This is a genomic window from Algoriphagus sp. (assembly GCF_030694375.1).
In the GTDB taxonomy this organism is placed as follows: Bacteria; Bacteroidota; Bacteroidia; order Cytophagales; family Cyclobacteriaceae; genus Algoriphagus.
In genome coordinates, this window is the sequence record NZ_JAUXYL010000020.1 from 1 (window position 1) to 115,343 (window position 115,343).

Sequence of the window (115,343 nt, forward strand, 5' to 3'; positions counted from 1 at the left end):
TTTGACTGGCTCAAAGATGTCTTTGAAAGAATTCAAAGCCACAAACAAAAAGACCTTTACCAGCTCCTCCCTTCCAACTGGAAAGAATACCGCCTTACCTAAAACCTCTTAAATTCAAATATGGGATCGTCGGATGGATACCATTCTCTTCTGCTTTCATCTGTTTGTAATTTGATTTTTATTGGTCAGATAGCCCGTCCCGATTTTTCATCGGGAGAATGCCCTAAATCATTATCCCCTGGTGGAAGAATTTTTCTTGCGGAATTTCTTGTGGATTTTCGAGAATCAGTTTCAACAGTTTCTTGCTGGTATACTTCTTGAAATCCCGTACCCAATCCGACAATTTCCTATCCTTTTGCTGAACGACCAGGTGAATGTGATTGCTCATGATCAAAAAGCCGTACAAATACAGTCCTTTCTCTTTTCGGGAATAGGTTAAATTTTCAAGAATGAAATCCCGGTAGATTTTCCGAGTGAAGACATCAGCCCAGCCAACGACCTGAAAAGTCAAAAAATAAGGCATTTAATGTGTTTATTATTTGGTTTTCAATGGCCACATGGAATCTCGCATGACAACAATTTTCCCAATTCGTGAACTTTTCTTTAGGCTCGATTTCTTGGTCCCTGATCTGATACGCTTCACCCATAAGTTTAAGTTAAAAATTCAATATGCGAATTTCAAATTCGTTTGGATATGAAGGCGTAGTTTCAAACTACGCCTAGGCCAGCGTCAAACTACACCCAGGTTGGGACTTTGCTCAGGAGTAAGTAGACTACGCTCAGGTGGGGGAGTTGACTACGCCCAGGTGGGGAAGATTCCCGAAGAAAACAAAATCAATTAAGACAGCAACAACTGGCTCAAGACCGAATAAAGAAAATAAAGGCTGTGTATCCTGAAGTTGAGGCACAAAAAATTATTGATAGAAAAATCTGGATTGGCATGACTACTTCAATGGCTGCTCTCAGTATTGGATCTCCAGAAAGAATAAATAGGACTGTGACAGGATATGGAACAAAGGAACAGTGGGTTTATGGTTCAAGATATCTCTACTTTGACAATGGAGTATTGACTGCTTATCAAGATTAATATGTTCTATAATTTTGGTTCCCACTGTCGAAAGAATCTTTCTGCCTCAGTGATTAATGTTGTTGTAGATTTTGGGTGTAGTTTGTCCACCCTGCAAACCGGCCCAAGGCAAACAACCCGACGCGTAGGGTTGTTTATCAACGCCTTGTCCTACCCAAATATCCTGATCGATTTTTAATTGGCTAAATGTCAGATTATTAGTTGTTTTGAGCGAATTACAAATTCGTTTGAATAGTCGAGCGTAGTTGCAAACTACGCTCAGTCCAACGCTCATGCGGTCACTAATCGAGAAAAAAGTAGACTACGCTCAGGTGGGATGGGTCATCCCTACGGGACTGTGAAGGAAAATTACTCGAAGGACAAATCCAGCGAGCATCGACGTTGGAGGACGGGATATTGTTTGGAAACAATGCCATAGGCCTGCCTGTTCGGCAGACAGGCATGACTGATCCTATAGCCAGCCATGGTTGGTGAGCGAAGTCGAACCATCAATGGCTGGAATAATGGTTAAGCATCGGTTTTCCAAAATGCCGTTGGCATGGCCGATATTTGCAGCTGAGATTCAATTTTGATTAATTGTTTGTCTGTAAAAAATATCGGCCGTCCCGATGGGACTTTGCCAGAATTTATTGTCGAACCTAAATCCAGAGGTTAAAACCTCTGGCTAGGAAATGGGTCGTCCCTACGGGACTGTAAAGAAAAATTTTCCGGTGGACAAATCCAGCGAGCAGCCAGTCCCGCCAGCTTTAAGGAAGCATGTCGGGGAATTAATTGTAAACCAATGCCGTAGGCATGACCGATTATTTAGCCAGTCATTTTAATGGCTGGGATAATGGTTTAGTATTGGTTTTCCAAAATGCCGTAGGCATGGCCGATATTAAGAATATCCCATTTTACAATAGCTAATCACGCAACGCCGACATTTTTTGTCAGGAAAAAGTAACCAATCCACCGATTCGCTTGCTGATCTCAGTGCTAAGGAATAATTTAGTCCAACGACTAATCGAAGAATTTCTTAATTTCCCTTTCTAATCATCCAGACTATGAACGAAAAGATCCACCACGGCAGAAACATCAAGCGATTCCGGGAGATGATGGGCATCAAGCAGGAGGCCTTGGCCCACGAACTCGGAGAGGACTGGTCCCAGAAAAAGATCAGCCTGCTGGAGCAGAAGGAAGAAGTGGAGGAGGAGCTTTTGAGACAGGTTGGTGAAATTTTGAGAATTCCAGTGGAAGCATTTAAGAATTTCGATGAAGATCAAGCAATTAATATTATATCCAACACCTTTGAGCATTGTAATCAGCCTGCATCTGTTTTTTATAATTCCTCTATCAATCCTCTCGATCAGATAATCAAATTACACGAAGAAAAAATAGCTCTCTACGAGCGAATGCTCAAGGAAAAGGATGAGATGGTAGCTAGATTGGAAAGCCTATTTAAGAAATGAATCTTATTAATTGGTCAATCAAGATTTTTAGAAATCATACATAAAGATTCGAGCCATAAATCAATTTGATATAATGAAGAAGAAAAACTCCTCTATCTTACTCTTAAGATTCATGTTTTTACTATCAGTATTATTTTATTCATCTTGTGATCGGAGCACTGAAGAATACGACAAGAATATAAAAAGGGCTAAAGGTGCAATTTCAACAGCTGATTTTGAAAGAGCTATTAAAATTCTTGATGAATATAAAGCAAAAAATGGAAGTTCTAATGAAATAGATAGCTTAATATTATATTCTTCAAAACTTATACTATATAGAGATAGTGCGCAGCGTGCCTTAAACGTAAATCTTTCTTCTATAGATTCAATAGAAAACGCAAATTTTTATCAGCAAAATGTAAATATTGTTATTTCATCATCATTGTGTAATGGAAAAAGTAATTGGCTTTCTCAGGATGAGATCTTAGTAGATTTGGAAAAATTGAAATTAATAAGCGAAATTAATGAACAGGATAAAAAAGTAATGGGATTTGATGTAAAAAGTATCTCAAGTTGTCAAAATTCAATACAAAAAATTAGGAAAAATATGAGACGAAGTTTTTTCAATATTTTCAATAAAGAGGCTTGGATAGAGAATATTGATGTAAAACTACAGAATGAAAACAATGATCATTTGGTATTAATTGGACTTCAATTTTATGACAACAAAGGAAAGTTAGAAGGATATGAAAACATAAAAGAGATTTTACAAAAACTTGAATTTAAAAAAGTAACCTTTAAAGGTGGGTTAAGTGATACTGGACATGTTTTTAGTATAATTGATTAATTTGTAAAATTAAAAAAATCAAGTTTTATGAATATTATTTCAGTTTCCAATAAATGCATAGGTGGTTTAGATGATGATTATACTCTATATGATAATGGGGAAGTTCTACTACATGAGTTCGATAGGAATATTTATAGTTCAGGCTTAAATCATTCTGAAATATTAAGGGCAGAAGATTTAAGCAAAGAAATAAAATCAAGAATATTTAATGATACTATAGGGGTAACAAATAAGGAAATTGCAAAGGTACTACTTGGTTTGAGCTGAAGTTAGTGAATCAACCAATTTTAATTTTACAGTGATTTTTTAATTTGATTTTCTATTCATTTTTTAGGCTCCAAATAAGAGCGATGATCCAACCTATTATGGTCCAGCCTAAGAATAAGTTTAAAACAAAGATCTGATTGAAGAAGGTTTTTTTTGTTGAGATAAAACTTGGAATGAAGTTGAATATGATTAAAAGGGAAATAATCAATACTTCAAAAAAGTAAATTAGAGGAAGAAAATAGTTCCTTGGAAAATTTATTTCAATTTCGTTGATATTTGGCTTTTCATCCAATTTTGTGGCATTAAATGTTTTGTCAAAGTTTTTCATGAACATGTTAACTGTTGTTACTGACATTTGAAGATGAGGGTCTTTATTTGAAATTTTTAATTTCAATTCTTTTGAATATTTCTCTATTGAATTTGGATTTAGGTTCAAATAAATTATAGATTCATTTTTTAGTATGTTAATTTCTTTAATATCCTGATTTTTCAAAATCTTTTCAAAAACATTTTGACTTATTTCGGGTATATCCTTTTGAATTGGATAGTATTTGTAAATGAAAAATGCTGAATTGATGACAATTACTAAGGTGATAAGTATCGTGAAAATCATTGATTTCCTTCTCTTTTGAATTTTTTCCAATTCCGTCATAGTGCTTTTCAAAGTTTAATTTAAATATCCTTAATTGTAATGCAGGGAGTAGTCAATTTGCGTTAGGACTGGGTGTAGTTTGTAACTACACCCAAATATTCAAACCAATTTCTAATTGGCTTATGTCCTTCACTTCCCCAAACCCTCCAAATAACTCACTAAATCCACCAATTCTTCTTCGCTGAGTGGAAATTTAGGCATTAGGGATTCGTTGGATTGGGTGATGGATTCGATGTCGGCTAGCTTGTAGATGGTTTGTTCGCCCATGCCGACCAGCTTCACGATCAGGTCGTTTTCGGTCTTGGAGTTGACGATGCAGCGGATTTCTTTGCCGTCTTTGAATTTGACCACTTGGGTTTCGTAGCCGAAGCCCATGCCTTCGGATGGATTGATGATGGAGTTAATCAAAGCTTCCTTGCTGAGTTTGCTGCCGATCTGTGTCAGGGCCGGTCCGAAGTCGATGCCTTCGGTTCCGATTTTATGGCAAGCCGTGCAGTATCCGGTAGCGATGACCTTACCTTTCTCGATATTTCCAGTAGCTGCTAGCATCTTTGAAATGTCATAATTGCTGTCCATGCTGCTGCCATATTTCTCGGTGGCAAGCTGACGGATATTGGAGTTCCAGGTGGACATCAGGATTTTCTGAGCGATAGGCAGGAGCTCAGAAGGAATCTTATCCACTTTGGCAAATTCCCAAAGTGCTCCCTCAGACTGATAGCCTTTCATTTCTTCCATAGCAGCGGTGCGGATGGCTAGGGGTGCATTTGCATCATTCCAGAATTTACTCAACAGCATCGCCATTTCGGTATTATCCACCACGCCAAACTTGCGGATGGCGGCGATGGCCTTGGTTTGATCCGCATCCTTCATCGCTTTTTCCACTTCTCCCAGTCCATAGAGGCTGGTGAAGATTCCAGCTGCGGCACTGGCTTGTCTGTTATTGTTCTCCTGATAAACGATGCTTAGCAGTCGATCCTTTTGGTCTTTGAGTTGGTATTTGCGGACGATATCGAGGAAATCCTGATCGTCGGTGATTTCACCGGACTTGGCTTTTGCAAGGTTGAGCAGGGTGGCATCCGGCTTTTTGGTATCGAAAGCAGCTTGGCGAAGAATGATCACCTGATCTTCATTTTGGCCTTTGGCAAGCAAGTTTTTGAGCGTCTGGTTTTTCAGATCGGCATTTTGGAAGTCAAGCGCCCGGTAGTAGCGAAGATCGGTCGGGCTGTTTTCTGCCAAGATCATTTGCTCGAGTAGTTCGGGAGTTTTCGCAGATCTGGATCTCCAGACGAGGTCTTTGGCTTCGGGGGATGTAGCCCAGTTTGCTCCCGCTTTCTCCAAATAGGCAGGCAGATAGCTGTCCCATCGGTATTCTGCCGCGATCCCCAGTGCCTCCAAGTACCAGCGGTCGCCAGATTTGTAAGATTCTGTGAGCTTTTGCCAGACGGCAGGCTGATCCTCGTAGCGGATCGCCACAGCCACTTCCCGTCTGATCTGAGCGGAAGGATCTGCAGCCATTGTCAGCAGGAAGTTGGAATCTTTCATTCCGTTGATTCGGGAAGCACGAACAGCGGCCACACGGATATTTTCATCCGAATCGGCTGCGGCTTTTTGGATGTATTCGTTGCCATTTGGCAGCTTGGTCAGCAACCAAAACGCACGGGCTTTCATGCGGGAGTCTTCGGATTCGTAGAGTTTTTCTAAAGCTTCTGTTGCTTCGGCTCCTTTTTCCTTCAAAGCCATAAAGGCCTTGAAATGAATGGCCCGGTTGGGATTCTGAACCAACTCGATCAGTGATTCGATGGAGGAATAGTCAGGAGCGGAAACCTTGTATTTTGACTTTTTGGGAGCCAATCGGAAAACCCGGCCCTTATCCAGATCGCCTACGGCATGCCCGCCCACGCCCGGATCGTACCAGTCGGAGACGAAGACCGAACCGTCAGGTGCCACAGTCACATCGGAAGGGCGAAACCAATTGTCTCGTTTGTTACCGTCGAGGATCGGGGTGACGCTTCCAGTAAACCCGGCACCGGAGGTTTCCACCGGATACATACGAATCACATTCGGTCCGGCATCGGCGTGAATGACTTGATTTTGGTATTCGGCAGGGAGGAGTTTTCCTTCGTAGACGAGGATTCCCGTCGGCGAACCTGCATAGTTTTGAACCAAGTTGGGTACGACACCGGGATCATTCAAGTGCCAGTGCTGCTGCCAGACGGAGTCCTCCATATTGATGCGGCGGGTTCTCCAGTCGGACTTGGTCATTTCGTCTTTGAAGCCGTAGTTGCCATAGTCCATCACAAAGTTGATCCGCGTGGAGCGGTTGCCATCGTCGTCGTTGTCACTTTGCCACATGCGTCCGTAGCTGTCCACGGCCACTTCGTAGTTGTTTCGAAAGTTCCAGCCCAGGATCTCGACATTGCTTCCGTCCGGATCGCAGCGGAAAACCATTCCTTCCTGATAGGGTGCTGTATCGGAATTGATCGGTCGGCCCATCGGGTCAAGTAGGGGAGTGCCATCACCTTTGTGCAGGCCTTTGCCTTCATTTCCATAGTTAAAATAGAGCTTGCCATCAGCAGCGAAGGTGAAGGCATGCATGCCGTGATCGTGCTGCACGCCACCGACTCCGGTGAAGAGGACTTCCTTGCTGTCCGGCACGTCGTCCCCGTTTTCGTCCGTGAAGACAAAGACATTGGGGCTGACCGAAACGAAGATTTTATTGCCAAAAACGGCGATACCCAAAGCGGCATTGATATCAGTTCCCTGATAGAAAACGGTGGATTTATCAGCTTTGCCGTCTCCGTCGGTATCTTCCAAGATTAAGATTCGATCACCTTCGGCTTTGGTTGGATTTTTCGGGTTGAGTTGTGTGCGGTAGTTGTAGGCCTCCGTGATCCAAATCCTTCCCCGGTCGTCGATGTCCATATTGGTAGGATTGGTCATCATGGGTTCGGATGCGAAAAGTGTCAGCTGCAGTCGGTCGTCCATCAGGTCGATGCCATCGAGGGCATGTTCCACGGAGCGTTTTTGTTCGTCGGTGAGGGCGGCATATTCTTCTGCCGTGAGTTGGGGAATGGGTTTTTCGCAGGAAAAAATCAGGAGGCTGAGTGTAGCCAGGGCTAGAATAGGGTGCTTCATAGGTTTGGTTTTTTTGGGTTGGCAGGCAAAAAATCACACTGCAAAGCAAAATAGTTGATAAGGTGCTGTTTACCAAAAAGATTTTCACCACAGAGATCGCAGAGAAAAGGAGATTTTTCACCACAAAGTTCGCGGAGAAAAAGGTTATTGTGATTCAGGCTTCTAACTGGAACGCTATTGTGAGAGACATTTCAGGCCTTTTTCAAGGTCACGGAGATAAGCTAGTGCTTTTGTATTTACTTGGAAGGCTCAGTGGCTGCAAATGGATCCCCCTGTCAGAAATTAGGTGGATTTAGGCGAAATGGATTGGCCTTTTAGCTCTCCCTGTTCGTTCTAAAATTAAATTCTTTACCCAAGATATTCATCATCGGAATTGATGGCCCATATTTCCATTTTAGACATCTCTCCCCTTTCAAAAAGCTCAACCGCTTTGAATGCAGTCAGCATCGAGTGATCTTGATTATTGTATTTATGGAGTCCGTTTCTCCCCATGGGAAACAGGTTTTTTTTCGTGTCCAGATAATCAATGACCTGATTCAAATGATGATAGCTTCCCGAATAGGTGGGATAGGCTTTGGGACAGCGAACTACCTTGCCCGACAAAAATTGTTTTTTGTCCAAAACGCCTATTGTGGAAAGTTCCGTCAGGGCAAAGTCTATTATTTTTTCATCGGACATATTCCATAGTTCATCAGTGTGCTGGCAAAAATATTCGGCTCCGATCCAAATATTATTTGCAGGTGCCATGAAAGGGCTCCAATTATTAAAAATCTGAAGCCTGCCAACTTTAACTCCCCCATCTTGGATGTACAACCAATTATCCTTGATCAGCTTACCCTTCTCCTGCTCAATCTTAAGAGTTTTGAGTTCCAACCCAACAATCAGGAAATCTCGGTATTCTAATTCTTGGGCAATCTTGGCTACTTCTATAGGGACCTCATCCTGAATCGTATGAATCAGGTTTTTGATCGGCATGGTACTAAATACCGCATCACAATCCAATACATTTTCCGGATTTTGGGATGTCTGGTAACTTACTTTGGTTACAAGTCCATCCTCAATATGAAGCTTGGAAAGCTTGGCTTGAAACAGGAACACAACTCCTGAATCCATGCAGGCAGCCGCTACTTTTTCCCAAAGCATACCAGGACCTTTTGCAGGATATAAAAACTTCTCTATCAGGGTACGGGCTGACGCATTTTGGTATTTCCGCGGAATTAAAATTTTCTGGGCACTGTGCTTGACCAAATCCCTAATCTTCAAGCTTTTAATTCGTTGCCTGCCCCATTCAGAGCTTAGGTCTGTGCAGGGTTTTCCCCACACTTTTTCGGTGTAATCCTTAAAAAAAGTGTGATAGAGCTCTTTCCCAAAATTATTGATGAAAAAGTCCTCCAGATTGCGCTCATTTTTTATGGGAAAAATTCTTGCATAAATAATTCCTTTTACAATCCTGTAAGACTTCAAAATACCCAAATTGAGCAACAATTGAGGGTTTAATTTTAAAGGATATTCAAATAATTTTTTATTAAAATAAATTCTGGACTTCCTTTTTCGGACGAGCATTGCACCCTCCGAATTTTTACGGAGAATTTCATCCAAATTTTGGGTTTTGGAATGATACCCAATCTCAAGATGATGGGTTGTATCCAGAATTGGGAGGAATTTGGCCCACCAATTCAAGACTTTTTGCGACTTTGAAAAAAATCTATGCCCCCCAATATCAATCAAATTACCTTGATGATTGACCGTCTTACTTATTCCCCCCACCTGATTATCAGCTTCAAGTACGGTGATGTCATATTTTCCAGTTTTTGACAATTCGTATGCAGCGGTTAAACCTGCCGGACCAGCACCGATAATGATAACCTTTTTCTTGTTCATTAATTATTTTAATCAATAAGTCAACTTTAAAACTAATACTGGATTCTAAAATAACATCAATTAGTTGTCATAAGGGGGATGCATTTTTGTCTAGTATAATCTATGCAGCCTAAAAAAAAGCCTATCATGGCAAAAATGTAATAGACTTGATGAAGTAAAACTACCAAAGGTAAAAAACTGAAATTTTGTTTCGAAAATCGATAGAAACTGAATTGGGAAAGGATAAATGAAAAAGCTATTAATGGAACAAAAAACCATAGCCAATTCAAAAAGAACCCTCCAAAAATAAGTCCCCAAGTAGCCAAAGAAAGGATAGCGCTGATTTTTTCCTCATTGTTTGTGTTCAGATGATTTCCTGCCCTTTTTCCAGTTTTGAAAATAAGAACAGTCCAAGGTTTTGCTCTCAAAAAAATATCTGTTTTCATCCAATTGTAAAACGTCCATTCTTTCAGGTGTTTTACCTGAATATCAGCTTGAATCCGAACGATAAATCCCTGCTTGGCTATCCTAATCCCTAATTCAACATCTTCTATACTCGGCATTTCAAAATTTTCATCAAATCCTCCCACCTCATCAAATACCCTTTTTCTTATTAAAGAAAATGCACCCCAAAAAACGCTCTTTTGAAGATGGTTTTTTTGATGATGATGGTGGTGAAGCAGATTTCTGAACTTTGAGACAAAGCCCGGAGCAGGAGGAAATCTGTCATATGAACCAATTAGCCCATCCTCCGAGGATGCTTTGGCGCGTTGCAAGGCTATGGAAAGTGTATTTTCGTAAATCAAAACATCGGAGTCTACGAAAGATATCCATTCTCCTCTGGCCATTTTCACCCCGTAATTTCTACAGGCTGCCGGACCACATTTTGGTACTGAAATAATCTTTAAGCGGGTATTTCCTTTCCATGGCGAAAAAAAATCTTCCGATTCCCAACCATCCAATATGACCAAAACTTCAAAATCACATGGATAGCTTGCAAATACAGCCTTCAGGCACTTGCCAATCGTTTCATCATTTTCTTTGACTGGGATGATTACACTCAATTCCATGTTGAAAGGTAGTTTGAATAAGTGGGAAGCTCCTTTTCCCAGCCATTTTCTTAGCACTTTTGTCAAATTTCAAAGGTGATTTGGAGATTGAAATCATTCCAAGAAGAAATGATTTTTAAATTAGTTTAATCAGATTCCTAATTTCAGCAGTATGCCTGCCATAGCAGTAATTATACCCACTTACAACCGCCCCGATTCACTTAAGTTTTGCCTTAAGTCCCTACAACTCCAAACGCTGAGTCCCTCACTTTGGGAAGTAGTAGTGGTCAATGATGGGGGCTGTGATATTGAGGCAATTGTATCAAACTTTCCTGAGAATTTCAGCTGTGTGAGACAAGAGAATGCTGGGCCGGCCAGAGCAAGAAACCTGGGAGTTTCGATAGCAAACTCTGAAATTATCACTTTCTTGGATGACGATTGTCGGGCCAATTCCTCTTGGCTGGAAAATATTTTGAAGGTCGGCAAGGAAGGAATCATTACCGGAGGAAAGGTAATAAATAGCTATACCGATAACCTTTTCTCGGAGAGTAATCAGCTGCTGATTGATTTTTTGTATCAATTTCAAAAAGACACTGTGGATCAATTTTTTACTTCAAACAATTTCTCTTTGTATAAATCAGATTTTGATCGATTTGGGGGATTCAATAACTCTTTCTCAACTTCTGCTGGGGAGGATAGAGAGTTTTGTGTTCGGTTGAAGAAAAATGGAATGAAATTAATTTTTGATCCTCAGATCATCGTAGAACATGACCACTTTATGGATCTTAAGAAATTCATAAAACTTCATAAAAAATACGGGAGGGCAGCGGTATTATTCCGAGAATCTGCGAATAGCCAGGAGATCAGAATTAGTAGAAAACCTAAATTGAGTTTTTACAAAAAACTATTCCTTTATCCATTCACCCTGAAAGGAAAACTTTTTCCGAGTAAGCTAGCTCTCAGTTTCTGTTTAATTCTTTCTCAAATTTGTGTGGCTTGGGGTTTCCTTGAAGCCAAAACATAATTTGCTAATTCATCATCTTTGAAAGAAATTCTTCCGGGTCCAGCCCTGTATTTTCCAAATTTCTATTTCCCAATAGACATTCAAGCAATTCCTCGACCTCGTCAGGATTCCTTTTTTCTAAAACTCTTCGTTTACATAGTTGCCCCAGGGTTTCCCAATTTTGAAAATCATTCAATGCTTGCATAAAAGCCAATTGAATATTTTCAACACTTTGGCTTGCAGTTACATAGCCATAGTTTGCCAGCCAGTAGGATGAATCACCTACCGGAGAAACAAGGGCAGATCTACCAGAGGCCATCGCTTCAATCAAACTCAAGGGAGTACCTTCTGCAAGACTACAGAGCACCAATAAGTGATGGCTTTGCCAAATTTGACTGACATCGGCTACATGTCCTCCAAAAAAAACCTTTTTCCCTAAGCCATAATATTCGATCAAATCCTTCAAGTGCTTTTCATCAGGACCCGAACCAAAAAAAGTAAGCTCAAATCCAAGAGCTCTAAAACTCGGAGCAGAAAGTGCCTGCAAAACCAAATCCTGTCCCTTGATAGATGCCTGAAGACGTGCAACGTAGGCCATTTTTGGGATGATGGATTGGGGATAAGGCTGATGAATATTTAAATTGACTTTTAGCGGATTTTGGATGATCCTTGCGTTGGGAATAGCCATCGCCAACTGCATACAAGCCATTTTATAATTCTGGTAAGACACAAAAAAAATGCCTTGACTGTCCTCAATCAAGCGCTTTCTTGATTCTCTGAAACCGTTCTCCATATCGATACCCCATTCCCAATTGCGTTGAGAAATGAGATAATAAGGAATTCGATTTTTTTTGCAGTAATTAATAAGATAAGATTGATGGTGCAAATAGTGGTCAAAAGTCTCCCCGCTGGAGATTACCACTGCCTCAGGCTTCCAGGACTGAACAGCTTTCCAGTCCAAGGAGGTTTTATCCATCCCGAGTTGAAATTTGAGTTCCGAAATTGCTCTGCGGAAAAAAGGTTGCTCCTTAAAATAGGAAGGCAAAGGCCTTTGATGAAGAATTCCACCTTTTTCGATTAACTCTGTAATATTTTGATTCAAGGACGTATGCTCAAAAACAGAAACCATTACCTCATTTCCTGTTTGAAGGCCTTTCAGAGCAAGTGTCTTCCAAAGCTCTTCACTTCCACCCCAAGCGGCAACATTGATACTTACAACCAAAATCCGCATAGACCTTATTTCCTTAATTTGTAAATAAAATAATCTCCATACTGCACAAGAATGTCCTCTTTTTGGAGGCTATCCAACTTTTCTTTTCCCCTACTCAATACAAAATCTCCCCGCAGATCAGGGTATGATTTCATTCTTGTCAATTCCTCCTGGTCGGGAATATTTCCATAATCCTCCACATCAAAAGCTCCCAATGCGACTGGTTCCTGATAGTGGACATTTTGATGATGAAGTCCCAATTCCTTAAACCGATAACTGATGGCATAATGATTTTTATCTGCAAGACTATACCATTCCGGCAAACTTTTATTGGGCAACTTGAAAAAATCCACAATGTAAAAACTGTGTTTGGTATAAATAATTGTCATCGCAGCTACGCTTAATAACCCAATAGCAATCTTTTGGAAGAGTATAAGAACTTTGGTTTTGGAGCGAAGTAACTCTTCTATGACTTTCAGTAAAATCACCAATCCCAAAAGCAAAGGTGCCCAAATATATCGAAGGGGTTGATTTGAAACGCCCAAGATAATAAACCATGGCAAAACCATTAATAGGACTAGAATAGAACTCTGAACTAATTCTGTTGAGATTTCGACTTTTCTCCTCCGAGCATTCCAGAGTATTATCAAGACGAACAGGAAGAACCCTAGGGGATATATCCCCCGTGGTAATTGATATAGAAAAGACAGGATGGCTCCCCCTTTTGATTCCAGATTTTCATCCATTGCCTGCATTGGGATTTCTCCATGATTTTCAATATATCTGGATTCAGTTCCGGTGTAAATAATCGGTGCCAAAGGATTATTAACATGGATCTGATTTTTGACCATCACTGAGCCGGCAAAAAACAGTGGAACCAATGATAAGAATGCAACTTTCCGGAATTTTTCTCTCTGATATATAAGATATAAAAGATAACCTAGTGGCAAAAGCAGGAGAAGCCAATTGGTGTACTTTATTCCCAAAGCAATAGAAAAAATCAGAAATACTCCTGTGATCTTTCTGCTGTGGACGCTCTTTATAAAAAGAACTATACCTGTCATAATGATGTAGGTATTCCAAGTGTCAATTTTCCCACTTGCAAAAACAAAAAACAAGGTTCCCTTGATTAAAAGAGCTGAGAGAACAAGTACTCTTGCCATTTGGACAGAGAAAAAATACTTTCCAATGGAATACAGCAGGTGAATTAAGGCGAAAGCACCTAATGCATCAAGTGAATGAATGCCTGAAATGCCAGTAAAACCAAATGGAATGGTGAACAAGTATTCAATCCCAAGAGGCATGGTGGTGAAATTAGTCAAATAGGGATTAAACTCGAGTCCTTTAGAGAAAATCCAAGCCACATTGGGTAGATAAAAACTCAAGCCATCATCATTGACAGGAGGTCCGAAATATCGAAAAAGGTATGGTAAAAAAAGAAGGATGAGTATGCCTATAAAGGGGTCTTTCCATTGAACCCTTGATAAATTGGCCAAAATAAATTTTCGCTGTGATACGATGGCAATAAGGAACGTCAAAAGGCAAGCATACCAAACGAGAGAAGGCGGAAATAGAAGCGAATAAACCAAGAACAAAGAGTAAAATAAGCCAAAACCGACGGCTACTTTACCATGTCCGTCAGGTAAGTTTAGCCTAGTTTGGGAGATCAGTAGATTTCCCAATCCCAACAAACCAAAAAAGACAAATAAAGCCCCTCCGATCGAAAATATAATATCCAAAACCTTCATAATTCTTTGGGCTCAACTGGACTAAATAGACTTCTAAGAAAGGCTACATTCCGTAGGATTTCATTTGGGAAGAGTAAAATAAAAATTGAAACCAAAAGATAAACCCATGGGTGATTCATGGCCAAAAGACAGATAAGACCCACAGGAAGAAATACCTGATAATAACTGGCCATCAAAATATTCCAAGTGGGCTGATCGGGATGAAGAACCAGGACTAATTGAATTCCTACTCGCAATTTTAAAATCAGGATGTACAAAAAGTAAATTCCCAGCAGGAACAGCAGGGGAGAAAGTTGGAAGTAAAGCAGAATTCCAAAAAGTAAAAATAACTCAACCAAAAACAGGGGGAGTTCAATTCTTTTCATCTTTTGGAAGGAAAATTGAGTGGCAAATGTCTGAAGCCCTACCATTTCATCATGTTTGCGATCCAAATATTGATGTCCCAGGATACCTCTAAATCCATAAAATAAACTCCACAGCCCTATCAATGTCAGGGCATACCAATCCACTGACTGTACAAGAAAATCAGAAACTATGGCAAATATTCCCATAGATGGAAATACATGAGCCCCTAATGAATCCGCCAAAACTCCCCAACCTCTTCTCGCTTTTAGGCGAACGGGAGGAAAAGAATAAAGGGTGTATACTATCCAAGATGCAATCAGAAAACTAAGACCTACCGGATAGGACGAGAACAAATAAATAAATAGAACTATCCCAATGACTGAGACAGAAATAAGTGCGATTCGCATACTGGAAGAAAAATTCTGAAGCCGATTCTTTTTTCCTGCCTTCAAGTCTTCCTCCAAATCTGTGAAATCATTGATCAAACTAACGTAGACTGCTCCAAAAACAGTGGAACAAATAAGTAGCAGCAAAAAGAGAAGTCCATCTGTGGGAGAACTAGTACTATACAGGTAGATGGGCAAAAGCCCCATGGAAATAATCAAGGTCATTTTTGGTTCCCACCAATCATGTGATCTGGTAAAATTGGGTGCATTCATTGGCTTTCAGAACCTTTTTCTTTAGTGAAAAAATCTTTCTTCAATCGAAAAAGGGCCTCAAGCGCATATCCTGTAGTTATTTCTTCCCCTCCAAAACTCGCTGTTCGATCAGGCTTACCGTAATAGATTGTCCATTTGGCCCAAGAACCTGCTGTTTGCTGTGAATCAAGTAGAAAACGAACAGAGAGCGTTGGGATATCATCGTAATAGCCCAAATTTTCTAATGCAATTATTGCTAACGAGGTGTCTAAAACGCTGTCAAAAAAAGATCCGTCTCCCTTCAAATTTGCTAAAATTTTGTTTCTCAGTATTGGCTTCAAAGCCCTGAGCTTACTATTTTCTGAGGACATGTTTTTACTAAAGAAATAATAAACCAAGATGGGTCTCCCGTACCATTTGTCGCAGGTCTCTTCTTTTCCTTGCTCGATTACTTTCTTTATAAAATCAACAACAGGCTCAGTCTCCTTGCTTTCACCTAGATAATTCAAAACATTAGAATTTACTACTGCATCAATATCATTTTTGGCACAAGGCATTATTTTCCAGAAAAAATATTGACCGATAGGATGTCTGAATTCTCTCCACAAGGACTTCCAGTAGTTTGGGTTGGAATTCCACTGTAACCGTAATGTAATCCAAGTATAAAAGTGGCCGTCTGGGGAACGATTGGAAAGGAAAAGGCTGCGATTATCTGGGCTTGTCACCCCAAGATTTTTCAACAGTAAAGAAGCCATGGACGAATTATCCAAGTCATTGGGGATAAAATGTTCATATTGATGTGCTGGAGTATAATGCCTCCATATTCCATAGGGATTCCTGTTTGATACAAGAAAATCTGCTATCCGATCTAAAATATTCTTTGCCTCTTGATTTTCTTTCAAAAAAAAGAGCGAGTGGCCAATTAGGGTTGCAGGGAAAATTGAGTGGGTTTCTACTACGACACTGGACTTTTTATCACCCTCATTAAATTCTTCGAGAGCGTCATTCACACAATTTTCAGATTGTGAAAAAAGGCATTCAAAGCCCCCGTCTGACAATTGTTTAGCTCGAAGAAATTTCAGTCCTTTTCCTACCGCAAGATCCACTTCTTCTCTGCTCATTTTAGTAAATAGATTTTGCTAATTTGATGGAAATCAATTTGAAACAAGGTTAGGATTTATTTTTCTTTTTCCGTTGGGTAAAGTGCTAACATTTCCTCTGTTCTCAACTTATAAGTGCCTCAACTCGATTTGGTTCGCCCAGTCAAATCAGGAGTCTAAGGATCAACTTATTTGCTTTTTACTATCGATTAGATTGCATATCAACCAAAAATAAGATGAATCTAAATACTTGGAAAGAAATTACTAGGGGATCCCGAGTAAGTTTTCATCTGGCGACCCTAAGCAGGAGCTTGAGACCAATTCCTTGAAGGTGAATTTCACCCAAAATCAAAAACCATGTAACTGCAATTGAACTTGAGAATAAAACCTCGACACTCCCCAAGCTGAAGTCGGTGTTTTTTCTTTTGAGCCATTTTACTCTGATTTTTCCAAAAAATGGATTAGTGCTTCGATTGTATCAAATTGGGCTTCACCTAGGCGAATGGAAAATGGAGATCTTTGAATAGTAAGCGTTCCTTTAAATGTACTGAGCCCCGCCTTCCTCAACGCTTTTTTTACCCAAAAAACCAATTCCTGAGGTCCCTCAATTTCAAATCCCGAATCCCGAATCTCGAATTCCAATTTCCCTCTTTCGACGCTGAACTTAAACTTTTCCCCCGGCAGCAACTGATTGATTTCTCCGGAAATGATCAAGTCTTCCGGCTTGCCTGAGATTAGGGGTGTCCCACAATTCAGCAACCAAAACCGGTCCGCAGTCTCTACAGCGATGTCAAGATCGTGGGTGACCACGAGCACTGCTTTTCCTTTTTGGGAAGCGATCTCCCGGAGGACTTGCATGATTTCAAAACGGTTGACTAAGTCCAAATGAGCTGTCGGCTCATCCAAAATCATAAGCTGTCCGTCTTGTGCCAAAGCTCGGGCGATCATTGCTTTTTGACGTTGCCCATCGCTGATTTCGCTGAGTCGCTCATCGCGGAGATATTGGATTTTGGTGTCTGAAAGAGCCTTTTCGACAATCTCACGATCAGTTTCACTGAGCTTTCCAGACCAAGCCGTATGTGGGGTTCTTCCCAAAGCTACGAGTTGCCCGACAGTCATATTTCCTGGGAAAACAGGGTCTGTCAAAACGACAGAAATCTGTTTGGCGAGGTCTTCTGTTTTCAGGTTTTGAATGGCCTGACTGCCTAGAAAAATCTCTCCTTGCCAAGGTTTGATTTGACCTAGAATAGCTTTGATCAGGGTGGATTTCCCAACACCGTTTGGGCCGAGAAGGCAGGTTAGTTCCCCTTTGAAGAGCTGGAAATTAAGACCATGAAGGATTTCTTTTCTGGCTTTTTGGTGAAAATAACCAAGGGAAAGTCCTTTTCCTTCCAATGCGATATGTTTCAGGAATTTAGTCATTTCAAAAGATAGAGTTCCTCGTTTTTACTTTTGGTGCTTGTTTGACGAACTCCCCCTTTCCCAAAGGGGACAAGGGGGATTTTTAAACTGGTAAATAATGAATTCATTCTAAAAATCCCGACTAAAGTTCCGTTTTAAAATCAATCCAATCACAATCGGTGCACCGACTAGCGAAGTCACCGCATTGATCGGCAAAGTACTTGCAAACCCCGGAAGTTGACCCGCTGCATCGCAGAGTAAGAGCAGAATTGCACCGATCAAGGCTGAAGCCGGAAACAGGATTCGGTGATCCGAACTTTTCCACACAATTCTCGCCAGGTGCGGAACTGCAATCCCCACGAAGGCGATTGGCCCACAGAATGCTGTAATTCCACCGGCTAATATTCCTGTGCTGATGATCATCAGCCAGCGCATTTTTTCAGTACGGATTCCCATGCTCTTGGCGTAGGCTTCCCCAAGCAAAAGCGCATTGTAAGACTTGACAGAAACCAGTACCGGAATACTGCCCAAAGCGATTAAAACACTTAAAATCCCCACTTGAGACCAGCCCAAAGCTCCCAAACTCCCCATCGACCAAACGGTGAAAAGCTTTAAAGCCTCTGCGCCTGAAAAGAATGAAAGCACCGAAATCACCGCAGAAACTGCCGATCCAAACATCAAACCGACGATCAAAAGCGTCATACTGTCCTTTACCTTCCAAGCCACCAAACTGACAGCAGAAAGAACCAATGCTGCTCCCAAGACTCCCGCAAAAGCGATTGCCCAAGAGTTCACTCCACTCAGTGCAATGCCAAAAGCGGATCCAGCCAGCATCAGAATAGCCACACCGAGTCCTGCCCCCGAACTGATCCCGAGGACAAAAGGACCTGCCAATGGATTTCGGAAGAACGTCTGCATTTGAAGTCCACTCAGGCTCAATCCGATTCCGGCAAAGATTGCTACCAATGCTTTGGGAAGCCGATAATTCAGGATGATCTGCTCCCAGGAGGCTTTACTCCAGTCTCCGGAAAATAGTCCTGACACGATTTCCCCAAAAGGAATCATCACTGAACCCAAACTCAGGTTGAGCAGAAAGCTCAAGCCGAGTAGGAGGAGGAATATAGGGAAGAGGTAAGTCTTTGTTTTCATTTCAAAATCTTAACCTTACTATTCCAAATTTCTTGGTATCGAATCTTCAAATCCTCAGGCAAGAATGAAGACTGAATCACTTTTTCTACCTTCTCGCTACCGCTTGTAAACTTCGCATAGCTATTTGAAATAGCCTTTTCTGCTAGATTTAGCCTAGAAGCAAATGTATCAAAGTCTAATTTAGTGATCCTTCTTTTTCTTCCGTTCAAAGTCAGTGCGAGTTCGTCAGGATCATCGGGAAATACCAAATTCACATTGAGCAGGTCATAAGCAGGGGAAAGTGAAACTGTCTGATCCCTATTATGGATCAGGGAAAAATTCTTCAAGTGCATGTCATTATTACCTGTCAGGTAGCAAAAAAGGACCAATTCGAAGAAATTAAGGGTGTCTAACCCCTTGTTAGTACAATAGTGTGAAACCAGTTCGCCTACTTTTTCATAAGAACCTTTGTACTTCTGTTCGGTCAAGAATCCTGAAATTTGGCATAAGTCTTCGACATGAATTTTCTTACCTTTTTCTCGATCATACCGCTTGGTGATGTAAGCCAGATTACCATCACGGGTAGGGATCAAAGCATGTTCACAGGTCTTGATTTTGAATAAATCTGCGAGGTGCATGGTCAAGTCTTCCGTTTCAGGCATAAAGGGGAATTCTTCATGTTGAGGTTTCAGAATGAATTGCCCCCAAAGCCCTACAAGAGTCAACCTTAGAGATCCAATTTCTTTCTGTAAGTCCATGGATAATTTTGGTTGCACCCCCGTGACAGCAATTCGCTTGTTGACCGTTTTGATTGCCAGTTCATTGAGAATGGTTTTATCCAAATGAAGTTCAGGCAGATTTTTTGTCCCAAAGAATTTTTTGCAACAACGATCGTGATATCCGCTGGTATCCTCTAATTTCTGGTAACAGAATAAACAATTAGACATCGGCGACCCCTTCCTCTGGCAAAATGCTCACAGCACCAATCGTGTCCCGGCATAAAGTCACCAACAACTCAAAGCGATCATTTCCTTTAAGCTTCCAGTACTTTTGGCCTACATTAAGAAGCCATCCTTCAGGAATCAGTCCGTCGAAAAATGAAAAAAGTGCTTTGCTCTCATATGCATCATGCTGAAGTGGCAGTGTCAAACTTACCGGCATCGCTTCTTTGGATTTCAAATATTCTTTGTCATAGACAAAAGTGTACCCTTCATCTGTCTCAATCAGGTAGCCTGCGAGATGATCTTGATAATACACCAATGCATTTTTAGCCATCACGTTAAGAGTCAAGTTCAACTACCCCAACCTGCTTTCCAAATAACACCAAGACTTGGTTGACCTTATCGAGCCGAAGTGTTTTTTTTCCTTGTTCGAGATCACGGACAAATCGCAATCCGACTCCGGCCTTAGCAGCAAGTTCCTCTTGTGTTAAGCCGACTGACTTGCGCTTTTCTTTTAAGAAGACTGAGAGATTTGTCATTTTTTTATACCCTTTATGGTATAAATATACAATTTATCTAATATTTATACTTGATCGGGTATAAAATTGCTAATTATATTGATTTTATACCTGATCGGGATTTTTTTGTCGTCTTTGGAGACATAGACCACGGCAACGTTTAGATTTTAGTCAAGTTTCTGATAAAAATACAACTCATATTCCGGCAGCAAATCAGGGTGGAGGATTTTGATCAGATCCTTGAGAATCAGATCAGGGCGGACATAGCCGAGCTCGAAGTATTCCAGTCCACCGGTGGCTCCTTTTTTGGCCGTGTAGGTATAAACCTGACCGTTTTTCCAGGGCTTGAATGCTTGATAGCGAGGTTCGGAATTGCCCATGGTTTTCAGGTCTGCAAAGTCTGCCGAACCGATCCAAAAGTTAGTTTCCAAACCTCTGTCCAAGACAAATTCATAATTCAACTGTAAGCTTCCCGTGCCTGTTTGGTCGGCGAAAATGTACGATCCTCCCGCATTTTCAAGGATTCTCGCCCCCCAGCTTTCGGATCCCGGCGCATACCAAATGTCCTGATACATTACCCCGCTCAGGACGGTTGGTTTTTCGCTTTGAGGCAATTTTTCAGTTAGTTTTTCGGTAGCTAGGTAGGCTTTTTCGATCTCCTCAAAAACCGCCACCGACTCTTCATATTTCCCAAGCAAAATTCCAGTGAATTTGATCCATTCGGCCCGTCCAAGTGGGTTTTGCTCCACGTATTCCCCATTGATGATCGCCGGGATTTTCGCCTGCGCAAAGAGATCCAAATACCTCAGATCCTCGCCCAAAGTGGAAATCATCATCCAATCTGGTTGCAGATCGATGACCATCTCAGGATTGGCAGAAGGCCCGCTTCCCAAGTCAGTGACCTTCCCCGAGTCGATCAGCTTCCTGGTTTTTTCCGATGAAATCAAATCTGTTTGGGGAAAGCCGATCAATTTTCCGGTGGAATTCAGCAAGTCCAGATGCGGAATATGAGTCGTCGAAGTCAGCACAACTCTGGAAATCGGTAGTTGTACCACGGCGTCGAATCCGGTTTTTTCAGCTTCGGAATTTTCTTCCAACACCAGGTATCGAAACGTTTTATCAGCTCCGGTGTAGCCCTGAGTCACCTGAATTTCCCAGAAATCTTTTCCCTGAAAAATTTTAAAACCCGTGGCATAATCCAGACTTAGCGAAGTTTTTCCCTGCTCAGTTTCATTTTTTTTTCCGCAGGAGAAAAACAGTAGCCAAGCGCAGATCAGAAGGAGGTAAGCTGTTGATTTTGAGGAAAAAATGTTGTTTCCGAATTTTTTTAACATAGGACTAACCTGACGAAATTTTCTGCCAAGGTAAATGAGATAATCCATGCTTTCCAAAATTAGTATTGGTCTGACGCTTTTTTACCAAATCAAAATCGCTTTACTTTGCCCCCGATGAAGGTTCCCCATCCTCCCGAAAGCTATCGGGATCGGCTCTGGGGATTAAAAGGGAATCCGGTGTAAAACCGGAGCTGTCCCCGCAACTGTCAGTCTGTCTTTCCAATTCTTACCGGAAGGAAAAGTTTTTGCTCCACTATGCCATTTCTCGCTGAGGCGGGAGAGAAGGCCGGCAAAAATCAGATGAGCCAGGAGACCTGCCTTGATCTATTGATTCTGTGCTTTCGGAGGAAAAGCGAAGAAGACGTGTCGATTTCCCCACAGAAAGCTTTCTGTCGGAGATAGTTTTCATTTCTTCCCATTTCTCTTCAAGCCCGAATCGAATTGAGTTTTAACTTATTCGATCAGGCATGACTGTGTTGTTTTGGGTTGTTTCTGTGTTCGGCTATATGCCGATGCAAGACACCGTTTCCTTGGAACAGGTGGAGGTTTACGCACCTCCTCTGGATCGTTTTGCCCAAGGGCAGAAGTTGGTAAACTTTGATTCCAAAGTTTTGGAGGCGTATGCTGCCCGATCGTTGGGAGACTTGTTACAGGAGCAAAGCCCTGTTTTCGTCCGTCAATACGGAGCAGGGATGTTGGCTTCTCCGTCTTTTCGGGGCACTTCTGCGGGCCATACGGCGATTTTTTGGAATGGACTTCCCGTCAACAGCCCCTCACTTGGGCAAAGCGATTTGTCGATTCTGCCTGTGGAGGCGATCGATCAAGCCCAATTGCATTTTGGAAGTTCGGGAGCACTTTTTGGAAATGAAGCCATAGGCGGAAGCGTACATTTGGGATCAAAGACTGAGTTTGCCAAAGGATGGCAAGGGAAACTTTCACAGACTTTCGGGAGTTTCGGATTGTTTAATTCAGCTCTTTCAGGAGGCTTTTCTTCGAAAAAAATCAGTACCAAAAGTCGATTTTATCGGCAATTTGCTCAAAATGACTTTAGCTACAGGGACATTTCCAAGCCAGGAACTCCTGAAACAAAAGCTCAGAATGCCGCTGTGGAGCAGCTTGGCTTTGTCCAGGATTTTGCATGGAATGTGAGTTCCAAAAGTCAGTTTAAAGCGGCGTTCTGGTGGAATAAGGCCGATCGTCAGATACAGCCGGTGATGGGTTCCAGCACAACGGATCAGCAGTCTGATGAGAATGTCCGTGCGGTATTGGATTATTTCAGATTTGGCACAACCTCCGTTTGGAATCTGAAGACGGGATTTGTACGTGACAATCAATTTTTCAATGAAAGTCAAAATCAAACCCGACAGTTCTTTTTAGCCTCGGATTGGGATTTTGCAAAAGGGAAATCCTGGCAGTTTAAAGCTGGAGTGAGATCCACTTTTATCAAAGGCGATCTGAGCACCTATGCTGCCACGGATCAGCGGTTTGAGTTTTATCAATCCGCCCGCTGGCAAACAGCTGAAAATCTCACTGTCTCACTTAATCTTCGCCAATTCGCCTACCTCGATAATTTTATTCCTTTTCTGCCCGGAATAGGGGGGGACTGGAAGTTTTGGGAAGGGGAGAAGCAGGAGCTTTTGCTCAAAGCTTCTCTTGGAAAGGGATTTAAAGCACCGACACTCAACGACCGATTTTGGAACCCCGGAGGGAATCCTGATCTATTGCCTGAGGAAAGTGTAAACGGGGAAATTGGACTGAATTGGCTCAAAAAAGGGGCGTTCTCCTGGGATCAAAGTCTGACGTACTATCGCATGAAGGTCGATAACTGGATCATCTGGCTACCTCGGGGATCGATCTGGAGTCCTGAAAATATCCGTAAAGTGCAAAATCAAGGCATTGAATATCAGGGAAATACCAAGTGGGAGTCGGGTAAATTGAATTGGGAAATGGGCTTGAGTTACACTTTTTCACAGGCTCTAGACCTGACTTCCGAACCCGCGAATCCACGTCAATTACCCTATACTCCCCAACATCAGGCAAACGGAAATCTTTCGGCAGGAATCGGAGGGGTTGCAGTGAACTTGAGCTCCTTCTATGTGGGTCAGCGGGCCATCGGAACCGGAAATGCCCGAATCCTCGATTCCTATCAAATCTGGAATGCGGGTCTGAGATTTTCGGATCTGAAATGGGTAAAAACCCGCTTTCCAATCAGTTTTCATGTGCTTAATCTCCTTGACAGAGACTACCAAGTCCTATATCTCCGTGCAATGCCCGGCCGCTCGTATCAACTTAATTTAACCATACACTTATGAAGTTTACCTTGAAAAACCAATTTGGAGCTTTGGCTCTGATTTTCCTGCTCTTTTCCTGCAATGAGTCGGGAAGTGAACGACCCCTTGGGGCCTATGATACCGGTATTTTGATCATGAATGAAGGTGCCTTCGGGGCCAATGACGGAGAGGTGTTTCATTTTGACCCAGTCACCGGTACGACGAAAGTGAATGTGTTTGAAGCCGAAAACAACCGTCCTTTTGCCGGGCTTTTGGAAGATATGGTTTTGGAGGAGGATCGTCTTTATCTGGTCGCAAACACCGGAAAAGTGGAAATCGTCAACCCGGGAGACTTCAAATCAAGGGGTGCAGTGATCGGAGATCTGAATCAGCCGAGGTCATTGGCAACTTCCCGAGGAAAATTGTTTATCTCCGACTATGGCCCATACGATGCGAGTTTTAAAACACCGGATTCCTATGTCGCGGTAGTTTCAGGATTGGATGGGGGTACTGTCAAGAAGAAAATCAAAGTATCCAATAAGCCCGAGGACTTATTTACTTCGGGTAAATATGTATTTGTGGCCGGATCAGAAGGAGGGAAAATTGAAATTATCGATGCTGATACCGAAGTGGTTTCCAAAACCCTTGAGGTTCCAGGAAAGCCAGTTCAGTTTTTTGAGCAGCGAGGAGATTTGTGGGTGTATTCTTATGATTCCGAAAAAATTTACTTCCAATCGTTTCACAGGGATAATCTGACCAAAAAGGAATTTCGGGAATTGCCACTTTCCAAAGCAACCGGGCGAATTACTTTGGGAGAGGATGACAGGATTTATATTTTGACCAGTACAGGTTGGCCGGATTACAATGATGGAATTGCAGTGGTATCGATTTTTGACACGACTCTGATTCCAAGCTTGAAAACAGGTTCAGGGTTCTACGGTATCGGCTTTGATAAGGAGCGGCAGGAAATCTATGTTTCCAACTCTAAGGGTTTTCAGGGAAATGGGGAGGTTACTATTTACAATAAGTCAGGTGTAGAAGTGAAAAAAATGGAAGTAGGAAGAGGACCTTCTGGGTTTGTTTTTAGGTAATCTTTGGATTGGAAATTATAAAATTGAAATATTTAAGATTGGAAAATTTTTGGCCAATTAATTAAAATTAAAGCCCGGTCCTTGGATCGGGCTTTTTTTAGAATTTTTCCCGCAGACCTGACTTCTGACAGGCAAGTTTTTCACAAAAAAAATAGAACTGGCTGCAGCAGGCAGGTTTCTTCGGATTCCTTTTCCTAGTACTCAGGAAAAAACTTTCTGTTCTGGTGTTAAAACTTTTCTTCCTACTGCCACTGCCTACTGATTACTCCCTTCATTCCTCCAGCTTTTTTGTCATTGTTCGTTCGAACCGCTCCAATAAGCGGATGTATTTTTTTCGGATGTTTGACAGAAAAGTGGCCTGAGAGTCAATGTTGTACACCGGGTTGTATTGAATCCGGTCGATGATCATATCCAGCCAGCCTTTGCCATCGTCGATGAGTTCGGCGTGGAAAGCCTCAACCGTGGCGTCTCTCGATCCTGAGAAAGGGCCCTTTTTATGCTTTTCAAAAAACTTGGCGATCACTTTCAGGGCCAATTCATGGGTTACTTCAAAGTTTCTGATCAAATCCCTGGACTGAGTTTCAGTGTATCCGGATTTGTCACCTCGACTGGCAAAAATCACAAGCTCTTCCAATGCGTTGCTAAATTCTTCCAGGCATTGTTCACAAGTTTGGGGTAGGGTTTTCATTTCGGGTTTTTTGTCTTCTTAATTTAAGTAAAAGTAGGGTCTAAAACGAAAAAAAAGGCTGGATTTTCTCAATCCAAGCCTTGTTTTTTACTTCACATTGTAGCTCTGCATAAAAGGCTGACCATTTGGTGCCACGCCTTCCAGTCTCAGCTTTCCACTGAATTCCTCTAGGTATTTTCCTGCAGCTTTTGGGTCTTTGGCAGGAATCTGATTGATATGTGTAATCACAAAGCCATCCCGGAATCCCAAGTCACGTAAATATCCGCGGGTCATGGAGGTGATCTTGATTCCGTAAGGCACTTTGAGACGGTCTTTTTCGATTGTATTTACAGACTCCAATTTTGCGCCCAGAAGCACCGAAGTGAAAAATTCCCGCTTGATGACTCCTTCTCCACCTTCCAGATTCTGAAGGGTGAGTTGGGCGGTTTTCAAATTGCCATTTCTCATGTATTCAACCGCAACTTTGCTTCCGGGATAGAAATAGGAAAGTGCCTCTTCAAAGCTTCCTTTTCCGGTGATCTTCCAATCATCGATTTTGATGATGACATCATCCTTTTGCAGTCCGACTTTTTCCGCAGAACCTCCCCTTAGAATATGAGTAACGATTACTCCGTCCAGTGATTTCAATTTCATTTCCTCAGCCAGTTCGGGTGTCAATTCGACAACATCGATTCCCGGAATGGCCTTTTGAACTTCTCCGAACTTAATTAGATCATTGGCGATTTTCAGGGCGATATCTACAGGTACTGCAAACCCGTAGCCGGTGTATGAACCGGTTCGGGAAAGTATCGCCGTGTTGATTCCGACTAATTCGCCTTTTATGTTGACCAAAGCCCCGCCTGAGTTTCCGGGGTTGATCGGTGCGTCGGTTTGGATGAAACTTTCCAAAGGAAAATCCCCACCGAGAATATTGATTTGACGCTCCTTAGCTGACACAATCCCCGCAGTGACAGTGGATGTCAGGTTAAATGGGTTACCTACAGCCAAAACCCACTCACCGATTTGAAGGCTTCGACTGTTGCCACGCTTGATTTCGGGTAGATTTGTTGCTTCGATTTTGAGGACTGCGATGTCTGTGTTTTTGTCAGTTCCTACCAGTTTGGCGGAATAGGTTCGTTTTTGATGGACCACCTCGATGGTCTCTGCACGATCGATCACGTGGTTGTTGGTGATGATGTAGCCATCCTTGGAGATAATCACTCCTGATCCGGTGCTGACCTGCTGGGTGGGTCCGGTGCCGAAGAAATAATCAAACATGCTGTACCGTCTCGGATCGGTGCCGGAAAAGTTTTTGATAAAAACGACCGACTCGGTACTGTTTTGAGAAGCTTCTACGAAGGAAACGGGTAGCGTTAATCCATCGGCTTGAGTCGCCGGGCGAAACGCAGCAGTAAATTGCATTTCTGTATTTGGGGAATCTGCCGATCCAATCTCACTAGTCTGAGCAGAATTAATTTCAAGGTAAGACCAACAAGCCGCTCCGGCAATCCCTGCCAGAAAAGGCAATCCGATAGATTTGATGAATGAGTTCATAGTATAGTAAATTACTCAATAAGCGCACTGATAGTTTCTGGGCCTGTATTACTTCACATTTTTTAAGATGATCCAAGATTAAAAAAAAACCAAAAATCATCCCATTCCCCAAAAAGTGACGAATTGTACAAGGAAAAGTCTGGTCAATTGGTAATTTTGTCAGCCCGAAACCGAACTTTAGCCAAATGACAGAGTTTTGAATCGGAATATAAACCCCTTCGAATGACAGATAAAAAGCGCGTAGCCATCTTGGGCAGTACCGGAAGCATTGGCACTCAAACCCTCGAGGTGATTCGGCAACATCCCGAAGATTTTTTAGTTGAAGTGCTCACGGCTCAAAATAATTGTGACTTGCTGATTGCCCAAGCGCTGGAATTCAATCCAAACGCAGTGGTGATCGGGAATGAGGACAATTATCAAAAAGTCAAAGCGGCCTTGCTTCCCCACGATATCAAAGTTTTTGCCGGGCAAAAAGCGATAGCTCAAATCGTGGAAATGGAAACGATCGATGTGGTCCTTACCGCTTTGGTCGGCTACTCCGGCTTGATTCCAACGGTAAATGCAATCAAAGCGGGAAAGCAGATTGCACTGGCAAACAAAGAGACGATGGTCGTAGCGGGAGAGATAATTACCGCTTTGGCCAAAGAAAACCGGGTTAATATTTTCCCTGTAGATTCAGAGCACTCGGCGATTTTCCAGTGTCTTGTCGGTGAATATCAAAATCCGATTGAAAAAATAATCCTGACTGCTTCGGGTGGACCATTTCGTGGGAAAGATCGAACTTTTCTCGAAACTGTCACCCGTGAGCAAGCTTTGAAACATCCCAACTGGGATATGGGGGCCAAAATCACTATTGACTCCGCCTCGCTGATGAATAAAGGCTTGGAGGTAATCGAAGCAAAGTGGCTTTTTGGTTTGAAAACCGAACAGATCGAAGTCATCGTTCATCCCCAAAGTATCATCCATTCTTTGGTACAATTTGAAGACGGATCGATCAAGGCACAACTTGGCTTACCGGATATGCGTATCCCGATTCAGTTTGCCTTGAGTTTTCCGCATCGGTTGAAAAGCGATTTTGAGCGATTTGACTTCATGAACTATCCGCAACTGACGTTTGAGCAGCCGGATTTAAAAACTTTCAGGAACCTTCAGCTGGCATTTGATGCTTTAGCAAAGGGAGGAAACGCTCCATGTATCCTAAACGCTTCCAACGAAATTGCCGTGGCGGCTTTCTTAAACAAGGAAGTGGGATTTTTGGAGATGTCTGACCTGATCGCCGATACTTTGGCAAAAGCAACCTTTATAGCACGACCTAGTTTGGAAGATTACATAGCTACCGATCAGGAGTCAAGAGAAATTACAACACAACTAATTAAGCGTAGAAAATAATGGAAACATTGATTATGGTGGGCCAATTGCTCCTGGGATTATCGATCCTGGTAGGGCTTCATGAATTGGGTCACTTGCTTACAGCCAAGATGTTTGGCATGAGAGTAGAGAAATTTTCAATCGGTTTTCCTCCCAAAATCGCTGGATTCCAGTGGGGAGAAACTGAATATTCGATAGGGGCGATTCCTTTGGGAGGTTTTGTGAAGATCTCCGGAATGGTAGATGAGTCCATGGATACCGAGCAGATGTCTTCCGAGCCGCAGCCTTGGGAATTTCGGTCCAAACCGGCCTGGCAGCGATTGATCGTCATGTTGGGAGGTATCATTGTCAATGTGGTCACCGGGATTATCATTTTTGTGGTTTTGGTGTACCAAAACGGAGAAACCTTCTATTCTAGAGATCAGGTCATCCAAAACGGGATCGTAGCCTATGAATACGGGGAAGCTATTGGCTTTAAAACCGGCGATAAAGTCCTGGACATCAACGGCGAACCTTATCAGGGAATCAACGACTTGACGAGCGGTTCGGCTTTGCTCAGCGAAAACGGCTACTACACAGTAGACCGTAATGGTGAGCAAATTAAAATTGACATCCCGCGTGGATTTATTAACACCTTCAACAGCGAGGAGTCATTCAGCAAATTTGTTCAGATCCGATTTCCGTTTGAAGTGGGTGCTGTGGACAAAGGAAGCGGCGCAGAATCTGCGGGAATAAAGCCGGGAGATAAAATTCTGGCAGTCAACAATCAGCCAATCGAGTATTTCGATGAGATGCAATCGGCACTTCAGCCTTTAGTCGGAAAGACTGCTCAAGTGGTCAGAAAAAATGAAACCGGAATAGACACCTTGGCAATTGCGGTTACGGATGAAGCCCGAATCGGGATCGCTGTGCAGACACTCATCGAGCCAACTCGCAGGCAGTATGGTTTTGGTGAAGCGATCAGCAAAGGAACTTCAAGAGCATTCGGTGTGGTGATTGTAAATGCCCGAGCCTTAGGTAAAATGTTTACCGGTGAAGTTTCTGCAAAAAACGTAAGTGGTCCGGTAGGCATGGCGAAAATCTACGGTTCCACTTGGGACTGGGTGAAATTTTGGAGTATTACTGGTTTGATTTCGATGATCCTAGCCTTTATGAACTTACTTCCGATTCCTGCTCTTGACGGTGGGCATGTGGTATTCTTGCTTTATGAAATGGTCTCCGGCCGAACTCCATCTGATAAGTTTCTGGAAAATGCGCAGAAAGTCGGCATGGTGATTCTGTTGGCCTTGATGGTTTTTGCGATCGGGAATGATATTTTGAAGTTGTTTAGTTGATCATTATCCAATCCAAGCCTACCAAGCCGATATAAGAGCAATTTATTCGGCGTCTTAACTGCCAATTTGACCCAATCCTCTTTTGGCATTGACCTTGACTTATTAGGGAGAACCTTCGTATATAGGGGGTTCTTCTTTTATTTTAGCTATTCACTGACAGCCCGGCTGTCAATCTGTCTATATGAACCAATTCGCAAATTCTTTATTTCAAAATCTCATGTCCGGTGATTACACTGGGGAGGGGGATCTCATCCAATTGATCACTGACGAGGAAGAAGGTGATCCAAGCAATGAGTCTTTTGAAGAAGAAGTCCCCATTCTGTCAGTTCGAAATACCGTCCTTTTTCCCGGTGTAGTTATTCCTATTACTGTGGGTAGGCAACGATCTATCCGCTTGGTGAAGAAAGCCCACAAGGGCAGTAAGCTCATTGGAGTATGTGCACAGATCAACCCCAACAATGACGATCCCGGATGGGAAGACATTTATCAGGTGGGAACATTGGCCAAAATCATCAAAATGATCGTGCTCCCTGATGGGAACACTACGATTATTATTCAAGGCAAAAAGCGCTTTAAAATCCGGGAGCAGGTCACAGACGATCCCTATTTTATGGCTAAGGTTGATTACCTGGAGGAAAGTTTTCCGAAGAACTCCAGAAAAATCAAAGCCTTGGAGGAATCCTTAAAAGAGGCTGCAAGCAAAATCCTTCATCTTAACCCGGAGATTCCCCGTGAAGCTCAGGTGGCTCTGGATAATATTGACAACACGCCTTTTCTGACGCATTTCCTTTCCTCCAATATCAACGCTCCTGTAGAATCCAAGCAGCGCCTGATCGAGATCAATGACGGAATTGAGCGTGCGACGCTTCTTTTGGAATACATGATGAAAGACATCCAAATGCTGGAGTTGAAGTCTGAAATCCACAAGAAAGTCCACACCGATATCGATCAGCAGCAGCGGGACTATTTCCTGCGTCAGCAGATGAAAGTCCTGCAGGATGAGCTTGGAGAAGATGGTCCTGAAAAAGAAGTGGAGGATCTGAGAGAAAAAGGAGAATTGAAACATTGGCCAATTGAAGTCAAGAAGCACTTTGAAAAAGAGCTGGACAAAATTCTCCGGATCAATCCTGCTGCCGCTGAATACCCCATCGCACTCAACTATGCTGAAACCTTGGTAGATCTGCCATGGAATGAGTTTACGCTTGATAATTTTGATCTAAAGCATGCCAAGGCCGTACTTGATGCGGATCATTTTGGTTTGGAAAAAGTAAAAGAGCGGATCATCGAATACCTGGCGGTACTGAAATTAAAGAATGACCTGAAAGGCCCGATTCTTTGCCTGTACGGACCTCCCGGCGTAGGTAAAACCTCTCTTGGTAAATCTGTTGCTGCGGCTTTGGGGCGAAAATATATCCGAATGTCACTCGGAGGCCTTCATGATGAAGCGGAGATCCGTGGACATCGAAAGACCTATGTCGGGGCGATGCCCGGTAAGATCATTCAGAATATGAAAAAGGTGAAAATCTCCAATCCGGTATTTGTACTGGATGAGATTGATAAGCTTTCCTCTGATTTCAGGGGTGATCCTTCTTCCGCATTTCTGGAGGTCTTGGATCCGGAGCAAAATTTCGCTTTTCTGGATAATTACCTGGAAGTAGAATATGACCTGAGCAAGGTTCTGTTTATAGCTACAGCAAATTCACTGGATACGATTCAGCCTGCCTTGCGGGATCGAATGGAGATCATCGAAGTGACGGGATATACTCAGGAAGAAAAGCTGGAAATCGCCAAGCGTCATCTTGTGCCCAAGCAGCGAAAAGAACATGGCTTGAAAGCCAAAGATATCAGCTTTGATAAGGCGGCATTGGCCAAAATCATCGAAGACTACACACGCGAATCAGGTGTAAGAAGCTTGGAGCGGGCAATTGGTAAAGTGATACGAAATATCGCCAAGTCGATTGCAATGGAGGAGGAATACGATCATAAAATAACACCTGCGGCAGTTCGTAAAATTCTCGGTTCCGAGATTTTTGATAAAGAAACCTACCAAGATAACAGTATTGCAGGTGTAGTGACTGGGCTTGCCTGGACGAGTGTAGGAGGAGAAATTCTCTTCATTGAGTCCAGTCTTAGCCGGGGTAAAGGCAAATTGACCCTGTCAGGTCAACTGGGAGAGGTGATGAAAGAGTCTGCCATGACGGCACTTTCTTACCTGAAATCAAAAGCCGAAACCTTAGGTATTGACCACCGTGTTTTTGATCAGTATGATCTTCACATCCACGTTCCAGCAGGGGCTGTACCAAAAGACGGACCATCTGCCGGTATCACCATGCTGACGGCTATGGCCTCAGTGTACACCCAGCGTAAAGTAAAATCAAAAGTCGCAATGACCGGAGAGATCAGCTTGATTGGTAAAGTGATGCCTGTAGGGGGAATCAAGGAAAAAATCCTTGCTGCCAAACGTGCCGGAATAAAGGAAATCATTCTTTGCAGAAAAAACCTTCGGGATATAGAAGAGATTGACCAGCAATATGTTAAAGGAATTGAATTTCATTTTGTTGATAAAGTGGGAGAGGTACTCAACATCGCTCTGACTCAAAACAAGGTTGACAATCCACTTAAATTCACATTTTCAGAGCCTAAATCTGCTCAGGAATAATCAAAAAAAGGCTTCCTCGATTGAAGGGGAAGCCTTTTAAATCTTTTTGATACGAAAATCAGTTTCACTTTCAGCACCACACACTACCCATGAGCCAACTTGATTCACTTACTCCAAGGCAAATCGTTGAAGAGCTTGACAAATACATCATCGGACAAAAGGACGCAAAACGAAACGTGGCGATTGCCTTGCGCAATCGAATACGTCGCATGATGGTGAAGTCAGATATTCAAAAAGATATCGTTCCAAATAATATTCTCCTGATCGGAAGCACGGGGGTGGGAAAAACAGAAATCGCACGTCGATTGGCTAACATTGCCCAGGCTCCTTTTACCAAGGTGGAAGCTTCAAAATTTACCGAAGTTGGATACGTGGGGCGCGATGTGGAAAGTATGGTGCGTGACCTCATGGAGCAATCTGTTCATTTGGTAAAAGAGGTAAAAAACGAAGCAGTAAAAGTAAAAGCAACTGAAGCCGTAGAGGAAGTGATCTTGGATATTTTGATTCCGCCGGTAAAAAGTGCGGGATTTACACGTCCAATGTCGATCAATATCGACACTCAATCTGAGCCGGCTGATGACTCCGAACTGAATGAGCGGACTCGTGAGCGTTTCCGCGAAAAGCTGAGAAACGGCGAATTGGACGAACGAAAGATTGAAATTAATGTCAAAGCCTCTTCACCTGTGGGGATTGGGATGATCGGGAATGGGATGATGGATGATGCCAGCATGGCGGGACTTCAGGACATGATCTCCGGTATGATGCCCAAGAAGACCAAGAAGCGCAAATTGACGATAGCTGAAGCAAGAAAGGTGCTTTTGGAAGAAGAGATCTCCAAATTGGTGGATTTTGACGAAGTCAAAGAGGAAGCCATCAAACTTGCCGAAAATAACGGAATCATCTTCATCGATGAGATCGATAAGATTGCTTCCAAAGCCGGAAAAGGTGGTAGTGGCCCTGATGTCAGTAGAGAAGGAGTGCAGCGTGATTTGCTCCCAATCGTAGAGGGTACCGCTGTGAATACCAAGTATGGTGTAGTAAATACCGATCACGTATTGTTTATTGCTGCTGGAGCATTCCACGTGAGCAAACCATCGGATTTGATTCCTGAATTGCAGGGGCGATTCCCGATCCGAGTTGAACTCCAAAGTCTGACACAGGAGGACTTTTCTCGCATTTTGCGGGAGCCAAAGAATGCATTGACCAAGCAATATCAAGCGCTGTTTGAGTCCGAACAGGTGTCCCTTGAATTCAATGATGAGTCCATTGAAGAGATCGCGAGACTGGCGTTTTTGATCAATCAGGAGGTGGAAAATATTGGTGCGAGGAGACTTCATACTGTGATGAGTCACTTGCTGAATGATTTCCTGTTTGATGTCCCGGATGTCATTCAGGCCAATTCCAAGATCATGGTTACCAAGGAAATGGTAGAGGAAAGATTAAATGCACTGGTGAAAAACAGAGACCTGTCGCAATACATTTTGTAAGGCGATAGAAAAAAAAGAGGCTGTCTCATAATTGCTGTTTGTCACATTGAGCACCTGAGCAACGAGAGTTACGAAGTTCGAAATGTGGCTTCATTAGCTGTAAATGGCCTTCGACTCCTGTCAGCCTCTTTTACTTCATTATGAAAGCACTTGAATTCAATAATTACAAATCAAGATAAGTGATGAAATCCCTTCTCATCCTCACCGGTCACACCAAAGGTCTGGGAAAAGCCATTTTGGAAAGATTCTTGGCGCTTGATAATATCAGGATAGTTGCTGTTTCCCGTTCAATATTGAATTTGCAAGATCCGAAACTGACAGAAGTACAGTTGGATTTGAGTGATTTGGACGCACTGGAGTCCAGACTACCAGCGTTATTTCCCACAGGGGAATTTGATAAAGTAATCCTGATCAATAATGCCGGCAAGATTGGCGAAATCAAACCAGTAGGAAAGCTTCAACCGAAAGCAATTCAAGGCGTGATGAATCTGAATCTGCTTGCGCCAATAATTCTCACCAATGGTTTTGTGGAGGCCTACTCCGGAAGCAAAAGCGAAAAGCTGATCTGCACGATCAGTTCCGGTGCTGCGCACAAGCCACTGGCGGGATGGAGTGAATATTGTACCGGAAAAGCAGGCTTGGCGATGTTTTCCAAGGTGGCAGCAGAAGATCTTAAGGAAAAAGGATTTCGGGTATTTTCATTGGCGCCGGGAATCATCGATACCGAGATGCAGGCTGACATCAGAAAGGCAGATCCATCGGATTTCCCTGCTTTGGAGCGTTTTGCTCAATACAAGTCAGAGGGCCATTTGAGTTCGGCAACAGAAGTAGCCGAAAAAGTCTATTACCTTTTGGATAATCCCATACTTTTTCAAGAAGTCGTTCAGGATGTCCGAAATTTTGATTTGCCTTAGCTTTTCTTTTTTGGGAAATCAAAAAACCATACCTCGGCAGTTTCCGGTTTGAGTTCTGCCCAATGTTCAGTTTTTAAATTGAATCCAAACTGTCCGCTAGTTGGTAAATTATCCAATTCTCCACCGAGGTATGTGATCAGATCATTAAATCCGGGATTATGACCAAAGACCAGTAAGGTATTGACTGAGTCTTTCTGCATTCGGATGATCTTGAGGATTTGATGGGGGGAGGCATGAAAAAGCCCTTTTTCCCAAGAAATGTCATCCTCTGAAACCCCCAATATTTTAGCTGTGATTTTAGCTGTTTCAGCAGCCCGTAATGCGGTAGAACTCAGCATCAGATCCGGATAAACCCCTTTTTTCTTAAGCCGATTGGCCATTTTTGGAGCATCATCAAGTCCGCGCTTGGCCAAAGGCCGATCGTGGTCATTTAGCCAAGGGATATCCCAAGATGATTTTGCATGCCTCACCAAAATTAATTTCTTCTTTTGAGTCATTTGTATACTATTAATTTGTTTTTTTCGATCTAATCTTTACTTTTAATCCTCTTTTACATACAATTTATAACAATTCATTATGTTTACCGGAACAGTAAAATTTTACAATGAAGCCAAGGGTTTCGGATTTATCGTTGATGATCAGACTCAGGGAGATGTATTCGTACACGCTACCGGGTTAGTAGACAAAGTCGAACAAAACGACAAAGTAATCTATGACATCAAGGAAGGTAAAAAAGGACCAAACGCCATCAACGTCAAAAAAGCCTAAGAAATTCAAGAGAATGTATTAGTGTAAATTATCCCCTGAATCATTTTTCAGGGGATTTTTTTGTTTTCTCTATTCGATTTGAATCGATTTCCTCGTCAATTTTTAATTCGAGCATATTTTTAAAATTTATATCCCGTTGTGGGAATGGGATTTCAATTCCATTTTTCTTAAAAGAAGCATAGAGGGAGCTCATGACTTCATGCCTCATATCCAGCCAAATATCCATGTCGTCCACCCAGAAGAGTACTCTAAAATCCACTGAATTATCCCCGAATGTCTGCATCAGTACTTTTGGGGCCGGAACTTTCGAGATTTTGTCAAATTCCAGTGCGTCTTTAATCAATGATTGGACAAGTGTCATATCCGAGTTGTACGCAACACCGATAAGAAGCTCCACTCTTCTGCGTTTATCAGAGAGCGTCCAGTTGATCAATTGTTGGGAAAGCAAATCACCATTGGGTACGATGATCTCCGACCCGTCGTACCCCTGGATTTTACTGGCTCGTATTCCGACCTCTTTCACCTTTCCGGTCATGGCACCCACCTCAATATCATCTCCGATTTGAATGGGCCGCTCGAATGCCAAAATGACGCCCGAGACTAGATTGTTGATGATGGTTTGAAGACCGAAACCTATACCGACTGATAAGGCTCCGAGTACAATGGTGATGTTATTTAAGGGGATGTTTGCCGCCGTAGCGGCTATTATAAATCCGGCAATCAGGATCGCCAATCGGATCAATAAGACAGAACTTCCAAGCCGTTTTTTTCTTGTAGAAGGTTTTTGCTGGTCTTTTATTGTGACAAAATACGCGATGTTGTTTGACAAGAGGTACGCGACGTAAATCAAAGCACCAAAAAGGAATATGCTCCGGAACGTAAAACTGGTTTCACCGAGAAATCGCTCCGTTACCAGAAATTTTTCAAGTGTTTCATAGACATAATCGCTTAAAGCCAGATTTTGTAATAAGATGAAGATCCAAAATACAAAACCCAAAAACAGTAGAACTCCCCTTATCCGCTTCTGAATACTGGTGAAATCAATAAATGAGGTGAAGGAATCTGACTCTTTTTTATTTTCAAGCAGCACATAAATTATTTCCATGATCACTTTTACGAAAAAATAGAGAGTGATCGCATGTACAAATCCCACTGATCCGGCGACGCTGAGGATTTTAGCCAAACTGTATCTCCCCAATAGGTTTGCAAGAATCCCAAATGTCAATAAGATCATGATCAGGACTCGTAAGTTTTTCAAAAAATTCAACTCTTTAGGGTCATCTGAGGAGAAATTTTCGGGGATTTTCCAAAGGATGTACATGATGACGATATTCCCGATTTGAAAATATACGCGCTCCTGATAGGCGATCTCCCAGTAAAGATTGCTGATCGTGAAAAAGACAAAAATGACTACCAATACCATCCATCGCAGGAAGGTGGGTTTTGGAAAGGAACTGTGAATCAACACCGAAGAAAAAATCACTTGCAGGTAGATAAAAAAAGTAAGCAAGGCTATGGAACCGGTATCAAACATAAAAAACACCAGTGGAAGCAAGCCGACTAGGACCGAAGAAACAGGGTTTATATCCAGGTATTTTAATCGGTTAAGAATTATTTTCCCGTATTCTTTATCTCTTTCTATGCTCTTGACCACCCTTCTGATCCCTATACTGGCAGCGATCAAAATGAGAAGGGCGAGATAGGAAATAATCGGATTTGCCATCAGTTCCCTTTTGAGGATCAAAAAATTTAACTGAATAGAGTCGGAAGTGATGTCTAGAATTGATTTTGGGGAAGGAATAGAATAACTCTCCCAGATGTAATTGATTTCTTTTTTGAACAGATTTCTTTCCAGGATTGACTTGTTGATAGTGACATAGCGCTTAAGCTCCGTAATTCCCATTGAAATACGACTGAGATCGGACTGGTACCTAGCGGCTTGAAGTTCTTGACGGTAAATGGTGCTGTCAATCCGATAGATGTTTTCTTTGAGGTTTTGAATCTCTCCTGAATACATCGGGAGCAATAGGGTGTCCCGGATCTTGTATTTAAAAAAATCATCATTTTTCACCATTGTCAAAAGGCTGTCCAAAATCTGAAGGCGATCTAACCTCGCCTCAATGATTTTGTCTAAGTCCAAGTTTGCCTCTTCGGTAGTTTCCAAAAGACGAAAGAGCGCATTGACATACCTAAAATTAAATTTTGTGTTGGCTGTCCTAATCCGATCCCGAATAGAAGCCAGGGTCTCGTTCATGATGGGGATTTCATTGACGAATCTCGTAGTATCCAGAGACTCTTGGAGCTCCAGCATGATTTCATTTGCCAGAAGCGTATATTTTCTTCCCTTCCTGATGAGCACCTCCAGCGAGGGGGTAATGTAAAGTGTATCGGAATTGGTGCCACTTAGGTCAGGATCTAAAATGATCAAACTGTCTTTTATGGAAGTCAGTAGACTGTCTATTTTTTGATCATCAGTTGTGTTTTGGCCAAAAGTGGGAATTTGAAAGAAAATGAAAAAAAAGATTAATAACAGCAGTAGGTTTTTCATCAGGTGGATTTCTTGAGATAAAAATAGGTATTAAATCCAGATTTGCGGGTTGAGTGATCGCGATGATTTCTGTCAACCTTAAGTCATATATCCCCCTCTTATTTCGGTCATAATGACTGAATTAATAGAAATTTTTCTAATAAATAAGACAAAAAGGCTGGAATAAAGGTGTGGAACATAATTTATGGGATAAGCTCTTTGTAACAATTTAACCAATTACGTTATGAAACTCGTCAGATACAACCAACTCGAACCCCAAATGCCTGCCTCATTCAGTGGAATGTTGGATCGATTCTTTAGCGATTCCGTGGGCGCTACCTTGAAGCAGTTTAATCCTGCAGTGGATATCGCAGAGGATGAAAAATCCTATGAAATCCATGTTGCAGTACCTGGGATGAAAAAGGCAGACTTCAAAATTGATTTGGTGGATGGCAAACTGACCATCTCCGGAGAGCGAAAATTGGAAGAGAAAAAAGAAGGTAAAAACTTCCACAGTATCGAGACTCAGTATGGTTCATTTAAAAGGTCCTTTTTCCTCCCTGAGGATGTAATCGTGGACAATGTAGAAGCAAGCTATGAAGAGGGGCTGCTTAGACTTTTGCTGCCGAAACAAGAAAAGAAAGTCAATAAAGCTGTCATTGAAGTGAAATAATTGAAGAGTGGGAAAACCCACTCTTCTTATTTGGGTTATAAGTAATTCAAGTCCTCAAAAGCGGTTAATTCTTGTTAATTTGGTCCACTGGACTAATCCAAGAAGTTTCAAATTGAGTCTATACCTTGATACTTTGTTGTAGAAAAAGAAAACCATTAAAATTATGAACAAGAAACAGTTTTTCTTGGGGATGCTTCTGGCGGCCCTGATCGGTGGAGTAGTCGCGCTGGCCGGTGTGAGTTTTCTGATCAAACCACAGAATGCCGGAACATTTGACGAAAAGCAACAAGCTTCATTTGTGAACTTATTGTCAGGTGAATCATTCAAAATTCCTGATGGAATCAATTTCGTGGCTTCAGCGCAGCTAGTCACTCCGGCAGTGGTGCACGTGAACAGTCAGGTTGCCATCACACCAAGAACAGAAAGAGACCCTATTCAAGAGTTCTTTGGGTTTCCTGATCCACGTAGAGACGGGGGACAAGGACGAGGCGGTCAGATGCCGGTAAGTTCTGGTTCGGGAGTGATTATATCAGCGGACGGTTACATCGTGACCAATAATCACGTCGTAGAAGGAGCTACCAAGATTGATATTTCGCTCGATAATAATAAGCGATACGAAGCAACTGTAATCGGAACAGACCCAACTACTGATCTTGCCCTTTTGAAAATCGAAGCCACCGGTCTTCCTTTTGTCAGGTTTGGTGATTCGGATGATACCATGATCGGTGAATGGGTTTTGGCTGTTGGAAATCCCTTCAATCTAAACTCGACTGTCACTGCGGGGATTATTTCTGCCAAAGCCAGAAATATAGGTATACTAAGAGGAGTAGAGAATAATCTGCAAATCGAATCCTTTCTCCAGACTGACGCCGTAGTGAATCCGGGCAACTCAGGCGGAGCCTTGGTCAATCTCGCTGGTGAATTGATCGGTATCAACACTGCGATTGCTACTAATACCGGCACATTTACCGGATATTCGTTTGCTGTACCAAGTACCCTTGTCAAAAAGGTAATGGACGATCTAATGAAGCATGGTGCAGTTCAGAGGGGTCTTCTTGGGGTGAGCATAAACAACGTGAGTCCGGAATTAGCTGATGCCTTGAATTTGACATTTCCAGTCGAAAGGGGAGTGTATGTTGGAGGGGTTAATGAAAACTCAGCAGGTAAGGAAGCTGGTTTGAAAATAGGGGATATCATCATTGCAATTGATGGTAAAACAGTAAACAACGTAGCCAACCTGCAAGAACTTGTTGCCCGAAAACGTCCCGGTGACAAGATTGATGTAGAATACATCCGCGACGGAAAAACCTCAAAAACCTCTGCAACCCTGAAGAATTTCTCCGGAGATACAAATATCGTAAAGCGGGAAATACCCAAAACCTATACCTTCGAAGGCTTGCAGTTTGAAGATGTCAAGGAGGATGCAAAACAGAAACTGGATATCAAGGGTGGTGCTGTAATCAAAATGAACAGCAATGAAAATTGGAAAAAATCCGGTGCCAGAAATGGGTTTATTATAACCTCAGTAATTTCAGACAAAGGCAGAGCCAAAATCAACAATGCACAGGAAATGATCGATTTTCTGGAAAGATCCAAAGGAGAAGAAATTGTCGTTCTGGGAATGTTCCCGGATGGTACAGAATACTACTTCGAGGTAGAGAGGAATTGAGTTTTCTGTAAAGTCTTAAAAAGCCGGTGTGAGCCGGCTTTTTTTATGCCTGTTTTTTCCTACTTTCATCGATCTTAAACCCACCTAAGCTCATGAAGAAAAGGCTAATACTCCCTTTGGTTTTCCTCTTTGGAATATCTTCCCAATTGTTTTCCCAGACCCTGACGTCTGCCGGGAATCAACCTGTCCCCGGAATTTCAAAAGACCGACTTACCAAAATCAACGCCATGCTAGACGAGGCTATTGGCAACGGGCAAGTTCCCGGATTGGTGGCTATGATTGTGAAAGACGGTAAAATTATTTATCATGAAGCCAAAGGACTGGCTGATGTGGAGAGTGGAAAAAAAATGGAGAAAAACTCCATTTTTCGTATAGCTTCCCAGTCTAAAGCCATTACTTCAACCGCAATCATGATGTTGTGGGAGGAGGGAAAATTCCGATTGGATGATCCGATATCCAAATACATTCCAGAATTCAAAAATCCACAGGTGCTGAATACTTTTCGCTATGGTGACACAACCTACAGCACCAGGACTTCCTCAAGGGAAATAACTATTCGCCATCTTTTGACCCACACCTCCGGCTTGGGCTATGGTGTGATCGATGGGGATGAACGAATGAAAATGATCTATCACAAGGCTGGGGTAATGGACCTCTTCACCACAGAAAATATCACCATCGGGGAAAGCGTCAAGCGATTGGCCAAACTACCTTTACATCACGACCCCGGCACCAAATACACCTACAGTGAAGGCCTGGATGTCTTGGGTTATTTGGTGGAAATTATCTCGGGAAAACCATTTGACGTGTTTTTGAAGGAGCGCATTTTTGACCCACTGGGAATGAATGATACCCGCTTTTACCTCAATGAGGCTCAAGCACCTCGACTGGTCACCGTGCACACCCCCAAGGACGGCAAATGGGTGCCTTTCCCGATTACTTTTTACGATCCGGCTTATCCAAAGACTGGGGCCAAGGTATTTTTCTCAGGAGGGGCAGGACTATCCTCTACCACCGAGGATTATGCCAAGTTTCTACAGCTGTACCTCAATGGAGGAATCTACAATGGAAAACGCATCTTGAGCCCACATACCATCACCACGATCATGACCAATCAAGTGGGCGATTTACTGGGTGAAGGAGGCAAAGACTATGGGTTAGCTTTTGGACTGGTGGATGAAAAAGGCGTGCAATTGGGAGGAATCGGCAGTTTTGGCACCTTTGACTGGGGAGGATATTTCAATACGCAGTATTTCGCAGATCCTAAGGAGAAAATCATCGGTTTGCTATTCAAGCAGACATCCGGTGCTGGAAATGGAGATGAGACTGGATGGAAGTTTAGACAGCTAGTGTTTGCTTTAATTGAATAACAATGTGGTTGGTGAGAACTCCAGCCAGTTAGAGTTAGGATTTCAACCGGGCTGGTCACAAATTCTAAAATAAATATCTGAAATTCAGTAACTCTTGCAGTGTACTAATCCAAGAAAGTATGAAAAAGCGGGAATTTTTGAAGAAAACCTTAGCAGGTTTTGGTACGATCGTAGCAATACCAGTGATGGCCTGTGACACCAAAGGTGACCTTAAGGGAGATGATATTGCCTGTGAAGTTTCACCCAAAGAAACCCGGGGCCCTTTTCCCAATAAATCACCTGTGGAACTGATGCGAGCGAATATCGTAGCCGATCGACAGGGTATTGCGCTTCTGATCAATCTGAAAATCCAGGATCAAAGCCTGGGTTGCTCGCCGATTTCAGGTGCTCAGGTAGATATCTGGCACTGTGATGCAGAGGGATATTACTCTGAATATGGCAATCACCCGCTCCAAAAAGCAGATTTTACAAAAGTTTCATTTCTCAGAGGTCGTCAGACTACTGATGCCAATGGCGAGGTTTCTTTCATCAGTATTTTTCCGGGATGGTATCCCGGTCGCGCTCCCCATCTTCACGTAGATGTGCTGAGAGAAAACAAAATTGTCCTGAGTACCCAGATTGCATTTCCGGAGAAAAGTACATCGGAAGTCTATGCCAGTCGGGGATACAAGGGCAAGGAAGATACTCCAAACGAAACAGACGGGGTTTTCCGTAACAGCTTGGCAGGCAATATGGCCGACTCGGTGTCCGGAAATCTAAATGACGGCTTTACCTTGACAAAAGTGATTACGGTGGGATAAATCATCCTTGGGCTCTTAGACTCTCCCCGTCTCGCCCGTGCAATCGTCGGAAAACCAAGGACGAAAGCATAGTTAAGCTTCCAATTACCAAGAATGTATATCGAAATGCCTGATGAATTACTCCCTGGACTGGATGTACATCACCTTCAAAAAGTTTGAGAAGAATTAAACCAAATGCTACTCCAAACCCAATGGCCAATTGTTGATTGACTGAAATCAGAGAATTTCCGCTGCTGGTATGTGCGGGTCGGAGATCAGCGATTGAAATGGAATTCATTTAGCTACCATCAGATTCCAAAATTCAAATCAGGCTTTGCCAATCAGTAGATGGTTGATTAATCTGCCCCATAAATTTCAAAGAATTGATTTTCTGCTTCGACGGTTCCGATCAGTATGATTTCAGCGCCTTCTTCCAATATCATTTCTGGTTCAGGGTTGATGGTCATTTCTTCACCGGTTCGAATGGCAATGATGGTACACCCCGTCTCTTTTCGTATCGAAGATTCTTTGATGGTTTTGCCGATGAGTTGTTTGGGGATTTTTACTTTGATCAAATCGAGGCCCTCAGCCACCATCATGATATCACTTCGTTGCAACAAATTCAATATGGTGTTTGCACCAAGGGAAGCATATGACATGACAAAGTCGGCGCCGGCCCGGTGCATATTTCCCAAATTCCTTTCCAGAGTCGAGCGAGTGATAATTTGGATATCAGGCCGAATCAATCTACAGTAGATGGTTAAGTACACATTGACATCGTCGTCATGGGTCGTGATGATCACAGAGGGAGACTCCATAATTCCGGCTTGGAGCAGTATTTCCCGATCTGAAGCATCACCAACAATCGAATTTCTTACGCCTTTGACCCGAGAGGGATCTTTTTCAACAATCTTATAGTCAAGATTTCTTACAGAGAGGGCTTTTCCTGTAGCCCGACCGACCCTTCCTCCTCCCAAAATCAAAACAGGTGCATTTAATTCCCCTTTCACACCAAATGTCTTGTTGTAAAGCTCCATCTGATCTCCCGAACCTGCCAAAACCAATACGGTACTTTGGGAAATGAGTGTCTCAGGCCTGGCGGTTTGGAAGTTTCCCCGCTCCCAGATTCCAACCACACTGACTCCAACTTTTTGCCTCAGTTCGGTCTCCTTTAAGGTCATTCCAACCAAAGATGACCCGGTGACGAGGGCTTCGGCAATCTGTAACTCCCCAAAACGTCCAACCACATGCGCACAAGCATCTCCGGCATTCGCTCTTCGGGATAGTATTAAGCCCATTATTTCTCCTAATTGAAGAACATTATTGCTGCCTGCGAGCTTTAGAATATCTACAGCTGCATCGGTATTAGCCGTGGAGATAATGGTGACCTCCTTATTGATTCCTCTTACTGTAAAAGCAACATTGGTATTGAGCACATCCGATTCTGTTGTAGCCACCATGGCGGCTTTTTCAACTCTGGCGTTTCTGTAGGTTTGGGGATCTACCAAATCTCCCAGCATGACATTTATCCCCATTTCTTTCAGACGTAGCCCTTCTGCAAGATCCGCTACCAGCACAACGTATTCGTAATTAAACCGATGAAGCTTTTTGATCAGCGGTTCGGTGATCGGGCCGTATCGGGTTAGAATAACATGACCTTGAATGGTTTTTGGAAGTTCTCTGGGAACACGGGATTGCTCCTGTGCCTTTATCCATGGGGAATAAAAGAAGTTGATGAAGGTAAATGGAAACAATACCAACAAAAACAACATTCCTGACAGTAAGACCACTATTGAAAATAACCTTCCGAAATCACTATGGAATGTGATGTCCCCAAATCCAAGCGTAGACATCACGGTAAGTGTCCAATAGAATCCTGTCAACCAGGAAAAGGTCTGTCCTTCCCTGAGCATCAAAAGATGAAAAATCACGGAGAATACCGTAATCATTCCAAGGAGTACCAAGAGAAAATTAAACAGTAACCGTAAGTTTTTCCGGTCAGGCTTATTCTGTAACAAAAATGAAATCTGTGCTCCAAGAAACTTCATACTATGATGAGTTTTTATGCTGAAATATGGCTAATTAAAATGAAATCTTGCCCACCATTTTTAGGCGGAAAGGCATGGCACAAGCGTCATAAACTGGCACATTATTCACACTGCAGGAAGACAGGTCTGACTACTTTAATCAAATTATACTTAGATAAAAATAATGGAATTATTTAGTCTTCATGAAATTTATATCGAATCCGGTGATGACGGAAGGATGAATACCTGATGATTTCCTCCAAGAAAACTGATACATTTTCAGAATAATTTTCGGGTGTTCGCTTTTGTAAGCTGAAAAAATCGCTCAAGTTTGGCAAACATGCATTTGAAAACGATTTATTAATAAGTTTTTCAGCGCTGTTTCTGCCCAAAGTATCGGATCAAATCACTTTCCCCTGCAAGATACCCAAAGGAGGAAAATGCTTTATCGTCGACTAATTCCTGCATCATTTTTCTTGCTTGAGCGGTATCTCCATTGTATAGAAACCAATTGGCTACCCCATAGCGAATCGCGTCATTGGAGGGGCTCGCAGGTCCATCCGGCAATAGGGAGTCCACGGGGATCCAGCCTTTGTAAAGGCGACAGAGATCGGCATAGCTTTGATTTTCGATTACGGTGGAGTCCTGATGGATGGGGGACAACATGGACTCAGCTTTTTGGGAATTTCCCAGCCGTTGCTGTATCATGTAAAGCCAATGTGTGCTTGAAACAATATTATCATAGTGATTGCCACTTTCCCGACAGCGCAGATAAGCGGTATTGGCTTTTTCATATTGATGGCTGAGGTAATAGGCCAATCCCAGATGATACCAAATGTTGCCGTGTAAGCTGCTTACCGGAATATTCAGCGCATTGGGCATGCCGTCGGGCTCAACCTCATCTGCGGTTCCCTCGATCAATTGCGCAGCCTTTTCAAAATCTGAAATCGCGCGATCGTATTCCCTGATACTGAGGTAGCGGTGTCCCCGATGTCGGTAGAGTCTTGGGTCATTGGGGAATTTCTCCAGACCTCTCGTGTAGATGGCTATGGCTTCCTGATACTGCCCAAGGTAGGCTGTCCGCCGCCCAAACCAGATGAGGGCATCCACATCCCCAGGATTGGCTTCAAAACTTGTTTTTGCTTCCTGATATTGAGCCAAAAGCTTTTCAGAAGGCACAGGAATAGGGAAGGTTTTTCCCAAAGGAGTAGTGAAGATGGAATCCTGCAGGGTTTGGTTTTCAGATAGATCACCTGCATCTTTTTTTTGGTTACAGGCGATCAACATGGAGAAAACAGCGACCCAAAGAAGGTTTTTCATATTTTTTGTAGCTAAGGCTTTTTCAGAGCGGTCGAGGATACTCCTCTCCCAAAAGAATCAAGTTACTTAGCCTTGAGCGAATTCCAAATTCATTTGATTGTAAAGACAGCCTGTGATTTTAATTTCAATTAAAAATCAACTCAACCCTTTCATGGAAGTCAATTGAACGATTATTTACAAAGGTGATCTTCTGACTAGACAAAATGATGAAACTCTGGATTTGTAAAATGTGGACGGAGTCACTGTGTTAGATTCTACTAAAAATCAGCAGTCTCAATTCTACATTGAAACCCTCCTTTTGGGTGTTGTTGAACTTTAGATTGGGCTGAAAGATGAGCGCCAAAACAGATGGGTTTGATGTGGTAATCCCTTAGATCCTTTGAATCAACTCATTTAAAAAGCGATCCATTGGCATTCGGATTGAAAAGTGCCCGGCTTTTCCAGAATTTCAACAGCAAGAATCAAAATGCATAACCGAAAGATACCTGTGGCCAAAAAGGAAAAAAGGTTGTCCGGTCAAATATGGGGGTGATTCCTGCCCTGAAGGTGAATCCCCCATCGAGTGGCTCCAATCTGTATCCCAAACTCATGGTTCCGATAAAAGTTGAGCCCTTTTCACCTGAGCCAACCGGGCCAAAATCGGATGATGCAGCTGCACTGAGTAGCGTAGCTCCCGCACCCACTTCAAAGTAATGCTTGTCCTTGCCAAAAAGGTAATTGACTACAAGGGGGATGGTGGTCAGACTATTTCCATCAATGGCTACATAGCCTATGCCTGCACGTCCTCCCAATCCTTTTAAACTCTGGCTGAATCGGGTGTCATAATTCAGGGAGTAGGTTAGGCCATTTCCTAATACCTCCATATACACGGCCTGACTTCTTCTCCTTTGCTAAATCAGTCTGAAAAATTAAGTAAAGGGCTTCATAGAGTTTAGGGTGATTCTTTTGGAGTAAAACTGGTCGCTCAAAAAAATATTCTGCCGCAACAGCCAAAAATTCCACTTCGTTTAGCGCTGCATAGGGATTGATATCGCTAGTTCCGGATTGGATTTCATCTGTCTTGGTTTTGATAAGACGAAGCCAAGGCAATACGGACTGGTTTTCCATAAAAAAAGACGGAATACCGTCCAAGTCTCCATCCTGCTTGTCAAACAGGTGAACAAACTCATGGATGCCTACATTATGTTTGTCCGATTGATTGTCAAACCCCAACCACAGGGCTGGCTTTGAAAAAATCACGACATGATCGATGGCCCCGCCACTCCCCACTAATCCTGAAATTTCCCGATTCTGACCTTCGAATTCAAACGCTTCGGAGAAAGTGTCAGGATACAATAGCACTTCCCATAGCTTATTGTACTCCCAATTTGGAAAGGCAAAAATCGGAATCACAGCGCTACTGGCTACCAATAAGCGGTCCTCGTCATTGACTTCTGTGCCGATTCCGGTGATCCTAATCCGATTTAAAAAATGTTGAACAGCCGATTCAAATCTGAGCCTTTCTTCAGCAGATAAGCCCTTATAAAATTTCACCTTCTCAAGTAAAAAACTGCTCCAGTGTTTTGGAAAAGACACCGGCACATCAAATCCGCTCCTTTTCACCTTCGATCGGTAGATGACCCAAATCAACAAGCCAAGTAAAAATGCTGCAAAGAGGATGGTGAAGAGGTTCAAGGAATGTTGTTTTAATTGGAATTAGGCACTGCCCCTAACTGGCTAAAGATACACTTAAGAACTTCGGAAAAATTGGAAGAGTTCACGAGGAAGGACACAGCTCCTGCCTGATTACTTTTTATCGGAAAACACCTTTGATAAAATTGATCAAAGGAGACAAGGATCGTTGGTATTGCAGTGGCCCATTGATATGCAAAGCCAAGAAATCCAGGTGCTTGGAGTTGATGAGGTCAATTGTTTTTTGTTTTGATTTCTTATTGGTAGACTTTCTTCTTGAATTTTTGCGGATTCGATAGAAAAATCCTGTCTCAGGTAGCTTTACTACCTCACCTCCGGACTTGAGCATGTTGATCCAAAATTCCCAATCTTCCCATCCCCAAGTCATCCTTTCATCGTATCCTCCCACGATTTCCCAGTCCTTTTTTCTGTTTATAGGTGCTGGCATGAATAGTTAAATGGATGGGGCTATCGACACGAATTTATAAATTGCCAGGGGATTAAACGTCAAACTACACTCATGTGGGAGAACGTATAAAATAGGTTGAATAGAAAAAATACGGAAAGGAAATTCCTTATACCAGCAAATTCAGACCTACAATGCTGCTGATTTTACAAGCGATACTCTGGTACCTACACCGAGGCAAATTTAATTCAATCTCGCTGCCATTTGTGCAAAGACATCCTGCTGATTACTTCGCTCAAGGGCTGAGACGCTCGGCCGCAGACTCAATCGCGTGAAAACATGAATCTCTGAATCCATGAGCTGAACTGCTATTTTATTCCCGTCAGAAAGCCGGAGTCCTTTATAGATCAGAACTGTACTCGTCGTGCTGGCGGTAGGGTCAAACTTTGAATGGAATGATTTGATGAATGTTCCACTGGGGGCAACAATTCCTTTTTCAAGACCCTTTCGAACTTTTTGAATTACTTCATTGAGTTCATTTATCGTTTGGTAGGGTCTAAAGCGGTACCAGTATTTATCTTCCTCAGCCGGCTGATCGACTTCGAGGTAGACCAACATGGGGCCAACGATATCTACGATGGTTTGAAGCTTAGCCGTAGGCACAACGATGGGATCGACAAAGAAAATGTTTTTGGGTTTCACATGCTTGTCAAAATAACCGGTTTCCATCAACTCCAAAAGCAATGCTCCACTTGTGGAGGATCCCACAAAACTGATTTTGGTATAGCCCAGATTTTCCAATAACTCAAATTCCCGAATAATGGCGGCACGCCAATCTTCCCACTTGGAGGCTTTGAAATCTTCATAGCTGCGACCATGCCCATCCAACAAGAGAGAGGAAACCCGATAGTCCGCATCGGCTGACCAATCCACAAATTCCTGCCACTCAAAGGTGGAAGCAGAGTAACCATGGGAAGCGATCAGAATGTGTTTGTCCAGGTCTTCAGCACTCGGGTTGGGATATTTTGCAGAGACCAGGTAATCCTCAGGGGCATAAAGGGAGGGATCAAAAATCACATTCCCATCAAGAAGCGAGTCATTGATTTCAGGTGCATCGCTGCAAGCAGAAAAGAGAAAAACGGCCAAAAAGAGAGGCCCCGCAATCAATATGTTTTTCAAGGAAGTTTTCATTTTTTATTTTCAAAAAGCTTGTAGTACAAGGTCAAATGGTAATACAGTGGCTGAAAGGTGCCTGGAGTTTTGCTTTCTTCCAGCATATTGACATAAAACCCAATTCCGGTGTTCAAGGAAAATGGGAGCTGCTTTGGCGAATAATTCAAGCCGAATTCAGGCGCCAGGAGAAAAGCAGAAGATGGGAGTTGGGCAAAAATATCGGCTTCCAAATCAGTAGTCAAATAGCCCGTATTCAATCTTCCAACAAGATGCACTTGGCGCTTTTTGAAGAAATGCCAACTTCCCGAAAATATATAACTGTCTTGCTTGAGTGCATTGGAATTGAAAGCAGTCCCCAGGCGGGAAGTCACGAAATCAAAGCCCACAAAAAGCCGATCCGGTTTGAAATTCGCAAAGGAATACTGGGCGGAAACCCCATTTTCCCAATACATCTGATGGGTTTTCTGAAGGCGAATGCCCACATTAAACTGTTGTGCCTCTACTATGCCGGTGTAAAATAGAAGGATAAATAAAAAGTAATTCTTCATAAATAGGTCATCAATATTTCGCGATAACTAATACTTTGAAATCGCTTAGAAATCTAATCAATTTCAGGGAGTTCCCAACAGGCCAAATTCAAGCTTTGTCCCCAACTGGAGGGAATAATTCATCTCAATATTCCGATCAACAAGTAATTGAATCACCCGATTTTCACTCAAGTTTATGTAGCGAATTACAAATTCGGTTGGATGGAAGAGTGTTTTACAAACTTTGCTCAGGTGGGGATCAATCCTCCAGATCCAATACAATTTTAAGGTTCTCCTTGACTTTTTGAGAGAGTTCGTTTGACAGACTTCCGATTCTCTTAAGCAGTCTTTTGTTGTCGATAGCCCGGATTTGATCAATCATCACATCGCAGTCTTCATTGACTCCTGCGACACCTTTTTCGAGCTAAACCCTCAGAATTTTGCTTTCGGGTTTTACATTCGTGGTAATGGGGCAGATTAAGGAGGAGGGGTGAAATTTGTTCAGCAGGTCACTTTGGATGATAAGAACGGGGCTGGTTTTTCCTGCCTCAGTACCAAATCTTGGGTCAAGATTTGCGAGCCAAATCTCATTTTTTTTAGTAGTCATACTCCTCTATATCGTCAAATTCCGAAAGTACTTTCATCGATTCTTCGCTTACAAGATTGGACTCAAAGGCAAGTCGCTTGGAGAGCAGCTTTCTTTTTTGGATTCGGTTGTAGTATTGAAGTGCCTCATTGATGTACCGATTTCGGGGCTTATCCAGTGCTCCGATTACTTCTTCAGTTTCCTGAAAGATCTGATCATCAAGTTTGAGAGAAAGAGTTTTCATTTTGCGAAGAGTTTGTATGTATCAAAAGCATATACTTTGATGGAATATTTCAAAAGATAAAAGTAGAATTATAGCTCTAAACCAGGAAAGGAATACAGATCCATAATGAGCCAGGCTATGCCTAGGTATTGTAATTTGTTCTAAAGCGAATTACAAATTCGTAATGATGGTCGAGCGATTTGGAAACTACGCTCGGGCAAGCCTCAAGCTACACACAGGCTTGGCTAATTACACTTAGGCCAGTATTCCAAGCCTAGCGGTGGTCGTTAACTTGAAAATAACCTAGTGTACCACTGCGACATTCTATCAGCACCGCGCCACCTTGATTTTTTTTCAATATTGCATTTAACTCGTCGAGCGTATGAATTCTTCGATTGTTGGCTTTGATGATCAGTTCGCCAAGCGGCCATTCCATCTCATCAGCTTGGCTTCCTTGGTAAATGTGAGTAACGACCAGCATGGGTTTATCTTGATCAATGGTTTGCAACATTTCAAGCTGTGCAATGGGATCTACTTCCTTGATCACTTGGATGATCTCAAAACTCAATGGTTGAATGATCATGCCAAATACTGCCAAATACTTTCTGTCATTTAAGATGGGGATGGAGGTAATGCCTTTTTCTGGATTTCGCATGGCGAGGGCTTTGGTCTTATGAATCACCCCATCTCTCAGGTAAATAATCTCTGTAGATTCACCGATAGGAACCAGCTTCATTACGTCATAAATGTTTTTATGCCTGTATAAACCCTCCTTTCCAATGACTATTCCATGCCGGTCAAACTCAACATCGTTGATGGAAAGGATTACATCCCGCGGCTGAATTTTGGCGGCTTCCAGAAATCCATTTGCCAATACTTTGGAGACGATCACCCCTTTGGCTTGTGACTGTCTCAATAGCGGATTAAAGTTTTCGGCATTTTTTTGCACTTTCCCACCGATATCCGCAAAGTGAGGTTCATTAAGCAGCAGTAGGTTTTCGATGATAATTTTCACGAAACTGGCTGGAGTGATAAATCCGATGTTTTCCGCATCAATCATCACAGCTGTATTCAGCCCTATCACCTTTCCGTCTTCGTTGATACTCGGCCCGCCTGAGTTCCCCGGATTGATGGCTGCATTGGTTACAAATCGTTCGGTGGTGTATTCTGAACCTGAAATAAAGTTGGTGATCTCACCGCCGGTAATATTGGGTTCTATCATGCCCATAGGATACCCAATTGCCTTGATTGCCTCACCGCGTGAAGGGCTTCTTCCTTCCTTTAATTCCAAGTACTCGATATCTTTAATGGCAAGTTTCTTAAATCGGATCAACTCTTTGTCTGTCAGTCTGATTAAAGCAACATCTGGTTCCAGCTGTTTTACCAAGCCAACCACATCTGCATCAAAACGTTCTTGGCTGGTTAGCATAGAACTGATTTCGACCTTGACAGCATTTCGTACGACATGGGCATTAGTCACCATATAGCCTTCGAGATCTTTATATTTCACGAAGAATCCAGATCCTGACCAAACCCCGGGAATCTTGATCGAAGGATTTAAAACAGATTGTATATCCTCTTCTATGTAGCCCTCTACAAGTATTTGGACAACCCCACTCATCATCTTGCTTGCACTGTCGTTAAGTTTTCGCCTTGTTCTTGACATGGTTTATTAGTTGATAGATATTGAGGTAAGATCCTTAGAAATGCCTATGAAAATTAGAACTCACACAGGATGATGATATTATCCAGTGCATTCTCCTGATCCGCTGAGGTGGACAGAACAGGCTATATGGTCTTTAAATAATAAATTGCATCATTTTCTCCGAATTAAAAATCCGAAATGCTGGTCGAGCAGGATTGATCATAAAAAAAGCTTCCATGATGCCGATTACGTGATAGCCAAAGACTGGAATGCAGGAAAGTGAAATAACAAGAGGCAAGTGGGGCAGGCAGTCAATCGCAATACCGTTGTGCTTGCGTACCCCACTGCCGAAAGCTACCTACTTCAAGTTATCCTTGCTGGCATGATTGTGGATATAGGCGAATTGTAATATTTCTTACTTATGAACTTAAAAAGAATTTTCGGAGCCATACTTACAATTTTGGGTATAGTAGGACTTATTTATGCCGCTGTCACATTTGCCAATGAATCAGCAGGCGCTAAAGAAATGATTGTGTTTGGATCATTAGGTCTATTATTTTTCATAGCTGGCATTAGCCTAGTCAGAACTACCAAGGATGAGGTATAAAAGTAATTGTAAGTAAAAATCAAAAAATCTGTTACCCTAAGGAGATTTGAAATTCAATTGAATGCTGGATTCAATCCAGATTGTATTATTGAATGAAATCCGGATCACTTTTACATAGGATTTTCAATTATTATAAAACTCGTTTTGATAGAAAGGCTTAGTTATAAAAGTTAATATCTAGGCCTAGGCTATAAGGCCAAACTACAGTCAGACTGGGTGATTTTATGCCGTGAAAAACTAGTTTCACCCCTTCGGGGCTATTTTTTGTTGTTTTCAGGATTTACCACGGGCTGCACCCGCAGTCATGAATGGTTGGGCTTCTTCGGAGCTGAGTCACCAATGAACAAAAGATTTGATGGCACTTTGACTTTAGAGAAAATCCGAAGGATTGTGAATTCCATGACCACCGGTGACTGAAAGGAGGCGTGGGTTAAAGTGATAATAAGTACTGGGAGCCCTGAAGGGATGATTTTATGAAAACAAGTGATAAGTTTCACCCCTTCAGGGCTCTTGCTCATTTTTATAGGTTTTACCACGGGCTGCACCCGCGGTCATTAATGGTTAAGCTCCTTCGGAGCCGAATTCCGTTATTGGATTTGTTAACTAGTCTTTTGGAGCAGGTGAAACGAATTACAAATTCGTTTGGATAGAGGAGCGTAGTTGCAAACTACGCCCAGACCAGTCTCAAACTACACTCAGAGGGGGGCCTAGGCTATAAGGCCAAACTACAGTCAGACTGGGTGATTTTATGCCGTGAAAAACTAGTTTCACCCCTTCGGGGCTCTTATTCGTTGTTTATAGGTTTTACCACGGGCTGCACCCGCGGTTATGAATGGTTGGGCTCCTTCGGAGCTGAATTCACAGTTGGGTTAGTCAACTATTCATTTGGAATAGATGTAGCGAATTACAAATTCGTTTTGATAGAAAGGCAGGATCGAGCGTTGTAAAAGCTTCAGTGAAGCTTTTTAGCGAGAGGCCAGCTTGCAGGGAGGGGGATCTACGCGCAGGCCAGTGCCAAACTACACTCGGGGGCTCAAGCCAGCGTCAAACTACGCTCAGACGGGGGGGAGATTTTCACTTTTTATTACCCCGCGGGGCGTAGGTTCTAATTATCACCTTTGAAGTTCGATCAGACACTGAGTGGGGTCCTAGAAGCAAGGCAAGCTAACTACTCTTAGATCGAGGTTTTTTCAAACTTCCCCTATTACCTACCAATCATCTTTTAAGTTCTTAGTATAATTTTCCTGGATTTGATCTAAAAGAATAAGTGATATTTGATTTAACTCGTTTAAAATTACGCTCATGTTGTAAAAATTGGCATTCTCTCTTTTTTTCGCCTTCTCATTTAGAATTAGATTTTTATAATTTTTGATATATTGTTCATCTAAATTGTTTGGTTGATTAAATGTAGTGATTTGGCCATCTGAAGTAACCGCTGAAATGAATTTAAACTTGTCCAGAGTTACTCTAATTCTGCTGTCTTTTGACTCAATCATTAAAACGTGTTCTAGGGTGTAGGTAACTTTCAAAGGTAGATAGTTCCCCATTGGGACATAATATCCGTTAGCTTGCAAAGGAAGATTTCCTTTTACTACAAGAATCCCATTTTCTAAGTCATTTAGATCTATTACTGACTTTGAGCTTCGATAAAGTTCACTAATTGTTTTTAGACCGATTGAATGAAGTTTCTTTTGGTCGGCTTGAAATTCAAAAATTTCCCTGTAAATGATCTCACCAGAATTAACTTCAAATTCAGGAATATCTAGAGGGTAAATTTCATTTTTGGCAACTTGACTTAAACACAAAAATGGAAGAAAAAAGAAAATGGACAGAATGAATTTCATGAATACGCTCGTTTTTTCCGTAATTTACAGATAAATGGATGATCGATTGAAGTTAGGTTTAGGACTATTCTATTTAGTTTGAATTTTATACATTGGTGTTAAGGTCTTAAATATGAGGAGCCCACTCCTAGATGGGTAGCGATTACAAATTCTTTTTGAAAGAAGAGCGTTTTGCAAACTACGCTTAGGGATGCGGCAAACTACACTCAAGCTGGCATTATGAGCTAATAAATCTCATTTCTTCTATTTTGTGAATCGTAAGGTAGGGTTCCGAAAGCTTTTCTAAATTGTATTTTCCTTGGTTAATTTGTTCAATTAAAAGTTGCGCTGCTTGTTGAATATCCGCATAAAAGTCTTCCAAAACGATATATAATTGACCATTTTCATTTTTTGTTAAATGCAATTCTTCATAATTAATACCCGCTTTAGTCGCCAATGTTATCTTTTTTTGGTTATGCTTAAATTGATGAATCATTGGACACCTGAAGTCTCTATAAAAGCATATTTCGTTTACTTCATCCAAAAAATCACAATATTTTTCGCCCATCAATACCATTCCCTTTCTAAATCTTTTTCTTGACAAACCCTCTTTTTCAAAAATATGATTGTCCTGACAAGCTCCTAGAAATTCAATGCCTTGTATTATGATCAAGAATTTTGAATATGGTGCTTCTGGGTATTCAACCAAATCCATCATTTCTTTTAAATAAACGGTTTCGATAAATTCGATTACTCCCTTTTTATGCTCTGTGATCATAATTTGAAAATTTGATATGGAATCCTAAAGAAATAAACCCCTCTAGGCGTAGATTCTTTACAGACCTCTGAAGTTAAGTTGGAAGCTGGGTGCAGTTACAAACTATACCCAACTATCCTTTTCAATTTGCAATTGATTACTTCACAAACAACACCCCCACACCCTTCTCAGTCGCCAGCTTGTTGAATGCAGGCACGGCTATTTCGATCAGTCTTTTGCCTTCTGTTTCCACTGGTTTCCATTGCTCCAGCAGTTCAGTGTATCGGGCTTTTGTGCCTTCGTTGATCCTTGGAATGCTGCTTTCTCCATGGTTTAACATAAACATAAAGTTGGCTGTGAACTTATTCGGGAAGTTCTCCACATCATCGTAGGCGGTGGATTTGCGTTGTATCATGTCCTCATCCCAGGCTTTCAGTTCCTTGATCAGCTTTTCGCCTTCGGTCTTCAGGGAAACATACTCGGCATTGACTTCCAGTTTTTTCAGCAATTCGGCAAGTTGGTCCTGATAGGTCTTGGCTGTATTGACCAGGGTATGCATGGTGGTGACTTCAGCTTCCAGTTTACTCATCCACTCGTGGTAGGCTTGGTATTCGGCTTGGGTCATGTTGTAGCCGGGAATATCTTTGAGGATGGCTTTGGCTTCGGCAGTTTCTGCACCCGAACTAATCCTCAGCGTGTAGGTGCCCGGAATGGCTTTGTGTCCCCGATAGCTGGACTCAATGTATGCAGTTGGAACCCCGGGCATGGTAGGGTAGCGGAGATCCCACACGAAGCGGTTGACTCCTTTTTTCACAGCGATGATAGGTTCGGGTGAAGGTCCGCCCGGATAGGAATGGAAGTCGGGGTTTTTCTTTGAACTGATCTTTCGCACCAGTTTTCCCTTTTCATCCAAAATCTCCAGGGTCAAAGCGGTCGAATCGCTCAGGGTCTCCGGAAGGTGGTAGTAGATCACCATGCCACTGGCAGGATTGATTCCCACAAAAGGATTTGTTCCTTTGAATCCATCCAGGTTGCCGTTCATCGCACTGCTCCAAGTTCCCAGAATCGTCTCTTCAGGTGTGTAAACCGTGATTTTATCAGCTTTAGGCTTGATCTCCCGCACTAGATTCAGGTCATCCAAAATCCAATACGAACGTCCGGCGGTAGCCACGATCAGATCGTCATGCGCTACTTTCAGATCAGTGATCGGAGTCAGTGGCAGGTTGAGTTGGAAGGAACTCCAGTTGGCGCCTCCATCCTTGGAGATGTACATGCCGGTTTCGGTTCCTGCAAAAAGCAGGTTTTTCAACTTCGTGTCTTCCCTCACCACACGGGTGAAGGCTCCGTAAGGAATGCCCTTGGAGATATTGGTCCAAGTCTTCCCGTAATCGGTGGTTTTGTAAAGACCCGGCGTGTAATCGTTGAATTTATAGCGGGTCGTCGCGATGTAAGCCGTACCTGGATCGTGAGGGGAAACCTCAATGGCATTGACCAGACATTCGGTCAGACCCTTTGGAGTGACATTGGTCCAGGTTTTTCCATTGTCACGGGTAAGCTGGACGAGTCCGTCGTCGCTTCCTGTCCAGATCACTCCGGCTTCGTGTGGGCTTTCGATCACATAGGCGATTGTTCCGTAGTTTTCAGCGCCCACGGCTTCGTTGGTGTAGGGCACACCGCCTTTGCCTTGCTTTTCTTTCTCATTGCGGGTCAGATCGGGTGATGCTTCCGTCCAAGTTTTGCCCCAATCCTGAGTTTTCAGCAGGACTTGTGCAGCATGATAGAAGGTGTTCGGTTCGTGCTGCGACCAGATGATCGGTGCATTCCAGTTGAACCGGTACTTCATGTCTTTAGCATCCATACCAAGGTATTGAATCGGGGCAGCCATAATGTTGGTAGAACCCTGAGACTCCATATCCAGGACCTCGATCGTGCCCTGATAGCTGCCGCCGAGGACGTATCGAGGATCATCTGGATCGAATGCCAGGAAGGCGCTTTCACCCCCTGCGGAGTAGTTCCAGTGTTCCTGAGAAATCCCACCACGGCCCAAGCCAATGCTGGAAATCACCACTGAAGTATTGTCCTGCTGACCTCCGTAAATGCGGTAGGGAAACTGATTATCTGTGTTGATGCGGTACATTTGGGCCGTTGGCATATTGCTTTGGGTAGACCAGGTTTTACCGCCATTGAAGGAAATCGATCCTCCGCCGTCATCGGCAAGGATCATGTTGTTGGCGTTTTTGGGGTTGATCCAGAGGTCATGGTAGTCGCCGTGTGCTCCATCGATGTTTTCGAAGGTTTTTCCTCCATCGATCGAAACCAAGAATGGTGCGCTTTGAACATAGACTTTGTGCTCATTGATCGGATCTGCAAACACTTCGATGTAGTACCAAGCTCGCTGGGTGAGTTCGTTGCCTTTGTTTATCAGGGTCCAGCTTTCGCCCGCATCATTGGAGACGAAGAGTCCACCTAAGTCCTTTTCGGTATCGCTTTCGATCAAGGCATAAACTTTATTGGAATTGGCGCGGGAGACCGAGATACCCATTTTTCCTTTTTCTTCTGGCAAACCTTTATGGATTTTCTTCCAGGTTTTTCCGGAATCGGTGGATTTATATAATCCCGAGCCCGGACCTCCGGAGATCACCTGCCAAGGCAGACGCTGGTGCTCCCACATCGCAGCGTACAGAATCTCAGGATAATTCATGTCCATAGAGAGTTCGACTGCCCCGGTTTTGGAATCTACGAAAAGGACTTTTTCCCAAGTCAAGCCACCGTCATTGGACTTATACACGCCCCGGTCTTCATTTGGTGCATGCAAAGCTCCCTGAGCTGCGACATAAAGCACATCGGGGTTTGTAGGATGAATTTGGATTCGGGAGATGTGCTGGGTTTTCTCCAAACCAAGCTTCTTCCAGGTTTTGCCTGCATCCGTAGATTTGTACATGCCATCACCGTAGGAGGTCATCACGCCACGTGGCGCATGCTCGCCCATACCGACGTAGACAATATTTGGATTGCTTTCGGCCACTGCAACTGCACCGACCGAACCTGTGGTGAAAAATCCGTCAGAGATATTCTCCCAATGCTGTCCTGCATCGGAAGTTTTCCAGACCCCGCCTCCGGTTGTACCGAAGTAATAGGTCAAAGGATCGTTGACCACTCCTGTGGCAGTGACCGAGCGACCGCCACGGAAGGGACCGATATTTCGGTATTTCAGAGGGAGGGAAGTATCGAAAGTTTGGGAATGGGCGGTGATGCTGCTGAGAAGGAGCAGGAGGGATAAAAATCGTTTCATCTTTTAATCGGTGGTTTTGAAACGATAAGATATGGAAAAGGCGAAAGAATTCAGTAGAAAATTTGTCGGGTGTTGTGTGTAGGATAGCCTGCCACAAAGAAATTCGGGGACCGATGTCAGGAGATCTATTTAGTCCAGCAGGCCGGACATCGATGAAAAAATATGTGTTTTGAATTTTAGAAGTAGATTGAAATTCCTAAAATTTTTCAGACTCAAACTATTTTTGTGTTCTAATTAGTCTTTTTTATTAATCTCAAAAACCTCAATCTCTGGTATCGATTGACCTAAGACAGGAATGTCATTTTGTGAAGCCTTGAAACAGCGGGGTGCAAGCAATGGCAATTTGTTCTACATGGCGACAGTCGGTCCCGCAGCATCCGCCCATGATATTGAATTGAGGAAGAAGTTTTGTCAGTCTGGCATAATGCTGACCGAGTTCTTCGGGGTTCCCGATATCCAGTTCGGTGGATTCATTGAGCTCCTCATGGCTTTTTTTGGAGGAATTTGCGCGGATTCCGCCTATCCGGCGCATCCAGGATTCACCCGGCCTCAGCGTACTTTCAAAATGTGAGGGATGCGCACAATTCAGCATGTAATAGGTAGGATAAAATCCGGTGGCACGATCCGTCTGCTCGATGGCATCTTTTAATGTTTGTCCCGTTGGAAGATGCCCGTCTGTTTCCACTGTAAATGAAATGACAACAGGGATTTCAAATTCTTTGGCAGCCGAGGCAATTCCGATGGCTTCTTCTGCATAGTTCAGGGTCATAGCAGTGACCAAGTCGGCATTGGTCTCGCAGAATGCGGTTATTTGTGCTGTATGGTATTGTATGGCTTCCTCTACCGACATGACCAGGGAAGGAATATATCCGTCACCCCTGGGTCCTATGCAGCCGCTGATCACCACCGGCATATCCGGGCTTTCATACTTTTTTCGAATTTCGTCCAGAAGATGAATTGCTTTTCGGTTGACCTCTGCCAGCTCCTGTCTGGTATATCCGAGTTTAAATGCCCAGTCCGGATTAGCCCGCCAAGTAGCGCTTTCCAATATTAATCCGGTTTTAAATTTCTTTGCGAGCTCGGCATAGGAGAGATAGTACCTTCGGAGTAGGTGCTCGCCTTCCTTGGACTTTAATAGGTGAAATGCTGCGAAGTCAGGAAGCTCCAACCCATCCAAAAAGATAAGGGTAGTTTCCAATCCTCCATCGGTCAGAAAAAGATTGCCAGTAAGCTGCGGTAGTGCATTTCTGAGATAGGCCATAGCATATCATGGTTTTAATCTGGAATATGCATTGCAAAACCCCCTACGGACTCAAAATACCCTAAAATCATCCGTATTACTTCGCTTTTCGAACTAATGTAGCGGCACTGGGCCCCAATCTCCAATGTGAATGCTTTTGTTGCATTTTGTGCCATCGGTTCGAATGCCAATGCATAATCCAACTTTAACTAATATAGCTAAAATGGGTAATCTATCCAATCTATAAGACAATTTGACTAAGCTTTTCCCTTATTGGATCGCGAAAAAAAAATCCGGCAGAGTGTTTTCAATCACCCTGCCGGACAATGGGTAATGCTTCTATTTTTTTGACTTCGCGGAATGGTCCCAGTTCGGTGGCCTTTCCACTGTAAGCAAAGGAGGCAAAACCCCTATTGGAGAGGGGAAAGTCCTTTCCATTAAAAAGTAATGAACTGTTCTTGATAGATCATGCATGTTCATGCATTAATCCCAGCTGTGCCATTATGCTCAGCATATCATAATAACGGTTGCAGGAATTAAATTTTCCTTCCGGCGTCAGATAAACAAACCTTCCGACTTTGAACGAAACGGTTTTGTGGGTTGGGGGGATATCACCGTTTGGGCTAACGAGGGGTCCGTTATGTGTCCCCGTAACCTCCATTTCAAAAGCGGCTGCATTTTCGCTTACCAAGATAGGGCTGGTTATTTTCCCCTGTACATCAGGGAAAGCCCGGATGAAATCGGCCATATCCTTAACGATGGCATCACGACCCCGGAGGGGATTTTCGTACTGAGGATCGTAACTGGTTGCATCCCTGTCGTATGCTTCGGCAATCGCCCCAACATCGTGTCGGTTAAATGCATCCAAGGTCTGTTGAATTAACTTTCGAGTGTCCATGATATTTCTTTTGTTAGGTTGAAAGATTTGAAATTGATTTAGTATTGCATTACTGGCTTATCGGCTTCTTTCGAATGATATAAACCCACCATTTAGACGTGCAAGGCCGAAATACCCCATTTTGTTGAGTGTAATGCCTACCCACGTCGACCTCCCCTCCGAGGCGTTGTGCGAAACAATCCGCCCAGAAGGGTCAAACTTTCTCATTTAAAAGGGACTTCCTGAATCCGAATGCCACCTGGGCACTTCACCTGATGCACGAACCAAGGGTGAAATTTCACCAAGCTATCGCGGTTTCACGCTAACCAACACGTCAACCAGAGGAATCCCTTCCTTTGTAGCCCAAGCAGTATCCGATTAGGGATAAGACTTCCCAACTGTTGTTTTGACTTTCCAAGAAAGTCTACTGAAGGTTCTCCGATGATTCCATTCTTGGTACTAAGGGGCCAATGAGCATAAAGACGAAAAACCATCAGTCATGAATATACCAATCAACAGGACTCAGTTGTCTCACCGAAAAAGGCCATATTATTGAGGATAAAAAGAATGGCCTGATCCGGCCATATAATCGTTGTCGTAAAAATTGTCCCGTAAAGCTTTGTTTATCAATCCAAAGTATTGGAGTTGGGTTTATAAACCCTCATTTCCCGCCAGCGCCGCAACGGCGGCTGACCTGGATGGTACATTTAGTTTAATTAGGATATTTGAAATATGTCGATGAACAGTGTGTACACTCCGGAAAAGCACATCAGCGATTTGTTTATCTGTTTTACCATTGGCAACAAGTCGAAGCACTTCTACCTCGCGCTTGGTCAATTCAGTACCCAAATTTCCAAAACAGGCTTTTTTTCTCCCTAAGTTCTTTTCCAGATCTGTAAGAATTTTTTTTACCGCTTTTTTTCCAATAAGGGCTCCAATTCCTGTAAAGAAATCCAGGGCAATTAGGGCTTCTTCCTGGGCAGTCGAATTTCTGCCAAGCTTTGATAATGCTTGTGCCAGACCTAGCCTGGCTGTAGCTGTTTCAAAAATAAGGGAGCATTTGCTGAAACTATAAACAGACTCCTGAAACAGTTTGTGTGCTTTTTTGTAATTTTTTTTACAGAGTGCCAATAATCCTCCCGTATAATTAAGAGAACCGTTTATTGGCAGGGTATCAATAGCTTCAGCGATAGTTTTCAGGCTTCGGTAGACTTTTTCTGCCTGAGCGTATTTCCCTGTTTCTGCAAAAATTTTCACCTGAAGTTCAAGTGCCGGAATCATCAGGAGTTTATTAGCACTGGGCAGCGTGCGTAGGTAGTACTGGGCAAGTTCTCCAGCTGTTAGAAAGTCTTTATTTTTATCAATCAACAATTCAGCCTTTCCCAATATGGCAATCGGGTGAAACGCGGCTTGTTCAAATAATTTTCTTGCCTCCATCAGCTTTCCCTGCCTTCTCCGTAGTTCTCCCAGACGTGCAATGCTTTCTGCAATATATGGAGGTCGGCTGTTTTCCAAATCCATTAGTGATTCCTGGAGTTTAGTTTCTGCTTCAGACCATTTTCCATGCGAAATAAGAGCACCGGCATAGTATGCATGAGAAATTCCCATTTTGAACCGGAAATTAACCCTTTGGGAAAGCTCTTTCATTTTTTCGCACCATTGTTCTACACGCTCTACATCCCTTATTCGGTCGCAGGCAAAGATCAAATAGCTAAATGTCCAGATAGTGGAATACAATTCCTGAACTTCTCCGGTAGAAGCTGCCGAGCCTGCTTCATCAAGCAGGCTCATGCCAGTTTCAATATTTCCCAAACAGACCATTGACAAACCTTCTATTGCCATTCCAACCACTTCCAAATCGATAACTCCAAGTTCTCGACCAATGCTCACTGCATACTTGGCGTGATTGATAGCTTTAACCGGTTCATGTTCTAATTCGATTGCATGTGCGCCGTATTGTAGGGCTAACCAACCATGTTCGGGTGAAGGGTTTTGGTCTTGTAGTAGTCTTTCGGCACGAAGTCTCCAACTATTAGAGATCACTGTGTCTCCTCTGAAATCAAGATAATCCGAGGCAATCCATAGAGCAGAACGGGCAGCACTTAGGAAATCGTTTTTTTTTCGATATATGGCATAAGCACGTTCCCTTGCTATCATGGTCTCTCGTCCTTCTCCTAGCCACCAGGCTGCCCATGCGTATTTTTCAAGTACTTCGGGCAGTTCTTCATCTTTTAGAAATTCAGCAAAAAGTTCTTTGGCTTGTTTCCAGTTCGTGCTTTTTAAAGCGGCACAGGCATTTTGGTATAGATCCGGCCCGGAATATTCAATCAGTGTCTCCATGGCTTCATTAGTCTTACCTTGTCTTTATGAAAAAAAGTAATTAAAGTGTTATTTATTAATCACTTATCCTAATTTTCATACTGATACAATTTGCAATTGTTTTGGGACAAATCCTCGGTTTTTTGCTTAGAATCCCGTGTGTACTAGCTGATTTTTGTATGAATTTCCAGGTGTTTCGAATGAAAAGTACATGATAAGTATATTTAGTTAGATTAAAATAAGGGGGTAATAACAAAGAGGCTTGGAATAAAAAATTGTGCTAGCAATGCTAAACGATAAATGGGCATGAATCCTTTCGAATCCATGCCCAATAATTGGTTTAGTATCAATTCTTAATTGCCCCTGCCACTGCTTCTGCTTGGAGTGCTGCCGCTTGTGCTTGGAGCAGCAGGAGCAGATTGTCTGGCAGGTGCAGGTGCTTTTACTTCCGATGAATTACCGCCACTCTGTGTTCTTGAGGGCTGAGTCACTTGAGTCCTCGCCGGTTCGCTGCGATTCACCGGAGCCTGAACCCGGACCGGAGTTTGGGCTCGCTCCTGAACCTGAGTTCTGGCTGGTGCTTGTGCAGGTCTGGACTGTTGTACAGACTCGCGGGCTGGCGCACTTGGCTGAGTTCTCTGTTCCATATTTCTCACTTCGTTGCTAGGCCTGCTTGGAGCAGCTGTCGTCCGCTGACTTGGGTTTGGCGTCGGTCTGACCTGAGTAGATCTGGCCGGAGCTTCCTCCCTGCTTCCTGAGCTCTGCACCCGACTGGGAGCAGTGTATGTGCTTCGGCTGCGCGAATCATCAGGCATTGGCGTGATCACAGGTCTTTGAGTTCCCTGATTTACCGCAGGATTACTTGATCTGCTTGGGGTAGTTCTCTCAACTGATCCATCAGTATTTATCGAAGATCTGCTTGGAGATTCCAGGGTTCTTCCACCAGAAGTCCCACTTGCAGCACTTGTCCGGGATGGGGCGTTGAGAACCTGAGAGGATCTGCCGCCTCTTGCCTGATCTGCTTCCAATATTCGAGAAGGTCTCGCGCCTACAGTTCGATCTCGGGACTCCTGAACTTCAGGTCTGTAGACATTGAGCGTGTTTCGGGATACGGAAGTCCGACCCGGCGTATTGCTTGCCTGAACCTGATAGACCGGCACATTTCTGCGGGTTACCTGCTGCAATTCTCTACGTGAAGGACCGGTCACATAAGTCTGATTGTTAAAGACATAGGTGTTGTTGATGATCGTAGTGTTGTTATAGATTCTCACCCTGGTTCGGTGAGGTGCATAGTATCTGTAGGCATGGTGATGATAAATGCGGTGCCTCGGAAGAAATACCCAGTGGAAGCTGCTATAATTTCCTACCATGTTAAAGGAAGCGCCGGGTCCAAGAGGTGCCCAACCGTAATAGCCACCACCTGTTCTCCAGCTCACCCATGCCGGACCCCACTGATACCCGGGGATCCATGCCCAGCTGCGGAAGTAGTCATCAAAGTACCATCTTCCATAGTGGAAAGGAGCCCATCCCCAGTCAAAATATGAGACCCAGGTATTGCCATATTCGGTCATGACCCAGTGTCCGTCTGTTCCATAAGGGTGGAAATTTTGGTCTACGGCAGGAAGCCAGATGTAGCCATGTCGGGCATCCCTTACCCAATCCCCGTAGGGTGCAAGCTCATCGTAGAAAACCTGAAAGCTCACACCGTTATAGGATTCTGCAGTTGCATTTTGCGAAACCAAAAGTCCGGCGAGGAGAAATACTCCCACTGCCAGGCTGTTTAACCATCTAGAGACAAAGTTCGTTTTCATAGTAATTGTGGTTTAGAAGTGGATCACTGAAAGGGCTTGGGTACCTGAGCTGCTAATTTTAATTTGATTGCATCAGCCTTTGACTAAGTAGATGCAGGTTAAAGATTGAAGGTTGCACGGGGCTTTAGATTATTTTGATAAGTTTTAAAAATTTATTCGTAAAACGCCTGAATAAAGTTTGGTTATTTTTAAAAATGACCTAATAATATTTTAGCTTCATTAAATAAATCAATAAAGCTCTAGTCTAAAAAAGTTAAATTTTAGAAAACTCTATTTTTATTTGTTAATACTTTCGGGGAATTTGGCGTCAAAGACCGTGAAGGTGCTTTAATCCTTCCAATTGATTTGTCTGAATACAATCTCACGGTAATTGTCCCGTTCGTAGATAATCCCCATTTGCGTGTCATTGAGAATTACCAGATCCGAATAAGCGGTCCAGCTTTGCTTATCAGGTCCTGAGGCCCTGTCTACTACGATAATTTTGCTCCATGTTTTTCCTTCATCGAAGCTGATTTTCACACTCAGATTGTTACGGTCTTTCGGGTCTGAAGGATTGGAATGCGCGAGGATAGTCTTGCCGTTTTCTTTTCCGAGGTTCAGGATCGAACCCTGACATACTGGATCGGGTAGCTGACTTTCGAAGTATGCCTCATCCCAAGTCTGACCTCCGTCGGAAGAAAAGGCTAGAATTCGGCTTCGAATGTCTCCTTTCTGATTTCGGATACTCATGATCATTCGGTCATTGCTGAGTTCTGCGGCGATGGATTCATTGGATCCGTCGATGTCCACAGATTCGGATAATTGAAAGCTTTTGCCATGATCATCGGTAAAAAAGCCATGGGCTTGATATTCCGCGAAATTTTCCTGGGGATCGCCGACGGAGTGATTGGCTGCCACAAAAATTCTTCCCTTGTATTTTCCGCTTTGAAATTGAAAAGCATGTCCTGGAGTATTGGCATAATGTCTCCAGTCCGCCGGGTTTTTATAGTTGGGATTGAATTCCGGATTATTGGGCCGATGGACTTGAAGGGTGATATTCTGTGGTGCTGCCCAGGTTTTTCCCAAATCAAAAGACCGCATCATCCAGACTTCCCTTACCCCGCGATTCATTCGGATATCGTACTCGTGGTTGTTTCCGGTATTGTAAAAAAGGTAAACAACCCCCTGTGGGTACCTAGGGTCCAAGAGGTCGACCACAGGTGCAGGATTGCCCGCCTGAAGGGAGTCATAGTCCAAAAGAGTTTCAATGCCGGACCAGGTGATTCCTTGGTCGGGACTTCGTTTCATGACCAGATTGACATCTCCGTAGTCGTCGCTGCCGTTGACTCTGCCTTCGGCAAAAGCCAACAGCTCACCATTCGGTAATGAAATGATTGCAGGAATACGGTATGTGGCGTGGCCTTCCTGCCCTGAAACAAATACAAGCTGCTCCTGTGCAAAAAGAGAAAAAACCAAAAGCGTAACCAGTAAGGAAGTGCAGACAAATTTGTGGAACATGAGCGGTGTGATGGCTTGGTATAGACAAATAAAAAAGAAATCTAAGTAATGACTTATCAAATTTCAAAACTGAAGAAAGATTTTCAAGTCTTGCGGATTGATAGTCAGGCTACCCATTCTGCCCGGCACCCCGTGTCTGCAAGCGATATGTTTTCAGTGCAAAAGCGTAATGTCAGATCGATCTTTGCCAAGTCGATAAATATCAGATGATTTGAAATTCAGCCTACCGGATTTTCTCCAATTTCTCATTTTTTTACCCGCAAAAGTGATCATTCAATCAGCCTTTGATTCAGCAAATGGATTTATTGGATCAGATAATAAATGGAGAATTTTTTTGAAAAATCTGAACTGTAGCTTTTCAAAAAAAAGCCATGAGATATCTGAAATATTCAATTTTCATTCTTTTCGGAATTCTTTTGCTATCCTGTGGAAGCAAAACAGAGGATCCGAAACCAATAGCCGAAGGTTTTATCCGGTTTAAAGTCAATGGAGTCCAAAAGGAATTTAAGACAAACCCGGTAACGCCGATGTCATTCAGTTTTGACTCCAATGGCCCGGTGCACAATGCAATTCTTCAGGTCTTGGGGCCTGGAAGTACAGGCACAAGTAATTTTATTCAGTTCAATGTGTGGAATGAAAAAACCTTTGAACTCAATGTGGATTACCAGATGCAGCAAGCCATTACCTATCGTGGAGTTGGTATAGCCCGGATTAATTTCACCTATGCTGATGAACAGGGTCAGGTGTTTAATGCTGTTTTGTTAAAGCAAAACCTTCCGAGTATTGTGGTCAAAAATGATGCGACCGTTCGATTTACCAAAATAACCAAGGATTGGGCAGAAGGCACGTTTACTGCGATTTTGATCGGCCCTGTCACCACCTCGGGTATTGGTAATCAGGAGCGGATTATCTCAGAGGGTCAGTTTAGTATCAAACTGGTAAACCTGACCCCCTGAGTAAGGAGGGCGCAAAGGAGCGAAAAGATTTTTTACCACAAAGGTTAAAGAGGAAAGAGATCGGGGGATTTGGGCTGGAAATGAACTTCAAAGATTATCGGCTCGGGTGGCTTTTTCAAGGTCGCGGAGGTATTCGCTTCGCTCTTTGATGCGGGTTTTTACCACGGAGTTTTTTTTATAGCCACTAAAGCCGCCAAGAAAAAAAGACTTTGCGCCTTTCCGTCTTGGCGAGATTTTTTAGTGAATAGGATGGGGCTGAGGATTGGCTTCTTTCCCGCAAAAGGACGTGAAGGAACGCAAAAGAGATTTTTTTAACAACATAGAAACATAGGGAAACATAGCGTTCTCTTTCTCAAGGAATTTGCTATGCTTTCTATGTGACCAATGTATTTCAGGCTGTGTAAGGAATCAATCCTTCTCAAGGCCTCAAAGTGAAAAGGGGCAAGCTTTTTAAAACTTCACAGCAAGCCCCAAATTCAAATAAGCCACGCCATAGCCCAATTCTGCAAATCCAGCCAGGTTATCGCTAAAATAATACCGGGCTCCTGCAAAAAGTGTCAATCCTGCAGAGTTGCCGAAATTTCCGCTATTGCCCGAGTTGAAACCCGTATTGTCCTCATAGCTGTAGTTGAGCAAATTGTAACTCGCCATCACTCCGCCATAGAGATCGAGGTTTTCCTTATCAATTCCTGTAAAATGTAAGGCCCCTCTCAATCCGATGATGGTGTAATTCCACTTTGATTTGGACTCGATAGTACCTGATTTGGTTTCCCAACTGAAACTCTTGTAGCCTACGTATCCTCCAAGGCCGATGACTCCCACATTGCCTGCCTGTGCGATTCCCTGTTCATACATTAGGCTGATTCCGGGGATTTGGGTGCTGTAGTCAAAACTCCCAAGTGAGCTGCCGATGCCGATTCCCAAAGAAGCCACTTTGGTGCCTTTGTCAAAAGATTGTGCCCCTGCTGTGCTTGCCAAGCTCAGGATTAATCCCAGAAAGTAAAATTTTAGATTTTTCATACTATGAGTAAGGTTTTAAATGGGAAGTTATTTCTCACTTTATGATTTTGCTTTCCAGATTTATTTGTTGTGGTATTTCCCTTATTTCGTGGCCTGAATTGCTCATTTTTTGCAAATTTTCCCTACATTTTTGTAATCTATTTCCCAGCAGATGAAGCCATTGTCTTTTTTTATTGTTCTGATGCTTTTTGTATGTCCGGCTTGGGGCCAAAAGCAAATCGACTCACTTCGGAATGAATTGAGAAAATCCAGACTGCCGGACAGTACCCGGGTGGATATTTTTAACGATCTCTCCTTTTATTTTGCGGGAGTTGACCCGGTCATTGGACTCAGTTATTCCGATTCAGCCTATTCATTGGCAAGCAGCTTGGGATTGGTCGCCCGCGCTACTGCTGCAGTCAACAACAAAGGGGTGAATTATTGGTATCAGGGCCAAGACACCCTGGCTTTAAAAGCCTATCAATCGGTGATGATTGCCCATCAAAAATCCGGAAACCGAAAAGGTCAAGCCAGTGCCATGAACAACATGGCGCTCATCAAGTACAATCAGGGAGATTACCGGGGCGCACTCGAAAATCACGAAAAAGCCACTGCTATTTTTGAAGACTTGGGATTACGGAAAAATATCCTAAACAGTCAAATGAATACCGGCGTGGTATTTCTGGCCTTGGCAGATTATCCCAAAGCGATGGAATATTTCCTGAAAGCCTTGAGCTTGACCGAAGCAGGAGATACTTGGGAGCGCGGAAATCTCTTTACCAATCTTGGCCTGGTTTATAAAAATCTGAATGAATTAGGGGAATCTGAAGCATATCACAGAAAAGCAATCGAACTCTATCGAAAAGAAGGATACAAGCAAATGGAAGCCAGTTCGATGGGGAATCTGGGTGCGATTCTTCAAATTCAGGGTAAAAAAAGTGAAGCAGGAACTTTGTTTTTGGAGGCATTGAGAATGAACAAGGAAATCGGAAACAAACGAAGGATAGCTTCTGACTTTACAGCCTTGGGGAGCCTATTTTCGGAAAATAAGAACTTGGACAAGGCCAAGAAATACCTGGACAGTGCGGCTAATTTTTATTCAGAAATCAGTGAGAAACTCAGTTTATCGACTGTTTTGATTCAATTGGCAAATCTTGAAAAAAGTGACTTGGCAGGAAATAATCTATCAAAGGCACTGGAATTGGAGCAGAAAGCTTTGACACTTGCACAGGAAACGGAGTCACTTGAGGCGCAGCGATCTGCCTGGAAAGCTATGGCTGAAACCCAAAAAGGCCTTGGCCAATTTCAAAAATCATTGGAATCCTATCAGAATTTTCAGGCTTTTCAGGACAGTATTTTCAATGATGAAAACGGAAAGAAGCTTCTTGGTTTACAGATTGGATATGAATTTGAAATGCGGGAAAAGAAATTGACTGCTGAGTTTGAGTCCGAAAAGCAACTGCTTCAATTGGAAAAAGAAAGTGAACGGCTCAAAGCCAGCCTGTACCTGCTCGGAATCGGAGCGCTATTGCTCATCGCCGGAGGCGGATTGTGGGGATTTAAGAAGCATTCAAAAAACAAACGGCAGAAGCTGGAATCCGAATTCCGGGCTCAGGTAGCCGAATTGGAGTTGAAAGCCCTCAAAGCACAGATGAATCCGCATTTTATCTTTAATGCCCTGAGTTCGATCAGTAATTTTTTACTTAAAAATCAAGCTGAAGAGGCCGATCGGTATCTGACACGCTTTTCACGCTTGATCCGAAGAATCCTCGAATATTCCGATGTAAGAGAAATATCACTCAGTGAAGAAATCAGTTTGCTCAGGGATTATATCGCCATCGAGGCCCTCAGGCTGGGGAAGGGGATTGATTTTGAAACCCAGATTGGTGAGGGAGTGGATGAAATGCACTTGATGATCCCGCCCTTGCTTTTGCAGCCTTTGGTAGAAAACAGCATTTGGCATGGCATAGCCCATATTGAGGCACCCGGATTGATCACCCTCAAGGTTCACCAACAGGAAAACTCCTGCCTCTTGGTATTGCGGGATAATGGGTCTGGGATGAAAGAATTTGTTGAAATCCCCGAAAAGCATCAATCCATGGGGATGAAGCTGGTGAAAAACCGTCTTGATAATTTGAATATTGAAAGTAAAACTAATGCCTGGTCAATTTTTTGGGAAAATCTATCCCCTGGATTTGAGGTCCGACTTACACTTTCCCAACCTAATTCTGTCCCATTCACATGATGAACTGCGTAATTGTCGAAGATGAGCCTCAGAGTGCAGAGCGGCTGATGATTTTATTGGGAAAATATCATTCCCAACAGATTCATGTGGAAAAGTGGCTGAAAACTCCGGAAGAGACCTTAGAATATTTGGGTAAAAACTCACCGGATTTGGTGTTTTTTGATGTGGAAATCAGAGATCAAACCGCCTTTGAGCTAATGAGTCAACTGCCCAAAATTGAATTTAAAGTAATTTTTACCACAGCACATGAGGGATATGCGCTCAAGGCGATCAAAGTGTCTGCTTTGGATTATCTGCTCAAACCTATCGATCAAACCGAGCTAGCCGAGGCAATCGAAAAAGTAGAGAAGAGTAGAGAAAGATCAGATTCAGTCAAACAGATATTGGATTTGATAGCTGATTTGAAAAAAGAAAAACTCCCGTCAAAAATCGGATTGCCGACACTTTTCGGTCAGGAATATGTGACACCTGAGGAGATCATCCGCTGTGAGGCCGATGTCAATTACACCCATATTTTTTTAAAGGGAGGGAGAAAGTTGACCGTCGCAAAAACGCTGAAAGAATACGAGTCCTTATTGGCTGATCAGGGCTTTTTTCGTGTGCACAATTCCCATTTGGTCAACCTCCGCGAAGTCAAATTTTACAACAAGGGCAAGGGAGGTTTTTTGATTCTCAAGGATGGATCCGAAGTGGAAGTGGCCTCCCGACGAAAAGAAGCCTTGCTACGGGCTTTGTAAAAAAATCAAAAATTTCTTATTAAGATTAATTCCAAATAGTTTGTTTAGAATTAATCTAATTAATAGGTTTGCCCCATCAATCGAAAATAAAACTTCATGAACCGCAAACCTATATTACTTACGCTTGCTTTTGCCTTGGTTTCAGCCTTCACCTATGCTCAAAGCGCCATTCTCAAAGGTCAGGTGACCACTTCTGACAATCAGCCCCTGGAGTTTGTCAATGTCGGAATCAAAGGCCAATCCAAAGGCTCAACCACAGACCGTTTTGGTTACTACGAAATCAAGAACGTGGCGCGGGGTACCTACACTGTTTTTGCTTCTTTTGTTGGCTTGGAAAAGCAGGAAGCTACCGTCACAATCGCTTCCGGTGAAACTACAACACTAAACTTCGCTGTGAAGGAAAGCTCCACAGCTCTTTCTGAAGTGGTAGTGACTGATTTTTCTTCCAATAGATTCTATTCGGATTCCAGTTTTACCGTCGGAAAGCTTCCGCTCAGAGACCTAGAAAATCCTCAGGTATATAATTCTATCTCAGGAAAGCTACTTCGCGAACAAGTCGTGACGAACATGAACGACGCCATGAAAAATGCCACGGGAGTCACCCGCCTCTGGGAATCAACCGGACGTGGAGGTGACGGAGCGGAATATTACTCCATGCGAGGCTTTTCCATTCAGCCTACCTTGGTCAACGGCATGCCCAATGTCAACAACAGTGCCCTGGACCCTGCCAACATCGAAACCATCGATGTGGTCAAAGGTCCTTCAGGGACGCTTTTCGGAAGTGCCGTCATTTCGTATGGAGGATTGATCAACATCACGACCAAAAAGCCATTTGATCTCTTCAAAGGTGAAGTGGGATTCATCACAGGAAGTTTTGGAATGAATCGCCTGACCGCCGATATGAATGTTCCATTGAGTGAGGCTACTGCTATTCGGGTAAATACGGCCTACCAGTCTCAAAATACCTTTCAGGATGCAGGAAATCGAAGCTCCTTTTTCATCGCTCCCTCATTCAAGTTTCAGGCATCTGAGCGTCTGACCTTTCTGATCAATACCGAGTTTTTGGAATCTCAGTCTGTCAATGCGCCGATGATTTTCCTCAATCGAAATGCTACCCTGAAATTTGACAACATTGCGCCTTTTCGGGCAAATTACGAGCGTTCCTTTACCGGAAATGACTTGGGTATTCGCAATCCAAGCTATGGCATCCAAGCCCAGGCTTTTTATAAGCTGAATCCAAACTGGACTTCACAGACGGTGATTTCCAGAAGCTCCACCAAGACTTCGGGCTATTACCATTACCTATTTGATGCGGGAAATGGCGATTCTTTTTCCCGATTTATTTCTGACCGAAATGGCCAAACTCATACCACTGACATTCAGCAGAATTTCATCGGAGATTTTACACTTGGTCAATTTAGAAACCGAATGGTCGTGGGCTTGGACTATTATGATCAAAGCATTTTCAACGGGAGTTCAGGTTGGGTAGCAAATGGCTCGGTGAAGCTTTCTGACGGTAGCGACACCGGAGTCTTGACCAAAGCTGGAGTGGATAATTTGCTGCGCAATTCATTTGAAGGGAATTCCACAGGCAAGAGTACCGTCATCAGCGCCTATATCTCCGATGTGATCAATCTTCGGTCTAATCTTTCTGTAATGGCCAGCTTAAGAGCTGACCGTTTTGAAGGAAAAACCAATTATTGGATTGAGGAAGAAGTTGAAAGTCAAACCGCCTTGTCTCCCAAACTTGGGATAGTGTATCAGCCTATTCAGGATAAAGTTTCGGTTTTTGCCAACTACATGAACGGATTTGTGAACATCGCTCCCCGCACGGTAGCCAATGTGGACGGCTCCAATCCAAGGTTGCAGGCTTTTGACCCCGAGCAGGCAAACCAGTTTGAATTTGGTGTGAAAGCAAATCTTCTCAAAAACAGACTGGCTGCAACTGCCAGCTACTACGATATCCGGGTAAAAAACCGCTTAATCAATGATCCTGACAATATCAACAACACACTTCAGGCTGGTGAGGTGGAGAGTAAAGGGTTTGAATTCTCGCTCATAGCCTCTCCGATTGAAGGCATGAGTGTGATCGCTGGTTATTCAAGCAATAATGCAAAAGTCACCAAAGACAATCCAGTCAATGGATACCTTGGTCTGAGACCAGAAGAGGCAGGGCCCGAGGAATTGGTTAATTTTTGGATGAGTTATTCTATCCCAACAGGCGCGCTGAAAGGGTTTGGGCTTGGATTTGGTGGCAATGCAGCTTCTGAGCACCTGACACTTAACCGTGCAAACGGAACCTTTGCCATTCCGGCTTACCAAGTTTTCAATGCTGCAGTATCTTACACCAGTAGCCAATATTTACTCGCATTCAAGGTAAATAACCTAACCAACGAATACTACTTCTCCGGTTGGTCGACCGTGACTCCTCAGAATCTAAGAAATGTGGCACTCAGCTTTAATTACCGATTCTAGATGAACCTGAAGCATTGGGTAAGCAAAATTCACCTCTGGCTCGGACTTTCGTCCGGGCTGGTGGTGTTTGTCGTAGCAGTGACAGGCTGTATTTATGCGTTTCAATCCGAAATCCAGGATTTGGTCCAGCCTTACCGCTTTGTAGAAAAGTCAGGAGACACCATTCTCCCTCCCTCTGAAATCTGGAAAAAGGCCGACGAAGCGCTTCCGGGAAAGCATTTGCACGGGATTTTGTACCCCACTGATGACCGGGCGGCGCAGGCCATCTACTATAGCTTTGAGGAGCATTACTATTATTTTGTCTATGTCAATCAGTTTACCGGAGAGGTGCAGAAAGTAAAAGACGAGTTTGCAGATTTCTTCCGTCTGGTGTTGGATGGGCATTTTTACCTTTGGCTCCCTGCGGAAATCGGTCAGCCCATGGTGGCCTCATTCACATTAGTCTTTTTGGTGATGGTGATTTCGGGCTTGATTCTTTGGTGGCCCAAAAAGAAAAAAGGAGTAGAGAAAAGCTTCAAAATCCGCTGGGATGCGCGCTGGAGGCGAAAAAACTACGACCTACACCAAGTGTTGGGTTTCTATGTGATGATCTTTGCTTTAGTTTTCGCTTTGACTGGCTTGGTTTGGGGTTTTACCTGGTTTAGAGATGCCTATTACGCAGCCACAACCGGAGGAGATAAGTTCGTGGAATATTACGCGCCGCTGTCCGATTCAACCCAAAGCTATACTGCCGAAATCCCGGGAATCGATCAGATTTGGCTAAAAATGCGTTCCGAATATCCCGATGCCGAGTGGATCGAGGTTCACCCGCCGGACTACGAGCATGGCTCCTTTGCTGCCAATGCCAACCCGGATGCATCGACCTATTGGAAAATGGATTATCGGTATTTTGATCAATATACCTTGGAGGAATTGCCGGTGGATCACGTTTGGAACCGATTTCATGAAGCCGGCTTCGGGGATAAATTGCAGCGGATGAATTATGATATCCACGTGGGAGCGATCGGTGGACTCGCCGGGAAAACACTGGCATTTTTCCTCAGTGCAATCATCGCTTCGCTGCCAATTACAGGATTTTTGATTTGGTGGGGGAGGCGAAACAAAGCTCAAAATCAATTGAAAAAACCCTCACGCAGGAGTGAAGCAGTAATTCCAGCTTAATTTCATGTGTTTATAATTTGATTTTTATTTGCCACATGGAATGCTCTAAATAATCATCCCCCTGTGTGAGAGTTTTTTCTCATGGGCATTTCATCTGTTTATAATTGTTTTTTATCGGTCAGATAGCCTGTCCCGATCTTTCATCGGGAGAATGCCCTTGATAATCATCCCCCTGTGTGAGAAGCTATTCTCATGGGCATTTCATCTGTTTATAATTTGATTTTCAATGGTCAGATGGAATCTTCGCATGAATTATAATCATCCCGGTGTGTGACGTACTCGTCATGCTTGATTTCATGTGTTTATAATTTGATTTTCAATGGTCACATGCCCGCCTGTAGTCGGACAGGGAATCTCGCAGGGTCGATAATCATCCCAGTGTTTGACTTTAGAGTCACGCCTGCCTGTAGCAGACAGGCTCGATTTCAGGAGCTTTTCTGATTCTCAGGGGGTTCGGATCAGCTTTTATAGGCCCTGTAAAATTTGTATTCCACAGATTATCAGAGTGGTAATTTCATTCTTATTCATAGTTCTCTTTTCTTATTTAGATTTATTAAAAATAATTTGCTTGGTTCAAACTCGTGTATTTATATTTGTGTGCTAATTATAATTAATCTAGATAAGGATTACTGATGAAAAAGATTTCTCTGATTGTGATGTTTTTTTTGTTTGCCTTGAACACAATGGCGCAGAAGAATTTGTTAAAGGGCAAAATCACTGATAAAAACCAAAATCCTTTGGCTTTTGCCTCTGTTATTCTGGATGGTACTGTCCGTGGTGTGCAGAGTGACGTGAATGGAAATTATGAGCTGAAAGATTTCCCAAAAGGCGATTACCAGCTTAAAATTTCCCTACTTGGGTATGAAGATTCAGTTTTGCCATTCTCTATCACTGAAGCAGAGACCAAGGTTCTTAATCTCGTCTTGACAGAAGAGCCGCTTTGGCTGGACTCTTTTGAATTGCTTTCCAGTAGAGGTATTTTGGGTCAGGAAAAATTGCCCGAGGTGGAAAATTTTCGGATAAATGCCGGAAAGAAAAACGAGGTCATCCGAGTTAGAGACATTGATGCCAATTTGGCGATGAACAATAGCCGTCAGATTTTTGGGCGTACACCCGGGATTTCGATTTGGGAAAATGACGGTTCCGGTATCCAGCTAGGCGTGGCTTCCAGAGGCTTGAGCCCTAATCGTTCTTGGGAGTTCAATGTCAGAATGAATGGCTACGATATCACTCCTGATCCGATGGGCTATCCTGAGGCTTATTTCACTCCTCCGATGGAAGTGGTAGAAAAAATTGAAATCATCCGTGGTGCTTCTTCTTTGCAATTTGGACCTCAATTCGGAGGTTTGATGAACTTTGTCTTGAGAAAGCCCGATCAGTCTACCCGATTTACGGCTGAGACGCTGAATACCGTCGGGAATAATGGCTTGTTTAGCACTTTCAATTACATCGGAGGTACCGAGGGTAAATTCAGTTACACTGCTTATTATCAAAAAAGAGTAGGCAATGGCTGGAGAGAAAACGGCTATTTCAACACCGACCATGCGCACTTGGAAGTAACCTATGCAGCAAGCAATAAGCTAAAACTAGGACTCGAAGCAACTTACATGACTACCGAGAGCCAGCAGCCGGGAGGACTTACTGACCAGCAGTTTGCAGAGGACTCCAGACAGAGTACTCGTGAGCGTAACTGGTTCAGCACTCCTTGGTTTGTTCCTTCTTTGTCCGCTGAATACCTCGTGAGCTCTAAAACTCGCTTGAGTTGGAAGGTTTTCGGAACAATAGCCGAGCGAAACAGTGTGGGATTCATGCGTCCAATCAATATTGAGGATGACTTAGGTAATCGTCAGGTAGACCGTGATTATTATACTACATACGGCTCTGAATTGCGCATGAGCACTGATTTCAAATTCTTGGGACTCGACAATTCACTCGCATCCGGGATTCGCTATTTCAATGGGCACATTGACAGGAAGCAAAATGGTGTAGGAAGCAATGGCTCTGAAATGGACTTTGCACTTAATCCTGGTACTGAGTACCCAAGAGATTTGGATTTCCGAAATGTGAACTATGCAGCTTTTGCTGAAAACGTATTTCGATTCTCTGATAAATTCTTGTTGACAGCAGGCCTTCGACTGGAGCAGATTGAATCCAGCAACAGTGGGCGATTTAATGTGGTAAGTGGACAGCCTCAGATTCTAGCACCGATTTCCCGTACCAGAAGTTTCCTTCTGGCAGGTGTTGGGGCGGAATTTCATGTGACTCCTACAACAGAGTTTTATTCGAACTGGTCACAAGCCTACCGGCCTGTTTTGATTTCGGATCTTACCCCACCGGCTACCACAGATGTAATTGATCAGAATCTGAAGGATTCAAGAGGATATAATTTTGATTTTGGCTACCGAGGAAATGTGGGTACTTATTTGAACTTCGATGTCAGCTATTTCTACCTTAACTATGCTGATCGGATTGGTACCCTGACACAGCTTAATTCAAATGGAAGCAGCTTCCAGTTCCGCACCAACTTGGGCGGTTCGATCAGTCAAGGTTTTGAAGGATATGTGGAGCTCGATGCTATTTCGGCTATTTTCAAGAAGTCAAGATTTGGTTACTTCAGCGTTTTTGCATCGATTGCTTTTGTAGATGCGACATATGGAGATTTTGTGACCACAAGATTGGTCAATGGTTCTTTGCAAGAGAGTAACCTGAAGGGAAACCGAGTAGAAAATGCACCAAGAAAGATCAACCGCTATGGGGCAACTTATCGATACAGAACCTTCTCCATGACTTGGCAATTGAGTGATATCGGGGAGGCTTTTGCCGATGCTTCCAATACCCTTGAACCCAATGCTGCTGCTACGACCGGGCTGATTCCGGCTTATGTAGTCCAAGACCTTTCAGCAAGTTTTACTTTCATGAAAAAATATTCCCTGAAAGCCGGTGTGAATAATTTGACTGACGAGCGGTATTTCACCCGAAGAGCCGGTGGCTATCCAGGTCCGGGGATTATGCCAGCTGATGGAAGAACATTCTACACGACCTTAGGCCTGAAATTCTAAGTGAGTTTCCTTCTTGTAAGCCATCTCTTTATCCAAGAGATGGCTTTTTTATAGTATAGAGGACAAGTCTTTGCAAGTTTTGAAATATCCCTTTAAAACCTTGGCTGAAATTTTTTGATTCAGGTTTGTTAAATTTTGAGGAGATTCACCATCGTATAACACCCCTGCCGCTATGAGAACCGCTTTATTGTTCGTTTTGATCCTGTCTGTTTTTTCCTGTCAGACTTCATCCCCAAAGAAAAGTGAGCAGGAATATATTAAAGGTGTTTATGGCAACCCCAGCACCCTGTTGAAAGCAGGATATTCCTTTGATTCCCTAGGGATGAATGCGGTTTTTGTCCGAAGTGTTTCCCTCAACAGGGAATTTTATGAAACATCCAAAAAGCAAGGAGTAAAAGTTTTTGTGGAGTTTCCGACCTTGAATGGAAAGGAATATTTAAAGGATCATCCTGATGCCTGGCCCATGAATGAAAAAGGGGAAAATGCTCCTCCTGCAGATTGGTTTATGGGTATTTGTCCAACTCATCCGGGATTCAAGGAATATCGCGCCGAGCAGCTTAGCCAAATCCTAAAGGAGTACGAAGTGGATGGGATTTTTCTGGATTACGTCCATTGGCATGCCCAGTTTGAGACACCTGAGCCTATTCTTCCGGAGACTTGCTTTTGCGAGCGCTGTACAAGTGCTTTCGCTGTAGCGATCGATACGGTTATTCCCGGTGAAAGTATTCCCCTACGTGCCGAATGGATTTTGAGAAATGTCGATTCCCAATGGAGAACTTGGAGAGTTGGAGTGCTCAATGCTTGGGTAGAGGACATGGGTAAAATCCTCAAATTCCATCAACCCGATGCAAAATTGGGGGTCTTTCATTGCGCATGGTACCCGGCTGATTATGATTCTGCCTTGTACCGGACTATGGGTTTGGATCCTCAGGGTCTTGGTCAAAGAGCAGATGTTTTGTCACCCATGCTTTTCCATCACATGAAAGGACGTCCGACAAGTTGGGTGGGCGAGTATGTCTCTTGGCTTGGCCAAATACTCGACTTGGACAAAAACGGCAAACCTTTGATTTGGCCGATTGTCCAGTCTCATAACAATCCCGGGATAGTCAGTCCTGAGGAATTTCGTCAGGTGATGATTGAGGGTTCTAAGGCTCCTTCTTCCGGGATTATGATGTTTTCGGATCAGTCCCTCGTCGAGGACCCCAAGAAAATTCAGGTAATGAAAGAGCTTTACTCCAAAGATAGACCCAAGTAGGTGCCCAAAAGGATTTTATTACGAACACGGTAACCCCAATGTCATTCAGTTTTGACTCCAACGGCCCGGTGCACAATGCATTTCTTCAGGTCTTGGGGCCGGGAAGTACATGCACAAGTAATTTTATTCAGTTCAACTTGTGGAATGAAAAAACCTTTGAACTCCATGTGGATTATCAGATGCAGCAGGCCATTTCCTATCTTGTAGTTGGTATAGCCCAGATTAATTTCACCGACCCTTGCTGGGCCGCTGCGTTTTTCTCGTCTTCTACAAACATTAAATTCGGACACTGAGTTTGTCGCGCTGTGATCAAAATATAAGTTGGCTGCTGCAGTCATTGCAGATCTACTCATCATGTTTTTAGGGATTTGTTTATATAAAATCTCCAAAAAGAATTATAAAATGTAAGTAGGTTTAAGGAAGAGATCCCATTACAATGTTAACCAAAATAACCATGAAGAATTTGACTTGCTTTTTTCTGATTTTTGGAGTTTTCGGCTTAATTTATTCCTGCTCACCGAAGGTTGAAAACAAGAACGAGGAGCGCCCCAATATCATCTTCATCATGTCCGATGATCATGCCTATCAGGCCATTTCCGCCTATAGTAATCATCTGATCGAGACGCCAAATATCGACCGAATCGCAAAAATGGGCATGCTCTTCACCAATGCTACGGTCACCAATTCCATTTGTGCTCCAAGCCGGGCGACGATCCTAACCGGAAAGCATTCTCATATCAACGGCAAAATTGACAACGATTTCCCCTTTGACACGACTAACGTGACTTTCCCTCAGCTTTTTCAGGATGCGGGTTATCAGACGGCGATGTTTGGAAAGCTTCACTTTGGAAACAGCCCTAAAGGATTCGATCAATTCAAGATTCTTCCGGGTCAGGGATCCTATTATAACCCTGACTTTATCACCAAAAATGAAGGGAATATCAAAGTGGAGGGCTATGTCACCGACATCATCACCGATATGACTTTGGATTGGCTTCAGAAGGAGCGAAAAGCCGATCAACCATTCATGCTGATGTATTTGCATAAAGCCCCGCATCGGGAGTGGCTTCCGGCAGAGCGGCATTTACAGGAATTTACAGCAAGGACTTTCCCCGAACCTGCCACGCTTTTTGATGATTATTCGGGCAGGGGAAGAGCTGCCAAAGAAGCTGAAATGAACCTGTTGAAGCACATGAACTGGGCGGGCGATTCCAAAGTCTATCCCGAGGTGATGGATGAGTTGGGTATTCCTGATGCTTCAGGTTGGGACAAGGGGGCTTTTGAACGCGAAGTAGGAAGAATGAGTCCTGAGCAGCGAGCCAACTGGGATAAGTCTTACATTAAGGTGAACGAAGACTTCAAAAAGTCCTATCCAACCATGACCGAAAAGGAAAAAATGCAGTGGCGATATCAGCGCTACATGCAGGATTATCTGGGAACAATCAGGTCAGTAGATGAAAATGTCGGTCGGGTCTTGGATTATCTCGAGGCGAATGGACTGATGGAAAACACCATCATCGTCTATACTTCAGATCAAGGTTTCTACTTGGGTGAACATGGTTGGTTTGACAAGCGCTTCGTCTATGATGAAAGTTTCAAAACTCCGCTTTTGGTGGCTTGGCCCGGAAAAGTAAAAGCAGGAAGCAAAACTGACGAGATGGTGCAAAACCTTGACTTTGCACAAACTTTTCTGGAGGCTGCTGGAATTCCCGCACCGGCCAGTATGCAGGGAGAAAGCCTGATTCCGCTTTTGACCGGAAATACCGAAAAATGGACTCGGGACGCGGTCTATTACCACTACTACGAGTATCCGGCGGTTCACATGGTCAAGCGCCACTATGCGATTGTGACCAAGGAATACAAACTCACGCATTACTATTTTGACACGGATGAATGGGAATTGATCGATCGAATCAATGATCCACAGGAGCTTAAAAATGTGTACGATGATCCAGCTTACGCCAAAATCAAAGCAGAATTACACCAAAAATTGGATGGTCTTCGGGAAAAGTATGGAGACAGTTCAGAACTGAGTCAGAGCTACATTGATCGGTATTTGGATATTATTTCCAAGCGAAGAGCTTTTGGGGCAAATCAAAAAACAGTGAAAGAGATCTTGGATAAGTCCGGGCGTAGGATGGAATATAAGCTTGATTAAGCGCGTAGCCCTAGCTGTAATGGGATCTGCTTAGCTAGCGCTTTCGAGCTTCAGCTTTTACAAATAAAAGAGTTTGTTTTGTTGATTTTAGGGTAAAAACAGTCTGGGAATTGGGGTTCAAACCACATTTGCCAGTCTGGTTTCTCCTTTAATCACTTCCACAGCTAAATGCTTGAGACTTTTGGAGGTGAGCATTACTTCGAGTTCCTTTCGGACTCTGACTACTTCAAAATGCAAAGGACAAGGGTTTTTCTCGGAACATTTTGGGAGGCCCAGACTGCAACCAGAAAAAAGGGCGTCTCCGTCAACAGCTTTGACGATGTCTTTTAGCGTGACTTTGGCATGGCTTTCATCCACAAAAAATCCTCCGTTAGGTCCTTTTACAGACCCTATCAACTTCGCTTTAACCAAAGTTTGGAGGATTTTGGCAGTAAAAGCTTCCGGAGTATCTATTTTTCTGCCTATTTCTTTGGCTCCGACTTTTCTGTCTTCCAGACTTTGAGTCCAAATATAAATAACCGCCTTGGTGGCGTATTTAGTAGCTTGAGAAAACATGTAAGGTGATATTTTGCGAAAATTAATTTGAATTCCTAAATAAAACAGAAAAGCCGGATCTAAGTTCAACCCGGCCTTAATGAATAAGAAAACCACAACCTATTTTTTTTACTTTGGCAACAACACTTGATCGATTACATGGATGATTCCATTTGAAGCCGAAACTGTTCCGATGATTTTTGCACCATTGATAGTTATTGATCCGTCTGCTGCTTTTGTCACTGTAACTGACCTTCCATCAGCCGTTCCCAGATTTCTGCCATTCGCAAAATCCTCCACCTTGTAGACTCCTAAGAGCACATGGTATTCCAGAATGTCCCGCAAGGTGCGCTGATTTTCAGGTTTTACGAGGTTGTCCAAAGTTCCGGCAGGAAGCGCATCAAAGGCTGCATTGGTCGGCGCAAAAACTGTAAATGGCCCCACATTGGAAAGAGCATCCACATAGTTGGCTGCCTTCAGTGCAGCCACTAAGGTACTGTGATCTGCGGATCCCACAGCTACTTGTACCACGTTTGGATTGGAAACATTATCTACAACAGCGGATTGCCCAGGGTTCAGTGCCGCAGCTCCAGTATTCTGGGTTTGATTTTCAGAGGATGAACTTCCGCAGGAAAATCCTGCGAAAGCCAAACCAAGCATCAGGGGATAAAACAACTTTTTCATGATTCTGAGGAATAAAGGGTTATAGTGGATCTTTTTGTCCGAAATTTTAAGCTTTCACATTTTTAGCTTGCTATTTTGCTTGACCAAATGTATTTAATCAAATAATAAAAGACAAATAAATCCTTTATTATTTTTAAAATTGAAGAAAAAGAGGTCAGACTGGATTAGACAGATTTGCAATTTCAAATTTGAAAGATCAAGTTGTCTCCTGATTTTAATCATGTTTTTATGAAAATTCTGAATCTACCTTGCGGCAATAAATGCACCTTTTACCCTAATTAAATTTTAAGTATGAGTACATGGCTCAAAATCTGGGAACCGGAGAATCCGGTATTCTGGAACTCCACAGGTAAGCAGGTCGCATGGCGTACCCTGACTATTACGACCATTTCTTTGACACTTTCTTTTGCCACTTGGTTTATGGTGAGCGCGATTGTCACCAGACTGAATGGGATTGGGTTTAATTTTTCTTCCAGTCAGCTTTTCTGGTTGGCGGCACTTCCAGGATTGGCTGCCGGGACCCTCAGAATTATCCATACCTTTTTAATTCCGATATTTGGTAGCCGTCATGTAATTTCGATTTCAACCATCATCAAACTGATCCCCGTCATTGGGTTGGGGTTTGCGGTAATGGATCCCAATACCCCATTTTGGGTTTTCGTGGTACTTTCTTTGACTGCAGGATTTGGAGGAGGTGACTTTTCTTCTTACATGCCTTCGACTAATTTATTTTTTCCCGCTCGCTTGAAAGGAGCCGCCTTGGGCATACAAGCCGGTATTGGGAATTTCGGTGTTAGTATCGCACAGTTTATGACGCCTATGATGCTTGGAGTAGCTCTATATGGCGCACCTCAGGTTTTAACTTCGAGCAATAGTGCCGGCGAGTCAGTCAGTCGTGAAATTTACCTTCAGAGTGCCGCCTTTTGGTATGCTCCTCTTTTGATAGTCGTTGCGGTTTTGTGTTGGTTTTTGTTAAAAAGTATACCGATCAAATCCAGTTTTAAGCAGCAGCTTGAGATTTTTTCTAAAAAACACACTTGGTATTGTACCATTATTTACTTCATGACCTTTGGGACTTTTGCAGGACTTTCAGCTGCTTTTCCTCTTTTGTTAAAATCCGTTTATGGTCAATTTGATCCTGGGCTCGATCCTTTGAAATATGCCTTTTACGGTCCCCTTATCGGATCTGCTGCCCGTGTTGGCTTTGGATTCGTGGCTGATAAGACCGGAGGAGCAATTCTCACTACTATTTCAGGAATAGGGATGTTTATATGTACAGTTTTGATTATTTTCTTTAACTTATTGGAGCCTTCCGGAATTGACCAAATGGGGCTTTTCATTGCATTGATGTTTTTGATTTTCTTTTTCACTGGGATTGGGAATGCCTCCACGTTCAAGCAGTTTCCGGTCATTTTTAAAGAGAATCCTATTCATGCATCAGGGGTAATCGGCTGGACCGCTGCCATCGGGGCCTATGGTCCTTTTGTGTTTTCCATGACGATTAGCGCCTTCATGGGCGCATCTGGTTATGCCACAGGTTTTTTCTGGGTATTAGCTAGTTTCTTGATCGTAGCTACCTTGGTCAACTGGTACTTTTATAATAGAAAAGGAGCCGAAAAACCTTGTTAAAAATTTGTTCAGATGTATAAATTAATTCAAACTTTAAATCGAACGGCCTTTATTAAAGCAATTATAGCTGCATTAGCAGTGATAGTGTTGGTCGTCTTGGGTTCACGAAACCTTCAAAATTTCGACGCGGCTCTTATTGCCTATTTAATGGGGACCATTTTTGCCGTGTTTGGAGTTGCCTATCGGTATTCAGTTTGGCTACAGCGGCCACCGACGAGGTTGTATTGGAGGCGAAGCATGCAATTTCTTTTTAGCCGTGATTTCCCCTTTTATTTTGTCAGAAGTATCAGGCTGTTTTTCCAGAATATCCTTTTTCAGCGATTTATCTATCACCGAAGTCGTACGCGTTGGATTGGCCACTTTTTGTTGGCGACAGGGTGCTTGATCGCATTTGCTGTCACTATCCCCTTGACTTTGGGATGGATTCACTTTGAGTTTAAGCCGGGGAACGACATGCTATATTATGCCAAGGTCTTTGGCTTTGAGGTGGGTTCATTCGAGCTGGGCTCCTTTGTTGCTTTTATGGCCTTTCATGCGTTGGTCTGGTGTTCTGTATTGGTGACCATGGGTGCGGTGATGATGATGAAGCGACGTCTGACCGATGGTGGCCTGATCGCTACGCAGACTTTTGAAGGAGACTGGTTGCCCTTGATTCTATTGATAGCAATATCCATCACCGGACTGGGGATATCATACGACTATACCTTCCTTCAGGGAAAAACCTACCAATTTATGGCAGTGATTCATGCGGTAACAGTCATCCTTTTCCTGGTTTGGATCCCATTTGGCAAGTTCTTTCATATTTTTCAACGCCTGGCACAGCTAGGGGCCAATTTGTATCGACATGAAGGTAGAAAACGTGGTATGGCAGTCTGCCCCCATACCAAAGAGGAGTTTGCTACTCAACTTCACATTCAGGATCTGAAAGAAGTAAGCAAGGAATTGGGTTTTGATTTCACGCTCAAGGATGGCAGTAGTCATTTAGATTTAAGTCCGGAAGGAAAGCGGGCAGCTTTGGCAAAAGCACATTTTGAGGCAAGAAAAAATGCAGGAGCATTCTTCGGATAAAAAATAATACCATGGCAAAATTACCATCTTCAGTAGATTCAATTATCGATCAGTTCGGTCCTCATAAAGGTTATACACCAAAAGAGGGCTTTCCCGGGGTTCACGAACCTGACAAACTCGTCAAAACGCATTGTTGCTTTTGTGGCATGCAATGCGGCATACAACTAAAAGTAAAGGATAATAAAGTGACTGGATTTGAGCCCTGGATGGAGTTCCCATTCAATGAAGGCCGTCTCTGTCCGAAAGGGGTGCAACGCTACCTCCAAAACAATCATCCCGACAGGCTCTTAGCGCCTTATAAGAGGGTAGAAGGGAAGGGATTCGAGCGGACATCATGGGAGGAGGCGATGAGCAAAACGGTCAGTGAAATTCAGCGAATCCAGAATTCTCATGGGAGAGATGCCTTTGCTATGCTCTCCGGAGTGTCTTTGACCAATGAGAAAAGTTACATGGTCGGGAAATTTGCCAGGGTAGCACTGAAAACAGCAAATCTTGACTACAACGGTCGACTTTGCATGGTCAGTGCTGGGGCTGGAAATAAAAAGGCTTTTGGTCTGGACCGGATTTCTAATACTTGGGAAGACCTCAAACATGCAGAAGTGATCATCATTGCTGGCACAAATGTCTCAGAAACCTTTCCCACGCTTACCCACTACATCTGGCAGGCAAGAGATAATGGTGCAAAACTAATAGTGATAGACCCACGTGTGACTCCAATTGCCCGAACAGCGGATCTTCATCTTCCTGTGAGACCCGGAGGAGACTCCGCACTTTTTGGAGCAATGCTGAAGATCCTCGTAGATAATGACTGGCTGGATCATGATTTTATTGACAATTATACTTCAGGGTTCCAGGAGTCAATCGATGCGGTAAAGGATTACGATTTGGCTTGGGCTGAGGAGAAAACCGGGATTTCGGCTGCCAAAATCCAACAAGCCGCTGAGTGGTGGGGAAAGGCAAAAACCAGTTTCCTCCTTCATGCCCGAGGAATTGAACATCACTCCAAAGGAGTAGACAATGTCCTGAGCTGCATCAATCTGGTGTTGGCTACGGGTCGAATCGGAAGACCCTATTGTGGCTACGGAACCATCACTGGACAGGGAAATGGACAGGGGGGCCGTGAACATGGACACAAGTGCGATCAACTTCCTGGAAATCGCGACATTACCAATCCGGAGCATCGGAAATACATTTCGGAGGTCTGGGGGATTGATGAAAAAGAAATGCCCGGAAAAGGACTTTCGGCTTATGAAATCATAGAAGCCATTCATCGGGGAGAAATAAAGGGCTTGATCACGATTTGCTTTAATCCGTTGGTTTCCTTACCCAACAATAATTTTGTGCGGGAAGCCTTTGAAAAATTGGAATATTACGTTGCCATTGACTTTTTTTTAAATGAAACTGCAAGGCATGCAGACTTAATCCTTCCTGGCTCACTACACGAGGAAGAAGAGGGGACCGTGACTACAGCTGAAGGCCGGGTAGTGAAAATCAATCAAGCAGTAACTCCTCCGGGAGAGGCCCGAAAAGACAGTGATATTCTGATAGAACTGGCCCAAAGACTCGGAGTGGGGGATAAGTTTGCGTATAAAAAAGCAGAGGACACCTTCAATGAGCTGCGGGTAGCTTCCAAAGGTGGTACTGCCGACTATTTTGGCATTACCTATGAAAAAATAGAGAAAAATATGGGGGTGTTTTGGCCTTGCCCATCAGAGGATCATCCCGGTACACCCAGACTATGGGAAGATAAAAAATTTAAAACTCCTGACGGCAAAGCTCATTTCAACCCCGTTCCATACCGTGAACCCTCCGAAGTAGTGGATAAGGAATATCCAGTGGTCATGACTACGGGCCGGGTGGTATCCCAATACCTGAGTGGCTCACAGACCCGACGAATCGGTAAGCTGGTTGACCAATATCCCGAACCCCTCTTGGAAATCCATCCCAAACTAGCCTATCAGTATGGGATTAAAGATGGTGATGAGGTAATGGTCAAAACCCGTAGAGGAGAAGCGGTATTTCCAGCCCAATTGGTTGAGACTATCCGTGAGGATACTGTTTTCATCCCTTACCACTGGGGGGGGAAACAATCTGCTAACCAATTGACAATCGGAACCCTAGATCCGGTGAGTAAAATTCCTGAGTTCAAAGTCTGTGCCTGTAAGTTGGTGCCAACGGGCAAAATAGCCTCCATAAAGATCAAAGAATCAGCCTTTCAAAGTTTTTAACCTAACGACCCAAACCATGCAAAACCCTCAATATAATCAGCAGATGGAGTTTTTTGTAGATATGCAGCGCTGTATTGGCTGTCATGCCTGTGAAATGGCCTGTGCGGAGTGTGAAACCAACGGACAGGAAAGTATGATACACATTCACTATGTGGAGCGGGCAGTTTCTGTGCAGACCACTGTCCAAGTCTGCATGCACTGCGACAATCCAGTCTGTGCCAATGTCTGTCCTGCAGACGCCATCACCAAGGATGATTTTGGTGTCGTGCATACTGCCAATACTTCCCGGTGCATTGGGTGCTCCAATTGTGTACTCGCTTGTCCTTTTGGAGTTCCTAAAAAAGAAGAAAAAGCGGAATTAATGATGAAATGCAACATGTGTTATGATCGGACCAGTGCCGGAAAAAAACCCATGTGCGCGACTGTATGTCCCAGTCAGGCTCTTTTTTATGGTACTCGTGAAGAAATCGAAAAACTCCGTCCAAACAGTACTCCAGTCAATAAATTTCTCTTTGGTCAGGAAGAAGTCAATACCAAAGTCAATATCATGATGCCAAAAGGCAGCACCGAACTGAGAATTCACGATTAATTTTCCTTTCACTATGTCCAAAGACCCAAATTCAGAAATCCCCAAATGCAAACAGGATTTTCCAATTGAACAAAAAGAAGCGACTCACGTCTCCCGCCGGGAATTTGCAAAATTTCTAACCTTATTATCAGGTGCATTGGCTGTTGGTAACACAGCAATCGTAGTCAAATCTTTGGCTTTTCCCGAAAAACCACTGGAAGGCGAACATGCCATCTGCATGGAAAGTGAAGTAGGGGATGGAGATTCATTCATGTTTGAAATAGAAGGGTCCAAGACTATCCCTTATTTATTGATCAACCTCGGTAATGGAGAATGGAGAGCTTTTGAACAAAAGTGTACCCACTTATCCTGTGCTGTGAAGTACCGTCATGACCTCGGTCAGATTGAGTGTCCTTGCCATAAGGGCTATTTTAATCCCCGCACCGGCGACGTAATTCAGGGACCGCCTCCTAGACCTCTGCCCCAACTGGAAGTGGTGATCCGTGAAGGTCAAGTATTTGTTAAAGCCCAACAAACCTAATCTCAAAAAGCTATGAGTGATTTCAGACAATCTCAAAACGAGGCACATCCCAATAAGACCAACACGCTGATGACAGGGATTATTTTTCTGTTGATCCTTTTTGTCACGATTCAGATTTGGTTTCTATTCGGGGCACTCAATAATGCCCTTCAGGAAAATCTCAATTTTGCGATTACAACCGCTCTAGGGTCTCTGGTATTTGCCTTTGCTTCATTCTGGCTCTTGAAGTACTTGCCGGAACCAATCAAAAGGAAAATGAAAAAGTAGGATTGAACCAGCTGGACCATGAACGAACCTATCCCGGCCGGTGCACACCGGATTTTGATTTTAAATACCCTCGCTTTTACGCTTTGCTTTGCAGCATGGACCTTCAACGGGGTCATGGTCACCTACTTGGTGGATAATGGAATCTTTAATTGGAGCCAAGTTCAGATCGGCTGGCTCTTGGGAATCCCGATTCTAACTGGTTCGGTGATGAGGCTACCCATAGGGATCCTTACCGACAAATACGGCGGGAAATGGATTTTTGTGGGCCTGCTTCTATTGACTTCGGTCCCCATGTTTCTCCTGAGTTTTACAAGTTCATTTACTTGGTACGCCTTGATGAGTTTTGGATTTGGGCTTGCTGGGGCAGGTTTTGCAGTGGGAATTGGTTACACTTCCGTATGGTATCCAAAGCATTGGCAGGGAAGAGCCTTGGGTATTTTTGGGGCAGGAAATGCAGGTGCTGCGATTACCACCTTGCTAGCGCCCACCTTACTTAATTCCTTCACTCAAAACGGGCAAAATCCGGAAGCATGGAAGACGCTACCGATGATCTATGCCGCGGTTTTAGTTACGATGGCCGTGCTGTTTGCCCTTTTGGCAAAAAATAAAAAACCTGCTCTATCCACCCGAACTATGGCCCAAACGCTCAAGCCATTGGGAAATATCCGTGTGTGGAGATTTGGACTGTATTATTTCCTTGTTTTTGGATGTTTTGTTGCCTTTTCTCAATGGTTGGTGCCCTATTTCACCAATGTCTACGGGACAAGTTTGGTCATTGCTGGGTTATTTGCTTCTTTATTCAGTCTTCCTTCCGGAATTATCCGGGCTTTGGGAGGCTGGATGAGTGATAAATTTGGTGCGAGAAAGGTCATGTTTGGAGTCTTCAAATGGTCAATAGTGATCAGCGCCTTACTGATGGTTCCTAAAATGGAAATTTTCTCTCCCGGAAAAGGAATCAATGCCACTCAAAAGGGAATTGTCGCTGAGGTAGCATCTGATGAAATCGTCATGGACAATGGAAAGACCTATTCTTTTTCCCCAATGACTTCCTCAGACCAAGTCCAGTCGGTGAATACCCCCATCTTCCCCCAAAAATCTTCCTGGCAAGAACCAGTCGTGAAAGCAGGGGATGAAGTGGAAAAAAAGCAACTTGTTGTAAAAGGGATAACAAGGATCAATTTTGAGGCTAATATGTGGGTGTTTGCTGTGCTTACCTTGCTCGTGGGAATTGTATGGGGAATCGGGAAAGCATCCGTTTATAAGTTTATTCCTGACTATTTCCCTAATGAAGTCGGGGTTGTGGGGGGAATGGTAGGTGTAATCGGAGGGCTTGGTGGATTCTTTTGCCCGATTCTTTTTGGCTATCTCTTAGAAGGTACAGGAATTTGGACGAGCAGCTGGATGTTGATGTTAGTGATTTCAATTGGCTGCTTATGGTGGATGTCTGTTGTCACCAAAAATATGCTCAAGTCAAAAGCACCTGATTTGGCAGATAAAATAGATCATCACTAAAGCTAAGATTGTGAAATCAAAATGGAGTTTCCTTGTGGTTTTTTGGATGTTTGGGTTTTTCCATATGGCAAATGCCCAGTTTTCATTCAATGGGCAATATGTCGTCCGGGGAGAATATCGAAACGGTTTTTTTCAACCTATTGAGTATGATAAAAAGCCTGCTTTTTTACTGGCTCACCGGGCAAGAATGCAGGCTGAGTACCTGCATGATGATTTCAGCTTTTTTATGAGTGTGCAGGATGTAAGGACTTGGGGAAGTACCAGCCAATTGAATGTAAGTGACGGTTTTCTTTCCGTTCATGAGGCTTGGGGATTGGTCAAGTTCAATCCCAAGTGGTCTTTGAAAGTAGGAAGACAGGAGCTCAACTATGATAATTTCCGTTTTTTGGGAAATGTAGATTGGGCATTGCAAGCAAGGTCACATGATCTGGCTCTTTTACGTTTCGAAAATGAATTTTCAAAGCTCCATGTTGGTGCGGCTTTTAATCAGCAAACTGCCCGGCTTTCGGAGACCACTTACGAGCAGCCTAATCAATATAAAACGGCCCAATTTGTCCGCTATGAGACAGGTTCGGGAGCTGTTCCCTTTTCCCTGCTTTTTTGGAATGAGGGACGAGAAAATACCGGAGAGGTTTTTTTTAGGCAGACATTCGGTCTTTCTAGTTTTCAGTTTGGGAGCCCCAAAATGCTGAAAACAAGTGGTTTTGCTTATATGCAAACCGGTGAGAATTTCGATCAACTCCCGATTTCAGGCTGGAATGTAGGAGTGGATCTTAAAAGGGAGTTCACCTTGGACTCAGCAAAAAACAAAAAACTGGAGTTTGCCTTGGGTGGTGAAATCCTCAGTGGCTCGAAAAACGGAGAGGAAAAGGACCGGTCTTTCTTACCACAATACGGCACCAATCACCTTTTTAATGGTTTCATGGACTATTTCTATGTCGGAGGGCCATATAAGCAATCGGTGGGTTTGCAGGATGCATATCTGAAAGGGAGATTTATCCCAAATCCAAAACTCTGGATTCAGGCGGATTATCACTTTTTTTGGACCCAACAATCCCTGGCCTCCGGTGCTTATAAGTACTTGGGATCGGAGTTAGACCTTTCTTTTGGACTGATTATCAATGAGGCTGTTTCGCTGCAAGGTGGCTACAGTGCCTTCTTCGCAGCTGAAAGTTTCAAGGAACTTACCCAGGTTTCTAATCCGAAAAACAATCAGGATTGGGCCTATATTATGTTGATTTTCCGTCCCAATAATAAAAACAGGTTTATTGGAGTCCGCCTTTAAGGAAGTGAAATAATGACATTAGTAGATAAATCTATTTCCGTATTCATTCTGGCTGGCGGCAAAAGCAGCAGAATGGGTGAGGATAAGGGTTTGGTCATCTTAGAGGGTAAACCCATGATTTCGTATCTTCTGGAAACCCTTCAGGAATTGGAATTGCCGGTATCGATCATTTCCAATGAGTCAAGGTATGAAGTTTTTGGAGTTCCGGTTTATCCGGATTTAGTAAAAGATAAAGGGCCTCTGGGCGGAATTTTCACCGCTTTGTGCTACTCCAAATCCGATAATTGTTTGATTTTGAGCTGTGATTCTCCATTCCTTTCAAAAAGTATTATTTCCAACTTGCTGGAAAGAGCCAAATCGGACACCGTACTTTTTGGGCAACAATCCGGGGAATCGCATCCCTTTCCAGGAATATATCCGGTATCAGTCAAGATGAAATTGAAACGACACCTAGATTTAAATTTACTTAAACTTCAAAACTTCATTTCCGAAGGAGTCCATCAGGTGATCTTGTGGGATGAATTACTTTCAGATACAGAAAAGGCGATCGTAAACTTTAATACCCCAGCGGACATTCAAGAATGGCTTGAAATGATCCATGGGAAACCAAATAAATTATAAACCATGCGCATTCAAATGAAATTTTGGAAAAAGCTCACATCCGAGGAACGGTTGAGTCGGGTTCAGGAGGCACTGAAAGATAACGTGGATTTCTCCAAAGATGCCAATCTGGGTTACCCAGCCTCTCGATTAGATGAGAAAGTTTTTTCCAATGAATCTCTTTTTTTGAGGGAGATGCCTGTTTTGAGTACTTATATCGCCAATCCAAACCATATCGGTTGCCATACCTTTGGTACCTCTGAGTTTGCATTTAAAGGCACACAGGCCATTGAGCGGGATGTCCTGAATATGATTGCCGTAGACCTTTTTCAAATTGAGGAAGGGCAGTATGATGGATACATATCTCCCGGAGGGACTGAGGCCAATGCACAGGCGATTTGGATTTACCGAAACGAGTTTATCAAACATCATCAAGCCAAGCTGGGGGAAATAATCATTCTGGCATCCGAGGATACCCATTATTCCATTCCCAAGGCTTCTAACTTGCTGATGTTGGACTGGATCAAAGTGCCTGTTGATTTTGAAACTCGTGAACTTCAAGAATCGGCAATACGGGATTCGGTCAGGGTAGCTTTGGCTAAGGGCAAAAAATACTTCATTGTGGTGTCGAATATGGGTACTACGATGTTTGGCTCGGTGGATGATCCCAAAAAATACACCCGGATTCTTAAAGAATACCAATTGCCGTTCAGGCTTCATATAGACGGGGCCTATGGGGGCTTTGTGTATCCTTTTGGTGATTTTGAAAACGAAATCAATTTTACCAATCCTGATATTTCTTCGCTAACCATTGATGCCCATAAAATGCTTCAGGCTCCCTATGGAACAGGTATTTTTGTTTGCCGAAAAGGGCTGATGGAAAATGTGCTCACTGATGAGGCAAAGTATGTGGAAGGAATGGATCTAACCCTTTGCGGTAGCAGGTCCGGAGCCAATGCCGTTGCAGTATGGGTGATTTTGACCACTTATGGCCCCCACAAATGGTTTGAGAAGATCTCCGTAATCAAGATGCGAACCAATTGGCTTTGCCGACAGCTAGACCAATTGGGGATCTCTTATTTCCGTGAGCCCGAAATGAACATTGTGACTATTCATGCAGAGGCCATCTCGGCAGAATTGGCACACAAATACAACTTGGTTCCCAAGAGTCATGATGAATCAAACGAATGGTACAAAATCGTCCTGATGGATCACGTGGAAATCGAACATCTCAAAGACTTTATTCAGGATTTGATATCATCCAAAAATCTTAACCCCATTTAAATGGTCAACATCACGAATAAAAGTACTACCCTGCGAAAAGCCATTGCTCAGGCGATTGTTAAGGTGAGTTTACCAGGAACTATTCAAGCCATCCATAATCATACGGTTCCTAAGGGCAATGTACTCGAATGTGCCCGTGTGGCTGGGCTCTTTGCGGCTAAACGGACGGCAGACATGATCCCGGATTGTCATCCGCTTCCTGTCGAATTCACTGCGATTTCTTATGAAGTAGGAGTGATGGAAGTGACCGTTTTTGTGGAGATCCACACGATTTATAAAACAGGAGTGGAAGTGGAAGCCATGCATGCTGCGTCGGTGGTTGCTTTGACCATATACGACATGCTAAAGCCTATCGATAAAAAAATTAGCATTGAGCAGATCAAATTGGTAGAGAAAAAAGGAGGGAAGTCTGATCGTAAAAAGGATCTGGATCAGTCCCTGCGAGCAGCCGTCATTGTTTGTTCAGACTCCATTTCGGCGGGTAAAAAAGGTGACCGGGCAGGGATTGTGGTCAAAGAAAAATTGGAGAAAGTAGGAGTTCATGTACCCGTTTACCGGATCATTCCAGATGAGAAGGATCAGATTCGGCAACTTTGCGCCCAATTTGTTGGCGAAAAAATGGATTTGGTGATTTTTACAGGTGGCACAGGGCTTTCGCCGCGAGACGTGACCCCGGAAGCTTTGGAAGGGATTTTAGAAAGAAGAATTCCCGGCATCGAGGAAGCCATCCGAAATTATGGGCAACAGCGGACGCCGTATTCCATGCTTTCCCGTTCAGTGGCCGGCTTGATAGGCGATACGCTGGTATTGGGGCTTCCCGGGTCCACAAATGGAGCCTCAGAATCCATGGATGCGGTTTTCCCTGCTTTGCTTCATATTTTTAAGGTCATGGAAGGGGCTAGGCATGATTAAAGAGGAGTTCTTGACACTAAAAAAAAAGCGGCTTGAAATAGAATTCAAGCCGCTTTTTTTCAAATATGACCTATAAGGATTTCAAAACCCGATAGGTCTGACTTTTTTTATTATAGACGATCATGGAAACTTAAAACTAACCATTACAAAGAAGTTTCTTCCCGGCGCATACATCGGACTTTTATCCAAGCCTATTGGGCGTGACAAGTGTTCGTAAAAGGTTTCATCCAGGAGATTTTGAACGCCCCCTTTGATGAGGAGCATTTTGCCAAGGGGATAACTTACGTCTAGATCCAGCAAAGTGAATCCGGGAGTGGTTCTTTCTCCAAATACCTCAGAAACTCGATTTTGGACTGTTACAAAGCGGAGACTGGCTCCGGTGTGTAGTTTGCCATCCAGAAAATGCCCTGCCAGTCGGTAGCGCACATCCAAGGGAGCAATCTCTGGCAGTGGAGCATCCAGATCCAAATCTTTGCCATAGGTATAGGCAAACTGGAGAGAATGACTGATTTGGGAAGTCAGAGTTTGCCTGAAGGATAACTCTGCACCGGATTTGAAGGCTTCGTCCAGGTTAACGTATTGTCTGACTCCCGGACTAGTAGCTAGCCTTGGCTTGAGGTCGGTTTTCACTGAAGAAATGTAATCATCCAGATAAGATCCGAACAGGGTCAGTTCTACAGCAATTTTATCCCGCTCATAGCCCAATACCAAGTCCAGCTCGTAGTTTGTTTCAGGCTTGATCGTGGGATCGCCTACCATTTCCCATGGATCCAATCCAACTGCGAGGTAGTTGATATACCGTTCCAATAAGCTTCCGCTTCGACGTACACCCGCCGCCCAAATCCCAAGACTGAAGGATTTCCCGAGCTCTTTTTGGGCTCCAATACTGATTCCGGGATTGAGTTGAGTGTTGTCCAGCTTAGCATGGAGTTGGGTAAATTCCTCAGCGGGGTTGTTGGCTATCGCTTGATTGATTTCCAATCTCCCGGAAGCGGTAAAAACAGTGCTTCCTATCGGAAATAGGTAATTGGCAAAGGCCCCGGTTTTGCTGATTTGGGCGTCCTGCCAGAGATTATCATAAAAGACCTTTCCTTTCATGGGGCCCATCAGGATTTCCCGGCTTCGTGTACCATCCGCAGCTTCCTGCTTATAATCCAATCCGGCAAACAGTTTTCCCCTGGACATCCTCCATTCTCCTTCTGTCCGCAAGCCCCAGTTTTGAGTAATGGCCGGAGTGCTGGCGTTCATCATGCGAGGGGTTGTTTCTCTCAATAGATTGTCCATGAGGTGGTCCACACGGGTGAAATAGGCCGAATTTGTCCACTGAACTAAGGGCTGACCGGTGAATGTCCGGGTATGCTTCAGACTTCCCATCCAGGTGTCATCAGTCCGTAGATCCATTCCAAGCGAAGGGAAATCTGCGTCTCTCGCAAAGTTTCGATTTACTGAAAATTGCAAGAGGTCCTTTTTGCCGGCTAAGACATCGGCGTAGATTCCAAAAGTTCCCCGCTCAAAGCCAGAGGGGACAGGAATTCCATTTCCATCCAAATAATCGTTTCCAGTGGAATAGCTGCCTAAAATTCCGACATCATAGTTGCTGCCCTGAAAACCTACCCTTCCTTCATTTCTCCACACCTCTCCATTGGATTCAAACATAGATGAAAATCGGCCATACATACCGGACTGACCCCTGAAATCGGGACTTTCCTGAATATAATTGATTGTGCCTCCTAGACCGATTCCATACCGAAGTGCATGTGGGCCTTTGAGAATTTCCACTTCACGGATGCGGTTAAGTGCAACCTGGGATGTGGGAGGGTCCATCCGGTTGGGGCAGGCGGCGTTGGCAGTTTGTATCCCGTTGATGACCACATTGAGTTGGTCGTACTTGAATCCTCTCAAGACGGGGTCAAAGCCAAAATTACCCCCTTTTCGGATTCCCGAAATGGCCGGATTCAAGGCTAATATAGCCCCCGCATCATGGTGAAGACGTTCATGGTCTGAAATCATGATTTTCTGATCCTTGTCCTCAGACATTTTCAGGGAGATGACTGACACCGGCTGGAGTCCGTGAAAGGACTCTTCCCGAAATGTCTGCTTCGCTTCAAAGGCGTTTTTGACCTCCATAGGATCGAGGCTCCAGGTTCCATAGCTGATGTGGCTTAGGAAAAGCGTGGATTCTGTGTCTGGTAGTAGGGTGACGGTGCCGGTCTCGTCGGAGATCCCTCTTTGAAATCCATACCTATAATTTAATCCGATTATGGGTTCTTTAGATTTTTGATCAAGAAACTTAATAGTTGAGGATTGTTGTGCGTAAGCGAATGAATTAATTAGAAATAGAATGGTCAGGGCAAGGAATATCTTCCCAGAAGCCTGAATTATAGTCTTCATAACAATTTGATTAAGTGAATTGGGAAAAACGTGGACAGACTCAATAGTCAGCCCAATAAAAAAAATCAGCCGGTGGGCGGATGGAAAAAATCTCCTGATTCAGTTGAAGGTATCCAAAACCGATAAAAAGTGTCTAACTGTTTTGGGGCAGGAGTAGGTTTGCCGCTGATTTCAATTGGAAGTTGGGCGGCTATATAGCTTAAGGAAAGTTCTTCCAGAGTCACTTCTTCAGCTTCTCCTCTTTTGTCTTTTGCTTCACTGAGTCGCTTGCTGAGTTCGCATTTCCCCTCACATTTAAGTTCGGGTTTGTCTTTGTTGATGCAGTATATAGCGGTTATCTCTTTTCGCTGAAGGAGAAATTGGGCTTGGATAAAGGTATAGCCCATCCCATTGAGAAGAATCAGTAGTGAGAAGGCAATATGTAGGAGGCCTTTAGGCATTAATTCGCAAAGTTGAATTTTGTGAATTGGAGCGTGTGTGATTTTGATCACTTTCGCGTGGGTTGGTGGATATGAATTTGATTTTCCAAATCACTATTCCTGCCATCAATGCAAACATCACCAGAATAAGATAGCCGTTGCTGACGCCCATGATTTTTCTCCATTCGTAATTTTTGGTCAGTGCAAATCCGATTCTTCCCAATAATGTCAGCTGAAAAAGACTCCATGGCCACCATAGCAGACGATGATATGGCGTCTCCCGGATTCCAAAAATGGTCGGGAAAATAATCGGTGCATGTGCCCAAATCATGGAAAAAGTGAATCCCAAGAAGAAAGTATGAAGTACCAGGTCATAAAATAGCGGGTGACTTTCCATGAATAGCAAGATCAATCCCTGAGCTCCTAGCCAGAGATATCCGACTCGAAGTCCTACACCGATGTATCGGAATTGAGCCTTTTTCTTTGCGGCAACTTTTGCCATGTCAAAAATTAACAGCCACACGGAGATCAGTAGCCCTGCCATTCCCATTACTTCATTTCCGATACCGTGAAAGGGTAGGACTAGACCGATGAAAAATAAACTCAGGAGTATGCCCAAGGCCTGCTTGGACCAGGTGGGTACGGGTAGAAACTGGCTTAACTCTAATCGTTCTCCGACGATTGTGAAAAGCAAAAATCCAATCCACCAAGTACTTCCTGCAGCAATCATCCCAAAATGCCAGGCAAGAAAATTTCCGATAAACCAGCAAACAGCTCCCAGGTAGAGGAGAATACTGTGGAAAAAAGGGTGTCGAATGGTCTGAAAATGCATGATCATACTCAGTCCAAAAGATCCGGCCAATAGGGCTCCCATGCCCGCTTGGTCCAGATTAATCAGAAAGAATATGCTGGAAAGACCAGTTAAAAGGGGAATGATCAGCCAGATCCTTTTTTTCATGACCATGGCCCGTTCTATTGAAATCAATGTGCCCAAAAATCCCCCAACCATCAAAAGCCCATGATTGGAGGCTCCACTCGCGAGGGCAAATGTCATGCTTCCCAGTCTGATCCATCCTCCGGAGATTCCGGTCAGCAAGGCCAGTAATACTAGCGGAATTAAGTAAAATGGCTTTAGAGAAAAGGAATTCATCTCAAATGATATCAGCGGGAACTTTTGGAATCTGTATTGGATTGGCTGAGCTCAAGCGCTCCGGGAAACAGGATGTTACGCTCCAAGTGCATGTGCTTCTGCATATTCATGTCAAACTCTTCCAGCATAGCAAGAGCTACCTTATATGTATTACTGGCATATTCCGGTGGACTGTAGTTATTGGTCAATATTCGTATTTGCTCCAGATATTCACCTTCCTGCTCATGTTCAGTCATGAGTTGGGTAATGATTTCTCGGATCCTTTCATAGGAGTCGCTCAGGATTAAAGTTTTACGATCTTCAGCACCGGCTATTTTTCGGATGTAGGGGAAAATGATAAGTTCTTCTCTTTCGAGATGAGATTGAAGATCTTCGGAGGATTTTTCGAAAATCCTCCGAACCTTTTTCAGGCGGGGATCTTGTGCTCCGTGTATTTTTTCTACCCGCTTGAGGAATTTGCGGATCATCGGCACTCTTTCCTGGATCAGCGCATGGTGTTTGGTTTCGATATAATTGGTCAATAATCCCAAAGGCCAGCTTTTGAAGTCAAAACTATCTTCTGCCGGAGAGGTCAAGGCCTCCAAAAGTTTTTCAAGCAAATCCCTGGAGTTAATGCTTTTTCCCAAGCAGGCTTCTCCGATAGTCTGATCCCCCTTGCAGCAAAAGTCAATCCCAAAGGTTCTGAACACTAAAGCTGAGCGGTAGTCTCTGGCGACAATTTCGCTGATTGTTAGCTGGCTTAATTTTTCCATAAAAAAGGATAAGAATATCCGGTAAATAATGTGAGAAAAAGAGCTGGTAAAGCCCTTGATTGGCTAAAGTTAATAAAGAAAATAATAAAGGACAAAATTATCCCTTATTATTTTTCCAGGTTAGATAAGAATTACTCGTTTCATAAAGCACCACCTGATCCAATCGGATGCTTTGAGGGAGCAGGGAATGAATAAGTTGCACCATCACCAGAATCATTCGCTCTCCAGTGGGTTCGGTTTCCATCCAAAAGATTTTTCCCGGATAATTAGTTAAAAACAATCGGTTTTCTGTATTATCCTTCAGGATTAAGGAGTGATCAAACTGATCCAAAATGGCTGTTTTAATAATTTTTTTGAGGGTTTTGAAGTCCAGGATCATATCGGTTTCATTCAGATCCTGCCCGGATACAGTCACCTCTAATTTATAGGTGTGGCCGTGAATTTCTCGGCAGGGTCCATCATAGGAGCTGAGCCGATGCGCAGCTTCAAACTCAATTTTTTTGGTAATTGAAATCATCACTCCAACTTGTGAGGTATCGCATATAAAAAGATAAATATATCCAATAAAAGAGAATTTGATTCAGTAAACTATTTTTTATTTCGGACAAAAAAGTATGATTTAAATCACTTGAAACCCTGAGCATTATTACCTCGAAAATTGACTTGGTGGCCTGTTTTTTTCTCTAAAATTACTTTGTCTAATTTCTCCCAAAACCCTCAATCTATGGATCACTTTGTCATCAAGCGCAATGGAGAATACGCACCATTTGCTCCTTATAAAATTGAAGATGCCCTGAAGAAGGGTTTTCAATCTGTTTCAATTACTTATGACCTGTCCATTTTCAACAAAATACTCCGTCATCTTGAATCAAAGACTGTCTGGGCTGTTGAAGAAATCCAGGATCTTATTGAAAAAGAACTTTTTGCCGCAGGATACTTTGATGTAATGCGCTCCTTTATGCTCTATCGCCATACCCGTAAAATGCAGCGGGAGCATGTGGCAGGACTTAATGAGGAAACGACCTTAGTGGACAGCACACAGACTATCGAAGAATACATCAGTCAATCCGATTGGCGAATCAATGCCAACGCCAATACCTCCTATTCCAATGCCGGACTGGTCAACAATGTGGCTGGAAAAATCATCGCCAACTACTGGCTGGATAAAGTTTACAGCAAAGAAGAAGGCTATGCCCACCGCAATGGAGACATTCACATCCATGACTTGGATTGCCTCACAGGCTACTGCGCAGGATGGAGCCTAAGAGGATTATTGAATGAGGGCTTCAACGGCGTGCGTGGTAGGGTCGAAAGTAAGCCTCCTTCCCACTTTCGGGAGGCTTTGGGGCAAATGGCCAATTTCCTGGGAATATTGCAAAGTGAGTGGGCGGGGGCACAAGCATTTAGTTCATTTGATACCTATTTGGCACCGTATGTTTTCAAGGATCAGCTTTCCTATAAAGATATTGAGAAAGCCGTACGCTCATTTGTCTATAACCTCAATGTGCCCGCACGCTGGGGCCAATCGCCTTTCACCAATGTGACGCTGGATTGGGTTGTTCCTGAGGATCTCAAAGACCAAATGCCGACTAAAAATGACCTGCACCTTTTCATGGGTATCGATTCGGATTTGCTGATGGAAAAGGCTAAAAAGCGAGGCGTGAATTCTTTGGAAGAATTGACCTACAAGCATTTTCAAGTGGAAATGAATCTGATCAACAAGGCCTATTACACGATCATGACCGAAGGAGATGCCAATGGGCAGCCGTTTACTTTCCCTATTCCCACTGTTAACATTACCGAAGATTTTGACTGGCATGGTCCCAATACGGACTTGCTTTTTGAAAACACAGCCAAAATCGGGTCCTCTTATTTCCAGAATTTCATCGGAAGTCAATACACTGTAGATGAAAATGGACAAAGAGTCGAAAATCCCCATGCCTACAAGCCCAATGCTGTCCGGTCCATGTGTTGCCGACTTCAATTGGATTTGAGAGAATTGTTAAAAAGGGGAAATGGACTTTTTGGGAGTGCAGAAATGACAGGTAGTATTGGCGTGGTGACGATCAATATGGCTAGACTGGGCTATTTGTATCAAGGAAATAAAACTGCCTTATTCGAGCGATTGGATTTCCTCATGCGGATTGCCAAATCAACCTTGGAAAAGAAAAGAGTCTTTATTCAGGACATGTATGATCGGGGACTATATCCCTATACCCAGCGCTATCTGAAACATTTCCGAAATCATTTTTCCACTATCGGAGTCAACGGACTCAATGAAATGATCCTCAATTTCACGGAAGGAGATGAAGATATCACGGGAAATTTTGGTCAAATAATCGCCTCAGAACTTCTGGAGCATGTACGGCGAAGAATGAAGGAATTTCAGGAGGAAACCGGTAACCTCTATAATCTTGAGGCCACGCCTGCAGAGGGTACCACTTACCGATTTGCCAAGGAAGACAAGAAGCGTTTTCCGGAGATTATCCAGGCAGGAATGGGTGAAAATATTTATTACACCAACAGCTCCCAAATCCCGGTGGACTATACCGACGATCCATTTGAGGCACTTTTCCTTCAGGATGAGCTCCAATGCAAGTATACCGGAGGCACAGTCCTGCACTTGTACATGAGGGAAAAAATTTCCTCGCCTGAAGCCTGCCGTCGATTGGTCAAAAAGGTCCTTTCCAACTTTAAGCTTCCTTACATCACCGTGACTCCGGTATTCAGCATCTGTCCGATTCATGGCTACCTCAATGGAGAGCATGAGTACTGTCCAACATGTGACGAAGCCCTTTTGAATGATTTAAACCAAAATCCAATACACCATGCAGACAAGCACTGAACAAATCAACACCAAGTCTTTACTCGAAAATCATGAGGAAAAACGCACAAAATGCCTTGTATATACCCGGGTAATGGGCTATCACAGACCCGTGGAAAGCTTCAACATCGGTAAAAAAGGTGAACACAAGCAGCGTACCCACTTTGTCGAGTAGCCTGGAAAAGGGGAGGCCTGTTTTCAGTATCTCCCCTTTTACCCTTCTTGATTTCCCCGATCGCACGGCCTGCATCCTTTGGTTTGCCGGCTGCAACATGCGCTGCAGCTATTGCTATAATCCCGAGATTGTCCTCGGGAAGGGGAAGTTGAGTTGGGGCCACGTGCAAGAATTTTTGCTTTCCCGTAGGGGCCTATTGGATGGAGTAGTATTCAGTGGAGGAGAATGCACCATTCATCCGCAGGTGATTCCATTTGCCAGAGAAATAAAAAAAATGGGTTTTGAATTGAAGATCGACACCAATGGCAGTCGTCCGGATGTACTTCGCCAGTTGGTGGAGGAAAACTTGGTAGACTATGTAGCCTTGGACTTTAAGGCTTTGCCTGAGAACTACTGGAAAGTTACCCGTTCTGATCTTTTCTGTGCATTCGAAAAATCTCTGGAAAACCTTTTGGATTCCACCGTTCGATTTGAAGTGAGGACTACAGTTCATTCGAAACAATTGACAACCTTGGATCTTCAGAGCATGAAAACCTGGCTGAGGGGCAAGGGCTATTCCCGTACGTATTACTTGCAGCATTTCCGGGGAGATAAGCTAACCCTTGGCGAGCTGGGAGAAAGTAAAAAGCAAGTCTTAAATACCGAATTGGGAGTTTGGAGGAATTAAAGTTTGGTGACTATGATTTGTGACTAATGACCGATCTTAATCAAAAAGCCTAGCTTTTGGCGAATAGATGAGGAGTGAGGATTGTTAGAACTTCCTGTATCTTTTTAAGCAACATGAATTGGCTTCTCCTACTCATTTTTAGCTTGATTACTGCAGAAAAAATTTCAGGGCTGTCATTTTTGCTTATTCTCTACAAGGTAATTCAATTCCATGTGTAAAATCCAGTTTGGGGAGATTCGTTAAGCAGACCCAATCCAAAATGGATCACTGTTATTTTCCTCAAATTTCTCCTTCACTCCATGAGCAGAAATGGCTTGGAGTTGTTCCGCTGTAGCTTTTTCCTGGACTAGAGGGAAAAGAACGCGCTCCTCAAACCGGATGTGTTTTTCCAGTTTTTCCTCGATTTGGCCAAGCGTTTTTTCCGGATTCTCCCATGTTGAAAATAACTTTCGCAGGCGTTTATGCTCACTCAAGGCTTGTTTGATCATGGAATTTTCTGCTGAGAGTACTGGAAATATGACTTTTTCTTCCTCTTCAAAATGGGTTTCCAAATGATTTTCCCAAAACCATACGCAATAGATTTTAATACGCTCAGACTCTATTTCTAATTTGAATCCCTGACGGATTTTCCAGCACAGCAATAAGCCGTGATGGTGATCGTGGCTGAGGTGGTGGAGAGCGGGATGGCGCTTGAGTGGAGCTTTGTTTTCCATGGTTGGTGACTTGATTTAATTTGATTACAGGATGGGATCCACAGTGGAAGTCTGGTAATAATTGATTTTGAAATGAAACATTTCCGCCATTCGTTGTCCCTGCCATTTGGCCCGATCAGCTTTTTCTCCGGTGAAATTTTCATCCACCGTCTCAAAAAACAACTCAATCCATTGCTCAAAGTGAGCTTTGTCCACGGGAAGATGGGCATGTGGTGTAAATGGACTGCCATAATAGGTGTGTTCGTCCAATAAGACGGTCTGCCAGAATCGATACATTTTCTCCAAATGCTCCGGCCATCGCTCTTCAATCACCGAGTTGAAAATATCTTTCAGCATTTCGTTTTTTCGTACTTTCCCATAAAAGCTGTCAACTAGAATCTTGATATCGCTCAGGGTGGTGATGTCTGATTTGTTCATTAGAAGAAGGATTTATATTGATCCGGATTCCAGTACATGATAAAGTAAAAGAGGGCAAATCCGACAAAGGATATCACTGTGGCCCAGACCCAGGCCGGAATTCCTTTGGGGGTCTCAGATCCTCTGATCAGGAAGAAATCATTGCGCTCACTGCCATAGGAATTGATGGTGACGGGTACCTGATCGGTGACTACCTCTCCATCATGTAGCCCCAATACTGAGATTGAAGGGCCGTTTCTAACCTCGAAAGAAACTGTTTTGATCCCTTCCTTACCCGATGTTGACTGGGCCACAATTCGTAACTGATGCTTGCCGTCCGGGATTTTTGTGGTGTCCAAAACAAATTTTACCGGAGGACTAAACTCTGCAAAAGGCACCGGATCCTCATCTAGAAAAACACGGATTTTTCGATTGTCATTCATAGGTCAGGCTGTTGAGTTAGAATGATGTTTTTGATATGATTTGGATTTCGCTCTCCGGGTTTAAGCAGGTATTTGAGACTGAAAATCAGCGTAAGTACCACGAGTATGACTGCCAAACCTATGATGTAATAGTCGCTTTCTGCCTGTGGACCGGTACCGTGACTGATTTCCTGAAGTAACTCCGGCTGATTTCGCTTGCATACCTCACATGCCAAGACCTGAAGTACCGATGTAAAAAAAATCAAAAAACAGAGCATATATTTTTTCATGGTTTCCAGTAGTTATTTGCCCTGGCGATGGTTTGAAATTCCAAGGCAATGACTTGTGCTGAGGCAATAAGCTGAGCGGTGTCTTCGGCGTAATCCGCACGTAGTTTTTTTCGCACATCCGGATTGGTTTGGATCGCTGCAATGGATTTTCGGGAAAGCTTGATGGCCAGATCCCTTCCTTCTTGAGGGGAAGCAGTGATAAGGGATTCGAGGTTGATTTCTGAGGATTGCATGGTGTAGGGATTATTGTTTTTGGATAAATTTTCGGATTTCTGCGACTTGCCCGGGTGTCACCGCAGGAGCCTTATTTCCCCAGCTGTTTCGCTCATGATTGGCAATGGCAGCGATTTCTTCATCGGTCAGAAGATTGGCAAATCCGGGCATTGCGCCGAATTCAGGCCTCGCATCGTAACCGGACAGAATGATTTGCACGAGGATATTGGCATCAGGGTCGTTGACAATTTTGCTTCCTGCCAGCGGAGGAAAAGCCCCTGCGATTCCCTCTCCTGATGTTTGGTGACAGGCTGCGCAGGTTTCTGCATAGAGCTGAACTCCGATCAGATCAAGTGATTCTTGTCCATCCGCCTGATTTTTCTTTTTTCGTGTGGAAGGGATAAAGTCCGGGCCCAGGTTTTGACCGACATCGATTTGGACTAGTGACTGAAGATAGGCGATCAGGGCCATGGCCTCCGGTTTGGCAACGAGCTTGTAGCCAGGGTTTTTAAGCAAATCATCGGATACGGGCACCAGCACATCTTTTTGAGTGACCATGGCAGGTGATTTTTCTTCAAAAAGCCAAGGGTAAGCCGGCATAATTGATTCCTTGACCACAATTCGCGGATTGTAAAGGTGGAGAAGGTGCCATTCTTGTCCGGGCTGTCTTTTGCCCACCTCAGTGAGGTCGGGGCCAGTTCGCTCACTTCCCAGGAGTGATGGGGATTGGCGCCAGAGATCCAAGCGCTTTTTGCTGTAGTAATAATCGGAGGCTAAAGAGGGTCTTTGGCCCCAAACTTGGTCCATTTCGATATTTCGGACTTGCTGCGTATGGCAAGCCATACAGTTTTCGGAGACGTAGACCCGTAAACCTTTTAGTTCTTCGGAGTTTAAGTCTTTCATCCCGGGTAGAGGCTTGACTTCCTGCATTTGCAGGGCAGGTATAATTGAGATGACAGTACTCAGCATCACGAAACCAAGAAATGCGGTTGCAAAGAGGAGTTTATGATTTTTATGAAAGTCAAACATGGCAGAATCAGTTAAGCTTGAGCAGAAGAAAATGGAGTGGTAGGTCGGACAGGGGGACGTTTGTCTTTTTTTGCCATTTCATAAAAATTATAGGCAAATACCAAGTGCGAGACAAACATCAAAGACCCACCAATCGCCCTCCAAACCCAATAGGGCTGCATTAAGACGACTGATTGGATGAATGGTTCTCCTTCTATCCAGCTCAAACCCCGAAGCGTGCCTCCTGCCATCAAGGAGATCATATAGGCAAAAAGCCCTACAAACGCCATCCAAAAGTGAATGCCTACTCCCAAACCTGGAGGTTCATTTCCGGTGACTTTTGGTACTATAGAATACATACACGCCCATAGAAGAAATGTGATGATCCCATACATGGTCATGTGCGAATGGGCTACATTAAAATCCGTAAAATGCCAGATAAAATTGGTCAGACGAAAAGCTTGTAGACTTCCTTGTGTAGATCCCACGAAGTAAAACACCACGCCTACCAGGAAAAAGGGCAAAACGTAGCTTTTGGAAATAGCACTCCAACTTCCTTTCATCGTCATCAGAAAATTGGTCGTGCCGGCGAGTACCGGAATAAACATTCCTACGCTGAATACGATGGCCACAGTCTGCAGCCACCAGGGTAGGGGACTAAATACAAAGTGATGGGTACCGATTAATGTATAAAAGAGCATCTGTGTCCAAAATGCCAGGACCCCTAGAGAGTAGGAATAAATGGGTTTGTTTAAAGCTGTGGGTAAATAATAGTAAACCAATCCAAGGGTAAAGGTCATAAACCACATGCCGACTCCCTGATGCATGTAATAACCTTGAATCACTGTTTCGCCCAGTCCGTCTTGGTAGCTAGGCATATACCCGATCACTACCAATGTGATGGTCCACATCAGGCCTCCCATCAGGTACCAATTGGAAATATAGATTTCTGAGATCTTTCTGTCAGCTACGGTTTTATAGAAATTATAACATGTCAAAATCAAACCCAAAGCGAAGAGTAAGGCCACAGGCCAGATGTATTCCCGATACTCGCCTCCTCCATTGTTCACCCCACTCATGAGCAGTATATTCCCGACCAATACGGCAGAATTCATGAGGTACCAAGCAACCTTGGCCACAGTGTAGCTGAAAATGGAAGTGTTGGAGGTGCGGGAAATAACAAAATACCCCAGACCAACCATAGCCAAAGATGCCCAGCCCCAAAAGACTGTATTCGTGTGTACAGGACGGAGTCTGCCAAAGGATAACCAGGCGCTTTGGTCCATTTCCGGCCAGATAAATTTCATTCCGACATATTGCCCGACCAGAGTTCCAAAAACCAACCAAAAAACTGCGGCCCCCAAGTACCAAATCAATAGGTTACGAAGTGCTTCGGGAGTTTCTAAGCGGAGTGTTTCCCTCATTTTTTCATCTACGAGCGGATTTTCTGGATCATGGGTGATTTTGGTGACCAATCCTCGGCCGTCGTCGATGGAGTTCGGGCCGGAGAGTTCATTACCCGTCAGACTGTAGGTTTTCGCTGCTTTTCGTTTTTCTAAAATCAGGTCCAATTCTTCTGCTTCCAAATTGATCAATTCGGATTTCAGAGACTCCTTGTTTTTGGATTCCGTTTTTTTCTGCAGGTGTTGGATCAGGGTAGAAAGCCTCGATCCAATGATGATAATCGCGACAAAAGAAACGATGGCTATGAGCAAAGCTGTACCGATAATTCCCGGACTTGACCACCATTGCGCTGTGTTTGGGTTGGGTACAGTTTGGGCTTGGACCTCAAAGATTGAAAGTCCCAAAAGAAATAAAATAATTGTAGTGCGTTTCATATTTATATTTTTTTCATTGCCCACATAGCCTGTCCTGTTCACCTCGGCGGATCGGGAGAATCCCGCATGGATTATCCCCGAAAGCCCCGATAGCTATCGGGGGGGCATCCCAGTGTGTGTCGCTTCCGATAAGCCTGTGGCAGACAGCTATGCTCGTTTTCACCAAGAAAATAGAGACTGTTCCCTTGGATGCGTTCATTCAAAAGGAACGGATTTTTTGAACTTTATTTCCGACAAAAATATCGACAATAAGATCAAAAAAAAGTTGACTCAACGGACCAAAATAGTTTTGCCAGATTTGATTCCATTTGCCAATTCCAATAAGCTGGTACTTGCCAAAGCTTGTTTTAATTCTGATCTGATTTTTACAAATTTAGTATGCATGGGGCAAGGCTCTTGGGCATTGCATTCCCTTAGGCCCAGTCCGCAGCCGGAAAAGATGGCATCTCCATCAATCACCGACACGATATGGATGACCTTAATTGATTCCATTTGATCTGATGGAATGTAAAAGCCCCCATATGGACCTTTTAGTGATTCTATTAACCCATTTTTCACCAAATCACTCAGAATTTTGGCAGTAAAAGCTTCCGGCGAACCTACATTCTCCACGATCTCTCCAATTTTTACCCGCTCGCCTTTGAGCGATTGAGTACCGACATAAATCATGGCTTTAATTCCGTATTCGCAGGCTTTAGAAAACATCAAAGGGTGTAAAGTTTAAGTAAAAGTATGATAAAAATCATTTCCGACAAAACTATCGCCAATAAAATCTCATTTGTTATCCTTCCATAATTCAGTCATCGAAGAGGACTTTGTACAGAAAAAAAGGGGCAAACTCTTCGAATTTGCCCCTTTCATCAGTTGTAATGGTTAAACTTAATAAAGTTCGTATTGAAGAATAGTTGGTGTCATTTTGATTTTTGATTTGATGGAATGGGAAATCAGACAAGCCTTTTCAGCCTTTTCCAAGACTTTGATCCCCCGTTCTTCTTTTTCTCCGGGGCTTAATGTCAATTCTGGAAAAAGATGGATTTCTGTCATCATCCATTTACCGTCTTGTTTGGCTAGGATGCCCTCTGCTCGGCAGGTGAATTTTTCGAATTTGAGGTTGGAATGATCCGCTACCGATAGAAAGGTGGTCATCAGACAGGAGCTTACCGCGGCAGTAAACAAATGCTCCGGTGACCAGATGCCTGGTATTCCGTGAGGGAATTCAGGCGGAGTAGCACATTCAATGATGGTTTCCAGTTCGGGGCTGCTGAGTTGTCCGATCCGGCCATGTGTCCATTCAAGTTGGACTGCATAATCATGGGTGGGTTGGTGCATAGTGAATTTAATTTAGCTTAGTTGAGTGCTGGTGATTTTCGCTCCTGTTGGAAGGGGCCGGATGCAAGAAGTGATTTGGGCTTCAGGTGTTTCGTGCTTTTCAAGACGATCCAGACCAGTGGCAGGACTCCTCCAAGCAAGAAAATGGAGCCACCGACAATTCTCAGCCAGGTCATAGTCTGGAAAGGGGCACTTCCTATAAATTCTTGAGACCGTGCAAACCAATAGCCCTTATCCATGACGGTGAAAAGCTGATGGATGCCTGCTGGAAATAAGTCCAATACAACCATGAGAGCCAGACCAAGATTGATCGACCAAAATGAAATTTTCACCAAGCTCGGGTTCCATACCTCTGGCTTGACCAGAAAGCGAATTGCAAAAAGAATAGCAGCGATGGAAAGGTTCCCATATACACCCATTAGGGCTGCATGTCCGTGATTTACAGTAAGATAAGTGCCGTGTTCATAGTAATTGGCAATTGGCAGATTGATGATCAACCCGAATACCCCCGCCCCAAAGAAATTCCAGAAGTTAACCCCAAGGATATAAAGAAAAACGCCCGGCATAGCAAAGAGCGAGGAACGCCCAAATTCTTCTTGCTTTTTGGCCAAAACCTGAGGCATTCGCTGCATTCTCCAGGCTTCTAATGTGAGCAATATCAAGGGGACTACCTGTAATGTGGAAAATACAGATCCTAAAGCCAATGTTGCCACGGGCTTGGCATTCCAATAGAAATTATGGGAAATACCCAATAATCCGGAGCCTAAAAACAAGAGGGCTGCCAAATACACTACTTTGGTTACCGCCTGCCGGCTTACCAAGCCCATCATCATCATCATGTACCCGACAATGATGGTGGTGAAAACCTCAAAGAAAGCCTCGACCCACATGTGGACTACCATCCAGCGCCAAAAATCAGCAACCACAAAATTCGTCTCAGGGCTGGCAACAAATCCTGAAATAAGCAGGAGCAAAATACATACTACCGCATAGACAAGCCAGTTTGGAAGTTCCCAAGGTCTGGTTTTATCCATGACTCCTTTGAGTCCCCGATAGACGATCACGGCCCAAAGGGCAAACACAAGGAGTAGCATGTACTGGTAGACACGACCCAGCTCGACAAACTCCCAGCCCTGATGTCCTATCCAGCGCGAAAGCCCGCCCAAAAATCCTTTGGGCCCCAGATAAATTCCTACAATAGACCCTGCTACTAAAACAAAGAAAATACCGAACAGCAAGTTGATGAGTTTAAGCTGACCTTTCGGTTCACCCTTTCCCAGAAGGGGAAGGACAAAAAAGGAAATTCCGACCCAGCAGGCTGAAATCCAGTACAAGGAAATCTGAAGATGCCAGCTTCGCGATATGGTCACAGGGATCAAGGCCTGAAGATCCAGACCAAAGAAGTTGGTCAAACCTACGAAATCATGCACCGTGAGCACTCCTGCCAGCACTTGAATCAAAAACAACAAAATAGCGACAAAGAAAAATTTAAAAGTGGCGCGCTGGGTGGGGGTTGGTCGGAAGGTTCGAAGCTTAGCTTCCGTTACCATTTCAGAGGCACCTTTAGAATAATAATCATCACTGAGTTGCTCAAATTGCCCGTAATAATACATCACTGCACCCAAGCCCAAAATCAATCCAAACAGTCCCAAAATGCTCCAAAGCATGGTGGAAGCTGTAGGTGTATTTCCCGCCTCAGGATCGTAAGGCCAGTTGTGAGTATAGCTGTAGTTTTCCCCCGGTCGGGTTACACTGCATACCCATGCACCCCAATAAAAAAACTTACTGAGCTGTTCGATCTCCTTAGTATCTGTCAGGTATCCTGCGGGTTTAAAGGCTTCATGAAAATCCGGATCAAAAAACATTTTTTGATAAAAGCTTCCGACCTCACTTACAGCAAAAATCTGGGCAGAACTCAGATGCGTCTGATTGGTTTCCGGGTCATATCGGTTCAATTTGATTTCGGTTTTCACCTGGGCTTCAATTCCTGCTATTTCCAAAGGGCTGACTTCTTTAGGGGATTCTATCAGGTAAAAATCCGTGATAGATTCTGCTAGGATATGAAGGGATTGAGCCGTGAAATCAGGACCACGCAAGGCACCGTCTCCAAACATACTCCCATATTCCATGAGGGCATAGCGGTGAAAAACCTCCTGACCGGCCAGAATGTCGGATTGAGAGATATGGACTTGTCCCTGCGAATCCACAAAATCCGGAATGGGCGGGGCTTCACTGTAGGTCTGGTAGCCGATGAAAATCAATCCGCTTATACTCACCGTGAAAATGAGCAAGAAAGGAAGCCACCAATTTTTTGGCTTCATCAGGTAACTTAAGAAGTTGAGTTCTGTCTTCATAATCGAGGGTGTAAAGATTAATTCATATTTAAGAGTATTTAATCTTAATTAAGGATAAATTTTTTTAATCGTCTAGTCGGACTTCCATCGTTCGGATTTTTTCGCCCAAAAGTGCCAGACTGGTTTCGGAGAAATTTTTCTGCATTTTCGTTTTGACCTCTTTCCAGAACTCATGAACCGGGCAGGGTTTGGCAGTACCACAATGTGGTAATCCGATAAGGCATTTATCAAAGTAATCTTCTCCTTCCAAGGCCTTGATCACATCAATGAGCATGATTTCCTCGGCGGGTTTCGCAAGTGCTATTCCGCCCGACGGACCTCGATAAGAAATGAGAATTCCCTTCTCAGTGAGTTCACGGAAGATTTTGGTCACAAAATGAAAAGACAATCCCAGCTCATCAGAAATCTCCCGAATGCTTAAATACTGATTTTTAGGTGGATAAGCCACCAGGTAAAGCAAGGCACGCAGACCGTATTTTCCAACTTGGGAGAGAGCTTTCAATTTTAATTCAGAGTATTAAGTCCGAAATAAAAACAAATCATTTCTCAATTCAAAATCAAAGAAAAATAATGATGGCTTGGATTTTTAATTTTAATGCCTTTCATTTGTAAGTAAATACACACTAACACAAAAATGTCCATCTCTGAAAGGCAAAAGGAAATCATCGACGCGGCAGGAAAAATCCTAACACAGTCCGGTATTAGTGGATTGACGACCAAAAATCTAGCAAAAGAGATGGGCTTTTCGGAAGCGGCCATCTATCGACACTTTCCGAGTAAGGAGGCAATCATTCTTGCCATGTTGGGTTTTCTGAGATCAAATATGGATTCACGAATTTCTGAAGTAAATCAATCGCTAGGAGTGGAGGAGCGATTTAGAGCAATTTTTTCCAGTCAATTTTCCTTTTTTACCCAAAACCAACACTTTGTCGTGGCTGTATTTTCCGATGGACTTTGGGAAGAAAGCGGCCAAGTCAATCAGGCAATTTTAGCCCTGATGCAGACTAAAATGAGATATCTCCTCCCGCTGATACAGGAAGGGCAAAGTCAAGGACTATTCAAATCATCTATTTCCTCAGAACAAATAACCCATATCGTGATGGGGGCATTTCGTCTGCATATGTTCAAGTGGCGAGTTTCCGGGTTCAGTTTTGACTTGGTATCATCCGGTCATGAGCTGATCGATTCAATTTTAGAAGTTATAAAAAAGTAAAAAAATTTCTCCAAAATGTTAGTAAATACTCACAAACAACTCTTAATCACTTTCCTGATCCTTTTGATAGGATGGTCGGCAGAAGCGCAGGTATGGACACTGGATCAGAGCTTGGATTCGGCTCTCCAGTACAACAAATCTTTGGAAATGGCCAAGAATCAAGTTTCGGCAGCCAACCTGAAGCACGATGAATCCAAGAGTCAATTGCTGCCTAAACTGATGGCCTCGGGAGATTACCGGTACTTTATCGAAATCCCTTATCAATTTCTTTCACAAGCAGCATTTGGGGGTCCAGAGGGTACTTATAATCCTGTTCAGTTCGGAGTTCCTCATAATATTTCGGCCAATCTTTCCCTTAAGATGCCGATTTATGACGCTCAGATCTTATCAGGCATAAAGATTTCTGAAACCTATCAGGAGATGTCTGATTTACAGCGGTTTCGTACCGAGGAGCAAGTATATCTGGATGTTTCCCATCTGTATTACAATGCCCAAATTCTGAAAAATCAACTCATTTTTCTCCAGCAAAACCAAGGCAATGGCCAAAAGCTGGAGCGAAATACTCGATTGCTATATGAACAAAAGCTGGCTTCAGGAACTGACTTGGATAAAGTCATTCTTCAAAATCAGCAGCTCGCGTCTCAGGTTCTCCGCCTCGAAAATCAATATCTAATAGTAATTCAACAGCTGAAATTAAATATTGGGCTATCCCTTGAAAGGGAATTTGAAATCGATCCTGAAATTTTGCTGGGAGAGGAGCAAATTCTTGAGGCAGGGATGACCTCTGACTTCAGAATTCAGGAGCTGAAGGAAAAGGCGGTCAGCCAAGAACTCCGTGCACTCAAGCAATCCAAAATCCCAAGTTTGAATCTCATTGGAAATTACGGAACCACTGGCTTCGGATATAGTGGGGCTCCTGAATCTTTCCTGAAATTTTACCCGGTGAGTTTTATTGGAGCACAAGTAAGTTTTCCAGTGTTCAATGGCACAATTACCACCAAGAGAATAAAGCAAAAGGAACTAGAACTTACGAATGCTTTCATTCAAAAAAGCCTGATTCAAGACCAAAATCTGGTGCAATATCAATCTGCAACCCTGCAGCAAAAAACGGCAGAAAGCCAGATTCTAACTTTACAATCCCAAATCAAACTGGCTGAATCCATCTATTTCAAAACACTCCTCCAACAACAGGAGGGACTGGCAACCTTAACAGACATTCTCCTTGCTGACAATGCGATTCGTGATTCGCAACAGCAATACCTCAATGCTTTGGTGGACTACCTCAAAGCAACTCTTGAACTCAAAAAATCCACAGGCACTCTTCCAAATTAATCGATGAAAAAGATACTTTATATCCTCATTCCTTTGGCTATTGTGATAGCCGTGGTGGCCAAGTTGGCTATGAACAAAAAGATCGCTACTGAGCGAGTTTATTCTTATGACCGTGATCTGGCTATTCAGGTAAATGCGCTGAAGGTTAGTGCTTCCAGCGTGCAACCGGAATACGGTTTTACCGGAACTTTTGAACCCAACCGGGAGACCAAATTGAGCGCTGAAGTGCAGGGAAAAGTCAACCGGGTGTTGGTGGAAAATGGCAGTCTGGTCAGAAGAGGACAGGTGCTGATTCTGCAGGATGATGCCTTGCTTCAGCTCCAACTTAAATCCGCTCAAGTCCAAATCAACGGACTGGAAGCAGATCTTAAGAGATACAGAATTCTGGTAGAAAATGATGCGATTCAGGGGATTCAGCTTGAAAAAACTGAGATGGCGATGGAATCCGCTCAGGTTCAGATCAGCACGCTGAAAGAACAAATCAGTAAAGCGGCTATCCGTGCACCTTTCGATGGAGTAATCACAGCCAAACTGACAGAGGAAGGAGACTTTGCTGCTCCCGGAAAGTCCCTGATTCAGCTGACCGATATCTCAAAACTCAAGTTGACAATTCAGGTGCCTGAGCAGGATTTGAAGCTTTTTGAGCAGGGAAAAGAATACCAGATTCAGATTCCAGGACTTTCACAGGAAGCTAAAGGTAAAGTCAATATGATTGGTAGTCGGGGTAATGCCGGAAATAGCTTTACGGTGGAAATCATCATTCCAAACACTTCAAAGCAGGAAATCAAGGCGGGCATGTTTGGCGAACTCAAGATGAAAACAGAGGCCGGACAATCAGGGATTCTGATTCCTTCAGGAGCGATCCTTGGTTCTGATCTTTCACCGCAGGTGTATTTGGTAAAGGAAGGGAAAGCAGTTCTTCAAAACATTCAAATCGAGAAGCGATTCCCAGATCAAGTTTTAGTCAGGTCTGGTCTCAGCGAAGGCGATCTGCTAATTATCGGAGGCCTGATCAATGTCTTTGAAGGTGCCAATGTAAGAGCCAACCTTTAATCTCAGCGCCATGAATATTACATCAA

The 115,343-nt window shown here is 43.5% G+C and carries 101 protein-coding genes, 1 pseudogene and 1 riboswitch (1 of these 103 running past the window's edge); of the genes and pseudogenes, 45 read left to right on the forward strand and 57 right to left on the reverse strand.

Annotated elements, in window-relative coordinates:
- Positions 1-102, forward strand: a 102-nt coding sequence (locus Q8M62_RS04900; RefSeq protein ID WP_305668066.1) for a transposase domain-containing protein, incomplete at its 5' end; no start/stop codon positions are given.
- A 121-nt stretch (positions 103-223) separates the two neighbouring features.
- On the opposite strand, the gene Q8M62_RS04905 is transcribed toward Q8M62_RS04900, so the two are convergent.
- The gene (locus Q8M62_RS04905; protein WP_304898930.1) at positions 224-523 is read right to left on the reverse strand and encodes a transposase; all 300 of its coding nucleotides are present in this window, start codon (positions 521-523) and stop codon (positions 224-226) included.
- 1,607 nt (positions 524-2,130) lie between these two features.
- Here Q8M62_RS04905 and Q8M62_RS04910 point away from each other — a divergent pair.
- The 3 genes from Q8M62_RS04910 (at position 2,131) to Q8M62_RS04920 (ending at position 3,628) form a co-directional block, all read left to right on the forward strand.
- The gene (locus tag Q8M62_RS04910; RefSeq protein WP_304898931.1) at positions 2,131-2,535 is read left to right on the forward strand and encodes an XRE family transcriptional regulator; all 405 of its coding nucleotides are present in this window, start codon (positions 2,131-2,133) and stop codon (positions 2,533-2,535) included.
- 73 nt (positions 2,536-2,608) lie between these two features.
- The gene (locus Q8M62_RS04915) at positions 2,609-3,361 is read left to right on the forward strand and encodes a hypothetical protein (protein ID WP_304898932.1); all 753 of its coding nucleotides are present in this window, start codon (positions 2,609-2,611) and stop codon (positions 3,359-3,361) included.
- A 27-nt stretch (positions 3,362-3,388) separates the two neighbouring features.
- Positions 3,389-3,628 (forward strand): hypothetical protein, encoded by a 240-nt coding sequence (locus tag Q8M62_RS04920; RefSeq protein ID WP_304898933.1) that lies wholly within the window; start codon positions 3,389-3,391, stop codon positions 3,626-3,628.
- A gap of 52 nt (positions 3,629-3,680) precedes the next feature.
- Here Q8M62_RS04920 and Q8M62_RS04925 read toward each other — a convergent pair whose 3' ends face one another.
- The 4 genes from Q8M62_RS04925 to Q8M62_RS04940 form a co-directional block, all read right to left on the reverse strand.
- On the reverse strand, positions 3,681-4,280 hold the full coding sequence (locus Q8M62_RS04925) for a superinfection immunity protein (RefSeq protein WP_304898934.1): 600 nt from the start codon (positions 4,278-4,280) through the stop codon (positions 3,681-3,683).
- Between the two features lie 129 nt (positions 4,281-4,409).
- A complete protein-coding gene (locus Q8M62_RS04930) occupies positions 4,410-7,415 on the reverse strand; it encodes a PVC-type heme-binding CxxCH protein (RefSeq protein ID WP_304898935.1) in 3,006 nt (1,001 codons plus the stop codon).
- A gap of 348 nt (positions 7,416-7,763) precedes the next feature.
- Positions 7,764-9,296, reverse strand: coding sequence for an NAD(P)/FAD-dependent oxidoreductase (locus Q8M62_RS04935; protein ID WP_304898936.1), 1,533 nt, complete (start codon positions 9,294-9,296; stop codon positions 7,764-7,766).
- Positions 9,297-9,352: 56 nt separating this feature from the next.
- Complete coding sequence (locus tag Q8M62_RS04940) at positions 9,353-10,345, reverse strand: glycosyltransferase family 2 protein (RefSeq protein ID WP_304898937.1); 993 nt, start codon at positions 10,343-10,345, stop codon at positions 9,353-9,355.
- Positions 10,346-10,496: 151 nt separating this feature from the next.
- Here Q8M62_RS04940 and Q8M62_RS04945 point away from each other — a divergent pair, with 151 nt between their 5' ends.
- The gene (locus tag Q8M62_RS04945) at positions 10,497-11,348 is read left to right on the forward strand and encodes a glycosyltransferase family 2 protein (RefSeq protein WP_304898938.1); all 852 of its coding nucleotides are present in this window, start codon (positions 10,497-10,499) and stop codon (positions 11,346-11,348) included.
- Positions 11,349-11,352: 4 nt separating this feature from the next.
- Here the strand turns inward: Q8M62_RS04945 and Q8M62_RS04950 are convergent, their stop codons facing one another.
- From Q8M62_RS04950 to Q8M62_RS04995, 10 genes are all read right to left on the reverse strand, one after another.
- Positions 11,353-12,558, reverse strand: coding sequence for a glycosyltransferase (locus Q8M62_RS04950; RefSeq protein WP_304898939.1), 1,206 nt, complete (start codon positions 12,556-12,558; stop codon positions 11,353-11,355).
- A gap of 5 nt (positions 12,559-12,563) precedes the next feature.
- Positions 12,564-14,285, reverse strand: a complete 1,722-nt coding sequence (locus Q8M62_RS04955) for a hypothetical protein (protein ID WP_304898940.1) — start codon at positions 14,283-14,285, stop codon at positions 12,564-12,566.
- Entirely contained in the window at positions 14,282-15,241 is a 960-nt protein-coding gene (locus Q8M62_RS04960; protein WP_304898941.1) for a UbiA family prenyltransferase, read from the reverse strand. The genes Q8M62_RS04955 and Q8M62_RS04960 overlap by 4 nt, the downstream gene beginning before the upstream one ends.
- 44 nt (positions 15,242-15,285) lie before the next feature.
- Entirely contained in the window at positions 15,286-16,389 is a 1,104-nt protein-coding gene (locus tag Q8M62_RS04965; RefSeq protein ID WP_304898942.1) for a hypothetical protein, read from the reverse strand.
- 414 nt (positions 16,390-16,803) lie between these two features.
- A complete protein-coding gene (locus Q8M62_RS04970) occupies positions 16,804-17,790 on the reverse strand; it encodes an ABC transporter ATP-binding protein (protein ID WP_304898943.1) in 987 nt (328 codons plus the stop codon).
- Between the two features lie 108 nt (positions 17,791-17,898).
- Positions 17,899-18,918, reverse strand: coding sequence for an iron ABC transporter permease (locus tag Q8M62_RS04975; protein ID WP_304898944.1), 1,020 nt, complete (start codon positions 18,916-18,918; stop codon positions 17,899-17,901).
- Positions 18,915-19,739 (reverse strand): HipA domain-containing protein, encoded by an 825-nt coding sequence (locus Q8M62_RS04980; protein ID WP_304898945.1) that lies wholly within the window; start codon positions 19,737-19,739, stop codon positions 18,915-18,917. The genes Q8M62_RS04975 and Q8M62_RS04980 overlap by 4 nt, the downstream gene beginning before the upstream one ends.
- Positions 19,740-19,836: 97 nt before the next feature.
- Positions 19,837-20,172: a HipA N-terminal domain-containing protein gene (locus tag Q8M62_RS04985; RefSeq protein WP_304898946.1), complete on the reverse strand. Its 336-nt coding sequence runs from the start codon at positions 20,170-20,172 to the stop codon at positions 19,837-19,839.
- A 4-nt stretch (positions 20,173-20,176) separates the two neighbouring features.
- Positions 20,177-20,377 carry a type II toxin-antitoxin system Y4mF family antitoxin gene (locus Q8M62_RS04990; protein WP_304898947.1) on the reverse strand — a complete coding sequence of 67 codons (201 nt, stop codon included), beginning with the start codon at positions 20,375-20,377 and terminating at the stop codon, positions 20,177-20,179.
- Positions 20,378-20,523: 146 nt separating this feature from the next.
- Positions 20,524-21,738 carry an ABC transporter substrate-binding protein gene (locus Q8M62_RS04995; RefSeq protein ID WP_304898948.1) on the reverse strand — a complete coding sequence of 405 codons (1,215 nt, stop codon included), beginning with the start codon at positions 21,736-21,738 and terminating at the stop codon, positions 20,524-20,526.
- Between the two features lie 53 nt (positions 21,739-21,791).
- A riboswitch (cobalamin riboswitch) is annotated at positions 21,792-22,027 on the forward strand.
- A gap of 130 nt (positions 22,028-22,157) precedes the next feature.
- Between Q8M62_RS04995 and Q8M62_RS05000 the strand changes: the two genes are divergently transcribed.
- Both Q8M62_RS05000 and Q8M62_RS05005 read left to right on the forward strand, forming a co-directional pair.
- Positions 22,158-24,002, forward strand: a complete 1,845-nt coding sequence (locus tag Q8M62_RS05000) for a TonB-dependent siderophore receptor (RefSeq protein WP_304898949.1) — start codon at positions 22,158-22,160, stop codon at positions 24,000-24,002.
- On the forward strand, positions 23,999-25,051 hold the full coding sequence (locus tag Q8M62_RS05005) for a YncE family protein (RefSeq protein WP_304898950.1): 1,053 nt from the start codon (positions 23,999-24,001) through the stop codon (positions 25,049-25,051). The genes Q8M62_RS05000 and Q8M62_RS05005 overlap by 4 nt, the downstream gene beginning before the upstream one ends.
- Before the next feature lie 271 nt (positions 25,052-25,322).
- Here Q8M62_RS05005 and Q8M62_RS05010 read toward each other — a convergent pair whose 3' ends face one another.
- Positions 25,323-25,739 carry a nucleotidyltransferase substrate binding protein gene (locus tag Q8M62_RS05010; RefSeq protein ID WP_304898951.1) on the reverse strand — a complete coding sequence of 139 codons (417 nt, stop codon included), beginning with the start codon at positions 25,737-25,739 and terminating at the stop codon, positions 25,323-25,325.
- 87 nt (positions 25,740-25,826) lie between these two features.
- Positions 25,827-27,272, reverse strand: coding sequence for a S1C family serine protease (locus Q8M62_RS05015; RefSeq protein WP_304898952.1), 1,446 nt, complete (start codon positions 27,270-27,272; stop codon positions 25,827-25,829).
- A 222-nt stretch (positions 27,273-27,494) separates the two neighbouring features.
- Here Q8M62_RS05015 and Q8M62_RS05020 point away from each other — a divergent pair, with 222 nt between their 5' ends.
- The 5 genes from Q8M62_RS05020 to Q8M62_RS05040 all read left to right on the forward strand — a co-directional run bounded on the left by Q8M62_RS05020 (position 27,495) and on the right by Q8M62_RS05040 (position 35,034).
- Positions 27,495-28,661 carry a 1-deoxy-D-xylulose-5-phosphate reductoisomerase gene (locus Q8M62_RS05020; RefSeq protein WP_304898953.1) on the forward strand — a complete coding sequence of 389 codons (1,167 nt, stop codon included), beginning with the start codon at positions 27,495-27,497 and terminating at the stop codon, positions 28,659-28,661.
- Positions 28,661-29,974 carry an RIP metalloprotease RseP gene (rseP, locus tag Q8M62_RS05025; RefSeq protein WP_304898954.1) on the forward strand — a complete coding sequence of 438 codons (1,314 nt, stop codon included), beginning with the start codon at positions 28,661-28,663 and terminating at the stop codon, positions 29,972-29,974. Before Q8M62_RS05020 ends, rseP begins: the two co-directional genes overlap by 1 nt.
- 181 nt (positions 29,975-30,155) lie before the next feature.
- A complete protein-coding gene (gene lon, locus Q8M62_RS05030; RefSeq protein ID WP_304898955.1) occupies positions 30,156-32,633 on the forward strand; it encodes an endopeptidase La in 2,478 nt (825 codons plus the stop codon).
- Between the two features lie 89 nt (positions 32,634-32,722).
- Complete coding sequence (gene hslU / locus Q8M62_RS05035; protein ID WP_304898956.1) at positions 32,723-34,120, forward strand: ATP-dependent protease ATPase subunit HslU; 1,398 nt, start codon at positions 32,723-32,725, stop codon at positions 34,118-34,120.
- Positions 34,121-34,302: 182 nt separating this feature from the next.
- Complete coding sequence (locus Q8M62_RS05040) at positions 34,303-35,034, forward strand: SDR family NAD(P)-dependent oxidoreductase (RefSeq protein WP_304898957.1); 732 nt, start codon at positions 34,303-34,305, stop codon at positions 35,032-35,034.
- Here the strand turns inward: Q8M62_RS05040 and Q8M62_RS05045 are convergent.
- Positions 35,031-35,531, reverse strand: coding sequence for a histidine phosphatase family protein (locus Q8M62_RS05045; RefSeq protein WP_304898958.1), 501 nt, complete (start codon positions 35,529-35,531; stop codon positions 35,031-35,033). The genes Q8M62_RS05040 and Q8M62_RS05045 overlap by 4 nt on opposite strands.
- A gap of 79 nt (positions 35,532-35,610) precedes the next feature.
- Between Q8M62_RS05045 and Q8M62_RS05050 the strand changes: the two genes are divergently transcribed.
- Positions 35,611-35,802, forward strand: a complete 192-nt coding sequence (locus tag Q8M62_RS05050) for a cold-shock protein (protein WP_092728550.1) — start codon at positions 35,611-35,613, stop codon at positions 35,800-35,802.
- A gap of 40 nt (positions 35,803-35,842) precedes the next feature.
- Here Q8M62_RS05050 and Q8M62_RS05055 read toward each other — a convergent pair whose 3' ends face one another.
- Positions 35,843-38,350, reverse strand: a complete 2,508-nt coding sequence (locus Q8M62_RS05055; protein ID WP_304898959.1) for a mechanosensitive ion channel family protein — start codon at positions 38,348-38,350, stop codon at positions 35,843-35,845.
- Between the two features lie 223 nt (positions 38,351-38,573).
- On the opposite strand from Q8M62_RS05055, the gene Q8M62_RS05060 reads away from it, so the two are divergent.
- From Q8M62_RS05060 to Q8M62_RS05075, 4 genes are all read left to right on the forward strand, one after another.
- A complete protein-coding gene (locus tag Q8M62_RS05060; protein WP_304898960.1) occupies positions 38,574-39,002 on the forward strand; it encodes an Hsp20/alpha crystallin family protein in 429 nt (142 codons plus the stop codon).
- A gap of 163 nt (positions 39,003-39,165) precedes the next feature.
- The gene (locus Q8M62_RS05065) at positions 39,166-40,671 is read left to right on the forward strand and encodes a trypsin-like peptidase domain-containing protein (protein WP_304898961.1); all 1,506 of its coding nucleotides are present in this window, start codon (positions 39,166-39,168) and stop codon (positions 40,669-40,671) included.
- Between the two features lie 92 nt (positions 40,672-40,763).
- Positions 40,764-42,041 (forward strand): serine hydrolase, encoded by a 1,278-nt coding sequence (locus tag Q8M62_RS05070; RefSeq protein WP_304898962.1) that lies wholly within the window; start codon positions 40,764-40,766, stop codon positions 42,039-42,041.
- Between the two features lie 119 nt (positions 42,042-42,160).
- On the forward strand, positions 42,161-42,841 hold the full coding sequence (locus tag Q8M62_RS05075) for an intradiol ring-cleavage dioxygenase (RefSeq protein WP_304898963.1): 681 nt from the start codon (positions 42,161-42,163) through the stop codon (positions 42,839-42,841).
- Position 42,842: 1 nt separating this feature from the next.
- Here the strand turns inward: Q8M62_RS05075 and Q8M62_RS05080 are convergent, their stop codons facing one another.
- The 11 genes and pseudogenes from Q8M62_RS05080 to Q8M62_RS05130 all read right to left on the reverse strand — a co-directional run bounded on the left by Q8M62_RS05080 (position 42,843) and on the right by Q8M62_RS05130 (position 52,419).
- Positions 42,843-43,118 (reverse strand): hypothetical protein, encoded by a 276-nt coding sequence (locus Q8M62_RS05080; RefSeq protein ID WP_304898964.1) that lies wholly within the window; start codon positions 43,116-43,118, stop codon positions 42,843-42,845.
- Positions 43,119-43,176: 58 nt separating this feature from the next.
- Entirely contained in the window at positions 43,177-44,868 is a 1,692-nt protein-coding gene (locus tag Q8M62_RS05085; protein WP_304898965.1) for a TrkA family potassium uptake protein, read from the reverse strand.
- Between the two features lie 351 nt (positions 44,869-45,219).
- Entirely contained in the window at positions 45,220-46,167 is a 948-nt protein-coding gene (locus tag Q8M62_RS05090; protein WP_304898966.1) for a tetratricopeptide repeat protein, read from the reverse strand.
- A 461-nt stretch (positions 46,168-46,628) separates the two neighbouring features.
- Positions 46,629-47,030, reverse strand: a complete 402-nt coding sequence (locus tag Q8M62_RS05095; protein WP_304898967.1) for a hypothetical protein — start codon at positions 47,028-47,030, stop codon at positions 46,629-46,631.
- Complete coding sequence (locus tag Q8M62_RS05100) at positions 46,987-47,841, reverse strand: zinc-dependent peptidase (protein ID WP_304898968.1); 855 nt, start codon at positions 47,839-47,841, stop codon at positions 46,987-46,989. Before Q8M62_RS05100 ends, Q8M62_RS05095 begins: the two co-directional genes overlap by 44 nt.
- Positions 47,842-47,959: 118 nt before the next feature.
- A complete protein-coding gene (locus Q8M62_RS05105; protein WP_304898969.1) occupies positions 47,960-48,286 on the reverse strand; it encodes a glycosyltransferase family 2 protein in 327 nt (108 codons plus the stop codon).
- A gap of 201 nt (positions 48,287-48,487) precedes the next feature.
- The gene (locus Q8M62_RS05110) at positions 48,488-49,435 is read right to left on the reverse strand and encodes a carboxylesterase (protein WP_304898970.1); all 948 of its coding nucleotides are present in this window, start codon (positions 49,433-49,435) and stop codon (positions 48,488-48,490) included.
- A complete protein-coding gene (locus tag Q8M62_RS05115) occupies positions 49,432-49,965 on the reverse strand; it encodes a hypothetical protein (RefSeq protein ID WP_304898971.1) in 534 nt (177 codons plus the stop codon). Before Q8M62_RS05115 ends, Q8M62_RS05110 begins: the two co-directional genes overlap by 4 nt.
- 238 nt (positions 49,966-50,203) lie before the next feature.
- Positions 50,204-50,551 (reverse strand): annotated as a pseudogene (locus Q8M62_RS05120) (type II toxin-antitoxin system PemK/MazF family toxin).
- Positions 50,541-50,774 carry a hypothetical protein gene (locus Q8M62_RS05125; protein WP_304898972.1) on the reverse strand — a complete coding sequence of 78 codons (234 nt, stop codon included), beginning with the start codon at positions 50,772-50,774 and terminating at the stop codon, positions 50,541-50,543. The pseudogene Q8M62_RS05120 and the gene Q8M62_RS05125 overlap by 11 nt, the downstream one beginning before the upstream one ends.
- 253 nt (positions 50,775-51,027) lie before the next feature.
- Positions 51,028-52,419 carry a S1C family serine protease gene (locus Q8M62_RS05130; protein WP_304898973.1) on the reverse strand — a complete coding sequence of 464 codons (1,392 nt, stop codon included), beginning with the start codon at positions 52,417-52,419 and terminating at the stop codon, positions 51,028-51,030.
- A 400-nt stretch (positions 52,420-52,819) separates the two neighbouring features.
- On the opposite strand from Q8M62_RS05130, the gene Q8M62_RS05135 reads away from it, so the two are divergent.
- Complete coding sequence (locus Q8M62_RS05135) at positions 52,820-53,005, forward strand: hypothetical protein (protein WP_305668048.1); 186 nt, start codon at positions 52,820-52,822, stop codon at positions 53,003-53,005.
- 1,208 nt (positions 53,006-54,213) lie between these two features.
- Here the strand turns inward: Q8M62_RS05135 and Q8M62_RS05140 are convergent.
- The 8 genes from Q8M62_RS05140 to Q8M62_RS05175 all read right to left on the reverse strand — a co-directional run bounded on the left by Q8M62_RS05140 (position 54,214) and on the right by Q8M62_RS05175 (position 66,621).
- Positions 54,214-54,849: a hypothetical protein gene (locus tag Q8M62_RS05140; protein WP_304898974.1), complete on the reverse strand. Its 636-nt coding sequence runs from the start codon at positions 54,847-54,849 to the stop codon at positions 54,214-54,216.
- 217 nt (positions 54,850-55,066) lie between these two features.
- Entirely contained in the window at positions 55,067-55,606 is a 540-nt protein-coding gene (locus Q8M62_RS05145) for a hypothetical protein (RefSeq protein WP_304898975.1), read from the reverse strand.
- A gap of 136 nt (positions 55,607-55,742) precedes the next feature.
- Positions 55,743-58,877, reverse strand: a complete 3,135-nt coding sequence (locus Q8M62_RS05150) for a glycosyl hydrolase (RefSeq protein WP_304898976.1) — start codon at positions 58,875-58,877, stop codon at positions 55,743-55,745.
- A 298-nt stretch (positions 58,878-59,175) separates the two neighbouring features.
- Entirely contained in the window at positions 59,176-60,138 is a 963-nt protein-coding gene (locus Q8M62_RS05155; RefSeq protein WP_304898977.1) for a homocysteine S-methyltransferase family protein, read from the reverse strand.
- 445 nt (positions 60,139-60,583) lie between these two features.
- Positions 60,584-61,015, reverse strand: coding sequence for an ester cyclase (locus Q8M62_RS05160; protein ID WP_304898978.1), 432 nt, complete (start codon positions 61,013-61,015; stop codon positions 60,584-60,586).
- 630 nt (positions 61,016-61,645) lie between these two features.
- On the reverse strand, positions 61,646-63,334 hold the full coding sequence (locus Q8M62_RS05165) for a helix-turn-helix transcriptional regulator (protein WP_304898979.1): 1,689 nt from the start codon (positions 63,332-63,334) through the stop codon (positions 61,646-61,648).
- A 332-nt stretch (positions 63,335-63,666) separates the two neighbouring features.
- Complete coding sequence (locus tag Q8M62_RS05170) at positions 63,667-65,124, reverse strand: DUF6600 domain-containing protein (protein WP_304898980.1); 1,458 nt, start codon at positions 65,122-65,124, stop codon at positions 63,667-63,669.
- 327 nt (positions 65,125-65,451) lie between these two features.
- A complete protein-coding gene (locus tag Q8M62_RS05175) occupies positions 65,452-66,621 on the reverse strand; it encodes an exo-alpha-sialidase (RefSeq protein ID WP_304898981.1) in 1,170 nt (389 codons plus the stop codon).
- 371 nt (positions 66,622-66,992) lie between these two features.
- On the opposite strand from Q8M62_RS05175, the gene Q8M62_RS05180 reads away from it, so the two are divergent.
- On the forward strand, positions 66,993-67,577 hold the full coding sequence (locus Q8M62_RS05180) for a hypothetical protein (protein WP_304898982.1): 585 nt from the start codon (positions 66,993-66,995) through the stop codon (positions 67,575-67,577).
- Between the two features lie 450 nt (positions 67,578-68,027).
- Here Q8M62_RS05180 and Q8M62_RS05185 read toward each other — a convergent pair whose 3' ends face one another.
- A complete protein-coding gene (locus Q8M62_RS05185; protein WP_304898983.1) occupies positions 68,028-68,597 on the reverse strand; it encodes a hypothetical protein in 570 nt (189 codons plus the stop codon).
- Positions 68,598-68,748: 151 nt separating this feature from the next.
- On the opposite strand from Q8M62_RS05185, the gene Q8M62_RS05190 reads away from it, so the two are divergent.
- The 8 genes from Q8M62_RS05190 (at position 68,749) to Q8M62_RS05225 (ending at position 81,666) form a co-directional block, all read left to right on the forward strand.
- Positions 68,749-70,821, forward strand: a complete 2,073-nt coding sequence (locus Q8M62_RS05190) for a tetratricopeptide repeat protein (RefSeq protein ID WP_304898984.1) — start codon at positions 68,749-68,751, stop codon at positions 70,819-70,821.
- Positions 70,818-71,558, forward strand: a complete 741-nt coding sequence (locus tag Q8M62_RS05195) for a LytTR family DNA-binding domain-containing protein (RefSeq protein WP_304898985.1) — start codon at positions 70,818-70,820, stop codon at positions 71,556-71,558. The genes Q8M62_RS05190 and Q8M62_RS05195 overlap by 4 nt, the downstream gene beginning before the upstream one ends.
- A 96-nt stretch (positions 71,559-71,654) precedes the next feature.
- The gene (locus Q8M62_RS05200; RefSeq protein ID WP_304898986.1) at positions 71,655-74,033 is read left to right on the forward strand and encodes a TonB-dependent receptor; all 2,379 of its coding nucleotides are present in this window, start codon (positions 71,655-71,657) and stop codon (positions 74,031-74,033) included.
- Positions 74,034-75,194 carry a PepSY domain-containing protein gene (locus Q8M62_RS05205; protein ID WP_304898987.1) on the forward strand — a complete coding sequence of 387 codons (1,161 nt, stop codon included), beginning with the start codon at positions 74,034-74,036 and terminating at the stop codon, positions 75,192-75,194. It begins immediately after the preceding gene.
- A 632-nt stretch (positions 75,195-75,826) separates the two neighbouring features.
- Positions 75,827-78,253, forward strand: coding sequence for a TonB-dependent receptor (locus Q8M62_RS05210; protein WP_304898988.1), 2,427 nt, complete (start codon positions 75,827-75,829; stop codon positions 78,251-78,253).
- 172 nt (positions 78,254-78,425) lie between these two features.
- On the forward strand, positions 78,426-79,508 hold the full coding sequence (locus Q8M62_RS05215) for a hypothetical protein (RefSeq protein ID WP_304898989.1): 1,083 nt from the start codon (positions 78,426-78,428) through the stop codon (positions 79,506-79,508).
- Between the two features lie 38 nt (positions 79,509-79,546).
- Entirely contained in the window at positions 79,547-79,801 is a 255-nt protein-coding gene (locus tag Q8M62_RS05220; RefSeq protein ID WP_304898990.1) for a hypothetical protein, read from the forward strand.
- Between the two features lie 161 nt (positions 79,802-79,962).
- The gene (locus tag Q8M62_RS05225) at positions 79,963-81,666 is read left to right on the forward strand and encodes a sulfatase (RefSeq protein WP_304898991.1); all 1,704 of its coding nucleotides are present in this window, start codon (positions 79,963-79,965) and stop codon (positions 81,664-81,666) included.
- Positions 81,667-81,783: 117 nt separating this feature from the next.
- Here the strand turns inward: Q8M62_RS05225 and Q8M62_RS05230 are convergent, their stop codons facing one another.
- Positions 81,784-82,221, reverse strand: a complete 438-nt coding sequence (locus tag Q8M62_RS05230) for an Rrf2 family transcriptional regulator (protein ID WP_304898992.1) — start codon at positions 82,219-82,221, stop codon at positions 81,784-81,786.
- Between the two features lie 108 nt (positions 82,222-82,329).
- Positions 82,330-82,884: a fasciclin domain-containing protein gene (locus tag Q8M62_RS05235; protein WP_304898993.1), complete on the reverse strand. Its 555-nt coding sequence runs from the start codon at positions 82,882-82,884 to the stop codon at positions 82,330-82,332.
- Between the two features lie 291 nt (positions 82,885-83,175).
- Here Q8M62_RS05235 and Q8M62_RS05240 point away from each other — a divergent pair, with 291 nt between their 5' ends.
- From Q8M62_RS05240 to moaCB, 11 genes are read left to right on the forward strand one after another with little or no spacing between them, the layout of a single operon-like run.
- Positions 83,176-84,513, forward strand: a complete 1,338-nt coding sequence (locus Q8M62_RS05240; protein ID WP_304898994.1) for an MFS transporter — start codon at positions 83,176-83,178, stop codon at positions 84,511-84,513.
- Between the two features lie 12 nt (positions 84,514-84,525).
- Entirely contained in the window at positions 84,526-85,581 is a 1,056-nt protein-coding gene (locus Q8M62_RS05245) for an MFS transporter (protein ID WP_304898995.1), read from the forward strand.
- An 11-nt stretch (positions 85,582-85,592) separates the two neighbouring features.
- Entirely contained in the window at positions 85,593-87,809 is a 2,217-nt protein-coding gene (locus Q8M62_RS05250) for a molybdopterin oxidoreductase family protein (RefSeq protein ID WP_304898996.1), read from the forward strand.
- Between the two features lie 16 nt (positions 87,810-87,825).
- On the forward strand, positions 87,826-88,398 hold the full coding sequence (locus tag Q8M62_RS05255) for a 4Fe-4S dicluster domain-containing protein (protein WP_304898997.1): 573 nt from the start codon (positions 87,826-87,828) through the stop codon (positions 88,396-88,398).
- A gap of 13 nt (positions 88,399-88,411) precedes the next feature.
- A complete protein-coding gene (locus Q8M62_RS05260; protein WP_304898998.1) occupies positions 88,412-88,918 on the forward strand; it encodes a ubiquinol-cytochrome c reductase iron-sulfur subunit in 507 nt (168 codons plus the stop codon).
- 12 nt (positions 88,919-88,930) lie between these two features.
- Complete coding sequence (locus tag Q8M62_RS05265; RefSeq protein ID WP_304898999.1) at positions 88,931-89,185, forward strand: DUF6755 family protein; 255 nt, start codon at positions 88,931-88,933, stop codon at positions 89,183-89,185.
- 18 nt (positions 89,186-89,203) lie between these two features.
- Positions 89,204-90,697, forward strand: a complete 1,494-nt coding sequence (locus tag Q8M62_RS05270; RefSeq protein ID WP_304899000.1) for a nitrate/nitrite transporter — start codon at positions 89,204-89,206, stop codon at positions 90,695-90,697.
- Between the two features lie 10 nt (positions 90,698-90,707).
- Positions 90,708-91,982: a hypothetical protein gene (locus Q8M62_RS05275; RefSeq protein WP_304899001.1), complete on the forward strand. Its 1,275-nt coding sequence runs from the start codon at positions 90,708-90,710 to the stop codon at positions 91,980-91,982.
- 12 nt (positions 91,983-91,994) lie between these two features.
- Positions 91,995-92,603, forward strand: a complete 609-nt coding sequence (locus Q8M62_RS05280; RefSeq protein ID WP_304899002.1) for a molybdenum cofactor guanylyltransferase — start codon at positions 91,995-91,997, stop codon at positions 92,601-92,603.
- Positions 92,604-92,606: 3 nt separating this feature from the next.
- A complete protein-coding gene (locus Q8M62_RS05285; protein WP_305668049.1) occupies positions 92,607-93,866 on the forward strand; it encodes a pyridoxal-dependent decarboxylase in 1,260 nt (419 codons plus the stop codon).
- On the forward strand, positions 93,867-94,778 hold the full coding sequence (gene moaCB, locus Q8M62_RS05290) for a bifunctional molybdenum cofactor biosynthesis protein MoaC/MoaB (protein ID WP_304899923.1): 912 nt from the start codon (positions 93,867-93,869) through the stop codon (positions 94,776-94,778).
- A gap of 120 nt (positions 94,779-94,898) precedes the next feature.
- On the opposite strand, the gene Q8M62_RS05295 is transcribed toward moaCB, so the two are convergent.
- The 5 genes from Q8M62_RS05295 to queD form a co-directional block, all read right to left on the reverse strand.
- The gene (locus tag Q8M62_RS05295) at positions 94,899-97,169 is read right to left on the reverse strand and encodes a TonB-dependent receptor domain-containing protein (RefSeq protein ID WP_304899922.1); all 2,271 of its coding nucleotides are present in this window, start codon (positions 97,167-97,169) and stop codon (positions 94,899-94,901) included.
- Positions 97,170-97,234: 65 nt separating this feature from the next.
- A complete protein-coding gene (locus Q8M62_RS05300; protein WP_304899921.1) occupies positions 97,235-97,609 on the reverse strand; it encodes a hypothetical protein in 375 nt (124 codons plus the stop codon).
- Entirely contained in the window at positions 97,602-98,738 is a 1,137-nt protein-coding gene (locus Q8M62_RS05305; protein WP_304899920.1) for a hypothetical protein, read from the reverse strand. The genes Q8M62_RS05300 and Q8M62_RS05305 overlap by 8 nt, the downstream gene beginning before the upstream one ends.
- Before the next feature lie 11 nt (positions 98,739-98,749).
- Positions 98,750-99,490 carry a DUF542 domain-containing protein gene (locus Q8M62_RS05310; RefSeq protein WP_304899919.1) on the reverse strand — a complete coding sequence of 247 codons (741 nt, stop codon included), beginning with the start codon at positions 99,488-99,490 and terminating at the stop codon, positions 98,750-98,752.
- Positions 99,491-99,587: 97 nt separating this feature from the next.
- Positions 99,588-100,007: a 6-carboxytetrahydropterin synthase QueD gene (gene queD, locus Q8M62_RS05315; RefSeq protein ID WP_304899918.1), complete on the reverse strand. Its 420-nt coding sequence runs from the start codon at positions 100,005-100,007 to the stop codon at positions 99,588-99,590.
- A 207-nt stretch (positions 100,008-100,214) separates the two neighbouring features.
- On the opposite strand from queD, the gene Q8M62_RS05320 reads away from it, so the two are divergent.
- From Q8M62_RS05320 to Q8M62_RS05330, 3 genes are read left to right on the forward strand one after another with little or no spacing between them, the layout of a single operon-like run.
- Positions 100,215-102,335, forward strand: a complete 2,121-nt coding sequence (locus Q8M62_RS05320) for a ribonucleoside triphosphate reductase (protein WP_304899917.1) — start codon at positions 100,215-100,217, stop codon at positions 102,333-102,335.
- Positions 102,319-102,489, forward strand: a complete 171-nt coding sequence (gene nrdD, locus Q8M62_RS05325) for an anaerobic ribonucleoside-triphosphate reductase (protein ID WP_304899916.1) — start codon at positions 102,319-102,321, stop codon at positions 102,487-102,489. Before Q8M62_RS05320 ends, nrdD begins: the two co-directional genes overlap by 17 nt.
- Positions 102,455-103,156, forward strand: a complete 702-nt coding sequence (locus Q8M62_RS05330; RefSeq protein ID WP_305668050.1) for an anaerobic ribonucleoside-triphosphate reductase activating protein — start codon at positions 102,455-102,457, stop codon at positions 103,154-103,156. Before nrdD ends, Q8M62_RS05330 begins: the two co-directional genes overlap by 35 nt.
- Before the next feature lie 239 nt (positions 103,157-103,395).
- On the opposite strand, the gene Q8M62_RS05335 is transcribed toward Q8M62_RS05330, so the two are convergent.
- The 11 genes from Q8M62_RS05335 to Q8M62_RS05385 all read right to left on the reverse strand — a co-directional run bounded on the left by Q8M62_RS05335 (position 103,396) and on the right by Q8M62_RS05385 (position 112,221).
- Positions 103,396-103,869 (reverse strand): hemerythrin domain-containing protein, encoded by a 474-nt coding sequence (locus Q8M62_RS05335; RefSeq protein ID WP_304899914.1) that lies wholly within the window; start codon positions 103,867-103,869, stop codon positions 103,396-103,398.
- Positions 103,870-103,893: 24 nt separating this feature from the next.
- A complete protein-coding gene (locus tag Q8M62_RS05340) occupies positions 103,894-104,286 on the reverse strand; it encodes a group III truncated hemoglobin (RefSeq protein WP_304899913.1) in 393 nt (130 codons plus the stop codon).
- On the reverse strand, positions 104,286-104,708 hold the full coding sequence (locus Q8M62_RS05345) for a cytochrome C (RefSeq protein ID WP_092728485.1): 423 nt from the start codon (positions 104,706-104,708) through the stop codon (positions 104,286-104,288). Before Q8M62_RS05345 ends, Q8M62_RS05340 begins: the two co-directional genes overlap by 1 nt.
- A complete protein-coding gene (locus tag Q8M62_RS05350; RefSeq protein ID WP_304899912.1) occupies positions 104,705-104,977 on the reverse strand; it encodes a hypothetical protein in 273 nt (90 codons plus the stop codon). Before Q8M62_RS05350 ends, Q8M62_RS05345 begins: the two co-directional genes overlap by 4 nt.
- Positions 104,974-105,210, reverse strand: coding sequence for a hexameric tyrosine-coordinated heme protein (locus tag Q8M62_RS05355; protein WP_304899911.1), 237 nt, complete (start codon positions 105,208-105,210; stop codon positions 104,974-104,976). The genes Q8M62_RS05350 and Q8M62_RS05355 overlap by 4 nt, the downstream gene beginning before the upstream one ends.
- 10 nt (positions 105,211-105,220) lie before the next feature.
- Positions 105,221-106,219: a cbb3-type cytochrome c oxidase subunit II gene (locus Q8M62_RS05360; protein ID WP_304899910.1), complete on the reverse strand. Its 999-nt coding sequence runs from the start codon at positions 106,217-106,219 to the stop codon at positions 105,221-105,223.
- 11 nt (positions 106,220-106,230) lie between these two features.
- Positions 106,231-108,036 carry a cbb3-type cytochrome c oxidase subunit I gene (locus Q8M62_RS05365; RefSeq protein ID WP_304899909.1) on the reverse strand — a complete coding sequence of 602 codons (1,806 nt, stop codon included), beginning with the start codon at positions 108,034-108,036 and terminating at the stop codon, positions 106,231-106,233.
- 270 nt (positions 108,037-108,306) lie between these two features.
- On the reverse strand, positions 108,307-108,741 hold the full coding sequence (locus tag Q8M62_RS05370; protein WP_304899908.1) for an Rrf2 family transcriptional regulator: 435 nt from the start codon (positions 108,739-108,741) through the stop codon (positions 108,307-108,309).
- A gap of 174 nt (positions 108,742-108,915) precedes the next feature.
- Positions 108,916-109,365: an OsmC family protein gene (locus tag Q8M62_RS05375; RefSeq protein WP_304899907.1), complete on the reverse strand. Its 450-nt coding sequence runs from the start codon at positions 109,363-109,365 to the stop codon at positions 108,916-108,918.
- 17 nt (positions 109,366-109,382) lie between these two features.
- The gene (locus Q8M62_RS05380) at positions 109,383-111,719 is read right to left on the reverse strand and encodes a nitric-oxide reductase large subunit (protein ID WP_304899906.1); all 2,337 of its coding nucleotides are present in this window, start codon (positions 111,717-111,719) and stop codon (positions 109,383-109,385) included.
- 64 nt (positions 111,720-111,783) lie between these two features.
- The gene (locus Q8M62_RS05385; protein ID WP_304899905.1) at positions 111,784-112,221 is read right to left on the reverse strand and encodes an Rrf2 family transcriptional regulator; all 438 of its coding nucleotides are present in this window, start codon (positions 112,219-112,221) and stop codon (positions 111,784-111,786) included.
- Between the two features lie 132 nt (positions 112,222-112,353).
- Between Q8M62_RS05385 and Q8M62_RS05390 the strand changes: the two genes are divergently transcribed.
- The 4 genes in view from Q8M62_RS05390 to Q8M62_RS05405 are tightly spaced (at most 15 nt apart) and all read left to right on the forward strand, a layout consistent with a single transcriptional unit that may run on beyond the window.
- A complete protein-coding gene (locus Q8M62_RS05390; RefSeq protein ID WP_304899904.1) occupies positions 112,354-112,932 on the forward strand; it encodes a TetR/AcrR family transcriptional regulator in 579 nt (192 codons plus the stop codon).
- Between the two features lie 15 nt (positions 112,933-112,947).
- A complete protein-coding gene (locus Q8M62_RS05395; protein ID WP_304899903.1) occupies positions 112,948-114,264 on the forward strand; it encodes a TolC family protein in 1,317 nt (438 codons plus the stop codon).
- Between the two features lie 3 nt (positions 114,265-114,267).
- The gene (locus Q8M62_RS05400) at positions 114,268-115,317 is read left to right on the forward strand and encodes an efflux RND transporter periplasmic adaptor subunit (protein WP_304899902.1); all 1,050 of its coding nucleotides are present in this window, start codon (positions 114,268-114,270) and stop codon (positions 115,315-115,317) included.
- 10 nt (positions 115,318-115,327) lie between these two features.
- Positions 115,328-115,343: the 5' end (the start) of an efflux RND transporter permease subunit gene (locus Q8M62_RS05405; RefSeq protein ID WP_304899901.1), read on the forward strand. The gene runs 3,095 nt beyond the window's last position; only the first 16 of its 3,111 coding nucleotides appear in the window; it begins with the start codon at positions 115,328-115,330; the stop codon falls past the right edge of the window.

Excerpts from the sequence above, each read along its gene's own strand:
- Q8M62_RS04905 (WP_304898930.1), bottom strand. The coding sequence starts at position 523 with ATGCCTTATTTTTTGACTTTTCAGGTCGTTGGCTGGGCTGATGTCTTC.
- Q8M62_RS04910 (WP_304898931.1), top strand. The coding sequence starts at position 2,131 with ATGAACGAAAAGATCCACCACGGCAGAAACATCAAGCGATTCCGGGAG.
- Q8M62_RS04915 (WP_304898932.1), top strand. The coding sequence starts at position 2,609 with ATGAAGAAGAAAAACTCCTCTATCTTACTCTTAAGATTCATGTTTTTA.
- Q8M62_RS04920 (WP_304898933.1), top strand. The coding sequence starts at position 3,389 with ATGAATATTATTTCAGTTTCCAATAAATGCATAGGTGGTTTAGATGAT.
- Q8M62_RS04925 (WP_304898934.1), bottom strand. The coding sequence starts at position 4,280 with ATGACGGAATTGGAAAAAATTCAAAAGAGAAGGAAATCAATGATTTTC.
- Q8M62_RS04930 (WP_304898935.1), bottom strand. The coding sequence starts at position 7,415 with ATGAAGCACCCTATTCTAGCCCTGGCTACACTCAGCCTCCTGATTTTT.
- Q8M62_RS04935 (WP_304898936.1), bottom strand. The coding sequence starts at position 9,296 with ATGAACAAGAAAAAGGTTATCATTATCGGTGCTGGTCCGGCAGGTTTA.
- Q8M62_RS04940 (WP_304898937.1), bottom strand. The coding sequence starts at position 10,345 with ATGGAATTGAGTGTAATCATCCCAGTCAAAGAAAATGATGAAACGATT.
- Q8M62_RS04945 (WP_304898938.1), top strand. The coding sequence starts at position 10,497 with ATGCCTGCCATAGCAGTAATTATACCCACTTACAACCGCCCCGATTCA.
- Q8M62_RS04950 (WP_304898939.1), bottom strand. The coding sequence starts at position 12,558 with ATGCGGATTTTGGTTGTAAGTATCAATGTTGCCGCTTGGGGTGGAAGT.
- Q8M62_RS04955 (WP_304898940.1), bottom strand. The coding sequence starts at position 14,285 with ATGAAGGTTTTGGATATTATATTTTCGATCGGAGGGGCTTTATTTGTC.
- Q8M62_RS04960 (WP_304898941.1), bottom strand. The coding sequence starts at position 15,241 with ATGACCTTGATTATTTCCATGGGGCTTTTGCCCATCTACCTGTATAGT.
- Q8M62_RS04965 (WP_304898942.1), bottom strand. The coding sequence starts at position 16,389 with ATGAGCAGAGAAGAAGTGGATCTTGCGGTAGGAAAAGGACTGAAATTT.
- Q8M62_RS04970 (WP_304898943.1), bottom strand. The coding sequence starts at position 17,790 with ATGACTAAATTCCTGAAACATATCGCATTGGAAGGAAAAGGACTTTCC.
- Q8M62_RS04975 (WP_304898944.1), bottom strand. The coding sequence starts at position 18,918 with ATGAAAACAAAGACTTACCTCTTCCCTATATTCCTCCTCCTACTCGGC.
- Q8M62_RS04985 (WP_304898946.1), bottom strand. The coding sequence starts at position 20,172 with ATGGCTAAAAATGCATTGGTGTATTATCAAGATCATCTCGCAGGCTAC.
- Q8M62_RS04990 (WP_304898947.1), bottom strand. The coding sequence starts at position 20,377 with ATGACAAATCTCTCAGTCTTCTTAAAAGAAAAGCGCAAGTCAGTCGGC.
- Q8M62_RS04995 (WP_304898948.1), bottom strand. The coding sequence starts at position 21,738 with ATGGATTATCTCATTTACCTTGGCAGAAAATTTCGTCAGGTTAGTCCT.
- Q8M62_RS05000 (WP_304898949.1), top strand. The coding sequence starts at position 22,158 with ATGACTGTGTTGTTTTGGGTTGTTTCTGTGTTCGGCTATATGCCGATG.
- Q8M62_RS05005 (WP_304898950.1), top strand. The coding sequence starts at position 23,999 with ATGAAGTTTACCTTGAAAAACCAATTTGGAGCTTTGGCTCTGATTTTC.
- Q8M62_RS05010 (WP_304898951.1), bottom strand. The coding sequence starts at position 25,739 with ATGAAAACCCTACCCCAAACTTGTGAACAATGCCTGGAAGAATTTAGC.
- Q8M62_RS05015 (WP_304898952.1), bottom strand. The coding sequence starts at position 27,272 with ATGAACTCATTCATCAAATCTATCGGATTGCCTTTTCTGGCAGGGATT.
- Q8M62_RS05020 (WP_304898953.1), top strand. The coding sequence starts at position 27,495 with ATGACAGATAAAAAGCGCGTAGCCATCTTGGGCAGTACCGGAAGCATT.
- rseP (WP_304898954.1), top strand. The coding sequence starts at position 28,661 with ATGGAAACATTGATTATGGTGGGCCAATTGCTCCTGGGATTATCGATC.
- lon (WP_304898955.1), top strand. The coding sequence starts at position 30,156 with ATGAACCAATTCGCAAATTCTTTATTTCAAAATCTCATGTCCGGTGAT.
- hslU (WP_304898956.1), top strand. The coding sequence starts at position 32,723 with ATGAGCCAACTTGATTCACTTACTCCAAGGCAAATCGTTGAAGAGCTT.
- Q8M62_RS05040 (WP_304898957.1), top strand. The coding sequence starts at position 34,303 with ATGAAATCCCTTCTCATCCTCACCGGTCACACCAAAGGTCTGGGAAAA.
- Q8M62_RS05045 (WP_304898958.1), bottom strand. The coding sequence starts at position 35,531 with ATGACTCAAAAGAAGAAATTAATTTTGGTGAGGCATGCAAAATCATCT.
- Q8M62_RS05050 (WP_092728550.1), top strand. The coding sequence starts at position 35,611 with ATGTTTACCGGAACAGTAAAATTTTACAATGAAGCCAAGGGTTTCGGA.
- Q8M62_RS05055 (WP_304898959.1), bottom strand. The coding sequence starts at position 38,350 with ATGAAAAACCTACTGCTGTTATTAATCTTTTTTTTCATTTTCTTTCAA.
- Q8M62_RS05060 (WP_304898960.1), top strand. The coding sequence starts at position 38,574 with ATGAAACTCGTCAGATACAACCAACTCGAACCCCAAATGCCTGCCTCA.
- Q8M62_RS05065 (WP_304898961.1), top strand. The coding sequence starts at position 39,166 with ATGAACAAGAAACAGTTTTTCTTGGGGATGCTTCTGGCGGCCCTGATC.
- Q8M62_RS05070 (WP_304898962.1), top strand. The coding sequence starts at position 40,764 with ATGAAGAAAAGGCTAATACTCCCTTTGGTTTTCCTCTTTGGAATATCT.
- Q8M62_RS05075 (WP_304898963.1), top strand. The coding sequence starts at position 42,161 with ATGAAAAAGCGGGAATTTTTGAAGAAAACCTTAGCAGGTTTTGGTACG.
- Q8M62_RS05080 (WP_304898964.1), bottom strand. The coding sequence starts at position 43,118 with ATGAATTCCATTTCAATCGCTGATCTCCGACCCGCACATACCAGCAGC.
- Q8M62_RS05085 (WP_304898965.1), bottom strand. The coding sequence starts at position 44,868 with ATGAAGTTTCTTGGAGCACAGATTTCATTTTTGTTACAGAATAAGCCT.
- Q8M62_RS05090 (WP_304898966.1), bottom strand. The coding sequence starts at position 46,167 with ATGAAAAACCTTCTTTGGGTCGCTGTTTTCTCCATGTTGATCGCCTGT.
- Q8M62_RS05095 (WP_304898967.1), bottom strand. The coding sequence starts at position 47,030 with ATGGAGGTATTAGGAAATGGCCTAACCTACTCCCTGAATTATGACACC.
- Q8M62_RS05105 (WP_304898969.1), bottom strand. The coding sequence starts at position 48,286 with ATGCCAGCACCTATAAACAGAAAAAAGGACTGGGAAATCGTGGGAGGA.
- Q8M62_RS05110 (WP_304898970.1), bottom strand. The coding sequence starts at position 49,435 with ATGAAAACTTCCTTGAAAAACATATTGATTGCGGGGCCTCTCTTTTTG.
- Q8M62_RS05115 (WP_304898971.1), bottom strand. The coding sequence starts at position 49,965 with ATGAAGAATTACTTTTTATTTATCCTTCTATTTTACACCGGCATAGTA.
- Q8M62_RS05125 (WP_304898972.1), bottom strand. The coding sequence starts at position 50,774 with ATGAAAACTCTTTCTCTCAAACTTGATGATCAGATCTTTCAGGAAACT.
- Q8M62_RS05130 (WP_304898973.1), bottom strand. The coding sequence starts at position 52,419 with ATGTCAAGAACAAGGCGAAAACTTAACGACAGTGCAAGCAAGATGATG.
- Q8M62_RS05135 (WP_305668048.1), top strand. The coding sequence starts at position 52,820 with ATGAACTTAAAAAGAATTTTCGGAGCCATACTTACAATTTTGGGTATA.
- Q8M62_RS05140 (WP_304898974.1), bottom strand. The coding sequence starts at position 54,849 with ATGAAATTCATTCTGTCCATTTTCTTTTTTCTTCCATTTTTGTGTTTA.
- Q8M62_RS05145 (WP_304898975.1), bottom strand. The coding sequence starts at position 55,606 with ATGATCACAGAGCATAAAAAGGGAGTAATCGAATTTATCGAAACCGTT.
- Q8M62_RS05150 (WP_304898976.1), bottom strand. The coding sequence starts at position 58,877 with ATGAAACGATTTTTATCCCTCCTGCTCCTTCTCAGCAGCATCACCGCC.
- Q8M62_RS05155 (WP_304898977.1), bottom strand. The coding sequence starts at position 60,138 with ATGGCCTATCTCAGAAATGCACTACCGCAGCTTACTGGCAATCTTTTT.
- Q8M62_RS05160 (WP_304898978.1), bottom strand. The coding sequence starts at position 61,015 with ATGGACACTCGAAAGTTAATTCAACAGACCTTGGATGCATTTAACCGA.
- Q8M62_RS05165 (WP_304898979.1), bottom strand. The coding sequence starts at position 63,334 with ATGGAGACACTGATTGAATATTCCGGGCCGGATCTATACCAAAATGCC.
- Q8M62_RS05170 (WP_304898980.1), bottom strand. The coding sequence starts at position 65,124 with ATGAAAACGAACTTTGTCTCTAGATGGTTAAACAGCCTGGCAGTGGGA.
- Q8M62_RS05175 (WP_304898981.1), bottom strand. The coding sequence starts at position 66,621 with ATGTTCCACAAATTTGTCTGCACTTCCTTACTGGTTACGCTTTTGGTT.
- Q8M62_RS05180 (WP_304898982.1), top strand. The coding sequence starts at position 66,993 with ATGAGATATCTGAAATATTCAATTTTCATTCTTTTCGGAATTCTTTTG.
- Q8M62_RS05185 (WP_304898983.1), bottom strand. The coding sequence starts at position 68,597 with ATGAAAAATCTAAAATTTTACTTTCTGGGATTAATCCTGAGCTTGGCA.
- Q8M62_RS05190 (WP_304898984.1), top strand. The coding sequence starts at position 68,749 with ATGAAGCCATTGTCTTTTTTTATTGTTCTGATGCTTTTTGTATGTCCG.
- Q8M62_RS05195 (WP_304898985.1), top strand. The coding sequence starts at position 70,818 with ATGATGAACTGCGTAATTGTCGAAGATGAGCCTCAGAGTGCAGAGCGG.
- Q8M62_RS05200 (WP_304898986.1), top strand. The coding sequence starts at position 71,655 with ATGAACCGCAAACCTATATTACTTACGCTTGCTTTTGCCTTGGTTTCA.
- Q8M62_RS05205 (WP_304898987.1), top strand. The coding sequence starts at position 74,034 with ATGAACCTGAAGCATTGGGTAAGCAAAATTCACCTCTGGCTCGGACTT.
- Q8M62_RS05210 (WP_304898988.1), top strand. The coding sequence starts at position 75,827 with ATGAAAAAGATTTCTCTGATTGTGATGTTTTTTTTGTTTGCCTTGAAC.
- Q8M62_RS05215 (WP_304898989.1), top strand. The coding sequence starts at position 78,426 with ATGAGAACCGCTTTATTGTTCGTTTTGATCCTGTCTGTTTTTTCCTGT.
- Q8M62_RS05220 (WP_304898990.1), top strand. The coding sequence starts at position 79,547 with ATGTCATTCAGTTTTGACTCCAACGGCCCGGTGCACAATGCATTTCTT.
- Q8M62_RS05225 (WP_304898991.1), top strand. The coding sequence starts at position 79,963 with ATGAAGAATTTGACTTGCTTTTTTCTGATTTTTGGAGTTTTCGGCTTA.
- Q8M62_RS05230 (WP_304898992.1), bottom strand. The coding sequence starts at position 82,221 with ATGTTTTCTCAAGCTACTAAATACGCCACCAAGGCGGTTATTTATATT.
- Q8M62_RS05235 (WP_304898993.1), bottom strand. The coding sequence starts at position 82,884 with ATGAAAAAGTTGTTTTATCCCCTGATGCTTGGTTTGGCTTTCGCAGGA.
- Q8M62_RS05240 (WP_304898994.1), top strand. The coding sequence starts at position 83,176 with ATGAGTACATGGCTCAAAATCTGGGAACCGGAGAATCCGGTATTCTGG.
- Q8M62_RS05245 (WP_304898995.1), top strand. The coding sequence starts at position 84,526 with ATGTATAAATTAATTCAAACTTTAAATCGAACGGCCTTTATTAAAGCA.
- Q8M62_RS05250 (WP_304898996.1), top strand. The coding sequence starts at position 85,593 with ATGGCAAAATTACCATCTTCAGTAGATTCAATTATCGATCAGTTCGGT.
- Q8M62_RS05255 (WP_304898997.1), top strand. The coding sequence starts at position 87,826 with ATGCAAAACCCTCAATATAATCAGCAGATGGAGTTTTTTGTAGATATG.
- Q8M62_RS05260 (WP_304898998.1), top strand. The coding sequence starts at position 88,412 with ATGTCCAAAGACCCAAATTCAGAAATCCCCAAATGCAAACAGGATTTT.
- Q8M62_RS05265 (WP_304898999.1), top strand. The coding sequence starts at position 88,931 with ATGAGTGATTTCAGACAATCTCAAAACGAGGCACATCCCAATAAGACC.
- Q8M62_RS05270 (WP_304899000.1), top strand. The coding sequence starts at position 89,204 with ATGAACGAACCTATCCCGGCCGGTGCACACCGGATTTTGATTTTAAAT.
- Q8M62_RS05280 (WP_304899002.1), top strand. The coding sequence starts at position 91,995 with ATGACATTAGTAGATAAATCTATTTCCGTATTCATTCTGGCTGGCGGC.
- Q8M62_RS05285 (WP_305668049.1), top strand. The coding sequence starts at position 92,607 with ATGCGCATTCAAATGAAATTTTGGAAAAAGCTCACATCCGAGGAACGG.
- moaCB (WP_304899923.1), top strand. The coding sequence starts at position 93,867 with ATGGTCAACATCACGAATAAAAGTACTACCCTGCGAAAAGCCATTGCT.
- Q8M62_RS05295 (WP_304899922.1), bottom strand. The coding sequence starts at position 97,169 with ATGAAGACTATAATTCAGGCTTCTGGGAAGATATTCCTTGCCCTGACC.
- Q8M62_RS05300 (WP_304899921.1), bottom strand. The coding sequence starts at position 97,609 with ATGCCTAAAGGCCTCCTACATATTGCCTTCTCACTACTGATTCTTCTC.
- Q8M62_RS05305 (WP_304899920.1), bottom strand. The coding sequence starts at position 98,738 with ATGAATTCCTTTTCTCTAAAGCCATTTTACTTAATTCCGCTAGTATTA.
- Q8M62_RS05310 (WP_304899919.1), bottom strand. The coding sequence starts at position 99,490 with ATGGAAAAATTAAGCCAGCTAACAATCAGCGAAATTGTCGCCAGAGAC.
- queD (WP_304899918.1), bottom strand. The coding sequence starts at position 100,007 with ATGATTTCAATTACCAAAAAAATTGAGTTTGAAGCTGCGCATCGGCTC.
- Q8M62_RS05320 (WP_304899917.1), top strand. The coding sequence starts at position 100,215 with ATGGATCACTTTGTCATCAAGCGCAATGGAGAATACGCACCATTTGCT.
- nrdD (WP_304899916.1), top strand. The coding sequence starts at position 102,319 with ATGCAGACAAGCACTGAACAAATCAACACCAAGTCTTTACTCGAAAAT.
- Q8M62_RS05335 (WP_304899914.1), bottom strand. The coding sequence starts at position 103,869 with ATGGAAAACAAAGCTCCACTCAAGCGCCATCCCGCTCTCCACCACCTC.
- Q8M62_RS05340 (WP_304899913.1), bottom strand. The coding sequence starts at position 104,286 with ATGAACAAATCAGACATCACCACCCTGAGCGATATCAAGATTCTAGTT.
- Q8M62_RS05345 (WP_092728485.1), bottom strand. The coding sequence starts at position 104,708 with ATGAATGACAATCGAAAAATCCGTGTTTTTCTAGATGAGGATCCGGTG.
- Q8M62_RS05350 (WP_304899912.1), bottom strand. The coding sequence starts at position 104,977 with ATGAAAAAATATATGCTCTGTTTTTTGATTTTTTTTACATCGGTACTT.
- Q8M62_RS05355 (WP_304899911.1), bottom strand. The coding sequence starts at position 105,210 with ATGCAATCCTCAGAAATCAACCTCGAATCCCTTATCACTGCTTCCCCT.
- Q8M62_RS05360 (WP_304899910.1), bottom strand. The coding sequence starts at position 106,219 with ATGTTTGACTTTCATAAAAATCATAAACTCCTCTTTGCAACCGCATTT.
- Q8M62_RS05365 (WP_304899909.1), bottom strand. The coding sequence starts at position 108,036 with ATGAAACGCACTACAATTATTTTATTTCTTTTGGGACTTTCAATCTTT.
- Q8M62_RS05370 (WP_304899908.1), bottom strand. The coding sequence starts at position 108,741 with ATGTTTTCTAAAGCCTGCGAATACGGAATTAAAGCCATGATTTATGTC.
- Q8M62_RS05375 (WP_304899907.1), bottom strand. The coding sequence starts at position 109,365 with ATGCACCAACCCACCCATGATTATGCAGTCCAACTTGAATGGACACAT.
- Q8M62_RS05380 (WP_304899906.1), bottom strand. The coding sequence starts at position 111,719 with ATGAAGACAGAACTCAACTTCTTAAGTTACCTGATGAAGCCAAAAAAT.
- Q8M62_RS05390 (WP_304899904.1), top strand. The coding sequence starts at position 112,354 with ATGTCCATCTCTGAAAGGCAAAAGGAAATCATCGACGCGGCAGGAAAA.
- Q8M62_RS05395 (WP_304899903.1), top strand. The coding sequence starts at position 112,948 with ATGTTAGTAAATACTCACAAACAACTCTTAATCACTTTCCTGATCCTT.
- Q8M62_RS05400 (WP_304899902.1), top strand. The coding sequence starts at position 114,268 with ATGAAAAAGATACTTTATATCCTCATTCCTTTGGCTATTGTGATAGCC.